At 53.1% G+C, this 115,343-nt stretch carries 102 protein-coding genes, 2 tRNA genes, 1 other RNA gene, 2 pseudogenes and 1 other annotated feature (2 of these 108 only partly in view); of the genes and pseudogenes, 57 read left to right on the top strand and 50 right to left on the bottom strand.

The window, feature by feature from the left end; all coding sequences use genetic code 11:
* Positions 1–1,052, top strand: the 3' portion of a protein-coding gene (locus EPYR_RS09800; RefSeq protein WP_041474113.1) for a YchO/YchP family invasin. Its footprint begins 436 nt before the window's first position; only the last 1,052 of its 1,488 coding nucleotides appear in the window; the start codon falls outside the window, past its left edge; it ends in the stop codon at positions 1,050–1,052.
* Positions 1,053–1,234: 182 nt separating this feature from the next.
* Here EPYR_RS09800 and EPYR_RS09795 read toward each other — a convergent pair whose 3' ends face one another.
* Complete coding sequence (locus EPYR_RS09795) at positions 1,235–2,308, bottom strand: porin OmpC (protein ID WP_014538987.1); 1,074 nt, start codon at positions 2,306–2,308, stop codon at positions 1,235–1,237.
* A gap of 848 nt (positions 2,309–3,156) precedes the next feature.
* On the opposite strand from EPYR_RS09795, the gene EPYR_RS09790 reads away from it, so the two are divergent.
* The 6 genes from EPYR_RS09790 to spy all read left to right on the top strand — a co-directional run bounded on the left by EPYR_RS09790 (position 3,157) and on the right by spy (position 10,085).
* Complete coding sequence (locus EPYR_RS09790) at positions 3,157–4,377, top strand: bifunctional succinylornithine transaminase/acetylornithine transaminase (protein WP_012668246.1); 1,221 nt, start codon at positions 3,157–3,159, stop codon at positions 4,375–4,377.
* Entirely contained in the window at positions 4,374–5,408 is a 1,035-nt protein-coding gene (gene astA, locus EPYR_RS09785; RefSeq protein ID WP_012668245.1) for an arginine N-succinyltransferase, read from the top strand. Before EPYR_RS09790 ends, astA begins: the two co-directional genes overlap by 4 nt.
* Positions 5,405–6,874 carry a succinylglutamate-semialdehyde dehydrogenase gene (gene astD, locus EPYR_RS09780; protein WP_012668244.1) on the top strand — a complete coding sequence of 490 codons (1,470 nt, stop codon included), beginning with the start codon at positions 5,405–5,407 and terminating at the stop codon, positions 6,872–6,874. Before astA ends, astD begins: the two co-directional genes overlap by 4 nt.
* The gene (gene astB, locus EPYR_RS09775; protein WP_012668243.1) at positions 6,871–8,196 is read left to right on the top strand and encodes an N-succinylarginine dihydrolase; all 1,326 of its coding nucleotides are present in this window, start codon (positions 6,871–6,873) and stop codon (positions 8,194–8,196) included. Before astD ends, astB begins: the two co-directional genes overlap by 4 nt.
* Positions 8,197–8,247: 51 nt before the next feature.
* Positions 8,248–9,249, top strand: a complete 1,002-nt coding sequence (gene astE / locus EPYR_RS09770) for a succinylglutamate desuccinylase (protein ID WP_012668242.1) — start codon at positions 8,248–8,250, stop codon at positions 9,247–9,249.
* A 347-nt stretch (positions 9,250–9,596) separates the two neighbouring features.
* A complete protein-coding gene (spy, locus tag EPYR_RS09765) occupies positions 9,597–10,085 on the top strand; it encodes an ATP-independent periplasmic protein-refolding chaperone Spy (RefSeq protein ID WP_012668241.1) in 489 nt (162 codons plus the stop codon).
* A gap of 127 nt (positions 10,086–10,212) precedes the next feature.
* Here spy and cho read toward each other — a convergent pair whose 3' ends face one another.
* The 3 genes from cho to EPYR_RS09750 all read right to left on the bottom strand — a co-directional run bounded on the left by cho (position 10,213) and on the right by EPYR_RS09750 (position 13,375).
* Positions 10,213–11,082, bottom strand: coding sequence for an excinuclease Cho (cho, locus tag EPYR_RS09760; RefSeq protein WP_012668240.1), 870 nt, complete (start codon positions 11,080–11,082; stop codon positions 10,213–10,215).
* A gap of 148 nt (positions 11,083–11,230) precedes the next feature.
* Entirely contained in the window at positions 11,231–12,058 is an 828-nt protein-coding gene (nadE, locus tag EPYR_RS09755) for an ammonia-dependent NAD(+) synthetase (RefSeq protein WP_012668239.1), read from the bottom strand.
* Positions 12,059–12,184: 126 nt separating this feature from the next.
* On the bottom strand, positions 12,185–13,375 hold the full coding sequence (locus EPYR_RS09750) for a multidrug effflux MFS transporter (RefSeq protein ID WP_012668238.1): 1,191 nt from the start codon (positions 13,373–13,375) through the stop codon (positions 12,185–12,187).
* Positions 13,376–13,558: 183 nt separating this feature from the next.
* Here EPYR_RS09750 and osmE point away from each other — a divergent pair, with 183 nt between their 5' ends.
* Positions 13,559–13,894 carry an osmotically-inducible lipoprotein OsmE gene (osmE, locus tag EPYR_RS09745; protein WP_012668237.1) on the top strand — a complete coding sequence of 112 codons (336 nt, stop codon included), beginning with the start codon at positions 13,559–13,561 and terminating at the stop codon, positions 13,892–13,894.
* 232 nt (positions 13,895–14,126) lie between these two features.
* Here the strand turns inward: osmE and EPYR_RS09740 are convergent, their stop codons facing one another.
* From EPYR_RS09740 to hxpB, 3 genes are all read right to left on the bottom strand, one after another.
* Entirely contained in the window at positions 14,127–15,521 is a 1,395-nt protein-coding gene (locus EPYR_RS09740) for an L-cystine transporter (protein WP_012668236.1), read from the bottom strand.
* 163 nt (positions 15,522–15,684) lie between these two features.
* Positions 15,685–16,275, bottom strand: coding sequence for a metal-dependent hydrolase (locus EPYR_RS09735; protein ID WP_012668235.1), 591 nt, complete (start codon positions 16,273–16,275; stop codon positions 15,685–15,687).
* Positions 16,276–16,542: 267 nt separating this feature from the next.
* Positions 16,543–17,214, bottom strand: a complete 672-nt coding sequence (gene hxpB / locus EPYR_RS09730) for a hexitol phosphatase HxpB (protein ID WP_012668234.1) — start codon at positions 17,212–17,214, stop codon at positions 16,543–16,545.
* Between the two features lie 168 nt (positions 17,215–17,382).
* Between hxpB and EPYR_RS09725 the strand changes: the two genes are divergently transcribed.
* Complete coding sequence (locus tag EPYR_RS09725; protein WP_012668233.1) at positions 17,383–17,922, top strand: YniB family protein; 540 nt, start codon at positions 17,383–17,385, stop codon at positions 17,920–17,922.
* A gap of 26 nt (positions 17,923–17,948) precedes the next feature.
* On the opposite strand, the gene EPYR_RS09720 is transcribed toward EPYR_RS09725, so the two are convergent.
* Together EPYR_RS09720 and ghoS are read right to left on the bottom strand one after the other, a co-directional pair.
* On the bottom strand, positions 17,949–18,842 hold the full coding sequence (locus tag EPYR_RS09720) for a fructosamine kinase family protein (RefSeq protein ID WP_012668232.1): 894 nt from the start codon (positions 18,840–18,842) through the stop codon (positions 17,949–17,951).
* A 97-nt stretch (positions 18,843–18,939) separates the two neighbouring features.
* Positions 18,940–19,230 carry a type V toxin-antitoxin system endoribonuclease antitoxin GhoS gene (gene ghoS, locus EPYR_RS09715; protein ID WP_012668231.1) on the bottom strand — a complete coding sequence of 97 codons (291 nt, stop codon included), beginning with the start codon at positions 19,228–19,230 and terminating at the stop codon, positions 18,940–18,942.
* A gap of 451 nt (positions 19,231–19,681) precedes the next feature.
* On the opposite strand from ghoS, the gene EPYR_RS09710 reads away from it, so the two are divergent.
* Positions 19,682–20,437 (top strand): DUF481 domain-containing protein, encoded by a 756-nt coding sequence (locus EPYR_RS09710; protein WP_012668230.1) that lies wholly within the window; start codon positions 19,682–19,684, stop codon positions 20,435–20,437.
* A 66-nt stretch (positions 20,438–20,503) separates the two neighbouring features.
* Here the strand turns inward: EPYR_RS09710 and EPYR_RS09705 are convergent, their stop codons facing one another.
* Complete coding sequence (locus tag EPYR_RS09705) at positions 20,504–23,299, bottom strand: putative adhesin (protein ID WP_012668229.1); 2,796 nt, start codon at positions 23,297–23,299, stop codon at positions 20,504–20,506.
* Between the two features lie 433 nt (positions 23,300–23,732).
* Here EPYR_RS09705 and EPYR_RS09700 point away from each other — a divergent pair.
* From EPYR_RS09700 to EPYR_RS09645, 13 genes and pseudogenes are all read left to right on the top strand, one after another.
* Positions 23,733–24,279 (top strand): annotated as a pseudogene (locus EPYR_RS09700) (IS110 family RNA-guided transposase); the annotation flags it as partial.
* A gap of 270 nt (positions 24,280–24,549) precedes the next feature.
* Positions 24,550–26,478: a threonine--tRNA ligase gene (thrS, locus tag EPYR_RS09695; RefSeq protein ID WP_012668227.1), complete on the top strand. Its 1,929-nt coding sequence runs from the start codon at positions 24,550–24,552 to the stop codon at positions 26,476–26,478.
* Between the two features lie 3 nt (positions 26,479–26,481).
* Positions 26,482–27,033, top strand: coding sequence for a translation initiation factor IF-3 (gene infC / locus EPYR_RS09690; RefSeq protein WP_071819175.1), 552 nt, complete (start codon positions 26,482–26,484; stop codon positions 27,031–27,033).
* A gap of 92 nt (positions 27,034–27,125) precedes the next feature.
* A complete protein-coding gene (rpmI, locus tag EPYR_RS09685) occupies positions 27,126–27,323 on the top strand; it encodes a 50S ribosomal protein L35 (protein ID WP_004157374.1) in 198 nt (65 codons plus the stop codon).
* Between the two features lie 76 nt (positions 27,324–27,399).
* The gene (rplT, locus tag EPYR_RS09680; protein ID WP_004157375.1) at positions 27,400–27,756 is read left to right on the top strand and encodes a 50S ribosomal protein L20; all 357 of its coding nucleotides are present in this window, start codon (positions 27,400–27,402) and stop codon (positions 27,754–27,756) included.
* Positions 27,757–27,894: 138 nt separating this feature from the next.
* Positions 27,895–28,019, top strand: a sequence feature (Phe leader region).
* Positions 27,901–27,945, top strand: a complete 45-nt coding sequence (gene pheM / locus EPYR_RS20365) for a pheST operon leader peptide PheM (protein ID WP_193353801.1) — start codon at positions 27,901–27,903, stop codon at positions 27,943–27,945. (Overlaps the previous feature by 45 nt.)
* 88 nt (positions 28,020–28,107) lie before the next feature.
* Complete coding sequence (gene pheS / locus EPYR_RS09675; protein WP_012668226.1) at positions 28,108–29,091, top strand: phenylalanine--tRNA ligase subunit alpha; 984 nt, start codon at positions 28,108–28,110, stop codon at positions 29,089–29,091.
* 15 nt (positions 29,092–29,106) lie between these two features.
* Positions 29,107–31,494, top strand: a complete 2,388-nt coding sequence (gene pheT, locus EPYR_RS09670) for a phenylalanine--tRNA ligase subunit beta (protein WP_012668225.1) — start codon at positions 29,107–29,109, stop codon at positions 31,492–31,494.
* A 4-nt stretch (positions 31,495–31,498) separates the two neighbouring features.
* On the top strand, positions 31,499–31,798 hold the full coding sequence (ihfA, locus tag EPYR_RS09665; protein ID WP_012668224.1) for an integration host factor subunit alpha: 300 nt from the start codon (positions 31,499–31,501) through the stop codon (positions 31,796–31,798).
* A 280-nt stretch (positions 31,799–32,078) separates the two neighbouring features.
* Entirely contained in the window at positions 32,079–32,705 is a 627-nt protein-coding gene (locus EPYR_RS09660; RefSeq protein WP_012668223.1) for a hypothetical protein, read from the top strand.
* A gap of 310 nt (positions 32,706–33,015) precedes the next feature.
* Complete coding sequence (locus tag EPYR_RS09655; protein WP_012668222.1) at positions 33,016–33,561, top strand: glutathione peroxidase; 546 nt, start codon at positions 33,016–33,018, stop codon at positions 33,559–33,561.
* 243 nt (positions 33,562–33,804) lie between these two features.
* Positions 33,805–34,263 (top strand): NlpC/P60 family protein, encoded by a 459-nt coding sequence (locus EPYR_RS09650; protein ID WP_012668221.1) that lies wholly within the window; start codon positions 33,805–33,807, stop codon positions 34,261–34,263.
* A gap of 460 nt (positions 34,264–34,723) precedes the next feature.
* Positions 34,724–36,163 (top strand): protein adenylyltransferase SelO, encoded by a 1,440-nt coding sequence (locus tag EPYR_RS09645; RefSeq protein ID WP_012668220.1) that lies wholly within the window; start codon positions 34,724–34,726, stop codon positions 36,161–36,163.
* Here EPYR_RS09645 and EPYR_RS09640 read toward each other — a convergent pair.
* From EPYR_RS09640 to ppsR, 5 genes are all read right to left on the bottom strand, one after another.
* Positions 36,160–36,939, bottom strand: coding sequence for a heme ABC transporter ATP-binding protein (locus EPYR_RS09640; RefSeq protein WP_012668219.1), 780 nt, complete (start codon positions 36,937–36,939; stop codon positions 36,160–36,162). The genes EPYR_RS09645 and EPYR_RS09640 overlap by 4 nt on opposite strands.
* Complete coding sequence (locus EPYR_RS09635) at positions 36,932–37,930, bottom strand: FecCD family ABC transporter permease (RefSeq protein ID WP_012668218.1); 999 nt, start codon at positions 37,928–37,930, stop codon at positions 36,932–36,934. The genes EPYR_RS09640 and EPYR_RS09635 overlap by 8 nt, the downstream gene beginning before the upstream one ends.
* Positions 37,927–38,793 (bottom strand): heme/hemin ABC transporter substrate-binding protein, encoded by an 867-nt coding sequence (locus EPYR_RS09630; RefSeq protein ID WP_014538977.1) that lies wholly within the window; start codon positions 38,791–38,793, stop codon positions 37,927–37,929. Before EPYR_RS09630 ends, EPYR_RS09635 begins: the two co-directional genes overlap by 4 nt.
* A complete protein-coding gene (locus EPYR_RS09625) occupies positions 38,745–39,776 on the bottom strand; it encodes a hemin-degrading factor (protein WP_012668216.1) in 1,032 nt (343 codons plus the stop codon). The genes EPYR_RS09630 and EPYR_RS09625 overlap by 49 nt, the downstream gene beginning before the upstream one ends.
* Positions 39,777–40,141: 365 nt before the next feature.
* Positions 40,142–40,975, bottom strand: a complete 834-nt coding sequence (gene ppsR, locus EPYR_RS09620) for a posphoenolpyruvate synthetase regulatory kinase/phosphorylase PpsR (protein WP_012668215.1) — start codon at positions 40,973–40,975, stop codon at positions 40,142–40,144.
* Between the two features lie 471 nt (positions 40,976–41,446).
* Here ppsR and ppsA point away from each other — a divergent pair, with 471 nt between their 5' ends.
* Positions 41,447–43,822 carry a phosphoenolpyruvate synthase gene (gene ppsA, locus EPYR_RS09615; protein WP_012668214.1) on the top strand — a complete coding sequence of 792 codons (2,376 nt, stop codon included), beginning with the start codon at positions 41,447–41,449 and terminating at the stop codon, positions 43,820–43,822.
* Between the two features lie 83 nt (positions 43,823–43,905).
* On the opposite strand, the gene rprA is transcribed toward ppsA, so the two are convergent.
* Both rprA and ydiK read right to left on the bottom strand, forming a co-directional pair.
* Positions 43,906–44,015, bottom strand: an RNA gene (gene rprA / locus EPYR_RS19205) — antisense sRNA RprA.
* Between the two features lie 262 nt (positions 44,016–44,277).
* Positions 44,278–45,402 carry an AI-2E family transporter YdiK gene (gene ydiK / locus EPYR_RS09610; RefSeq protein ID WP_012668213.1) on the bottom strand — a complete coding sequence of 375 codons (1,125 nt, stop codon included), beginning with the start codon at positions 45,400–45,402 and terminating at the stop codon, positions 44,278–44,280.
* A 240-nt stretch (positions 45,403–45,642) separates the two neighbouring features.
* Here ydiK and ydiJ point away from each other — a divergent pair, with 240 nt between their 5' ends.
* Complete coding sequence (gene ydiJ / locus EPYR_RS09605) at positions 45,643–48,693, top strand: D-2-hydroxyglutarate dehydrogenase YdiJ (RefSeq protein ID WP_012668212.1); 3,051 nt, start codon at positions 45,643–45,645, stop codon at positions 48,691–48,693.
* 162 nt (positions 48,694–48,855) lie between these two features.
* Here the strand turns inward: ydiJ and EPYR_RS09600 are convergent, their stop codons facing one another.
* On the bottom strand, positions 48,856–49,260 hold the full coding sequence (locus EPYR_RS09600; protein ID WP_012668211.1) for a hypothetical protein: 405 nt from the start codon (positions 49,258–49,260) through the stop codon (positions 48,856–48,858).
* A gap of 390 nt (positions 49,261–49,650) precedes the next feature.
* Between EPYR_RS09600 and sufA the strand changes: the two genes are divergently transcribed.
* The 6 genes from sufA (at position 49,651) to sufE (ending at position 55,323) form a co-directional block, all read left to right on the top strand.
* A complete protein-coding gene (gene sufA / locus EPYR_RS09595; RefSeq protein WP_012668210.1) occupies positions 49,651–50,025 on the top strand; it encodes a Fe-S cluster assembly scaffold SufA in 375 nt (124 codons plus the stop codon).
* A 5-nt stretch (positions 50,026–50,030) separates the two neighbouring features.
* Entirely contained in the window at positions 50,031–51,524 is a 1,494-nt protein-coding gene (gene sufB / locus EPYR_RS09590; RefSeq protein ID WP_012668209.1) for a Fe-S cluster assembly protein SufB, read from the top strand.
* A 53-nt stretch (positions 51,525–51,577) separates the two neighbouring features.
* Positions 51,578–52,324, top strand: coding sequence for a Fe-S cluster assembly ATPase SufC (gene sufC, locus EPYR_RS09585; RefSeq protein ID WP_012668208.1), 747 nt, complete (start codon positions 51,578–51,580; stop codon positions 52,322–52,324).
* Complete coding sequence (gene sufD, locus EPYR_RS09580) at positions 52,299–53,579, top strand: Fe-S cluster assembly protein SufD (protein WP_014538970.1); 1,281 nt, start codon at positions 52,299–52,301, stop codon at positions 53,577–53,579. Before sufC ends, sufD begins: the two co-directional genes overlap by 26 nt.
* Positions 53,576–54,796, top strand: coding sequence for a cysteine desulfurase SufS (gene sufS, locus EPYR_RS09575; RefSeq protein WP_012668206.1), 1,221 nt, complete (start codon positions 53,576–53,578; stop codon positions 54,794–54,796). The genes sufD and sufS overlap by 4 nt, the downstream gene beginning before the upstream one ends.
* Positions 54,797–54,900: 104 nt before the next feature.
* Complete coding sequence (gene sufE, locus EPYR_RS09570; RefSeq protein WP_012668205.1) at positions 54,901–55,323, top strand: cysteine desulfuration protein SufE; 423 nt, start codon at positions 54,901–54,903, stop codon at positions 55,321–55,323.
* Between the two features lie 293 nt (positions 55,324–55,616).
* On the opposite strand, the gene EPYR_RS09565 is transcribed toward sufE, so the two are convergent.
* From EPYR_RS09565 to EPYR_RS09545, 5 genes are all read right to left on the bottom strand, one after another.
* Positions 55,617–55,853, bottom strand: coding sequence for a major outer membrane lipoprotein (locus EPYR_RS09565; protein ID WP_004157411.1), 237 nt, complete (start codon positions 55,851–55,853; stop codon positions 55,617–55,619).
* 304 nt (positions 55,854–56,157) lie between these two features.
* Positions 56,158–57,570 carry a pyruvate kinase PykF gene (gene pykF / locus EPYR_RS09560; protein WP_012668204.1) on the bottom strand — a complete coding sequence of 471 codons (1,413 nt, stop codon included), beginning with the start codon at positions 57,568–57,570 and terminating at the stop codon, positions 56,158–56,160.
* Positions 57,571–57,994: 424 nt separating this feature from the next.
* A tRNA-Val gene (locus EPYR_RS09555) sits at positions 57,995–58,071 on the bottom strand.
* Between the two features lie 50 nt (positions 58,072–58,121).
* Positions 58,122–58,198: transfer RNA gene (locus tag EPYR_RS09550), tRNA-Val, on the bottom strand.
* Between the two features lie 147 nt (positions 58,199–58,345).
* A complete protein-coding gene (locus EPYR_RS09545; protein WP_012668203.1) occupies positions 58,346–59,719 on the bottom strand; it encodes an MATE family efflux transporter in 1,374 nt (457 codons plus the stop codon).
* Between the two features lie 253 nt (positions 59,720–59,972).
* On the opposite strand from EPYR_RS09545, the gene EPYR_RS09540 reads away from it, so the two are divergent.
* Positions 59,973–60,638, top strand: coding sequence for a riboflavin synthase (locus tag EPYR_RS09540; RefSeq protein ID WP_012668202.1), 666 nt, complete (start codon positions 59,973–59,975; stop codon positions 60,636–60,638).
* Positions 60,639–60,683: 45 nt separating this feature from the next.
* Here the strand turns inward: EPYR_RS09540 and cfa are convergent, their stop codons facing one another.
* Together cfa and punC are read right to left on the bottom strand one after the other, a co-directional pair.
* A complete protein-coding gene (gene cfa, locus EPYR_RS09535) occupies positions 60,684–61,832 on the bottom strand; it encodes a cyclopropane fatty acyl phospholipid synthase (protein ID WP_012668201.1) in 1,149 nt (382 codons plus the stop codon).
* Positions 61,833–62,138: 306 nt separating this feature from the next.
* Entirely contained in the window at positions 62,139–63,353 is a 1,215-nt protein-coding gene (gene punC / locus EPYR_RS09530) for a purine nucleoside transporter PunC (protein WP_012668200.1), read from the bottom strand.
* A gap of 111 nt (positions 63,354–63,464) precedes the next feature.
* Between punC and punR the strand changes: the two genes are divergently transcribed.
* Positions 63,465–64,397, top strand: coding sequence for a DNA-binding transcriptional activator PunR (gene punR / locus EPYR_RS09525; protein ID WP_012668199.1), 933 nt, complete (start codon positions 63,465–63,467; stop codon positions 64,395–64,397).
* On the opposite strand, the gene purR is transcribed toward punR, so the two are convergent.
* Together purR and EPYR_RS09515 are read right to left on the bottom strand one after the other, a co-directional pair.
* The gene (purR, locus tag EPYR_RS09520) at positions 64,394–65,419 is read right to left on the bottom strand and encodes an HTH-type transcriptional repressor PurR (RefSeq protein ID WP_012668198.1); all 1,026 of its coding nucleotides are present in this window, start codon (positions 65,417–65,419) and stop codon (positions 64,394–64,396) included. The two genes, punR and purR, sit on opposite strands and share 4 nt — an antisense overlap.
* Before the next feature lie 400 nt (positions 65,420–65,819).
* Entirely contained in the window at positions 65,820–66,656 is an 837-nt protein-coding gene (locus EPYR_RS09515; protein ID WP_012668197.1) for a C40 family peptidase, read from the bottom strand.
* A gap of 380 nt (positions 66,657–67,036) precedes the next feature.
* Between EPYR_RS09515 and EPYR_RS09510 the strand changes: the two genes are divergently transcribed.
* On the top strand, positions 67,037–67,375 hold the full coding sequence (locus tag EPYR_RS09510) for a Grx4 family monothiol glutaredoxin (protein WP_004169715.1): 339 nt from the start codon (positions 67,037–67,039) through the stop codon (positions 67,373–67,375).
* A gap of 275 nt (positions 67,376–67,650) precedes the next feature.
* Here EPYR_RS09510 and rnt read toward each other — a convergent pair whose 3' ends face one another.
* From rnt to eptA, 5 genes are all read right to left on the bottom strand, one after another.
* Positions 67,651–68,310, bottom strand: a complete 660-nt coding sequence (gene rnt / locus EPYR_RS09505; RefSeq protein ID WP_012668196.1) for a ribonuclease T — start codon at positions 68,308–68,310, stop codon at positions 67,651–67,653.
* Positions 68,311–68,412: 102 nt separating this feature from the next.
* Positions 68,413–68,820: a lactoylglutathione lyase gene (gene gloA / locus EPYR_RS09500; protein WP_012668195.1), complete on the bottom strand. Its 408-nt coding sequence runs from the start codon at positions 68,818–68,820 to the stop codon at positions 68,413–68,415.
* 76 nt (positions 68,821–68,896) lie between these two features.
* Positions 68,897–70,006, bottom strand: coding sequence for an alkene reductase (gene nemA / locus EPYR_RS09495; protein ID WP_012668194.1), 1,110 nt, complete (start codon positions 70,004–70,006; stop codon positions 68,897–68,899).
* A 42-nt stretch (positions 70,007–70,048) separates the two neighbouring features.
* Entirely contained in the window at positions 70,049–70,639 is a 591-nt protein-coding gene (locus EPYR_RS09490; protein WP_012668193.1) for a TetR/AcrR family transcriptional regulator, read from the bottom strand.
* 38 nt (positions 70,640–70,677) lie between these two features.
* Positions 70,678–72,318: a phosphoethanolamine transferase EptA gene (eptA, locus tag EPYR_RS09485; protein ID WP_012668192.1), complete on the bottom strand. Its 1,641-nt coding sequence runs from the start codon at positions 72,316–72,318 to the stop codon at positions 70,678–70,680.
* A gap of 302 nt (positions 72,319–72,620) precedes the next feature.
* Here eptA and EPYR_RS09480 point away from each other — a divergent pair, with 302 nt between their 5' ends.
* The 4 genes and pseudogenes from EPYR_RS09480 (at position 72,621) to EPYR_RS09475 (ending at position 74,721) form a co-directional block, all read left to right on the top strand.
* A complete protein-coding gene (locus tag EPYR_RS09480; protein ID WP_012668191.1) occupies positions 72,621–72,809 on the top strand; it encodes a hypothetical protein in 189 nt (62 codons plus the stop codon).
* 41 nt (positions 72,810–72,850) lie between these two features.
* Positions 72,851–73,090, top strand: a complete 240-nt coding sequence (locus EPYR_RS19200) for a DUF1289 domain-containing protein (protein WP_012668190.1) — start codon at positions 72,851–72,853, stop codon at positions 73,088–73,090.
* 43 nt (positions 73,091–73,133) lie between these two features.
* A pseudogene (locus tag EPYR_RS21525) lies at positions 73,134–73,426 on the top strand (transposase); the annotation flags it as partial.
* Between the two features lie 86 nt (positions 73,427–73,512).
* The gene (locus EPYR_RS09475; protein ID WP_014538957.1) at positions 73,513–74,721 is read left to right on the top strand and encodes an IS256 family transposase; all 1,209 of its coding nucleotides are present in this window, start codon (positions 73,513–73,515) and stop codon (positions 74,719–74,721) included.
* Positions 74,722–74,862: 141 nt separating this feature from the next.
* Here the strand turns inward: EPYR_RS09475 and EPYR_RS09470 are convergent, their stop codons facing one another.
* Positions 74,863–75,243, bottom strand: coding sequence for a hypothetical protein (locus EPYR_RS09470; RefSeq protein ID WP_012668188.1), 381 nt, complete (start codon positions 75,241–75,243; stop codon positions 74,863–74,865).
* Between the two features lie 508 nt (positions 75,244–75,751).
* Between EPYR_RS09470 and slyA the strand changes: the two genes are divergently transcribed.
* Positions 75,752–76,189: a transcriptional regulator SlyA gene (gene slyA / locus EPYR_RS09465; RefSeq protein ID WP_041473999.1), complete on the top strand. Its 438-nt coding sequence runs from the start codon at positions 75,752–75,754 to the stop codon at positions 76,187–76,189.
* 36 nt (positions 76,190–76,225) lie between these two features.
* On the opposite strand, the gene EPYR_RS09460 is transcribed toward slyA, so the two are convergent.
* Positions 76,226–76,693 carry an outer membrane lipoprotein gene (locus tag EPYR_RS09460; protein WP_014538955.1) on the bottom strand — a complete coding sequence of 156 codons (468 nt, stop codon included), beginning with the start codon at positions 76,691–76,693 and terminating at the stop codon, positions 76,226–76,228.
* A 283-nt stretch (positions 76,694–76,976) separates the two neighbouring features.
* Here EPYR_RS09460 and anmK point away from each other — a divergent pair, with 283 nt between their 5' ends.
* The 4 genes from anmK to pdxY all read left to right on the top strand — a co-directional run bounded on the left by anmK (position 76,977) and on the right by pdxY (position 81,246).
* Entirely contained in the window at positions 76,977–78,092 is a 1,116-nt protein-coding gene (gene anmK / locus EPYR_RS09455) for an anhydro-N-acetylmuramic acid kinase (protein WP_012668185.1), read from the top strand.
* A gap of 157 nt (positions 78,093–78,249) precedes the next feature.
* On the top strand, positions 78,250–78,906 hold the full coding sequence (gene pdxH, locus EPYR_RS09450) for a pyridoxamine 5'-phosphate oxidase (RefSeq protein ID WP_012668184.1): 657 nt from the start codon (positions 78,250–78,252) through the stop codon (positions 78,904–78,906).
* Between the two features lie 129 nt (positions 78,907–79,035).
* A complete protein-coding gene (tyrS, locus tag EPYR_RS09445; RefSeq protein WP_012668183.1) occupies positions 79,036–80,310 on the top strand; it encodes a tyrosine--tRNA ligase in 1,275 nt (424 codons plus the stop codon).
* Positions 80,311–80,385: 75 nt separating this feature from the next.
* A complete protein-coding gene (pdxY, locus tag EPYR_RS09440; RefSeq protein WP_012668182.1) occupies positions 80,386–81,246 on the top strand; it encodes a pyridoxal kinase PdxY in 861 nt (286 codons plus the stop codon).
* Positions 81,247–81,294: 48 nt separating this feature from the next.
* On the opposite strand, the gene gstA is transcribed toward pdxY, so the two are convergent.
* On the bottom strand, positions 81,295–81,900 hold the full coding sequence (gstA, locus tag EPYR_RS09435; RefSeq protein WP_012668181.1) for a glutathione transferase GstA: 606 nt from the start codon (positions 81,898–81,900) through the stop codon (positions 81,295–81,297).
* A gap of 346 nt (positions 81,901–82,246) precedes the next feature.
* Between gstA and EPYR_RS09430 the strand changes: the two genes are divergently transcribed.
* On the top strand, positions 82,247–82,516 hold the full coding sequence (locus tag EPYR_RS09430) for a hypothetical protein (protein WP_012668180.1): 270 nt from the start codon (positions 82,247–82,249) through the stop codon (positions 82,514–82,516).
* 39 nt (positions 82,517–82,555) lie between these two features.
* On the opposite strand, the gene dtpA is transcribed toward EPYR_RS09430, so the two are convergent.
* Positions 82,556–84,034 (bottom strand): dipeptide/tripeptide permease DtpA, encoded by a 1,479-nt coding sequence (gene dtpA, locus EPYR_RS09425; RefSeq protein ID WP_012668179.1) that lies wholly within the window; start codon positions 84,032–84,034, stop codon positions 82,556–82,558.
* 550 nt (positions 84,035–84,584) lie between these two features.
* Here dtpA and betI point away from each other — a divergent pair.
* The 3 genes from betI to betA are packed head-to-tail and all read left to right on the top strand — an operon-like array spanning position 84,585 to position 88,345.
* On the top strand, positions 84,585–85,184 hold the full coding sequence (gene betI / locus EPYR_RS09420; RefSeq protein WP_012668178.1) for a transcriptional regulator BetI: 600 nt from the start codon (positions 84,585–84,587) through the stop codon (positions 85,182–85,184).
* A 17-nt stretch (positions 85,185–85,201) separates the two neighbouring features.
* The gene (gene betB, locus EPYR_RS09415) at positions 85,202–86,659 is read left to right on the top strand and encodes a betaine-aldehyde dehydrogenase (RefSeq protein ID WP_012668177.1); all 1,458 of its coding nucleotides are present in this window, start codon (positions 85,202–85,204) and stop codon (positions 86,657–86,659) included.
* A gap of 45 nt (positions 86,660–86,704) precedes the next feature.
* On the top strand, positions 86,705–88,345 hold the full coding sequence (gene betA / locus EPYR_RS09410; RefSeq protein ID WP_012668176.1) for a choline dehydrogenase: 1,641 nt from the start codon (positions 86,705–86,707) through the stop codon (positions 88,343–88,345).
* A 100-nt stretch (positions 88,346–88,445) separates the two neighbouring features.
* On the opposite strand, the gene nth is transcribed toward betA, so the two are convergent.
* The 8 genes from nth to EPYR_RS09370 form a co-directional block, all read right to left on the bottom strand.
* Positions 88,446–89,081, bottom strand: coding sequence for an endonuclease III (nth, locus tag EPYR_RS09405; RefSeq protein WP_012668175.1), 636 nt, complete (start codon positions 89,079–89,081; stop codon positions 88,446–88,448).
* The gene (locus EPYR_RS09400; protein ID WP_012668174.1) at positions 89,078–89,779 is read right to left on the bottom strand and encodes an electron transport complex subunit E; all 702 of its coding nucleotides are present in this window, start codon (positions 89,777–89,779) and stop codon (positions 89,078–89,080) included. Before EPYR_RS09400 ends, nth begins: the two co-directional genes overlap by 4 nt.
* Complete coding sequence (gene rsxG / locus EPYR_RS09395; RefSeq protein WP_012668173.1) at positions 89,772–90,404, bottom strand: electron transport complex subunit RsxG; 633 nt, start codon at positions 90,402–90,404, stop codon at positions 89,772–89,774. Before rsxG ends, EPYR_RS09400 begins: the two co-directional genes overlap by 8 nt.
* The gene (gene rsxD / locus EPYR_RS09390) at positions 90,404–91,465 is read right to left on the bottom strand and encodes an electron transport complex subunit RsxD (protein WP_012668172.1); all 1,062 of its coding nucleotides are present in this window, start codon (positions 91,463–91,465) and stop codon (positions 90,404–90,406) included. Before rsxD ends, rsxG begins: the two co-directional genes overlap by 1 nt.
* A complete protein-coding gene (gene rsxC, locus EPYR_RS09385; protein WP_014538949.1) occupies positions 91,466–93,445 on the bottom strand; it encodes an electron transport complex subunit RsxC in 1,980 nt (659 codons plus the stop codon). It lies immediately after the preceding gene.
* Positions 93,438–94,013, bottom strand: a complete 576-nt coding sequence (rsxB, locus tag EPYR_RS09380; RefSeq protein WP_012668170.1) for an electron transport complex subunit RsxB — start codon at positions 94,011–94,013, stop codon at positions 93,438–93,440. The genes rsxC and rsxB overlap by 8 nt, the downstream gene beginning before the upstream one ends.
* Entirely contained in the window at positions 94,013–94,594 is a 582-nt protein-coding gene (rsxA, locus tag EPYR_RS09375; protein ID WP_012441509.1) for an electron transport complex subunit RsxA, read from the bottom strand. Before rsxA ends, rsxB begins: the two co-directional genes overlap by 1 nt.
* Before the next feature lie 128 nt (positions 94,595–94,722).
* Entirely contained in the window at positions 94,723–95,163 is a 441-nt protein-coding gene (locus EPYR_RS09370) for a DUF2569 domain-containing protein (RefSeq protein ID WP_012668169.1), read from the bottom strand.
* 780 nt (positions 95,164–95,943) lie between these two features.
* Between EPYR_RS09370 and EPYR_RS09365 the strand changes: the two genes are divergently transcribed.
* Positions 95,944–96,150, top strand: a complete 207-nt coding sequence (locus tag EPYR_RS09365; RefSeq protein ID WP_012668167.1) for a hypothetical protein — start codon at positions 95,944–95,946, stop codon at positions 96,148–96,150.
* A 169-nt stretch (positions 96,151–96,319) separates the two neighbouring features.
* Here EPYR_RS09365 and araA read toward each other — a convergent pair whose 3' ends face one another.
* Entirely contained in the window at positions 96,320–97,816 is a 1,497-nt protein-coding gene (gene araA, locus EPYR_RS09360; RefSeq protein WP_012668166.1) for an L-arabinose isomerase, read from the bottom strand.
* A gap of 3 nt (positions 97,817–97,819) precedes the next feature.
* A complete protein-coding gene (locus EPYR_RS09355) occupies positions 97,820–99,511 on the bottom strand; it encodes a ribulokinase (protein WP_012668165.1) in 1,692 nt (563 codons plus the stop codon).
* A gap of 361 nt (positions 99,512–99,872) precedes the next feature.
* On the opposite strand from EPYR_RS09355, the gene EPYR_RS09350 reads away from it, so the two are divergent.
* The 5 genes from EPYR_RS09350 (at position 99,873) to EPYR_RS09330 (ending at position 105,492) form a co-directional block, all read left to right on the top strand.
* On the top strand, positions 99,873–100,856 hold the full coding sequence (locus tag EPYR_RS09350; protein WP_012668164.1) for an arabinose ABC transporter substrate-binding protein: 984 nt from the start codon (positions 99,873–99,875) through the stop codon (positions 100,854–100,856).
* Between the two features lie 76 nt (positions 100,857–100,932).
* A complete protein-coding gene (gene araG, locus EPYR_RS09345) occupies positions 100,933–102,453 on the top strand; it encodes an L-arabinose ABC transporter ATP-binding protein AraG (protein ID WP_012668163.1) in 1,521 nt (506 codons plus the stop codon).
* 17 nt (positions 102,454–102,470) lie between these two features.
* Complete coding sequence (araH, locus tag EPYR_RS09340; RefSeq protein ID WP_012668162.1) at positions 102,471–103,451, top strand: L-arabinose ABC transporter permease AraH; 981 nt, start codon at positions 102,471–102,473, stop codon at positions 103,449–103,451.
* Between the two features lie 11 nt (positions 103,452–103,462).
* A complete protein-coding gene (gene araC / locus EPYR_RS09335; RefSeq protein WP_012668161.1) occupies positions 103,463–104,359 on the top strand; it encodes an arabinose operon transcriptional regulator AraC in 897 nt (298 codons plus the stop codon).
* 92 nt (positions 104,360–104,451) lie between these two features.
* Positions 104,452–105,492 carry an oxidoreductase gene (locus EPYR_RS09330; protein ID WP_012668160.1) on the top strand — a complete coding sequence of 347 codons (1,041 nt, stop codon included), beginning with the start codon at positions 104,452–104,454 and terminating at the stop codon, positions 105,490–105,492.
* 68 nt (positions 105,493–105,560) lie between these two features.
* Here EPYR_RS09330 and add read toward each other — a convergent pair whose 3' ends face one another.
* Positions 105,561–106,556 carry an adenosine deaminase gene (add, locus tag EPYR_RS09325; protein ID WP_012668159.1) on the bottom strand — a complete coding sequence of 332 codons (996 nt, stop codon included), beginning with the start codon at positions 106,554–106,556 and terminating at the stop codon, positions 105,561–105,563.
* Between the two features lie 160 nt (positions 106,557–106,716).
* On the bottom strand, positions 106,717–108,213 hold the full coding sequence (locus EPYR_RS09320) for a YdgA family protein (RefSeq protein ID WP_012668158.1): 1,497 nt from the start codon (positions 108,211–108,213) through the stop codon (positions 106,717–106,719).
* A 403-nt stretch (positions 108,214–108,616) separates the two neighbouring features.
* Between EPYR_RS09320 and fumC the strand changes: the two genes are divergently transcribed.
* On the top strand, positions 108,617–110,014 hold the full coding sequence (gene fumC, locus EPYR_RS09315; protein WP_012668157.1) for a class II fumarate hydratase: 1,398 nt from the start codon (positions 108,617–108,619) through the stop codon (positions 110,012–110,014).
* Positions 110,015–110,077: 63 nt separating this feature from the next.
* Here the strand turns inward: fumC and tus are convergent, their stop codons facing one another.
* Positions 110,078–111,007: a DNA replication terminus site-binding protein gene (tus, locus tag EPYR_RS09310; RefSeq protein WP_012668156.1), complete on the bottom strand. Its 930-nt coding sequence runs from the start codon at positions 111,005–111,007 to the stop codon at positions 110,078–110,080.
* 245 nt (positions 111,008–111,252) lie between these two features.
* Here tus and EPYR_RS09305 point away from each other — a divergent pair, with 245 nt between their 5' ends.
* Positions 111,253–112,050, top strand: coding sequence for a DUF1460 domain-containing protein (locus EPYR_RS09305; protein ID WP_012668155.1), 798 nt, complete (start codon positions 111,253–111,255; stop codon positions 112,048–112,050).
* A 126-nt stretch (positions 112,051–112,176) separates the two neighbouring features.
* Here EPYR_RS09305 and EPYR_RS09300 read toward each other — a convergent pair whose 3' ends face one another.
* A complete protein-coding gene (locus EPYR_RS09300; protein ID WP_012668154.1) occupies positions 112,177–113,445 on the bottom strand; it encodes an MFS transporter in 1,269 nt (422 codons plus the stop codon).
* A 102-nt stretch (positions 113,446–113,547) separates the two neighbouring features.
* Between EPYR_RS09300 and EPYR_RS09295 the strand changes: the two genes are divergently transcribed.
* Both EPYR_RS09295 and mlc read left to right on the top strand, forming a co-directional pair.
* Positions 113,548–114,447 carry a LysR family transcriptional regulator gene (locus tag EPYR_RS09295; RefSeq protein ID WP_012668153.1) on the top strand — a complete coding sequence of 300 codons (900 nt, stop codon included), beginning with the start codon at positions 113,548–113,550 and terminating at the stop codon, positions 114,445–114,447.
* A gap of 166 nt (positions 114,448–114,613) precedes the next feature.
* Positions 114,614–115,343, top strand: the 5' portion of a protein-coding gene (mlc, locus tag EPYR_RS09290) for a sugar metabolism global transcriptional regulator Mlc (RefSeq protein ID WP_012668152.1). Its footprint extends 488 nt past the window's final position; 730 of the gene's 1,218 nt are visible here — the first part of the coding sequence; it begins with the start codon at positions 114,614–114,616; its stop codon lies beyond the right edge, outside the window.

The raw sequence follows: 115,343 nt of genomic DNA, 5'->3' as shown, positions 1-115,343 counted from the left end.
TATCTGATGACGGCAGCTTTAATGGCTCCTCGGCGCAGTTGGTGACTCCGTGGCAGGATAACTACTCGTATCTGACCTTCAGCCAGTTAGGTATTGAACAGAGCGAATATGGCTCGGTGGGCAATGCGGGGCTGGGGCAGCGTTGGATCGCCGGTAGCTGGCGAGTGGGCTATAACGCTTTTGTTGACAGCCTGCTGGGTCCAGACAGACAGCGTGGTTCGCTGGGCGCTGAAGCCTGGGGCAAGTATTTGCGCTTCTCTGCTAACTACTATCAACCGCTTTCGGGCTGTCGCAACCACAGTAATAGCGCACTGATGCGCATGGCGCGTGGCTATGATATTACCACCCGTGGCTATCTGCCATTTTATCGTCAGTTGGGGGTCACGCTGAGCTATGAACAGTATCTGGGCGAAGGGGTCGATCTGTTTAACAGCGGCAATGCGGTAGCCAATCCGGCGGCAGTATCGCTCGGCATAAACTATACGCCGGTGCCACTGTTTACTCTGTCGGCCAGCCATAAAGAGGGTGACGGCGGTGAGTCGCAGGACAAGTTCGCGCTGAAAATGAATTATCGCCTTGGCGTGGCGCTTAGCCAGCAGCTGTCGGCAGACAATGTGGCGGCTGCGCAGTCGCTGAGCGGGAGCCGCTACGATGGCGTTAACCGCAATAATTCACCGGTTATGGCGTTCCGCCAGCTTAAAACGCTGTCCGTGTTCCTGGCTACGCCGCCGTGGCAGCTCCAGCCAGGGGAAACCTTGCCGTTGAAATTACAGATTGCCCACAGCAATGCGATCAAGGCTGTCAGCTGGCAGGGTGATACCCAGGCGCTAAGCCTGACACCGCCGCCCAATAACGTTGACCCACAAGGCTGGAGTATCATCATGCCTGCCTGGAACAGTCAGCAGGGAGCCAATAATAGCTGGCATTTGTCGGTGACTCTCGAAGACAGCAAACATCAGCGAGTTACCTCTAACTGGATCACTCTGAAACTGTCACCACCGATGACGCTTCAGGCAGCGGACAGGGGAAATTTCAGTTTTTCTGCCCCCTGAAAAGGGGACTACGGAGATTCGGCATGGCTGTATTTTGCCAGTACGTCTTACGCGGCCGGTTGCTGCAATTGACTCACCTGTCAGGGCTGTACGCCGGTGGAAAGTAATGATTGATGGTTTGCTGTGAACGACGGCAGAGGCTGGCCAGGTTACCGGCCAGCCCGTTGACGGTTGCTCTGTAATCAGAACTGATAGTTTATACCGACGCCGGTGACATCATCCGTGGCCAGGCCGAGCGGGTTGTCGTCTTTAAGCAGGTTGAATTTGTATTCTGCGAATACCATGAAGTTTTTATTCAAGTAGTAGTAAGTGCCTGCAGAGATATATTTGTACAGATCGGCCTCACCGATGTTCTCGATATCTTTGCCGCGCGAGGTTACATAGGCAAGAGAAGGGCGTAAGCCGTTGAGGAACTGATACTGCGCTACGGCTTCAAAATTCACCGCTTTATTAGCAAAGCCTCCGCCGATCGGCGTGGCGTTATGCGTAGTGCCGTACATGGCAGCCAGATAGAGCTGGTTAGCATCATATTTTACCGCTGTCGCCCAATGTTCTGCGCGTTCGCCTTTACCGTAGCTGGCGTTATTTTGCGCCGTGGTACGGCCGAGGTTGGCATAAGTACCGGCTACGCCGAAGCCTGAATCGGCCGTCCAGCTAACGGAGGTGGCATAGCCATCGCCGTTCGAACGCCGCACGGCAATATCTTCACTGGAAGTGCGATCGTTTTTGCCTTGATACTGTAAAGCGACGTCCAGCCCGTGAACCAGCCCGAAGAAATCACTGTTGCGCCAGGTAGCAACCCCTCCTGAGCGAGCCGAGAGGAACGCGTCAGTGTTACCTGCATCACCGCCGAACTTGGGCAGCATATCGGTCCAGGCCAGCACATCGTAGACCACACCGTAGTTGCGGCCATAGTCGATTGAGCCCCATTTACCGTATTTGAGACCGGCGAAACCAATACGGGTTTTGTCACCACTCACCGCATCGCTACCTTCAGATTTGTTCAGCTGAAACTGATACTGCCATTGACCGTAACCGGTAAAGTCTTCGCCGAGCACCGTTTCACCTTTGAAACCCAGGCGAGCGTATGAGGCGTCCACATTGTTACTGTCATCGTCAGAGAAAACGCGCCCTGCATTGACCTTGCCATTTAAATCGAGCTTGTTTCCGTCTTTGTTGTAAATTTCTGCGGCTACTACGTGGGTAGACGCCAGTAAAGCCATTAACCCTAATGCGATGGAACAGCGCTTCATCATTAATTAATCCTGTCTGAATATTATTAGATTTTGACTAAATGTGCGCTATTGAAAATGACATAAATAACTGTGTCATAAAAACACATTACTTGTAACATTTTATTTCAAGGTGGATTTCGCTGACTGTATGTGCTGTTTATTGACCCTACAGCTAAGGGAAAAACCGGCGAAAAGCGGAATTTCGCTAAGACTCTGAAGGCAAATTATTATATTAAATTGTTTAAAATCAATCTGATGATACCGGCACGTAACATTTTCACCTTATATGAAGATAACCTGAGCTTATAGATAACTTTTCTTTAGCCTGTTTTTTGCGCAAAAAGACCTGATGCTGCCTTTTATGCCGAAATAAAATAAATTTCCGTTAATACCTGATGTCAATATGTAATTGGCAGAATTTAATGTCATAAATAATAACCTGCATGATAAATAATAATCACAGGAAATATCAGCGTTGAAAGGAAATTGACTGGCTGGATGCGTCATCGTGGTGGGCCATCCTGGTGCAAATGACGCATTTTGATGCATAGGATAACTATTATTCGGCACGCATTTCCAGCGGCGATCACAGATTTTGCATTTATTTCAGCAATGCATAACCGTGCTTGTAAAAAGGCGGTTAAGCCATGCGATGCAAATTGTTATTCACTTTATATGCATCAAATGTGCATAACGAGGTGGGCTAAGTTGTTGAAATTGGGAACCGGCGATCAATTTATGCATTTCTCTCTCTGGATGGCATGCCGTGTGCAATCTACAGTTGAGTTGTGATGAATCATTATTTTAACATTTATTGAACTTTCTGTTTACTCTGCCGTTGGCGGAGCCATGCGACAGCTGAGGCCCATATGCAACTATCCGTCACCCGTCAGGACTTTGATCAATGGATTGTGCCCACCTATGCCCCGGCGAATTTTGTCCCGGTAAGAGCCGGGGGATCAACATTGTGGGATCAGCAGGGAAAATCCTATATCGATTTTGCCGGTGGCATTGCCGTTAATGCCCTCGGACATGCCCATCCGCAACTCCAAAAAGCGCTACAGCAGCAGGCGGGGAAACTATGGCATACCGGCAATGGCTATACCAATGAACCCATTCTGCGTCTGGCTAAACAACTGATTGATGCCACTTTTGCCGACCGCGTGTTCTTCTGTAATTCCGGTGCCGAAGCCAATGAGGCGGCCTTAAAACTGGCGCGCAAAGCGGCTATCGATAAGGGTCAAGAACATAAAAATGGCATTGTGGCGTTTAACAATGCGTTTCACGGCCGAACCCTTTTCACCGTGTCTGCCGGTGGGCAGCCCGCCTATTCAAAAGACTTTGCTCCGCTGCCGGGCGGCATTACTCATGCACCCTATAATGATCTCGCGGCGGCGGCGGCGCTGATCAACCCTCAAACCTGTGCGGTGATCGTCGAGCCTGTGCAGGGTGAAGGCGGCGTGATCCCCGCTGAGACTGCTTTTCTACAGGGGCTGCGCGAACTTTGCGACCAGCAGGGGGCGTTGCTGATATTTGATGAAGTTCAAAGCGGCATGGGCCGTACCGGGTCGCTGTACGCCTATATGCACTACGGCGTGACGCCAGATGTACTTACCACGGCAAAAGCGCTCGGCGGCGGCTTCCCGATGGCCGCCATGCTGACCACCGAAGCGCTGGCAGCCCATCTGAATGTCGGTAGTCACGGTACTACCTATGGCGGGAATCCCCTGGCTGGTGCGGTGGGCAGTAAAGTGATGGAGCTGGTCAACTGCCCAGAGGTATTGCGTGGCGTCTCCGAGCGCCATCGCTGGTTTGTAGCGGCGCTGCAGGCGATAAACCAGCGTCTGCAGATGTTCAGTGAAATTCGTGGGCTGGGGCTGCTGATTGGCTGCGAACTGAGTCAGAACTATAGCGGCAAGGCGAAATTGATCAATCAGGCCGCTGCCCGCGAAGGGCTGATGATCCTGATTGCCGGTCCTGACGTAGTGCGTTTTGCCCCGTCGCTTATTATCTCGCAGCGTGAAGTGCAGGAGGGGCTGGTACGTTTCGAACGCGCCTGTCGCGCCGTAGCAGAAGGAGCCGGCGCATGATCTATATCCGTCCCGTTGAACGTGACGATTTGCCGCAGCTGCTGTTTCTTGCGGGAAAAACCGGCGGGGGGCTAACCTCACTGCCGGCTGACAGCGACGCGCTGGCAGCGCGTATCGAACGTTCGCTGCTCACCTGGCAGGGTAAGCTGCCGCGTGCACAACAGGGATATGTGTTCGTGCTGGTCGACAGTGAAACGAATAAGGCTTCGGGCATCTGTGCCATCGAGGTGGCGGTGGGCTTAGAGGATCCCTGGTACAACTTTCGCGTGGGTTCCCAGATCCACGCCTCTAAAGAGCTGAATGTATACAACATGCTGCCCACGCTGTCGTTAAGTAACGATCACACCGGCAGCAGCGAGCTGTGTACGCTGTTTCTCGATCCGGACTACCGCAACGGTAAAAACGGCTATCTGCTGTCCAAATCGCGCTTTCTGTTTATGGCCGGTTTCCCGCAACAATTTATGCACAAAGTGGTGGCCGAAATGCGCGGGGTGATCGACGAACGGGGGCGTTCACCGTTCTGGGACAGTGTGGGAAGCCGCTTCTTCTCAATGTCATTTGCCGATGCTGATTATCTGTGCGGCACCGGGCAAAAAGCTTTTATCGCCGAGCTGATGCCAAAGCATCCGCTGTATATCGACTACCTTTCGCCTGAGGCGCGGGCAGTTATTGGTCAGGTACACCCGCACACTGCTCCGGCGCGTACGTTACTGGAGGCGGAAGGTTTCCAGTTTCAGCATTACGTTGATATCTTCGACGGCGGCCCGACGCTGGAATGCGAAATCAACAGGGTGCGTTCAATCCGTAAAAGCCGGTTGCTGAAGATGGACATCGACGACACGCGCTGCGACGCGCTGCCGCTGTGCCTGGTGGCTAATGAACGTTATCAGCACTTCCGCGTGCTGCTGCTGCCGGCCGATCCCGCCGCTGACCGCATCCGCGTGACGGCCGCCGAGGCGGAAATACTAGGCTGCCAGCCGGGCGACAGCCTGCGCGTGGTGGCACTTTGCCGTGAGGAGAAAAAAGCATGACGCACTGTATTAATGGCCAGTGGCTGCCCGGGAGCGGCGAAGACATGATCAAAACCGACCCGGTGACGGCTGAGGTGCTGTGGCAGGGCAGAGCCGCAGACGCCGTGCTGGTTGCTGCTGCTGGTGAAGCGGCTCGCAGCGCTTTTCCGGCCTGGGCCAGGCGTCCGTTTGCTGAACGCCAGGCGATAGCGGAACGCTTTGCCGTGCTGCTGGAAAAAAAACGGGTAGAACTGAGCGAAGCCATCTCGCGCGAGACCGGCAAACCGCGTTGGGAAACGCAAACCGAAGTTCAGGCGATGATCAATAAGGTGGCGATTTCGCTGCGTTCATGGCATGACCGCTGTACAGAACGGTCAGAGGGGGAAAGCGCGTTGCGCCATCGACCCCACGGCGTCATGGCGGTGTTCGGACCCTATAATTTCCCGGGTCATTTGCCCAATGGTCATATTGTTCCTGCCCTGTTGGCGGGTAACTGCGTGGTATTCAAACCGAGTGAACTGACGCCGCTCACCGCAGAAATCACCCTGCGCCTGTGGCTTGCAGCGGGATTACCGCCTGGAGTACTTAATCTGCTGCAGGGCGGTCGCGATACCGGCCAGACGCTGGCACGGGAAAAACAGGTAGACGGCATCCTGTTTACCGGCAGTGCGGCCACGGGGTATCAGCTGCATCGCCAGCTGGCCGGGCAGCCCGAGAAAATGCTGGCGCTGGAGATGGGGGGAAATAATCCGCTGATCGTTGAAGATCCCGACGATATTGATGCAGCGGTACATATTGCTGTTCAGTCGGCTTTTATCAGCGCCGGGCAGCGCTGTACCTGTGCAAGGCGTCTGTTGGTGAAACGCGGTACGGCTGGTGATGCGTTCCTCAAGCGGCTGGCGGTGGTGGCGGCGGATATTCGCGTTGGGCGCTGGAACGAAGAGCCGCAGCCGTTTATGGGCAGCGTGATTTCACTTCAGGCCGCCAAAAAAATCTATAGCGAGTGGCAGGCACGCGTGGATGGCGGTGGGAAAGTCCTGCTGTCGATGCGCTGGCCAGAGCGCGGTAGTGCCATACTGACGCCGGGGATTATTGACGTGACCGACGCCGGCCCTTTGCCGGATGAAGAAGTATTTGGCCCGTTATTGCAGGTGGTTCGCTATGACGATTTTGACAGCGCTATTCGCCTTGCCAACCATACCCGCTACGGGCTGGCGTGCGGCCTGATCTCTCCTCAGCGGGAGAAATTCGAACGGCTGCTGATCGAAGCCCGCGCCGGGATAGTCAACTGGAACAAACCGCTTACCGGCGCGGCCAGTACCGCACCCTTTGGGGGGATTGGCGCTTCCGGCAACCACCGGCCCAGCGCCTGGTACGCTGCTGACTACTGCGCATGGCCGATGGCGTCGCTGGCGTCGACAGATTTAACCCTGCCGGACAGCCTGTCGCCGGGGCTGCATTTTAGCGTACGGCAGGAGGCAGAATGAGCGCGCGCGAGGTGAATTTCGATGGTTTACCGGGGCTGACCCACCATTACGCCGGGTTGTCGTTTGGCAATGAAGCTTCGGCGCGCCACCAGCACCGGGTTTCTAACCCGAAGCTGGCAGCCCTGCAGGGGCTGATGAAGATGAAAACCCTGGCCGACCTGGGTTATACCCAGGGCGTTATTCCGCCGCACGAGCGCCCGAATCTGGCCGCGCTACGCCAGCTGGGTTTTAGCGGTGATGATGCGCGGGTACTGGCGCAGGCCGCGAAACAGGCTCCGCAATTGCTCAGCGCCGCCAGTTCGGCCTCGGCGATGTGGGTGGCCAACGCGGCCACGGTTTCACCTTCGGTGGACAGTGCGGATGGGCGGGTACATTTTACCGTCGCCAACCTGAACAATACCCTTCACCGGGCAATGGAAGCACCGACCACGTCCGCGCTGCTGCGTGCCATCTTCCGTGATAACAACCATTTCAGCGTGCATGATGCGCTGCCGCAGGTGGCTCAGTTTGGCGATGAAGGCGCGGCGAACCATAATCGTTTCAGCAACGGATATGGCGAGCCTGGCGTGCAGCTGTTTGTCTATGGTCGTGGGCTAGCTGGCGGCGTCAGTCCGGTTCGTTACCCGGCCCGGCAGACGCGCGAAGCCAGCGAGGCGGTCGCCAGGCTGCACCAGCTGGATCCCACGCGCACGCTGTATGCCCAGCAAAACCCGGCCGTTATCGATCGCGGAGTCTTCCATAATGATGTGATTGCCGTCAGCAATCAGCAAACCTTGTTCTGTCATCAGCGGGCGTTCCTGAACCAGCCCCGGCTAATGGCTCAGCTGGTGGAAAAAGTGCCCGGCTTTAACGCCATTGAAGTTCCCGAGCGGCGCGTCAGCGTGGAGGACGCGGTCGCAACCTATCTGTTTAACAGCCAGCTGCTCAGCAAAGAAAACGGGAAAATGCGACTGGTGCTGCCGGAAGAAGCACGCCGCCATGCGGGTGTATGGGGCTGGCTAACGGAGCTGGCCGCCAGTCACGGCGTGGTTGATGAGCTTAAGGTCTTCGACTTGCGCGAAAGCATGTGCAACGGCGGCGGGCCGGCATGTCTGCGGCTGCGCGTGGTGCTTAATCGACGGCAGCAGGCGGCGGTCAACCCGGCGGTGATGATGAATGACCGGCTGTTTGCCACGTTAAGCGACTGGGTAAAACGCCACTACCGCGACCGATTGACGCAGGCCGATCTGGCCGATCCGCAATTACTGTTGGAAGGGCGCGAAGCGCTTGATGAACTCACCAGGCTGCTAGACTTAGGTCATGTTTACCGTTTTCAGCAGTAGGGCTTTCTCTGGCCTGCAGCGCTGAACGGCAATTTAATCTAAGGGGAGTACATGCGGGATTTTCTTCAACTGACTTTGTCCGGCGCTCGGCCAGCGCAAACGGAAGGACATAACGAACGGCTTAGCTGGCGCTGGCATAATGTCGGTATACTTGAGCTGACGCCTCACCACACCGCATCGATGGCGCTGGTGGTTTCCAGCGCCTTACACGGCAACGAAACCGCACCAGTAGAAATGGTTGAGCAGCTGGTTAACGCCCTGCTGCGCGGTGAACGGGCACTGCAAACCCGTCTGCTGGTGATTTACGGTAACCCGGGCGCTCTCAGGCTTAACCGACGCTATGTGCACAGTGATATTAACCGTATGTTTGGCGGGCGATGGCAGCAGTTCGAAGACTGCCCCGAAGCCCGTCGTGCATGGGTTCTGGAGCAGGCGATGGAGAACTTCTGGCAGGCTGGCGTCTGTGAAGAAATGCGCTGGCATCTTGATATACATACCGCCATCCGTGATTCTTATCACCACCGTTTTGGCGTTTTGCCCCAGCGCGACACGCCGTGGCCCGAAGACTTTATATACTGGTTGAGTGCTGCGGGTCTGGAGGCGCTGGTACAGCACCGTGCGCCGGGCGGAACTTTTAGCGATTACAGCAGCCGGCATTTTCAGGCTGCCAGCTGTACGCTGGAGTTGGGTAAAGCACTGCCTTTCGGTCACAACGATCTCAGCCAATTTGCCGCCGCGCAGCAGGCGCTGAAGCAGCTCATCAGCGGTGGGGAATTACCTGCCGCTGTCCGGCCTCCGCGACGTTATCGGGTATCACAGCAGATTATCCGGCGATCTGACCGTTTCGTGCTGCATATGAGTGATGAAGTGCTGAATTTTGCCCCATACCCTCAGGGAACGTTGCTGGCAGAGGATGGTGCAGAGCGCTTCTGTGTGCAGCAGGCGCAGGAGTACGTGTTATTCCCTAATCCCAATGTGGCGATCGGGCTGCGCGCCGGATTGATGCTGGTAGAGGACAATACGCCGGGGACGGCGTGCAGGACGGCATTGTGATACTAAAAATGTGGCCAGAGGCGGCCACATTTCCTCTTTTCGCCGTGAGCGGAGAAAACGGGCAGCAAACTGTAAAGCGGGTATCTTTTTTTCTTACTCAATCCTTTCTCAATCCTTTCAGGCATATTACACTTGCGCGCAGTTTCTGCATAAACCCCTGTCAGCACATACTTTTTTGCAATTCCTCACCTGATTCTTCGCATTATCTTCATGATTGGCGGCAAATTGTCTTTTATGCTTTCACGGCTTTACTCACGCTCTCAGTCGTTTACGTTCAGCGCCGTAAAATGATTTCCGACTTCACGACAGGCCAACCGCCTGAGTATTGAATATATAAGGACTAAAGAATGCATAAATTAACTTCTATTGTCGTTGCCGCTACGCTGGCTTTCGGCGCTGCCAGTATCGTCCATGCCGCAGCAGATAATCTCACTCCACCGCCGGCGGGTGCCGAAAAGCCTGGGATGCAAAAGCCGCCACGCCACGGAGGCCCGCATGAGATGTTTAAAGGTCTGAATTTGACCGATGCGCAGAAACTTCAGGTGCGCAATATTATGAAAGCCGCGCACAAAGGCATGAAACGTCCTTCTCTGGAAGATCGCCGTGCCGTGCACAGCATTATTGCTTCTGACCATTTTGACCGGGCCAAAGCGGAAGCTCAGGCGACACAGATGTCTGCCAATAGCCAGCAACGCACGATGTTGATGCTGGAAACGCAGAACAAAATGTATAACGTGCTGACTCCTGAGCAGAAAAAACAGTTTAATCAGAACTTCGAGAAACGTCTGGCAGAAAAGCCGCAGCATGAAGACAGAATGCCTCCTGCCGACGACTGAGTGGCGTTAACTTCATTTGAAACCGCCGATGTTGCCCGTTTGCCTGAATGGCAGTGGCCATCCCCGGCGGTTTTTCCACCCGTCATACTTCATGCCGCAGAGGCGAAAACGGCCACCGTCCTGCTTTTTAAGCTTTTGACAGCGGTACGATCGGCAGCTTGCCTGCCAGCATTGGTTTACACAGTATTTTGTAGCCATCGCTGTCAAACCCGGGGGTTGTGCTACACAGCCCGGCGGCTTCTTCCAGTTTGCTGACCGAACCCAGATACAGCCAGTTGTTGATGATGTGATACTGGGTTTGTCCCGTTCTTTGCTCCAGCACCGCGACCGCATCAGGCCACGGCCAGCACCGCAAACGCACTGCCTCCAGCGCTGAAAGCAGGCGCTGCTGATGCTCTGCACGGGTCTCTTTCCCACAGCATGCCCCGGCACAGCGATTCAGGGCGAAACGAAAACAGGCATTTCCTGAGCGCATTTTTTCTAACCCCAGCAGGTAGTAACAGAGCCGTTGTTCATCGGCAATTTTTTGCAGGGTTTCCAGTGCGGCACGGCGGTTAGCGTACAACCCGTACAGGCCAGAAGTGCTGGAGAAATCCACGTCTTTGGCATATACCACCAGGGGAGAACCTTCGGCGATCTGCAGGGCGCAGAGCTGGCGATTTTTGCGCAGTCGTTTGTTGAATAAGGGCTGCTGCAGTTTGATCATCCGCGCTTCCAGCAGCAGGGCGCCCAGTTCTCCCGCCGTAGTCATAAAGCTGATACGGGTTGCCTGGCGCAACATGCGGGCTTCATCGGCAGTGCGCAGATGCGATAGCACCCGGCTGCGAATATTGACGCTTTTGCCGATATACAGCGGCATTGTTTCACTGTCACCATGAAACACGTATACCCCGGGCAATTTGGGCAGCGCTTCAAGCCACGGACGCAGATGTTCGGGATATTGATAAATGGCCGTGGCGTCAAATTCAGCGCGAGGACCAAGAGATTTTCTGACCACTACTGGCTCCGGTTACTGTTTATCCGAACAGTATAGCAGTATGTGGCTGACGGGCGGAGATTTTGTTGTCAGCTGGCGGTGAATGACAACCTCAACCGGGCGAACGCTTGCGGGCAGCGCTTTGTGAGTCGCGCCGCCCTGGATGACGTTATTCTTTCCAGAAGTCGTCAAACACCGTCACTGGCGTGCGGCGTTTGTGCTCGGTTTTCACATACCAGTTTTCAATGATTTTGGCTGCCGCCGGGTCAATGCTTTCACCCTGCAGGTAGCGGTCAATCATTTCATAGGTCACGCCAAGCGCTACCTCATCCTGCAAGCCGGGGCGGTCGTCCTCCAGATCGGCAGTCGGGTGCTTAAGCCAGAGATGTTCCGGGCAGCCGAGCGCTTGCAGCAGCTGTTTGCCCTGGCCTTTGTTCAACCGGAAAATGGGGTTAATGTCGCTGCCACCATCGCCGTATTTGGTGAAAAATCCGGTGACGGCTTCGGCTGCATGATCGGTGCCCACCACCACGCCCGCTGTCATTCCGGCGATGCTGTACTGCGCTTTCATACGTTCACGCGCTTTCTCATTGCCACGGATGAAATCAGACAGCGTAATGCCTGCCTCGCGCAAGGCCTGCTCGCTGGCTTGCACTGCCGCCTTGATATTTACCGTGATAACCCTGTCTGGTTGGATAAAGGCGATCGCATCCTGGCAATCCTGCTCATCAGCCTGTACGCCGTGAGGAAGACGCACGGCGATAAACTGGTAGCTGCCGTTGCCAGTTTCATTGCGCAGTTCACTGATGGCCATCTGGCACAGTTTACCCGTCAGGGTGGAGTCCTGCCCGCCGCTGATCCCCAGCACTAAAGACGTTAAAAACGGATAACGTTTCAGATATGACTTCAGAAACGCAACGCTGGTGCGGATTTCTTCTCCGGCATCAATAACGGGTTTGACGCCCAGCGCCTTAATAATGTCCTGTTGCAGAGCCATTTACCTCTCCTCAAATTCAGCGCCGACAGACGGCCGCCATTTTCGTTTTTCTTCATGCAAAGCTAACGCGCATGGCGCACAACCACAACAGTCAATCCCGCAATCATGGAAATGAATGGTGATAAATCAGCCGTTTTTCGCTTTCTTCGCCAGCAGGCTAAACATAATAATCGCCAGCATATAGCAACCGAACAGGGTGGTGCTCATTGTCAGTACCGAAGTCCCTCCAATCCCGGTCAGCGGAACGCTAATGCCACCCAGGGTAAACATGGTGACGCCAATCACCGCCGAAGCGCTGCCGGCACGATGCCCCTGGCTCTGCATCGCCAGCGAGGAGGCCGTAACTGAAATCACCCCGGTACTGGCGATGCTGAAAAACAGGGCGACCAGCACCAGCGGTAACGCTGCGGCGGTCATTGCCGCCAGCAGCAGGCTACCTGAAGAGATAAACGCCAGCGTCAATCCGCCTTTGAGGATCGGATACTCACCCCACAGAGGTGCCAGACGTGCGCTTATTTGCGCGCCAATGATCAGGCCAACGCCGTTAGCCGCAAAGCACAGGCTGAAAGCCTGCGGCGAGAGATGATAAATTTGTTGCAGGACAAAGGGTGATGCGCCGATATAGGCAAACATACCGGACATCATAAACCCTTGCGTCAGGCAGAAGCCCATAAACGGACGATAGGTTACGACCTGGCCCAGCGCCGCCCACGCGGAGAAAACAGTGCCCTGGCTGCGCCGTTGGTCAGGCAGTGTCTCATGAAGTTTAACGCGTGACAGAATCAGCAGAAGCAACGCGATCAGGGCTATCACCACAAACAACCCACGCCAGTTGAGAAACGCCATCAGTGCACCGCCGATGACCGGCGCGGCAATCGGCGCCAGGCCATTAACCAGCATCAGCAGGGCGAAAAAGCGGGTCAGCTCATGGCCGCTGTACATATCACGGGCGATAGCACGCGATAACACCGCGCCACCGGCAGCAGACAGCCCCTGAAAAAGACGCGCCAGCAGCAGCTGGTGGATGTCTTGCGCCAGCGCACAGCCTACAGAGGCAACCAGCAGCAGCACCAGCGAGATCAGCAGGGGGCGGATGCGGCCATACTTATCGCTCAACGGGCCAAAGAACAGCTGGCCGAATCCCAGCCCAAGCAGCCCTGCGGTCAGGCTAAGCTGCGCGGTCGCGGTAGTGGTGGTCAGATCGCCAGCCAGCTGCGGCAGCGCGGGTAGATACAGGTCGATGCAGAGCGGGCCTAAGGCCGCCAGCAGGCCGAGTGTGACAGCGTAACCAAGGCGTTTACCGTGTGCGGTTGTCATGAGTCCTCACTAATGAAAGAGCGACAGATCTGGCCGTGCACCCTGTACAGATGAACGTGCCTTTCGTTGCGCTGCATTATAAGTAGGATGAGGATAAACTGATAATTTGCCGCCATAAAGTTGATAAATCTGTATTTATATTCCAGGCTTATCAGCACACTGATATGAGCAGAGGAAGAATAAATGCGTAAGTTAACGGGATTCATTGGTGCTGCGGTAACGCTTGCCGTGCTGTCTGGCTGTACGGTTTACGATCGTGCGCAAAGCTATGCCACAAAACCGGTGGTACAGGATGTGAAAAAAGGAATGACCCGTCAGCAGGTTCGTGATATCGCCGGCCCCGCTTCTACCGAAATCACTATGGTTTATGCGCGTGGCACCTGCCAGACCTACGTACTGGGTGAACGTGATGGTAAACTGCAGACTTACTTCGTCAGCTATTCTGATACGGGCCGCGTAATGAATTACGGCTTCCAGAGCTGTAAAGAGTACGATACCGATCCGCAAGCAAAACAGTAATCCCAGCTAAAGATAAAAAAATGGTCACGACGGTGACCATTTTTTTGCCTGAACCCTACGCTTATGCGGCTGTTTGCCATCGCTTACAGCGCTTAACGTGGCCTTTACACTATCAACGTGGCGGATTTCTCTGGCTGAGAAGAGGGCAAAAAAGGGGAGGCGTTGGGTTGAGCAGTCACATTGAGCCGATAAATGAGGGGCAGGTCAACAGAGTGCTGACCTGCCGGGAGGGTTAACGTTGGGCCAGTGCAGCTTCGTTATCGGCGTCGGTATTCATGATTTGCCGATCGGTTTGCTTTAGCCACTGGCTGGTCAGGGCGCCCGCAGTAATGGAGCCGTTGACGTTCAGGGCAGTACGGCCCATATCAATCAAAGGTTCAATCGAGATCAGCAGCGCCACCAGCGTCACCGGCAGACCCATCGCCGGCAGCACAATCAGTGCAGCAAAGGTCGCGCCGCCGCCCACGCCAGCCACGCCGGCTGAACTTAGCGTGACAATTGCTACCAGTGTGGCGATCCACATTGGCTCGAACGGGTTGATCCCTACGGTGGGCGCAACCATAACCGCCAGCATGGTCGGGTAGAGGCCGGCACAGCCGTTCTGTCCGATCGTGGCGCCGAATGAAGCGGCGAAGCTGGCTATGGACTCCGGAATACCCAGGCGGCGAGTCTGGGCTTCAACGCTCAGTGGAATAGTGGCGGCGCTGGAGCGACTGGTAAAAGCGAACGTGATAACCGGCCAGATCTTGCGGAAAAAACGCAGCGGGTTGATGCCGTTGCCTGAAAGCAGCAGAGCATGTACCGCGAACATAATGGCAATGCCGAGGTAGGATGCCAGCATGAAGCTGCCCAGCTTAATAATTTCGTTGATGTTTGAGGTGGCGACCACTTTCGTCATCAGCGCCAGCACGCCGTAAGGCGTTAGCTTCATTATTAAGCGAACCAGTTTCATCACCCAGGACTGCAACGTATCAATCGCTTTCAGTACACGCTGGCCTTTTTCCGCATCGTCTTTCAACAGCTGCAGCGCGGCAATACCGAGGAAGGCAGCAAAAATAACCACGCTGATGATGGACGTCGGATTTGCCCCCGTCAGGTCGGCAAACGGGTTCTTTGGCAAGAAAGAAAGCAGCAGCTGTGGTGCGCTAAGATCGGCCACCTTACCTGCATAGTTGTTCTGAATCGTCACCAGACGCGCGCTCTCCTGAGCGCCTTGTACCAGGCCACTCGCATTTAAGCCGAACAACCCGGTCACCAACACGCCAACGCAGGCGGAAATGGCGGTGGTGAACAGCAACACGCCAATCGTCAGCAGGCTTATTTTGCCCAGTGAGGAGGCATTATGCAGGCGTGCTACGGCACTGAGAATCGAGGCAAACACCAGCGGCATAACAACCATCTGTAACAATTGCACATAGCCGTTACCCACCAGGTTAAACCAGCTGACTGACTGTGTAATGACAGGACTGTTTTCGCCATACAGGGTGTGCAGGGCCAGGCCAAACAGCACGCCAATTATCAGACCGAAGAGGACTTTTTTTGACAGGCTCCAGCCGTATCCTGTTTTTGCTACCAGCAGCAGCAGTGCGATAAACGCGACCAGGTTAATGATTAGCGGAAAATTCATTTCCATTCTCTCCAAAGAAACAGACCACAGAGTGCCCTGGCAAAAGACAGCTTTTTCTGTTGCATAGTAAGTAAATAAGAGGTGGAAATAGTATCAGCTGGCGCTGTTGCAGCATTATACCCAAAGCGAATGGCTTATAACATTTAGTGATTAAACCCCCTTCTCAGGGGGCTTGATAACGCTCAATCAATTGAGTAAAGCCTTTTTGCACATTGCTGATGGCCTGGGTAGTCCACCCCGATGCACCAAACGTCGGCATACCGGGTGGCAACCAGATGGCACAACCGACCAGCGCCAGACACAGTATGCGCTCCAGCTGATTGCCTTGTTGGCTTCTCAGCAGTGGCAGGCGAAAACGCCAGCGGCAGGGCCACAGCAAAGGGACGCCGGCAGGGGTTAGCATATCTGCGACAATATGGCTGAGATAGCCCAGCACCATCCCCTGGAATGCGTCTGCCGGTAACAGCCAGTCTGATGGTAATTTCAGCTGGAGCAGGGCAACAGCGCCGCCCACGGCCAGCAGGCTGTGAGTAAAGCCCCGGTGGCCGAAAACCCGTGCAATGGGCCAGGAGAGCCATCTCAGTCGCTGGCCGAGAAGGGATTTTGGGTGGTCAATGTCCGGCAGCAAACAAGTGAGGAGCGTGGCGGGAATGATATGCCACCAGTCAGCACTGGCCAGTATTGGGGTCAGTTCGGCGCGTTTGGCAAAAATCGCGCTGGCAATGGCAAAGATGAGATGGCCTTCGGCCGTCATGGGAACACCTGGTTATATAACTGTCAATGCATCCAGTATAGGGAATATATACAGTAGAATAAATATGTGACGCTGTAACCAATGATAAATAGCAGAGGAAAGTGTGCGTGTTACGCCAGTTTGGAGGGTTAACCGTGCGGGATGGGCGGGTAACAGGGGCTGTATAGTGGCGTTTGATACCCGCAATGTTCGCGGCAGCCGTCACGTTGCGTCGTCAGGCTATGGGATGTGGTTAACCATCGGGCCACAGGGCGCAGCCCGTTTAGCTTAACGACTTAGCAGGTGATGAGGCGTGAGTAGTTCAAGGCTTTCAAGTTTGACATCTGCCAAAGACCAGCGCGTATCGGCCGCCAGGGAGCTATCAGGTATTACAATGGAACGCATACGTGCGGCTTTGGTGGCGATCATGCCGTTAAACGAGTCCTCAAGCGTTACGCACTGAAGTGGATCCACCCCCAAACGCCTTGCCGCATCAAGGTAAACCTGCGGATGAGGTTTGCTGTAGGGAAGCAACTCGGCAGAGACCAGTACTTCGAAACTGTCACGCAGGTTAAACATTTCCGTCACGCGTTCCAGCATGGGTAGCGGTGAAGCAGAAGCAAGACCGATTCTCAATCCTTCATCCTTACACATCTGCAACGCCTGTTTTACTCCGGGCAATAGCGGGCGCGTCTCCTCGACCAGTTGGAGAACGCGGCCTGTGATGCGCTGAGTTATTTCAGCCAGCGAAGGACCCTGCCATGGCAGAGTTTCATACCACATACTTACCACCTGATCGATACGCAGCCCCAGCGTATCGGGCATAGCTTCACGGTGACTGAGGTCAATATCAAGCGTGTCAAGCACCTCCAGTTCGGCCTGGAGCCACAGGGGTTCGGAATCGATTAACAGGCCATCCATATCAAATATGGCTGCCTCTACGGGGCGGTGATAAGGCATGTGTGTCTCCATTTGACAGTTCGTACCACCTTATCATCAATAAGCTGGGGAAAAATATCGTTTCAGGCGCTATCTGCGACCTGAACGAGCAGCCAATCAGCATTTTACAGGCGCTTTTGTAAAACTCACTGTAAACTGACAGATACTAACTGATGGACAGGAGAAGGCATGACTTATCAACAGGCTGGCAGGGTTGCAATAGGTAAACGTATCCTTGGCTGGATTATTTTTATTCCGGCGCTGATCTCTACGCTGATATCGCTAATGGTTTTTCTGGAAAAAAGCCGGGAACAGCGCAGCGGCATTGATGCAGTCATGCAGGATTTTGCGCATGTGATGGTCAATATGATCCACTACAACACCGGATTTCTTTCTGCATTCTGGCAGAATTCGCCGGTCCCGGACTTTAGTCATGGCAGTAATCTGCTGTTCTGGGGGATCTACATGCTGATATTTGTCGGGCTGGCTATGCAGGCTTCCGGTGCGCGGATGTGGCGCCAGGCGCGTTTTCTACGCGAAGGGATTGAAGACCAAATGATCCTGGAAAAAGCACGGGGTGCGGAAGGGCATACCCGCGCGCAGCTGGAAGAGAAAATAGTGGTGCCGCGCCATACCCTCCTTTTGCAGATTTTTCCGTTATACATTCTTCCGGCGATCGTTGCGGTAGCCGGATATTTTGTGCTCATGCTGGCCGGGTTTATCCGTTAAAAGAACCCCATGCGCGCTGGATGACGTCAGGCCGGCCGCGCGTGGCGCACTGTTTCTTCCTGCACATCAAGCAGTAAGCCTACCGCGCACTGAGCATCTTTCAGCCAGCTGCCGCCAAAAACATTGGCCCGATTCAACAGGTAATAAAGTTGATAGACCGGCTGGCGTTGTTGGAAATCTTCAGGCAGAGGCCAGACCGATCGGTAACCATCAGAAACCTGCTCGGGAAAGTAGGGGAACCTGGGCAGCATCGCCAAATCGCACTCCCGGTCTCCCCAGTAGCAGGCGGGGTCGAAAAGCCACGGGCCGTTTTTACTTCCGGCACAGTTGGCCGGCCACAGATCGCCATGCAGTAACGAAGGCTGTGGATGATGCGTATTCAACGCAGCCTGAGCACAGTGGATAATCAGCCCCATATCACCGTACTGAATGCCTTTCTCAGCGGCGAGCTGCAACTGCCAGCCGATGCGTTGTTCAGCAAAAAAGGCTGACCAGCGCCGCAGCCAGCTATTAGGTTGTAAGGAAGTCGTGATGTTGTTGTCAAAATCAAGGCCAAACTGCGGTTGTTCGCTCCATTGATGCAGCCTCGCCAGCTGTTGCCCCAGTTGAAAAGCCCCCTGTGCATCCAGCGGTTGCGGCTGAATATACTCCAGCAGTAAGAAACTGGTATCGCGATCGCTTCCGACGCCGTACACCGCAGGTACGCGAACTGTCTGGCTGCGGGCCAGCAGCTGAAGCTGATCGGCTTCCCAGGTGAACATATCCAGCATGTCGCGGTGATTACATTTTACGAACACTTCGTGCTCGCCATAGAGCAGATGCCACGTCGGATGAACTTCACCGCCAGCCAGCTTACGGCGGGTGGTGATCGCTGCCGAACCCAGTTGCTCACACAACAGACGACCGATGGCTGACCACATAGAACGCTCCTATTCACCTGTGTTTTGACGATGTTAATGATTAAAGCATAACCAAAATTAGCGATAGCGCACAGGTGGGTTAAACATTTATCCTGACTCAGGTAAGAGTAGGGTTGAGCGGCTGCCAAATTTCCACGTTAACTTCAGGTGAAATCCCCAGTCCCTTTTCCCCTAATCCCACGGCCAGCTGGCGCACCTTTTCTTCAGGCAACGCGCTGACGAAACCAAAGTGATTGCTTCCCAACTCATGTGGTTGGCCCTTTGCATCACTCAGGGTGGTGGTGAACCCGCCGCTCGCCAGTATGCTTTCGAGTTGCATCAGGTCTGATAATCCGTTCTCGTGATAGCGGAATGACACCACGTATTGCTTTATTTCATCATTGCTCATATCCAGTCCCCTCAAAAAAATGCTCTGTTTAGCGTAGCTCATCACTGGGGATGCCGCGTTGAGGCTTGCACCGCATTAGCCTGAATAAGGTGTTGTGCGCAAGATGAGTACAGGGTGGAATAAACCCGATGTGAAGGCGTCTTGTTTAGATAATCCGCGTTAAGGTTGAACCCGCGCCAATGTTACATTTGGTCATAATTAGGGGGGCGTATAAGGGATTTACGGTTTAAAAGGAACAATTCTCATCGCTATTCTGGTGTTTTCTCGCAGTTTACCCCTTATAATACGTGTCGCTAACGGAAGAGTCCCTTTGAAATGGGCCGTTTAGCTCGGATGCTAAGGTATAAAAGCGGATTAACAATTTGTTGCGATCTTAAGCGTAAAGAGCATTGATCGTCCCTCAAAACGCTTCACACTCACTCCTTTTAAATGTCGTACGGGTCACATTATAATGAAAGCGCTTAACAAACTCACTGTCGTCTTGCTGGTCTCCGGGGGAGCATTTTTTCAACAAGCTTTAGCGGATACCAATGTCTTCACCGTTATGGATGATCCTTCCACAGCCAAAAAAGATTTTGAAGGTAACGCCGCTGCGGGTTATATGGCTCAGTCCGGGAATACTACCAGTTCATCTGCTACGGCAAATACAAACCTGACCTGGTATACCCCGAGCTTCGCATATAGCCTGTGGGGTAACGCCAGCAACACCTCGTCAAACGATGAGCGTTCATCAGAAACATACCAGGTTGGCGGGCGTACTCGCTACAACCTTAACAGTGCTGATTATCTGTTCGGGCAAGCCAGCTGGCTGAGCGACCGTTTCAACGGTTACGATGGCCGTTCTATTTTAGCCGCTGGTTACGGTCGTCAGCTGCTGAATGGCCCGGTACACTCGCTGCGAGTGGAAGCCGGTCCTGGCATACGTTATGACGAATACCACGAAGGCGGTCATGAAACGCAGGCGCTGGCCTATGGCGCGCTGATTTATCAGTGGCAGCTGACTGACAACACCAAGTTCACTCAGGGTGTTTCCGTACTGGGCAGCGACGATACCACGCTGAACTCAGAAACCGGGCTGCAGGTAGGGATTAACGACCACTTTGCGTTGAAAATGGCTTACAACGTGACCTGGAACCAGAATCCTCCGGAATCTGCGCCCGATCGTACCGACACGAAAACCACCATTACGCTCTCTTACTCACTGTAATTTAATAACGGGCCGTTTCCTTCGGCCCGTTTTATCTATCTTAATCTCATCCGGTAACGGTCACCATTAATCAGGGCTGGGTGAGGTTGTTCCTGAGGTTTTTATCACGGGGCGAAATATAAAGAACGCTAAGCTGGTTTGTTTAATGTTAAATTTTTTATTTACGTCATTGCGGTGAAGTATTGTTACCTTAACGTTACTAATTGTTGAGCCTTTGGGGAGCTTGTTTGCTCCATTGCTTGTTAACGATTCCATACAGTAAGTTGATGTTTTATCGGCTGATGTTAAAAAATTATTTCGGCAGTGAGAGAATATGATATTTTTATATCTCTCTCCTTTACTATTCAATAGTTTTCCTGACTGGTCCAGGTCGATAATTTTTTGCACGCTGGCTACGTTCAAATCAGTTTCTGACATATCGTTTATTTTATTATTAACTGTTATTATATCTGTTAATGTTGATTTTCCTTCATTTGCCATTTCGATGTTCTTTGTTAAAATATTTGTAATGTGTTCATCGCTCTCCCCTTCATATCTGAAATGGCGATAATTCTGCAGGCCATCCTTATTACCCAGCGTGTTGATAATGTCGTTTGGATTGTAGGTATCAGAATTTTTCCATCCTTCATTGCCTTCCTGCGAAGCGAATTCCACATTAACTACTTTTCCTTCGGTAATTGTTATATATGATTTCAACTCGGTTTCAGAATTTACAATGTCGTTTAGTCCGGGGTCTTCAAGATATGTGCCATGTGGGGCTAACATTTTTATCGTTATATCTGAAGGGAGTATGACGACAGGTTTTTGTGTATCACTGTCAATAAAGCCACCATGGGCCGAAATAACCAGGTTTTCACTGCCTGCATCTTTGTTCTTTGACTTAGTATAATAATGAATATAATCACTTCCTTCAATCTCACGCCTGGTAACCACGCCAGATTTTAACGAAGCGCTCTTTTCTTTTCCATCAAGAATATCTGGTTTTTCCCTGGAGCTGGATATCTCATCTCCATGTTTTTTGTGAGGGTTTTTACCCTTAGTTTTAATTTTTTGTTGGCGTATTGCATTTTTAGTGGCAGGTTCAAGTTTATTTTCTGCAGTCCTTATAAACTCTGGGCCAAAAAAAATCCCCGTTTCCGAATTGACCTGAGCCAATATCGGTATGCCCCTTTTTTTCTTGACAAAAGCAACATTTAGGTTTTTCCCATATTCAGGGCTATGGAGAGACTCAATCTTAATTTTTTTATCAGGTGGGTTTTTAAGATGCCACTCCCCTTCTACAAGGACCACTTCATAGAAAGGGTCATTGATTTGAGCAGCGTTGTAGATGAAATGTCTCTTCGTTTTAATATCGTAAAAATAGGGTACTGGGCGACCAAATAATTCAATGGCCGTCAGGCGTGCGTTGGTTTTGGTAAAGGGATTAAACATGCTGTAAATATTAGATTTATCATTAATTTCTGAATAATCATTATGTGTGGCTATGGCAAATTTTCGCGTCAAGCGTCGCTCTTTCACACTGAAGCGATTAAATTTGCGAGCCCCCGTCATTTCCCACTTATTTCTTAAATGGCTGAAATAGACTTCTTGACGTATTGGATGCCCTTTTTTGTGGGGAACTTCAGCAAAAATTTTTCTATTTTTTACGTTGAACTTCACGCTGGTAACCTTGCCGTCAATTTCCAGCCAAATATGGTTAACTTTATTTTCAGTATGAAAACTTGGAAGTCCTACTTTGCTTTTTTGATTGTCTGAAATTGTGCGGGATTCGATAAGACTTTGTTCCATCTTGGTCATTTTCGTAGTAACAGCTCTGAATTGTTGATTGACTTGCTGTATCAGACTGATGTTTTCCTCAACTGATGCAGGTTTACCTTCCAGTGTATTAGCAAGTTGTACTAGCAATGGACCGACAATATATATTAAGATTGACACGGGATTAGTATTGGGTAAAAGGGATAGTGTTTGCGATAAAATTTGATCAAGTGGATTGGTGACGAGGTTGATTTTTTTCATTTTATCCTGTGAAGCGCAGCCCCGTCCTCCATACCACTCAACGATATTTACAATATCACTTACCAATGTGCTTATTGGGTGTTCCATCGTAATACCAATCCGACGAATTATCTGTGCAAAGGAAAGTTTTTCACCATCGTTAACGCACGAAAAGTCGAACCTTTTCACTTTTTTCACACCGTCAAGGGGGGGGGCTTGGGTGGTTGTCTTAACGCGGTACGGGACATGACGACCTAACAGGTGGTTTTTAGGTAACACCTTATGATCATTGTCAGAAGGTGTATATGTAATCCGCTTATGCTGCCCGGCGTGCACATAACCGGAAAAATTACCCGCCACGGTTAATCCGTTGGACAAAGAACCGTTTTTGGATATTGGCAATGTTTTATCTGTAGTATGTTCGGATAATTTCTCTGTCGTAGAAAAATTTAGCGGCAAATTTTTCGAACTGGGATATTCCTCGTTTTTTACCTCTTTTTTTGCGTGTTTATTTTTTTCACTTTGTAAGTCATTACGCAAACTGTGCTGATTTCCTTGTGGGACAAATATGCTATCGGCATACTTAATGCGTGCATCTGCAGACAGTGGACCCTCTCGTTGAGTCAATATGGCAGGTTTGTCAGAGGAATTTCCAAGTGAACTTATCATGTGAATTAATAAATTAGCCGCTGCAGTCCTGGCCTTATTATCTTTATGGCTACCGGGTTGATTAGCTATATTTTTAACCCGTGCGTCTTGAGTTCCCTGGTCCCCCTGTTTTTTATCATGCCAGTTTGTGTTATTCCCTATAGCTTCTCGGTGTTGACTAAGGGGCTGAGATTGATTGATTTTTTTTATGTTATACACCTGTATTTATCCTGGGCTGCTAGTATTAAAAGTATTTCGCTAGTAATTATTGTGTGATTTAATTAATGATTGAGGTTTTTATTTTATCAGTTGGTCGCTGTAGGGTATGTTATTTAAAATAAGAAAGCAGGAGGAATTTGATTATTTTTCTAAATGAGCAATTTTCGATATATTTTTGCGATGACTTAAAATAAATTAATTCGTAAATACGTTTTTTTGTTTAGGTTTTTTAATTAATCTCACCTCTGTTTGCCAGCGTTTATTGCATCTTGTTGTGGGCCTCTGGTGCCGGTCTGCTATTGCGATGGTATCAGTTTTATTACTTCATTTATGGCGGGATCTTTTGGTGTGAAATTAAGGCAGTTAATGAGATGGTCCCCACCCCCTGGGAGCGGTACGCTGACAGGTTTTTTTCTTTTTGGAGAAGGGCATAATGCAAAACGCTACGCTTATTGGTATCGATCCCGGCAGGCAGTTTTTCCTCGTTCGCTGGCAGTGATAAATCAGGCGCAGTATTACTGCGCAAAAAGTTTACCTGTACCAAACTCATTGAGTTTCTGGCAGGCTGCACATCGGCTACCGTTGTGATGAAAGCCTGCGCCGGTGCCCATTTTATGGCTCGCCGGATCGCTGATTTAGGCCATGAGGTAAAATTGATTTTTCCGCAGTTCGTCCCCCCTTTTGTTAAAAGCAACAAGAACGATTTTGTCGATGCGGAAGCNATATGCGAAGCTGCATCCCGTCCCTCGATGCGATTTGTGCAACCACGAACCGAAGCTCAGCAGGCTGTGCGGGTACTTCACCGGGTGAGGAAATCGCTGGTCAGAGATAAAGTCAAAACGGCCCATCAAATGCAGGCGTTTTTGCTGGAATTCGGCATCAGTATGCCGATCGGAGCCGCAGTGATAAAATGACTTTCAACAGTCCTTGCAGAGAACGAACTTCCTCCCTGTCTGGCACCGTTGCTGATGCGCTTACATGCTACCCTGTCGGACAGCTCGCCAGCGGGTTTACGTTGATGACACATTTGTGCTCTAAAGACCTGCCCGTGCAATTGATGTCCGTGAAGTGTAAGATAGACGCCCGGCGAAAGTGTTAGGCGTATGCCCACTTTCGGAATATGTGTACCAAACAGATGACCAAACGGGCAAATGTGAGTCGGTTTCAAGTAACACTGTTTGATGTATAAACAAAAACTAAATTTGTATGTAGCCTTACGTGTGGGTTACCACTGCAATTAAGGATGTTTCATGCCTGTAATTACGCTTCCTGATGGAAGTCAGCGCTCGTTTGACCACGCAGTCAGCGTGATGGATATTGCCCTTGATATAGGCCCCGGACTGGCGAAAGCCTGTATCGCCGGGCGCGTCAATGGCGAACTGGTGGATGCGGTGGATCCAATTGCGTCAGACGCCAGCGTGGCGATTATCACTGCTAAAGATGAAGCCGGTCTGGAAATTATTCGTCACTCCTGTGCCCATCTGCTGGGGCATGCGATCAAACAACTGTGGCCTGATACCAAAATGGCTATCGGCCCGGTTATCGACAACGGTTTCTACTATGACGTTGATATCGATCGCACGCTGACTCAGGAAGATATAGAGCAGCTGGAAAAACGCATGCACCAGCTGGCAGAGACAAATTATGACGTGATCAAGAAAAATGTCAGCTGGCAGGAAGCTCGCGATGCTTTTGCCGCTCGTGGTGAAAACTACAAAATGACTATTCTGGATGAAAACATCAGTCATGACGATCGTCCGGGTCTGTATCACCATCAAGAATATGTTGATATGTGCCGTGGTCCGCACGTACCGAACATGCGCTTCTGCCATCATTTCAAACTGCAGAAAATTTCCGGCGCATACTGGCGCGGCGACAGCAGCAACAAGATGCTGCAGCGTATCTATGGCACCGCATGGGCAGATAAGAAACAGCTGGCGGCCTATCTGTTGCGCATTGAAGAGGCCGCCAAACGCGATCACCGTAAAATTGGTAAGCAGCTTGACCTGTATCATATGCAGGAAGAGGCACCGGGCATGGTATTCTGGCACAACGACGGCTGGACCATATTCCGTGAGCTGGAAGTGTTTGTGCGTACCAAGCTGAAAGAGTACCAGTACCAGGAAGTGAAAGGTCCATTTATGATGGACCGCGTGCTGTGGGAAAAAACCGGCCACTGGGATAACTACAAAGAGGCGATGTTTACCACCTCTTCTGAGAACCGTGAATATTGCATCAAACCGATGAACTGCCCGGGACATGTGCAAATTTTCAATCAGGGTCTGAAGTCCTATCGCGACCTGCCATTGCGTATGGCTGAGTTTGGAAGCTGCCATCGTAATGAGCCATCAGGTGCGCTACATGGCCTGATGCGCGTGCGCGGCTTTACCCAGGATGATGCTCATATCTTCTGTACCGAAGAGCAGGTGCGCGATGAGGTTAACAGCTGCATAAAAATGGTGTACGACACCTACAGCACCTTCGGCTTTGAAAAGATTGTGGTGAAACTCTCAACGCGCCCTGAAAAGCGTATTGGTAGCGACGATCTGTGGGATCGTTCAGAAGCCGACCTGGCCGCTGCGCTTAAAGAAAACGATATTCCGTTCGAATATCAGCCGGGCGAGGGCGCTTTCTACGGTCCGAAAATCGAATTTACCTTACATGACTGTCTCGACCGTGCATGGCAGTGTGGTACCGTACAGCTGGACTTCTCGCTGCCGGGCCGTTTGAATGCGTCTTATGTGGGTGAAAGTAATGAGCGCCAGGTGCCGGTGATGATTCACCGTGCCATACTGGGGTCCATGGAGCGCTTTATCGGAATATTAACCGAAGAGTATGCCGGTTTCTTCCCAACCTGGCTGGCTCCGGTACAAGTTGTGGTGATGAATATCACCGATGGTCAGTCCGAATATGTTGCAGAATTGACCCGAAAACTGCAAAATGCGGGCATTCGAGCAAAAGCGGACTTGAGAAACGAGAAGATTGGCTTTAAAATCCGCGAGCATACCTTACGTCGTGTGCCTTATATGTTGGTCTGTGGTGATAAAGAGGTGGAAGCTGGCAAAGTGGCCGTTCGCACCCGCCGCGGTAAAGACTTGGGCAGCATTGACGTAAACGAAGCGATAGCGAAGCTGCAGGATGAAATCCGCAGTCGCAATCTTCATCAATTGGAGGAATAAAGTATTAAAGGCGGAAAACGAGTTCAACCGGCGCGTCCTAATCGCATAAATAGAGAAATTCGCGCTACTGAGGTTCGTCTGACTGGCGTCGATGGCGAACAGATTGGTATTGTCAGTCTGAATGAAGCTTTGGAAAAAGCTGAAGAAGCAGGTGTTGATCTGGTCGAGATCAGCCCTAACGCCGAACCGCCCGTTTGTCGTATAATGGACTACGGCAAGTTCCTTTATGAAAAAAGCAAATCTTCTAAGGAACAGAAGAAAAAGCAAAAAGTTATCCAGGTTAAGGAAATTAAATTCCGTCCTGGTACCGATGATGGCGACTATCAGGTAAAACTACGCAACCTGATTCGCTTTCTGGAAGATGGCGATAAAGCCAAAATCACGCTGCGTTTTCGTGGGCGTGAAATGGCGCACCAGCAGATCGGTATGGAAGTGCTTAACCGCGTCCGTAAAGATCTGTGTGAAGATATCGATCTGGCTGTTGTCGAATCCTTCCCTACGAGGATCGAAGGCCGCCAGATGATCATGGTGCTCGCTCCCAAGAAGAGGCAGTAGGCCCTAAAGTCATCGCACCTCGTACTTCGGTGCGCGGTGCAGTGCGCCTGTCTGGTTCATTTTATTAACAATGCGAAGTGGATATTTTTTAAATGCCAAAGATTAAAACTGTACGTGGCGCGGCCAAGCGCTTCAAGAAGACCGCCTCTGGCGGCTTCAAGCGTAAGCACGCTAACCTGCGTCATATTCTGACTAAAAAATCTACTAAGCGTAAACGCCACCTACGTCCTAAAGGTATGGTGTCTAAAGGCGATCTGGGTCTGGTCATTGCCTGCCTGCCGTACGCATAAGTAACCCTTTTTTAGTACCCGACGGAATTCGTTACGAAGGATGAAGGGCAAAACAGAATATAAACAGGAGAGCTAAATGGCTCGTGTAAAACGTGGTGTAGTTGCTCGCGCACGTCACAAAAAAATCTTAAAACAAGCTAAAGGCTACTACGGTGCGCGTTCACGCGTTTACCGCGTTGCTTTCCAGGCTGTCATTAAAGCGGGTCAGTATGCTTACCGTGACCGTCGTCAACGTAAGCGCCAGTTCCGCCAGCTGTGGATTGCGCGTATCAACGCTGCAGCCCGCACTAACGGAATCTCTTACAGCCGTTTCATCAATGGCCTGAAAAAGGCTTCGATCGAAATCGACCGTAAGATTCTGGCTGACATCGCCGTATTCGACAAAGCAGTATTCGCTGCTCTGGTTGAAAAAGCGAAATCAGCACTGGCATAAGCCAGATTGAAGAGGGGGCCTGGCTCCCTCTTTTTTATCTTTCTTGATTTTGTCGATGTAACTTCAGCAAAATATTGACATTTTTATCCACTGGCTTTCCAATAGACCGCAACGATATCGAGAATGCAACAAGGTAAAGCAACCATGAACGCTGCTGTTTTTCGTTTCTCTTTTTACTTTAGCACCTGACCATCGGGAGCTTTGCGCTTAGAAAAGAAACGAAAAATCGCGCTGAAAGCCTCCCTCGTGGAGGCTTTTTTCGTTGTGTATCAATGAAATACAGTGATTATCGGGCGACTATACGTCCTGACACAAAACAGACCGGCCCTGTGGCTGGAAGAAGAGGAAAGCATGTCACATCTCGCAGACCTGGTGGCGAGCGCGCAAGCCGCCATCAATGATGCTCAGGATGTCGCCGCGTTAGAAAACGTTCGCGTCGAATACCTGGGTAAAAAAGGGCATCTCACGCTCCAGATGACCACCTTGCGTGAACTGCCAGCGGAAGAACGTCCGGCGGCAGGTGCGGTGATCAATGAAGCTAAACAGCAGGTACAGGATGCGCTAAATGCGCAAAAAAATGCGCTGGAGTCTGCGGCAATGCACGCGCGTCTGGCGCAGGAAACAATCGACGTTTCGCTGCCCGGACGCCGGATAGAGAACGGGGGATTGCATCCGGTCACCCGAACCATCGAACGTATCGAAACCTTTTTCGGCGAGTTGGGGTTCTCGGTTGAAACCGGCCCGGAAATTGAAGACGACTACCACAACTTTGATGCGTTAAATATCCCCGGGCATCATCCTGCTCGCGCCGATCACGATACCTTCTGGTTTGATGCCACTCGCCTGCTGCGTACCCAGACCTCTGGTGTACAGATCCGCACGATGAAAAATCAGCAGCCACCGATCCGCGTCATCGCACCCGGCCGCGTGTATCGTAACGATTACGATCAAACCCACACGCCAATGTTCCACCAGATGGAAGGCCTGATTGTTGATAAGAACATCAGCTTTACCAATCTTAAAGGCACATTGCATGATTTCCTGAACAACTTCTTTGAAGAAGATTTGCAGGTGCGTTTCCGCCCATCCTACTTCCCGTTTACCGAACCCTCCGCCGAAGTGGACGTGATGGGTAAAAATGGCAAATGGCTGGAAGTGCTCGGCTGCGGAATGGTCCATCCGAACGTACTGCGTAACGTGGGAATTGACCCGGAAGTATATTCCGGCTTCGCGTTTGGCATGGGAATGGAGCGTCTGACCATGCTGCGTTATGGCGTGACGGATCTGCGTGCTTTCTTCGAGAACGATCTACGTTTCCTCAAACAGTTTAAATAAGGGCGGGTAAAACCAATGAAATTCAGTGAACTCTGGTTACGTGAATGGGTCAACCCGGCCATTGACAGTGCAGCGCTTTCCGATCAAATCACCATGGCCGGTCTGGAAGTGGATGGAGTGGATGCTGTTGCCGGTGCTTTTCACGGCGTGGTGATCGGTGAAGTGGTCGAATGCGCTCAGCATCCTAATGCTGACAAATTACGCGTCACTAAAATCAATGTGGGCGGCGACCGCCTGCTGGATATCGTCTGTGGTGCGCCAAACTGCCGTCAGGGGCTGAAAGTGGCCGTGGCGACCGTGGGTGCGGTGCTGCCCGGTGACTTTAAAATTAAAGCCGCCAAACTGCGTGGCGAGCCGTCCGAAGGCATGCTGTGCTCATTCTCAGAACTGGGGATCTCCGTCGAGCAGGACGGGATCATCGAGCTGCCGCTGAATGCGACAATCGGCGCTGATATGCGTGAATATCTTCAGCTGGATGATAACACCATTGAGATTAGCGTGACGCCAAACCGTGCAGACTGTCTGGGCATTATCGGCGTTGCTCGCGATGTCGCCGTACTGAACAGACTGCCGCTGAATGAAGCGGTTATAGCGCCTGTGGCAGCAACGTTGCCGGATACCTTACCCATCCGCGTGGATGCACCACAAGCCTGTCCGCGTTACCTTGGGCGGGTAGTCAAAGGCGTCAATGTGAAAGCGCCTACCCCGTTATGGATGAAGGAAAAACTGCGTCGCTGCGGCATTCGCTCGATCGATCCGGTTGTTGACATCACCAACTATGTTTTACTGGAACTCGGTCAGCCGATGCATGCCTTTGACCTCGACCGCATCGATGGCGGTATCGTGGTGCGCCAGGCTGAAGAAGGTGAAACGCTGAAGCTGCTGGACGGTAGCGAAGCCAAACTGAGTAGTGATACGCTGGTGATTGCCGATGAGCAGAAAGCATTGGCGATGGCGGGTATCATCGGCGGTGAAAATTCCGGCGTAAGCCCGCAGACGCAAAACGTGCTGTTCGAATGCGCTTTCTTCAGCCCGCTGTCCATTACCGGGCGCGCACGCCGACATGGCCTGCATACCGATGCTTCTCATCGCTACGAACGTGGCGTTGACCCGATGCTGCAATACAAAGCTATCGAACGTGCTACCCGCCTGTTGCTGGATATCTGCGGCGGCGCAGCAGGACCGGTCATTGATGTGACTGCTGAAGCCGCCTTACCGCAGCGCAGCACCATCACCCTGCGCCGTGAAAAGCTGGATCGTCTTATCGGGCATGTGATTGCTGACGCAGAGGTGAGTGATATTCTGCGTCGCCTTGGCTGTGATGTCATCGAAGGACAGGGCGAATGGCAGGCTGTTGCGCCGAGCTGGCGCTTCGACCTGTCTATTGAAGAGGATCTGGTGGAGGAAGTCGCGCGTATCTTCGGCTACGACAATATTCCTGATGTGCCGGTACACGCCGGTCTGGTGATGACCAGACATCGCGAAGCTGACCTGTCGCTGAAACGCGTAAAAGCATTGCTGGTGGACAAAGGATATCAGGAAGCGATTACCTACAGCTTTGTTGACCCCAAAGTTCAGGCGCAGCTGCACCCAGGCGAAGCTAACCTGGTATTGCCAAGCCCAATATCGGTAGAGATGTCAGCGATGCGTTTATCGCTGTGGAGCGGCCTGCTCGCAGCAGTAGCTTATAACCAGAACCGCCAACAGTCACGCGTGCGCCTGTTCGAAAGTGGATTGCGCTTCGTACCGGATACGCAGGCTAACCTCGGCATTCGCCAGGATGTCATCCTGGCAGGGGTGATCGCTGGTCATCGCAATGAAGAACACTGGGATCTGGCGCGCGACGCGGTAGATTTCTATGATTTAAAAGGTGATTTAGAATCTGTTCTGGAGCTAACCGGTAAGCTTGATGACATCCGGTTCGTTGCGGCGGCCAATCCGGCACTGCATCCTGGCCAGAGCGCCGGGATTTATTTACACGGCGAGCACATTGGCTTTATCGGTGTGGTGCATCCGGAACTGGAGCGCAAGCTGGGTCTTAATGGCCGTACGGTCGTGTTCGAATTACTGTGGAACAAGGTTGCAGACCGCGTCCTGCCTGATGCCAGTGCGGTTTCGCGCTTCCCGGCAAACCGCCGTGATATCGCGGTGGTCGTTGCCGAAAACGTGCCGGCAGCAGATATCGTCACAGAGTGTAAGAAAGTTGGCGCAAATCAGGTAGTTGGCGTAAACTTATTTGACGTGTACCGTGGTAAGGGCGTAAATGAAGGTTTTAAGAGCCTCGCTATCAGCCTGATTTTACAAGATACCAGCCGTACACTCGAAGAAGAGGAGATTGCCGCTACCGTTGCAAAATGTGTAGAGGCACTAAAAGAGCGATTCCAAGCATCCTTGAGGGATTGAACCTATGGCGCTTACAAAAGCTGAAATGTCTGAATACCTGTTTGAAAAGCTCGGGCTTAGCAAACGTGATGCCAAAGAGCTGGTGGAGCTGTTTTTTGAAGAAGTGCGTCGTGCTTTGGAAAATGGTGAACAGGTCAAACTGTCAGGATTTGGCAACTTCGACCTTCGCGACAAAAATCAACGTCCGGGAAGAAATCCTAAAACGGGTGAAGATATTCCTATCACGGCTCGCCGGGTAGTCACGTTCCGACCAGGACAGAAATTAAAAAGCCGGGTCGAGAACGCCACGCCGGATGAAGATTAACTACCGTCGTTCAAAAGGCCGCGCAAGCGGCCTTTTTTATACCCGACATATCAAAACTTTACCCTTATTATCAGCAGTTTACCTGCGATATAAATCCTTTCAATCCTGGTGTTTTGAGCAGAAGGTATATCACATCCTTCCGGGTTTGCTTTCTCGCCACGCAGCATGAATTCGCACCAGTCCGTTACAGTCCTGCGGTATAAACCAAAATTGATTATGTGCGGGTGCGGCTGTACACTGACAGCCAGACTCATTTTTCATTTTGTAAGCGGGGTAGGCAGTGCCGACAAAGTTGGTAAATGCTACAAAGGTTAACGAGGTTTTCGCTCATTTGAACGAAGGTCAGGATAACCGCGCCCTTTACTCCCAGCTTTCTAATGGTCAAGAAATTACCATCAAAGGTCTTACGGTCTCACCTGGCTACCGAATTGTACGCATTGACGACCGCCTGGAAGACAAAATTACACAGAGTCACTTCGAGCTGGCATTGATTAACGATGTTTCCGAAGATGTGGCGTATTACAACCGGGTGCTGATCCAGCCTGATAGTTTTCTCAACTGTCGTCCAGTGACACAGGTTCTTGTGCGGAGAACACAGAAACGCCAACACAGAAAAGAGCTTCACGACTTGGCCGGGCTGGTTTTCTTGAGTTACCTGCTTGAGAAATATGATGTGATCGTCTCTGACATGAACCAGACGCATGACGGTATGTCTTTCTGGCAGGCTCGTATGTATTACGCATTAGCATATGGGCTAAAAGTCTGTGCTTATGACATGCTGACATGTGAATTGCATGAGATTAAGACCGATGATGAAGTCGGGCATTACGAGCAATGGCTTTGGGGTGATCCGGCGCATTATAAAAACAGGCTGGCAATTATCTCAACGTTAGAACTTTCATCATGATGCGCCATGTTCGCGGATTTTGCATTGCTTGTGCAGATCTCAAGCTCAGTTTGTTCGTATGCCCGTGATGAAGCCTCTGGTAGCGTCTATACTGGAGGAACAATAAACCACCTGCGGGTGGTTTTTTTACGGCAGATCTGCCCGTCCGATAGGTCAATGCGCGTAAAAGCTAAAATCAGGGTAGCGACGCAAGGTGTCAACGGCAGCCGCAGTGACGCTGCGTAACTGAACGCTGAAATTAATCTGTCGTCACTGCGCTGCCGCCCACTGACGGGGTGCAGTGGTGTCTGTCAGCAAAACTGGAGAAACAATGAATCTGTATGAAACCGAACTGATGACGCTGGACGGCGAGAAAACCAGTCTGGCCCAGTGGCAGGGAGACGTGCTGCTGGTGGTAAACGTGGCTTCAAAATGTGGGCTAACACCGCAGTATGAAGCGTTGGAGCATTTACAGAAGACGCTGCACCATCAGGGGCTGACGGTACTGGGATTCCCTTGCAATGCCTTTCTGGAGCAGGAGCCGGGCAGCGAAGCCGAAATAAAAACGTTTTGTCGCACCACCTACGGTGTGACCTTCCCGATGTTTAGCAAAATCAATGTTAACGGCCCGCAGCGGCACCCACTTTACGCGCAGCTGATAGCGGCCCAGCCTGAAGCTACCGCGCCTGAAAACAGCGGATTTGCTGAACGTATGGCCAGTAAAGGTCGTGCGCCGAAACAGTATGGTGATGTCCTGTGGAACTTCGAGAAGTTTCTCATCGCTCGGGATGGACGGGTAGTTGCACGTTTCTCTCCTGATATGGCGCCCAACGATCCGCTGCTGCTGGCCTCGGTCGAAAAGGCGCTGGCCAAATAAGCATTGCCGCGCATGACGGATGTTGCCATTTTTCTGTTCCTGACGCCGGTATGCCATGATCTTACAAGATGAAAACGGCCAGACAATACCCCTGGCCGCACCGGAAACGGCCCACCTCCGGCTGCCTTTATTGATGCAAAATTCAGCCCAGGCTTTTGATACCAGATGAATATCAGGCAAATGTTGCTACCCGACGGGTTTTACCGCTAAATTAACGTCCTGGACGATAAAGGACCGTGCATCATGCGTTATTACCTGGTGTTGATAGTGATGATTCTGGCTGGCTGCAGTAGCCATGCCCCTGCACCAAATGCAAAACTTTCCGATTCTGTTGCCGTTATTGCCCAATTGGACGATCAGCTTGACCAGTGGCGCGGTGCGCCATACCGCTATGGCGGCATGAATCGCGGCGGAGTTGATTGTTCAGGCTTTGTCTATCTGACATTTCGCGAGCGCTTCAATTTGCAGCTACCGCGAACAACTTCAGCACAAACCGATATTGGCACCCGCATTGACAAATCACAGCTGTTACCCGGAGATCTGGTTTTTTTCAAAACAGGCAGAGGTAAAAACGGACTGCATGTTGGCATATACGATACTGACAGTCATTTTATTCATGCCTCTACCCGCAAGGGGGTGACGCGATCGTCGCTGGATAATGTCTACTGGCGAAAAGTTTTCTGGCAGGCAAGGCGTATTTGATCTCATTCAGATGAACCGCGTTGCCGCATTTAACGTCATTTGATATCTATCTGCCTTGCCAGCGTTATGCCGCGAATTCCCTCTAAGTACACCTGGCACGACTTCAACAATTCAATGTGGCTATAAATGCTAACAGGACGCTGGCTGAAACCCTTCTTGCCGGTGATATCCGGTCAGGGCTGAGTGAAGAATTCAACTGAGTCCTTAACCATCAGGGTACGGAACGGGCAAGGTCGAAAGCCGTTTTAGACAATTTGTTTGACCTTATCAAGCCTCACTATCAGGAAATGGTGGTGTAAGCGACATATCAATCGCAGCATGCCGGAAACACCTGGCAATGGTCAGCGCCGATGAGGCAATAACCCTGTAAAACCTCGGTGTTTACTCCTCTGCCATCGCTTTACACTAACCGGATTGTGTCGCCGCCGGGGCTGTTCCCGGTGGCGCCTGGAGAAGCGGCATGAAATTTAATAATACCTGGTATAACGAGCTGAACGGTTGTTACACCGCACTGCAACCCACGCCGCTGAAAAACGCGCGTCTGCTGTATCACAATGCCGGGCTGGCCCGAGAGCTGGGGCTGGATGAACGCCTGTTCAATGCACAAAATGCGGGTTTGTGGGGCGGTGAACGTTTACCCGACGGCATGCAGCCGCTGGCACAGGTCTACAGCGGGCATCAGTTTGGCGTCTGGGCAGGGCAGCTGGGTGACGGACGTGGGATGTTGCTAGGTGAGCAGCAGCTGCCCGACGGGCGGAAATTTGACTGGCATTTGAAAGGGGCCGGTCTGACGCCCTATTCGCGTATGGGCGATGGCCGGGCGGTATTGCGCTCGACGCTGCGCGAGTTTATTGCCGGTGAGGCAATGCACCATCTTGGCATCGCCACTTCGCGGGCGCTGACGGTGGTGGGCAGCGACGAGCCGGTATACCGTGAAACGACGGAAACCGGCGCGATGCTGCTGCGCGTGGCGGAAAGCCATGTGCGGTTTGGTCATTTCGAGCACTTTTACTATCAGGGGCAGCCGGAAAAAGTCACCCAGCTGGCTGACTATGTCATTCGCCACCACTGGCCACAGTGGGTGCAGGAGCGCGACAAATATCTGCTGTGGTTCAGCGATGTGGTGCAACGCACCGCGCGGCTGATCGCTGGCTGGCAGAGCATCGGTTTTGCTCACGGGGTGATGAATACCGACAATATGTCGATCCTCGGCCTGACGCTTGATTACGGCCCCTTCGGTTTTCTCGACGACTACCAGCCTGAGTTTATCTGTAATCATTCCGACCATCAGGGCCGCTACAGCTTCGAAAATCAACCCATGATCGGCCTGTGGAACCTGAATCGCCTGGCTCATGCGCTGTCAGGATTGATGAGTCCACAGCAGCTTGAACAGGCGTTGGCCGGTTATGAGCCAGAATTGATGCGGTGCTGGGGTGAAAAGATGCGTGCCAAACTGGGGCTGCTTATCCCAGGGAAAGACGACAATCATATTCTTACCGGATTACTGTCGCTGATGACCCGGGAAGGCAGTGATTACACGCGCACATTTCGTCAGCTTAGCCAGAGTGAGCAACTGCAGTCGCGATCGCCCCTGCGTGATGAGTTTATCGACCGCGACGCCTTCGACAGCTGGTATAACGTCTGGCGTCAGAGGTTGTTAAAAGAAGAATGCAGCGACGAAGAGCGCCAGCGAACAATGAAACTGGCGAATCCGGCGCTGATATTGCGTAATTATCTGGCGCAGCAGGCGATAGAACGGGCTGAACAGGAGGATATCAGCGTGCTGGCGCGACTGCATCAGGCCCTGTCGCGGCCCTATGACGAGGCGCCCGAGTTTGCCGATCTGGCGCGCCGCCCACCTGATTGGGGAAAAAAGCTGGAAGTTAGCTGCTCCAGCTAACGCAGCAGCGCCACCTGAGGCACCCTTTCGCTAAGATGCGGGTGCACCAGCACCTCGGCCTGATACCAGCGGGTTATCATGGCTTCGTTTATCACCTGGTACGGCTTACCCTGCGCCACCAGCCGCCCGTCCGCCAACAACATGACGCGATCGGACCACAGGGCGGCGAGATTCAGATCGTGCAGCACACAGCAGACGCTGACGGGGTATTGCTGCGTTAACTGAGAGAGCAGGCGCAATAAATGCTGCTGGTGATAGAGATCCAGTGCTGAAGTTGGCTCATCGAGGAACAGCCAGCCGCATGGCCCATCCTGTCGCCACAGCTGGGCCAGCGCACGAGCCAGCTGAACCCGCTGCTGTTCCCCACCGGAAAGCTGTAAATAGTCACGGTTGGCCAATTCATCACAACCCGTCAGAGCCATCACCTGTTCCACCACCGGTTTGACCGCTTGTTGTGGCCAAGGCGCGCGCCCCATCGCCACCACGTCGGCCACACTAAGTGAGAAAGCCATGCTGCTTTGCTGGCGCATCACCGCCCGCAGCTGGGCCAGCTGGCCGGGAGACCATTGTGCCAGCGGTTGATTATTCAACAGACAGTGACCGCGTTGAGGCGTGAGAAACCCGCTTAACAGGCGAAGCAGCGTCGACTTGCCGGCACCGTTAGGCCCGATCAGCGACACCAGTTCGCCCGGGTGCAGGCTCAGCGAGACGTCATCCGTCAACCGGCGATGTCCCCGGCGGTAGCCTAATTGACACGCGGTGAGCACATCAGCCATGTGAACCCCCCTGACGCAAAATCAGCCACAGGAAACAGGGGCCACCAATCAGACTGGTCAACAAACCTACCGGCATCTCTGCAGGAGCCACCAGTGTGCGGGCGAGGGTATCGGCCAGCAGCAGCAGGATTGCGCCACTAAGCAGTGAAGAGGGCAGCAGCCAGCGGTGATCGCCGCCGAGACAAAAGCGCATCAGATGCGGCACCACCAGGCCAATAAAACCAATCACCCCGCTGACCGCAACGGCAGACGCCACCAGCAAAGCGCTCAGCACCAGCAGATAACGTTGAGTGCGCGCAACGTCGACCCCGAGGTAATGAGCATCTTCATCCCCAAGTTGCAGCAGGTTAAGACGTTGTGCCAGGCGTTGTACCAGAAACATACACGGCAGTACAACGGAGGCACAGGTCAACACCGTCGGCCACTGTGCCTGACTGAGGCTGCCCATGCCCCAAAGTGAAAGCTGGCGCAGCTGCTGATCATTGCTCAGCCATGACAGCACGCCGACTGCTGCACCGCACAGGGCGTTTATCGCAATGCCCACCAGCAGCAAACGGCTCAGCGCGCTGGCTCCTTTGCGGCTTAGCATAAAGATGATCAGCGTCATGGTCAGGCTGCCAATGAATGCGGCCAGCAGCGGCAGATAGAGCATCAGTGCGCCGGGCAAAGACAGGGGGATCACAATCGAGATGGCTACCGCCAGTGCGGCCCCGCTACTGATGCCCAACAGACCGGGGTCGGCCAGCGGATTACGGAACAAGCCCTGCATCACACAGCCGGATAATGCCAGCGCACCGCCGACCAGCATCGCCAACAGCACGCGCGGCAGACGGATGCTAAACCAGATTTGCCACAGGCTGCTGTCGCTGCCCGCCTGCCATAACATTGGCAGCGACAGTTTCATCGCACCCGAGTTTGCGGCGCCAAGCGCCAAAATAAGCAGCAGGAGAAACAGCACACACAGCCAGATCGGGGAACGCGCTGAATTCATGGCAGAGCTTCCGCAGCCTGACGTAATTGACCGATCGCCGCCGGGGTATCAATACCAAAACCCATCAGCGCCATATCATCGACAATCAACAGCTGCTGTGCCTGCCCGGCTGGCGTCAATGCGATACCGGGCAGCTTCCACAGATTTTCAGCTCCGCCCAATGTGCGTATTCCGTCAGTGGTGGCGACAATCAACTGCGGCGCGCTGGCTATCAGCCCTTCCTGGGATAAGGGCTGATAGCGCTGAATAGCCGCCATGGCATTCTGCAATCCGGCAGCGCGGATCGCTGTATCGGCAGCAGTGCCGCTGCCTGCACCCAACGGGGTCATTCCCTGATGCGTGACAATAAACAGCACTTTTACCGGCAGGGGTTCAGTCGTTAAGCGGTTCAGCTGGCTGGTGATTTTTCCCTGTAGTCGCTGACCCGCGGCTTCTCGATGCAGAACGGTGGCAATGGTACCGATCTTTTCTTTGATTGCAGCGATGCTGGGTTGCCCGGTGATCGTCACCACTTGCACGCCATTCTGTTCAAGCTGCCGTAAGGCCAGTGCCGGCTTCGCCAGTTCGCTGGCGATAACCAGAGTGGGTTTCAGTGCGAGAATGCCCTCCGCATTCAGCTGGCGCATATAGCCAACGTCAGGCAGTTTCTGCACCACGGTGGGATGCAGGCTGGTGCTGTCACGAGCAACCAGATCCTGTTGCGCATCGAGGGCGTAAATAATCTGGGTAACGTCTCCACCTATGCTGATGATGCGTTCTGTCGCGGTCACGGAGAAGGTCAGTAATAAGGTCAGCAAGGTGAGTAAGCTGGCTTTCATACGGCCATACCATCGGCAGCCAGGCAGGCGAGCTGTTGACGCCATGTGGATTGCTCCGGCTGGCCCTCACTGCGCTGTCCATAAAGCTGGGCGATCTGCGTGCCGTCGGCGGCAAACAGTTCGAGGCTGGTGACGATACCGTCTGCGGTGGGTTTACGGGTGATCCAGCTTTCGGCGATATGTTGCGCCTGCACATGCAGAGTAAAGGCCGGATTGAAGACGTTTAGCCAGTTGTCCACCGGCATCAGCTTTTCAATTTTGCCGGTGAAGATCTGCGTGCAGGCACGATTGCCGACAAAGATCATAATCTCGTTACCCTGCTGCTGTACGGTCTCCAGCAGAAAAGAGAGCGACTGATTGCCAACCCGCTGTGCCAAATCATCACTGACCGCATGGAACATCTGCTGACGGGAGACGTCATATTTTTTTAGCAGGCGGAAGAATTGATGTACGTCTGTCATCGCACGCCACTCCTTTTCTGCCTGATCCACATCCCATTCCGCTGCAAAACGGGCCGCAACGGCGGGAGTGACGCTGAACGCAGCCCCGGCATGGTGGCGGAATTTGGCCATCAGCTGTTGCCAGGCTTCAGCGTGGGTGTTATCGGTGGCGTAGACTTTCAGCACCGCATCGCCATGCAGGTCAAAAAACTGAATGCTCTGGTGCGCGCCATGCCCGGAGGTATCCTGCACATGCCAGACGCTGGCCCACTGGTTGACGAACACGCGCAGGTCAAGAGCGCGCGGGTTGAGCACCATCCCCGCATGATCGCTGATATGAACATGGCTGAAAACGCCCAGATGCTCATGCACGGCATATTCATTACGGGTAACGCATTTGGTTTCCCCCACGGTTTCCAGAGCGTGTAACAGTTCACGCATCTCCGGACGCAGTGGCTGTGCCTGGTGTCCGACGCGAGCCGCGACCAGCTCTGCCTCGCTAATCCCCATTAATACGGCCAGTTCACGGGCGTATTTCTTCGGGTATTGTGCTTTAAGTTCCAAAAAGCGCTGATAGCGTGTTGTCATTTTCGTAGTCCTTACAAAAGGGTAGCGGGCTGTCCATTTATGGAATGATAATCATTATCAACAAAACCGAGCGGCGTGCAAGTAAAAATAGTGGGGTAAAACAGGGATGGAAGAGAAGCAGGCGGGCTGACCGGGCAGGTCAGCCTTACCCATTAAAAGCGGCTATCAACGGCACAGGCCAGCGGCGGTAACGCTTTGGCGCTGTCTTGCCCACCCAGGCAGGGACCGGTGATTGATTGACCGTCAATCAGCGGCATGCCGTGAAATAGTGGCGTTCACCTCAAGCCAGGCGTGATAATTACAACCGTCGACAAGTGGAAGTCACGTTAATTTCTGCACGGGGGGTGTCCTGTGTTATCCGGCGTTCAGTACATGCGGCGCGACAGGTTCATGATATCGAGAATTTTGGTGGCAATTTCTTCCACCGAATAGTTGGTACTGTTCAGATAGCGAATCTGATGGGTGCGAAACAGCGCTTCTACTTCGCCGACTTCGAGACGGCACTGACGTAGCGAAGCATAGCGGGTATTTTCCGCTCGCTCCTGACGAATGGTAGCCAGGCGCTCCGGATCGATGGTCAGGCCGAAAAGCTTATGCTGGAAAGGTTTCAAGGCCGCTGGCAGTTTAAGGTTATCCATATCATCGGCGATGAATGGGTAATTAGCCGCCCGTATACCGAACTGCATCGCCAGATAGAGACTGGTAGGCGTTTTACCGCAGCGTGATACCCCCAACAGGATCACCTGGGCATCTTCCAGGCCACGCAAAGAGATGCCGTCATCGTGAGCGAGGGTATAATCAATGGCGGCAATACGTGCGTCGTACTTGCCAAGATTGCCTGCGGTAAGTCCGTGCGTACGATTAGCAACCGGTGCCGGGTGCAATCCCAGCTCCTGCTGTAGCGGGCCTACCAGAGACTGAACGATATCCTGACAGAAGCCGTCACTTTGCAAGATGATATCGCGTATGACCGGCGTCACGATGGAGATAAACACCAGCGGACGTAAGCCACTTTGCTGGTAAAGTGCGTCGATCTGGGCTTTAACCGCCTGCGCGCGCTGTACCGTTTCAACAAACGGCAGAGTCACGCTCTGCATAGCGACAGGAAATTGCGACATGACTGCATGGCCCAGCACTTCAGCCGTAATGGCCGTGCCATCAGAAATATAAAAAACACTGCGTTCGGCGCTCACGTCCATCTTATCTCCGGGTAGGTTTATTGGTTCAGACTAAGTGAAATTCACCACCTGAGGCAAATCGGTGCAGGGCAGGAAGAAAAAATAAAAAAATCATTATAACAGGATATGAAATTTTCATTTTAAATAAATGCGGAAATATAAGCGGGTTAAAGGAATATGCCGTAAAATTTTTGTTTACTATGCCTTTTCATCGCCGTTTTTTAAAAAATCATGCTGATAAGGAATTATCTTCGTTAAGTGAAGAATTACCCTGTCATTCAACGGTAAATTTCTGCAATGATATGTTTGTAAAGGTTTTATTTAAAATCCAGTTCGTCTGAAATGCGGCTATTTAAACGGACAATTCTTAAAGTTATTATTTTTTCCAGCCAGAACGATTCAACGCTTTATCTCCCCCTTTCATCTGTGCCAGTCTCATAAAGTCACACTGTACCCTTATATTCCTCATTACTTCTTACAAGGATTGCATCAATGTCCAATAAAGGCGAAGTGCCGCTCGTGCTCTGGTATAACCAGCTAGGTATGCACGATGTCGATCGGGTGGGGGGAAAAAATGCCTCCCTGGGTGAAATGATCACTAACTTGTCATCGTTGGGCGTCTCGGTACCCAATGGTTTTGCGACAACATCAGCAGCGTTCAACCTGTTTCTCGATCAAAGCGGCGTCAATCAGCGTATCTATGAGCTGCTGGATAAAACCAATATTGATGATGTTGATGAGCTGGCAAAAGCGGGTAAGCAAATACGGCAATGGGTGATTGAAACGCCGTTCCAGCCCGAACTGGAACAGGCAATCCACACGGCCTATAACCAGCTGTCTGCTGATGATAGCGGGGCCTCGTTTGCCGTGCGTTCTTCCGCCACGGCAGAGGATATGCCGGACGCCTCATTCGCCGGTCAGCAGGAAACCTTCCTTAATGTGCAGGGCTACGATGCGGTGCTGGAAGCGGTTAAACACGTTTTTGCTTCCCTGTTTAACGATCGGGCTATCTCTTACCGGGTGCATCAGGGCTACGATCACCGTGGCGTGGCGCTGTCGGCAGGCATACAGCGCATGGTGCGTTCAGATCTCGCTTCTTCCGGCGTGATGTTTACTATCGATACCGAATCGGGCTTTGATCGGGTAGTGTTTATCACCGCCGCACACGGTCTTGGCGAAATGGTGGTTCAGGGAGCGGTAAACCCGGATGAATTCTACGTGCATAAACCGACGCTGGCAGCCGGGCGACCAGCCATCGTACGCCGCACGATGGGGTCGAAGAAGATCCGTATGGTCTACGCTGATTCGCAGCAGCACGGCGAGCAGGTGAGAATTGAAGATGTCCCGCAAGCCGATCGCGACCGCTTCTGCCTGAGTGATAAAGAAGTCGAAGCGCTGGCTTTGCAGGCGGTGCAGATTGAAAAGCATTATCAGCGCCCGATGGATATTGAATGGGCAAAAGATGGCCATACCGGCAAGCTGTTTATTGTTCAGGCACGTCCGGAAACGGTGCGCTCCAACGGCCAGGTGATGGAGCGCTATACGCTGCAGGCTAAGGGCAAAGTGGCGGTGGAAGGACGTGCTATCGGCCATCGCATCGGTGCCGGCGAGGTGAAGGTCATTCACGATATCAGCGAAATGAACCGCATCGAAAAAGGTGACGTGCTGGTGACGGATATGACTGACCCGGACTGGGAACCGATCATGAAGAAGGCTGCGGCGATTGTCACCAATCGTGGTGGACGCACCTGCCATGCTGCCATTATCGCCCGTGAGCTGGGCATCCCTGCCGTGGTTGGCTGCGGCAATGCGACGGAAATATTGCGCGATGGCCATAAAGTCACCGTTTCCTGTGCGGAGGGAGATACGGGCTACGTGTATCATGATCTTCTCGACTTCGAGGTCAAAAGCTCTCAGGTTGATGAAATGCCGACATTGCCGCTGAAAATTATGATGAACGTCGGCAACCCGGATCGCGCTTTTGATTTTGCCTGTCTGCCAAATGAGGGTGTCGGGCTTGCTCGTCTGGAATTTATCATCAATCGCATGATCGGCGTTCACCCGAAAGCGCTGCTGGAATTTGATCGGCAGACCCCGGAGTTGCAGCAGCAGATCCGTGACATGATGAAAGGCTTTGACGATCCGCTGGAATTCTATATTGGTCGCCTGACCGAAGGGATCGCTACTCTTGGCGCTGCCTTTGCACCGAAGCGGGTTATTGTGCGTTTGTCAGACTTCAAAACAAACGAATATGCCAACCTTGTGGGCGGAGAACGTTACGAACCGGAAGAGGAAAACCCGATGCTGGGCTTCCGTGGCGCCGGGCGTTATATCGCTGACAGCTTCCGTGACTGTTTTGCCCTCGAATGTGCGGCGGTGAAACGCGTGCGCAATGAAATGGGGTTGACCAACGTCGAAATTATGGTGCCGTTCGTGCGTACTGTGGCACAGGCACAGGCGGTGGTAGAAGAACTGGAGCGGCAGGGGCTGAAGCGCGGTGAGAACGGGCTGAAGATTATGATGATGTGTGAAATACCCTCCAATGCGCTGCTGGCGGATCGGTTCCTGCAATTCTTTGATGGCTTCTCTATTGGCTCCAATGACATGACACAGCTGGCATTGGGGCTGGATCGTGACTCCGGCGTGGTTTCAGAACTGTTTGACGAGCGCAATGATGCGGTCAAGGCGTTACTGTCAATGGCCATCCGCGCGGCGAAAAAGCAGGGCAAATATGTGGGTATCTGTGGCCAGGGGCCATCGGATCATCAGGATTTCGCCGCATGGCTGATGGCAGAGGGCATTGATAGCCTGTCGCTGAATCCAGATACGGTGGTGCAAACCTGGCTTGGCCTTGCTGAACTGAAATAAGGCGATGTGTTAAGGAGCCGCCGGTAGGGCAGGCGGCTCTGAAAGACAGGGGCAACCGATTAACCGGCTGTCCTTTTTTTATGGCAAAAAAAAGCCCATCACAGTGGATGGGCAAAGACTACACACAGCAATTCTTTAGTTAACTCAGGGGTAAGTCTGTTAATTCAAAATCAGTGGGTAGATTTCAAAACTTGTAGCCATAGTATGAAAGGGTGTTTTTGGAGTCATTAGGAATCATCTTATTAGTTATAAACAATAATGTTTTCTCGCGCTATCACCGCCAGTTAGCAATAAAACTGAGTGAAAAATCGCCAATTTAATCCCTGAGACAAAGGAGATGGCGCAACAGGCGACGAAGAGAATGAGGCCAGTTAACCAGGCCGCTCAATGTTGCTTAAGGAAATATTCTGATTGCTAATGTTTTCGGCCAGTCGTGCTGGCCGAAAGAGGGGAAATTAGACTTTGGGCTGGTGTGAATCGGCATCAACCTCTGCCAACTCCTCAACCACATCCAGCGGGTTTTCATGAGGGGCAGGCGTTTCATGTACCCACACGGAAACAAGCCGGTAGGATATTGCCAGCACCACCGGGCCGATAAACAGCCCGATCATGCCAAAGGCGACCAGCCCGCCGATAACGCCGGAGAGGATAAGAATCATCGGCAGGTCTGCACCCATGCGAATCAGCATTGGGCGCAGCACGTTATCCAGCGTGCCCACTACGCAGCTCCAGATAAGCAGAACCGTACCCCAGGTCGTATCACCGCTCCAGTAAAGCCAGATTATCGCCGGAACCAGTACGATCAGCGGTCCCAGCTGCACCAGACACGACAGAATCATCAGCACGGTGAGGATCGTCGCAAACGGGATGCCGGAAACAGCCAGCCCGATGCCGCCGAGCACTCCCTGAACTAACGCGGTGACCACCACCCCAAGAGCCACAGCACGGATGGCTTGTGCAGCCAGCAATACTGCGGCATCACCACGGCGGGATGCCAGGCGGAACGCGAAATGACGTATTCCCAGGCCCACCTGTTCGCCACGCCAGTAGAGCAGCACGCTGAACAGCAGCATCAAACCCAGATGCATCATAAAACGCCCAAAATGCCCGGCCTGAGCAAAGAAGAAGCCGGTGGTGCGGCCAATATAGGGCTGAACCTGAGCGAGCAGCGCCGACCCTCCGCCGGCGATCAGATTATGGTAAGCCGAGTAAAGTTTTCTGCCCACCAGCGGGGTGCTCCTCAGCCAGTGTAAATCGGGCATTTGCAGATGCCCGGAACCGAGCCACGCGATCATTGGCGCACTGTTTTCAATCAGACTGTTGACCAGCAGAGCGACCGGAATAATAAAAACCAAAATCAGCAGCAGCGTCATGGTAATGACCGCCAGCGCTCGTCGCCCCCACAGCAGGCGCTGAATGTTAATCATCAGTGGCCAGGTGGCAATCACTACCATGCTGGCCCAGGCAAACCCCAGGATAAAAGGCTGAACTATCCAGAAACACGCGACGATCGTGAGGCTGATAAACAGCAGTGAAAACACGATTTGTGCTAAGTCCCAACTTTTTTGCGCGTTCTTCATCGATTAACAATAACCTCAAGTAAGATGCGATTTCTCATGCAAAATCAGCGCTCGCGCATCGGTTACGCTGAAACTGACGGGTAAATCATCCTGTGAGACAGGATCGCACGTCAGAAACGACAGATTATGCTTTTAGCACGATTTTTGAAATAACGGCAGGTGATAAAAAAATGTGATAAAACGGATAACTGCGCAGTTCAGGCAACGCAAACGATTTACTTTAACTTTGGTCTTCCGATAATGATCCCACAGATTTCCCAGGCACCGGGCCTTGAGCCGCAGGTACTGAATTTTTTGGCTGCGTTAAAACAGCAAGGTTTCAGCGGCGACACGGCTACCAGTTACGCCGACCGCCTGACCATGTCCACTGACAACAGTATTTACCAGCTGCTGCCCGATGCGGTTGTTTTCCCACGTTCAACTCACGATGTGGCCATCATAGCTCGCCTGGCGGCAGACCGCTTTGCTTCGCTGGCATTTACCCCACGCGGTGGCGGAACCGGAACCAACGGCCAGGCGCTTAATCAGGGTATCGTGGTGGATATGTCGCGCTATATGACCGGCATTCTGGACATCAATGTTGCTGAAGGATGGGTAAAAGTTGAAGCAGGCGTTGTTAAAGACCAGCTCAATGCCTGGCTGAAACCCTATGGTTATTTCTTCTCTCCCGAGCTGTCCACCAGCAATCGCGCTACGCTTGGGGGGATGATCAACACCGATGCCTCCGGACAGGGTTCGCTGGTATACGGTAAAACCTCCGACCATGTGCTGGGGTTAAAGGCGGTAATGCTGGGGGGGGATATCCTTGATACGTCGGCAATCCCGGTCAGCGAGGCAGAAGAAAAGGCTAAAAAAGCCGGCAAAGAAGGTGAAATCTATCGTGTGGTGCTGGAGCGCTGCCGCCAGCAACGTCAGCTGATTATCGAAAAATTCCCCCGTCTCAACCGCTTTCTTACCGGCTACGATCTGCGCCATGTGCTGAGTGATAACCTCGACGTAGTCGACCTGACGCGCATCCTTTGCGGGTCCGAGGGCACGCTGGCCTTTATCACCGAAGCCAAACTGGATATCACTCCGATACCTGAAGTACGCCGTCTGGTTAACATTAAATACGATTCCTTTGACTCGGCGCTGCGTAATGCGCCCCTTATGGTAGAGGCTCAAGCCCTGTCGGTGGAAACCGTCGATTCGAAGGTGCTTAATCTGGCGCGTGAAGATATCGTCTGGCATTCGGTGAGCGAGCTGATTACCGACGTAGCGGATAAAGAGATGCTGGGCCTGAACATGGTCGAATTTGCCGGCAACGACCAGGCGCTAATCGACAGCCAGGTAGCATCACTGTGCCAGCGCCTTGACAGGTTAATGTCGCAGCAGCAGGGCGGAGTGATTGGCTACCAGCTGTGCGACGATGTTTCCGGCATCGAGCGTATCTACGGCATGCGCAAAAAGGCCGTCGGGCTGCTGGGCAATGCAAAAGGCAGCGCCAAGCCTGTTCCCTTTGTGGAAGATACCTGCGTGCCACCGCAACATCTTGCTGACTATATCGTTGAGTTCCGTGCCCTGCTGGATGGCCATAACCTGAGCTACGGCATGTTTGGCCACGTTGATGCCGGGGTGTTGCACGTCCGTCCGGCGTTAGATATGTGCGACCCGCAGCAGGAACAGCTGATGAAGCAGATCTCCGATGAGGTGGTGGAACTGACCGCGCGCTACGGCGGGCTGCTATGGGGGGAACATGGCAAAGGTTTCCGCGCCGAGTACAGCCCCTCTTTCTTCGGCGAGGAGCTATATAACGAGCTAAGGCGCATCAAAACGGCCTTCGATCCGCACAACCGCCTGAATCCCGGAAAAATTTGTCCACCGCTTGGCGTCGACCATCCGATGCTCAAAGTGGATGCAATTAAACGCGGTAGTTACGACCGTCAGATACCGATCAATGTGCGTGGCGCATGGCGCGGGGCGATGGAATGCAACGGTAACGGGTTGTGCTTCAATTTTGATGTTAAAAGCCCGATGTGCCCGTCGATGAAAATCACCCGCAACCGGATGCATTCGCCTAAAGGGCGCGCTACGCTAACGCGTGAATGGCTGCGACTGTTGGTGGAGCAGGGGGTTGATCCCCTGGTGCTGGAAAAGCAGCTACCCGCCAGGGGCGTCAGCCTGCGCGGCATGATTATGCGCACCCGTAACAGCTGGCAGGCAAAGCGAGGACAATATGATTTCTCGCATGAGGTTAAAGAGGCGATGTCGGGCTGCCTGGCGTGTAAAGCCTGTTCCACGCAATGCCCGATCAAAATTGACGTCCCCGATTTCCGTTCACGTTTTTTGCAGCTGTATCACACGCGATATCTGCGCCCCGCCAGCGATTATCTGGTGGCAACGGTAGAAAGCTATGCGCCGCTGATGGCCAGAGCACCACGCACCTTTAACTTTTTCCTGCGTCAGCCGTGGGTTAAATCGTTGAGTCAGCGGTATATTGGCATGGTCGATTTGCCACTGCTGTCGTCGCCGTCCCTGAAACAGCAGCTGGCGGGTCACCGTGCACTGACAACCACGTTTGAAATGCTTGAGCAAATGACCCGCGCGCAGCGCGCAAACTGTGTGCTGGTGGTGCAGGATCCGTTCACCAGCTATTACGAAGCGCAGCTGGTGAACGATTTTGTGCAACTGATCGACAAGCTTGGCTATACCGCCGTGTTGCTGCCGTTCTCGCCGAACGGCAAAGCGCAACATATCAAGGGTTTCTTGCAGAAGTTTGCGCGTACCGCGCAAAAAACCGCAGATTTCCTTAATCGTGTGGCGCAGCTGGCAATGCCGCTGGTGGGGGTAGACCCTGCACTGGTGCTGTGCTATCGCGACGAATATAAGCACGTTCTGGGTGATAAACGCGGCGATTTCCACGTTCAGCTGGTTCATGAATGGCTTCAAAGTACGCTGGTGGTGCACGAGACGCCACCGCAGCGTGGAGAACCCTGGTACCTGTTTGGCCACTGTACGGAAGCAGCCGCGCTGCCGGGGGCGGTGAAACAGTGGGAAACGATTTTTGCCCGCTTTGGGGCCAGGCTGGAAAATGTTAGCGTGGGATGCTGTGGCATGGCCGGTACTTACGGGCACGAAACGAAAAACCTGGAAAATTCGTTGGGTATTTATCAGCTTTCCTGGCAACAGGCGTTGCAAAAACTGCCGCTGCAGCGCTGTCTGGCGACGGGCTATTCCTGTCGCAGCCAGGTCAAACGTGTGGAAGGAAGCCCTTTACGCCACCCTCTGCAGGCATTACTTCAGCTCATCTGAACCAGAAGAGGTGAGATGGCATCACCCTCTGGCAGATAGCCGCCGCGATGGTGCAAAAGCTATTTACTGCTTACCCGCGCCAGCAACGGCGCTGATTTAGTTCATAACCCCGTTCATTTCGGGGTTTTTCCCGGCAAGAGCACAAGGTATAATGTATCAGGATCACATAATCCGTGATGCGTGCTTAACAAACTCGCTTTGCAGCACGGTAGCCTTGTTCCACTCGCCGTCCAGCATCAGTTTATGACATAAACGGCTCAATGAGTGGCGTGCTAACTGCCATGCCTGCATTCGAAACAGCTGCTCTCGTGACGTGTTGCTTAATTCAATAACCAGCCGTTGATGAAGTTTACCCATTGCGTGCAGATAACTCCGATCGTCACCGTTTAGCTGGCAAAGTTCGGCCATATCCAGGCAGGTATCATTGAACTTGCGCAGCTGTTCAATTGTGCAGCCGGGGCGGTTTAACTTCGCCTCGTCCATGTAAAAGTCGACGGTGATATCACGTATGGAAAAGGTGTATTCGTCAATCTTATGTTGCAGCCACGCGCTCATCGACACAGTCATTGCGGGTTCCAGGTATGTTAATGATAATCATTATCATATTATAAATGCGACATTATTCAATCTCCGACTGCATAATATTCATCGATAAATGTCGCCTGTTGTAAAAATCGTTGAGAATGATAACCAGCGCGGCAGAAAAGAGTAGAATAAATATTCATCAGTTCTGAATAAGGGCAACAAAATAGAAACATCTTGTTTTCAACCGCTTATCTTTTGAAAAGTGTGTCCTGTCAGGCAAAGAGCAATCTGTTTTATCCGGGCTAAGCTTAAAAAAGAGCCTGCAAAAAACAATATTGCTCTTAACCCCTGCAAAACAAGAGGTTGAAGTGATACAGGTTATCACTAACATAGGGGTACTAGCCCGAAGGGCTATAGATAGTGAGGTCTATAATGCAATCAGCAAATCCTGCCACTTTTTCGCCAGACGATTTCATCTGGAAAGGACTGACGCTAACCGACAGCGCAGCCAAACAAATCATTAACCTGGCCGCCGGGGACCCTGATATCAAGGGCCTGAAGCTGGGTGTGAAAACCTCCGGCTGTGCCGGCTTCGGCTACACCATGGACATGGTGAAAGAGTCAGCGGCAGATGATTTGGTGTTCAGCCATAACGGCGCGGCCTTATTTGTGCCCCTGCAGGCGATGCCCTATATCGACGGCACGGAAGTGGATTACGTGCGCGAAGGCCTGAACCAGATTTTCAAATTTAATAACCCTAAAGCTCAACACGCCTGCGGCTGTGGTGAGAGCTTTGGCGTTGAGTAAACCTTATGTCTCGTAATACTGACGCATCTGAGGATGTACAGGTTTGGGAAGGCAGCCATCAGAAATACAAAGAAGGCTTCTTTACCCAACTGCAAACTGAAGAGTTCGAACACGGCATCAACGAAGATGTGGTACGCGCTATCTCGGCAAAACGTAATGAACCGGAGTGGATGCTGGAATTCCGCTTGAAAGCGTTTGCCGCCTGGCTGGAAATGGAAGAACCACACTGGTTAAAAGCGAATTATAAAAAGCTGGATTATCAGGATTACAGTTACTATTCTGCGCCATCCTGCGGCAGTTGCGACGACAGCTGCGCCTCGGAACCCGGTGCCACACAGGCCTCGGGCGGGAATGCGCCTGACTATCTGACCCAGGAAGTGGAAGAGGCTTTTAAACAGCTGGGCGTTCCGGTGCGGGAAGGGCAGGAAGTGGCGGTTGACGCTATTTTTGACTCGGTATCTGTGTCGACCACCTACCGCGATAAGCTGGCAAAAGACGGGATCATCTTTTGTTCCTTCGGCGAGGCAATTCACCAATATCCGCAGCTGGTCAAACAGTATCTGGGTACGGTGGTACCGGCGAATGACAACTTTTTCGCTGCACTCAACTCCGCTGTGGCCTCCGATGGGACTTTTGTCTATATCCCGAAAGGCGTGCGTTGCCCGATGGAACTGTCGACCTATTTCCGCATCAATGCGGCAAAAACCGGCCAGTTCGAGCGTACCATCCTGATTGCCGATGAAGGCAGCTACGTCAGCTATATTGAGGGCTGCTCCGCTCCGGTGCGTGATACCTATCAGCTGCATGCAGCGGTGGTAGAAGTCATCATTCACAAAGATGCTGAAGTGAAATATTCCACAGTGCAAAACTGGTTCTCCGGTGGAGATTCAGAAGGCGGCATTCTCAATTTCGTGACTAAACGTGCGCTGTGCGAAGGTGAAAACAGCAAAATGTCCTGGACGCAGTCAGAAACCGGTTCAGCCATTACCTGGAAGTACCCAAGCGTTATCTTGCGCGGTGATAACGCCATCGGCGAGTTCTTCTCAGTGGCGTTGACCAGCGGTCGTCAGCAGGCCGATACCGGCACCAAGATGATCCATATTGGTAAAAATACCAAATCCACCATCATTTCGAAGGGTATTTCGGCGGGTAAAAGTCAGAATACCTATCGTGGACTGGTGAAGATCATGCCAACTGCCACCAATGCACGCAATTTCACCCAGTGTGACTCGATGCTGATTGGTGCCGAATGCGGCGCGCACACTTTCCCGTATGTCGAAGTGCGCAATAACACCGCCCAGCTGGAGCACGAGGCGACAACATCGCGTATTGGTGAAGATCAGCTTTTCTACTGCCTGCAGCGTGGGATAAGTGAAGACGATGCCATTTCGATGATCGTTAACGGCTTCTGCAAGGATGTTTTCTCGGAGCTGCCGTTGGAATTCGCGGTTGAAGCGCAGAAGCTGCTGGCCATCAGTCTGGAACATAGTGTGGGCTAAGCCCGCGCACAAGAACAGTTTACAGTGCCGCAAGGCACTGCGAAGGAAACCCTATGTTAAGCATCAAGGATTTACAGGTAAGCGTTGAAGATAAAGCTATCCTGCGTGGTTTGAATCTTGAAATCAAACCGGGTGAAGTACACGCCATTATGGGGCCGAACGGCTCCGGAAAAAGTACGCTTTCCGCAACGCTGGCAGGACGCGAGGATTACCAAGTCACCGGCGGATCTGTGCAGTTTAAAGGCAAAGACCTGCTGGAGCTGGCCCCGGAAGAGCGTGCGGGCGAAGGCATCTTTATGGCTTTCCAGTATCCGGTCGAGATCCCCGGCGTCAGTAATCAGTTTTTCCTGCAAACGTCAGTGAACGCGGTGCGTAAATACCGTGGGAAAGACGCGCTGGACCGCTTTGATTTCAAAGATTTCATCGAAGAAAAAATCCACCTGCTCAAAATGCCTGAAGATTTACTGACCCGTTCAGTCAATGTTGGTTTCTCTGGCGGTGAGAAAAAGCGCAATGATATCCTGCAGATGGCCGCCCTGGAACCGGATCTGTGTATTCTGGATGAAACTGACTCCGGCCTGGATATCGATGCGCTGAAAATTGTATCAAATGGCGTTAACAGTCTGCGTGACGGCAAACGTTCATTCATTATCGTTACGCACTACCAGCGTATTCTGGACTACATCAAGCCGGATTTTGTCCACGTATTGTATCAGGGGAAAATCGTAAAATCGGGTGATTTCTCGCTGGTGAAACAGTTGGAGGAGCAAGGCTATGGCTGGCTTACCGACCAGGAGTGATGTTGCCCTGCAACAGTGGCACCACCTGTTTGAAACGCGCGGTGAAAGCCGTTCAATGCAGGCACAGCAGCACTGGCAGCAGCTGCTGCGCGCAGGCCTGCCCACGCGTAAACAGGAAGATTGGAAATATACGCCGCTGGATCAACTGCTGAATAACCAGTTTGTTCTGCCGGAGCCTGCCGCGCTGGATGCAGAAGCGATCAAAGCGCTGGCTTTACCCATCGATGCGGTACGCCTGGTCTTTATTGACGGGCGTTTCTCGCCTGAGCTAAGCGACAGCGAGCACGATCTGTTCACCATCCAGATGGTCCAGGCGGCTGAGCGTCGTGAACTGAACGAGCCTGTACATCCGGAAGTGTTCCTGCATTTAACTGAAAGCCTGGCAGAGCAGGTGACCCTTATCCAGTTGGCTCGCGGCAAAGCGGCAGCCCGGCCTCTCTATTTGCTGCATATCAGTAGCGGTAGCAGCACCGGTGAGCTAAACACGTCACATTACCGTCATCATTTGCAGTTGGACGAAGCTGCCGAAGCCACGGTTATTGAGCACTATGTCAGCCTGGATGCGGAGCCGCATTTTACCGGCGCGCGTTTTACCGCTGAAGTGGGCAATAATGCTGCGCTGACCCATTACAATCTGGCATTTGAAGATTGCCGCAGCTATCACTTTTCTCACAATGACCTGACGCTTGGGCGTGACACACGCGTGCAGAGTCACAGCTTCCTGCTGGGAGCCGGCCTGACTCGTCACCACACCAGCACCCGGCTAAATGGTGAAGGTTCCGATCTGGCGATCAACAGCCTGATGCTGCCAATGGACAAAGAAGTTTGCGACAGCCGTACCTGGCTGGAACATAACAAAGGTTACTGCCAGAGTCGCCAGCTGCATAAAACCATCGTTCGCGACCGCGCCCGTGCGGTGTTTAACGGCATCATTAAAGTGGCCAGGCACGCGTTAAAGACCGACGGCCAGATGAGCAATAACAATCTTCTGCTGGGTCGTCTTGCCGAGGTGGATACCAAACCACAGCTGGAAATCTATGCGGATGACGTAAAGTGTGGTCACGGGGCGACGATAGGGCGTATCGACGAAGAGCAGATGTTCTATCTGCGCTCGCGCGGTATTGATGAAGCCGCCGCACAGCGCATGATTATCTATGCGTTTGCTGCTGAATTAACCGAAGCGATTACGGATGAAACGCTAAAAGAAGCCGTGATCCAGCGCATCGCGCAGCGTTTCCCGGGAGGCCTGCAATGAGTTTTGACCTTGCCCGCGTGCGCGCGCAGTTTCCGCTGCTGGCGCGTGAGGTCAACGGACAGCCGCTGGCCTACCTTGACAGTGCTGCCAGCGCGCAAAAACCGCAGGCAGTGATCGATGCAGAGTGCCATTTCTACCAGCACGGCTACGCCGCCGTGCATCGCGGTATTCATACCCTGAGCGCCGAAGCCACTACCGCGATGGAGGACGTGCGCGTTCAGGCCGCCGCCTTCCTGAATGCAGCCAGCGCGGAAGAGATCGTGTTTGTCAAAGGGACAACAGAAGCGATCAACCTGGTAGCCAATAGTTGGGGCGGTAGTCAGCTGCAACCCGGTGACAACATCATTATTACTGAGATGGAGCACCACGCTAACATTGTTCCCTGGCAGATGGTCGCACAGCGCACCGGCGTTGAAGTGCGCTTTATTCCCGTTACGGCGCAAGGGGAGCTGGATATCGCCCAGCTGCCGGCTTTGATGGATAGCCGCACCCGCCTGCTGGCGGTGACCCATGTTTCAAACGTACTGGGCACGGAAAATCCGGTAAAGGCGCTGGTTGCTCAGGCGAAAGCCGCTGGAGTGGTGACGCTCATTGATGGTGCTCAGGCGGTGATGCACCAGGCCGTGGACGTGCAGGAGCTGGGCTGCGATTTTTATGTTTTCTCCGGACATAAAATTTACGGCCCAACCGGCATCGGGATCCTGTACGGCCGCAAGGCTTTGCTCGACCAGATGCCGCCGTGGGAAGGTGGCGGCTCAATGATTGCCACCGTCAGCCTGACCAGCGGCACCACTTACGCTGCAGCACCCTGGCGTTTTGAGGCCGGCTCGCCGAATACCGCTGCCATTATCGGTTTAGGCGCTGCGCTGAAATGGATTGGCGAACTGGGGCTGGATGTTATCAGTCAGCGCGAACAGCAGCTGATGCGCTACGCGCTGGATAACCTGGCAAAGGTGCCTGATATCATTATTTATGGCCCATCACAGCGTAGTGGGGTTGTCGCTTTTAATCTCGGTAAACACCATGCGTTTGACGTCGGGAGTTTTCTCGATCAGTACGGTATTGCCATTCGTACCGGACATCACTGTGCGATGCCGCTTATGCAGTATTACCAGGTGCCGGCCATGTGTCGGGCCTCTTTTGTGCTGTACAACAGTGAAGAAGAAGTTGACCGCCTGGTCGCGGGTTTGACCCGTATCCACCGTTTGCTTGGCTGATCGTTCCGGGAGCGACCGCCATCCAGCCCGAAGGGCGAGGCATGCCTCGCCCTTCTTGCACGCTAAGCCAAATATGTTCAGAACCGGACCCAAGTGAGGAAGCAATGGCAACTCTGCCAGATAAAGAAAAGCTGCTGCGCAATTTCAAACGCTGCGCCAACCAGGAAGAGAAGTATCTGTACATCATCGAGTTGGGAGCCAGACTGCCGGCCAGCGATGACTTGCTACATCAGCCGGAAAACATTATTCCGGGTTGCCAAAGCCAGGTGTGGATGATTGTTGATACTGATGAAAATGGCCGTGTAAGGCTGCAGGGTGACAGTGATGCCGCCCTGGTTAAAGGGCTGATTGCCATTGTCTTTGCCCTCTATCAATCAATGACGCCAGGGGAAATTGTCGAATTCGACGTGCGCCCGTGGTTTGCCGATCTCTCACTGACCCAGCAACTGACGCCATCGCGTTCACAGGGGATGGAAGCGATGATCCGCGCCATTCGCCAGAAAGCGCAGGCTTTAAGCCACGGCTAAACGGCTGTATTTTCGGTAAACGCCTTCAAAGCCAATCCGCTGGGCGTTTACCCATTAACCCGGTCTTTTAGCAATTACAGATGCCTTGATGGGGGGATTGCCTGCCAGCGTTAACCAACGGCCTTTGGTGGCTTTAAATCTGTATTATGCTGCCTGGGGTGACACCCTGAAATGAGAAATGTTTTAGGAGGGATTACAGTGGTTTTAAACCGGAACTGGCTGTGGACGGGAAGGATTTGCATTGCGGCAAAAAAAATGGCGCACACCGTGCGCCATTTTTAAATCCAGAACTCTTACTTACGGTAAGAGTGAGCCTGGTTGTCCAGACGCTGGTTAGCGCGTGCTGCGTCATCTTTGGCAGCCTGAACGTCAGAACGGATTGCAGTCACGTCGTTGCTCAGCTGGTCAACTTTTGCGTTCAGAGTCTGAACGTCGGTAGACAGCTGGTCAATTTTAGCGTTGCTTGAGCAACCAGCCAGCAGAGTTGAACCCAGGATTACCGCGCCCAGCACCAGTTTAGTACGATTCATTATTAATACCCTCTAGATTAAGTTAATCTCCATGTAGCGTTACAAGTATTACACAAAGTTTTTTCTAAAGAGAATAAATTTTTGCTGGTGGATGGTTAAAACTGCTCGTTCGCTCAAAGAAACATCTCATTTCCTGTATTTTACAATAACTGATGGTAAAACAGGCGATTTTAAACAGCGCGCTAAGAGATTTTTTGGGGATTTGAGGCGCTTTACACTCGCAGAGGCCAGGGAAAACGGCTTATGTAACAGCAAAAAAAAGCGCCACCAGGGCGCTTTTAAACATTCAGAATGCGTTCTGAAATCAGAGTACGTGCACCGAGGCGGTATTGGTGGTTCCGCTCGGTACCAGCGCACCGGAAACCATGACGACCACTTCACCTTTGTGCGCGTATCCGCTCGCTTCAGCGGCAGCTTTACCAAGACGGTAGAAATCATCCGTGGAAGCGATCTTCTCTACGACCGACGTGATAATCCCTTTGCTCAACAGCAGCTGACGAGAGGTTTGCTGGTTGGTTGTCAGCGCAAGGATAGTGGCATTAGGGAAGTATTTACGGATCGACTTCGCTGACTTGCCGCCTTCGGTGGCCACAACAATCAGAGGAGCTTCCAGCTTTTCGGCCGTTTCAACTGCACCACGGCACACTGCTTCAGTGATGCGCATCTTACGGTTGTCATGCTGTGAATCAATGCGGCTTTTCATTACGCGATCGGTACGTTCGCAAATGGTCGCCATGATGCTGACGGACTCCAGCGGATATTTGCCTTTCGCGCTTTCACCCGACAGCATCACTGCGTCAGTACCATCGAGAATAGCGTTAGCAACGTCGCCAGCTTCCGCGCGGGTAGGGCGTGGGTTTTTAATCATTGAATCAAGCATCTGGGTGGCGGTGATGACCACTTTACGTGCATGGTTGCACTTTTTGATCATCATCTTCTGTGCAAAAATCACTTCCTCCACCGGGATCTCTACGCCCAGGTCCCCGCGCGCAACCATGATGCCGTCTGAGGCATCGAGGATTTCATCGAAGTTGTTAAGACCTTCCTGATTTTCTATTTTAGAGATGATCTGGATATGTTCACCGCCGTGCGCTTTCAGGTGTTCACGGATCTCAATCACGTCAGATCGCTTGCGGATAAATGAAGCAGCAACGAAATCGACACCCTGCTCGCAGCCAAAAATAAGGTCAAGCTTATCTTTCTCTGCCAGAGCAGGAAGCTGGATAGAAACGCCGGGTAAGTTAACGCCTTTGTTCTCACCCAGATCGCCGTTATTCAGTACCTTACAGACAACGGTGCTTTCCGTCACTCCGGTTACTTCCATGCCGATCAGACCATCGTCAACCAACACGGTGTTACCGACTTGCAAATCCGCAGTGAAGCCAGGATAGGTCACGGCAACGGTATCTGCATTACCAATGACGCTCTGGTCGGTGGTGAAGGTAAAGGTTTGTCCTGCTTTAAGCGAAGCATCCTGACCACCTTGTAGTTTCATGGTACGGATCTCCGGACCTTTGGTGTCCAGAAGGATCGCTGCCTGATGGCCACTTTTTTTCATAACATGACGCAGATTGGCAATACGCTTTCCATGTTCCTGGTAATCCCCATGGGAAAAGTTCAAACGCATAACGTTCATGCCGGCATCCAGCAGGTTGGTCAGCATCTCTTCAGATTCGGTCTTTGGACCAATAGTACAAACGATCTTAGTCTTTTTCATGACGATTTATCTACTAAGTTGTGATGGATGAGAAAGCGGTATCCCGGCGGTGCAACCACCGGAGGAAAATTTGCGCCACCAGAGCGGCTGTACTGATAAGGACAGGTGACAGAATTAAGGCGTGCAGGGCAACTTGAGACGCGGTTTCATCGTTGTTGTGATAAGATATTGCGCAACAGGGATCTGTTTTTGATTGAGGGGAAACCATACGCTGAAACCATTCAAATAAAACAACGTAGCGCATTATAGTCGCTAAGTGTTCGAAAACCAATTAAAAAGCGTGAGATCTCATACAGCAATGATAATCCTGCATCGGTTTGCGCAACGGATTGAATAGTAACAGAAGTGGTTGTGACAGCAGGCAAAACCACGCCGTTTGGGATGCATTGAAAGCAGAAGAGGATTCAATCAATGATAAAACAATTGGTGCGTCCGAGTGGACTCGAACCACCGACCCCCACCATGTCAAGGTGGTGCTCTAACCAACTGAGCTACGGACGCATAAACTGTTTTACCTTCACATAACAGCATTACCAGCTGCAATGTAAAATTGGTGCGTCCGAGTGGACTCGAACCACCGACCCCCACCATGTCAAGGTGGTGCTCTAACCAACTGAGCTACGGACGCACATGCCTGTCATGGTGACAGCGGGGACGAATATTAACGGTAGCCCGCACGCCTGGCAAGTAGAAAAATTCTTTTCCGGACTGATTGCTGCGCAACTGAGCGAAGCGCAGCACTTTTAACCACCTTGCGGCGACATTAGCCGCAAGGTCAACGCGCTGCGCGCGCCAGGAGCATCGCATCTGGCTCGCGTTGCAGGCGGCGCATACGCCAAATCATCATAATGGCAGATGAGGTAAGACCGATAATGAAGCCGATCCAGAATCCAGCTGGCCCCATTGCCGGCAGCACCAGGTCTGTCATCGCCAGCAGATAACCTACCGGCAAGCCGAGGATCCAGTAGGCGATGAAAGTGATAAAGAAGATCGAACGGGTATCTTTATAACCTCGTAGCACGCCGCTGCCTATCACCTGTACAGAGTCAGAGAACTGGTAAACGGCTGCCAGTAGCATCAGCTGAGCTGCCATGGTGATAACTTGCGGATCATCAGTATACAGCTCGGCGATTTGCTCGCGAAAGTTGATGGTAAACAGCGCGGTTACACAGGCCATACACATGCCTACGCCCTGAGCCGTCCATGCAGCCACTTTTGCCTCTTCTGCCGACCCTTGTCCCAGACGGTGGCCAACGCGGATAGTGGTTGCCACGCCCAGCGATAACGGCAGTACAAACATCAGTGAGCTGAAGTTCAGTGCAATTTGATGCCCGGCCACATTGACAATCCCCAATGGTGATACCAGTAACGCCACCACGGCGAACAACGTCACTTCAAAAAAAAGTGCAAGTGCCACAGGCAGGCCAAGGCCGGTCAGACGACCTATCGTTTTCCAGTCGGGGGCGCTAAAGCGCTGCGGCAGGTGGAGGTCACGCATAGATTTTGCCCGGTTACTCCAGGCTTTCATGACGATAAACATCACCCAATATACCGAAGCGGTAGCCACTCCGCAGCCGACGCCACCGAGGGCAGGCATGCCCAAATGGCCATGAATAAAGACGTAATTGAGTGGAATATTGACCAGCAGACCGAGAAAACCCACGACCATCGCCGGTTTGGTTTTTGACAGCCCTTCACACCGATCGCGGGCTACCTGAAAGAACAGGTAGCCCGGCGCACCCCAGAGCAGGGCATGCAGATAACCGATGGCCTTTTGCGATAACAGCGGGTCAACATTGTGCATGGCTCCGATCAGATAGCCGGCATTATACAATACGACCATGATCAGCACGGAAACCATTGCCGCCAGCCAGTAAGCCTGGCGTACCTGATGGGCAATCAGGTCGCGGCGGCCAGAGCCGTTAAGCTGTGCCACCACCGGGGTTAAGGCCAGCAGTATTCCGTGGCCAAAAAGAATAGCAGGCAACCAGATTGAGGTTCCTACTGCAACGGCGGCCATATCCGTGGCGCTTACGGCACCTGCCATCACTGTATCAACGAAGCCCATGGATGTTTGCGCAACCTGCGCAAGGATCACCGGGATAGCCAGGGCTAATAACTGACCCGCCTCTGAGAGGTACTTCTGCACACACACACCTTAATTGTTTACCCTTTATCGAGAAATATTCGGGTTCTGAGAGAATGAGGAGACCGCTGAGGAAAACGGCATTTTTATGCCGGTTCGCAGGGGGGAATTATTCTAATGCTCATGAGTTAAATAGCCAATCAACTGATATAAAAATGGCACTTTGTGTCACGCAATGTTGCTGTGCATTGTTTGGCTTTGGCACGTTGCCAGGGCAAACTAAGCAGCAGGAAAACAGTTATATTGAGGCAAAATCATGTTTACAGGTATTGTGCAGGGCACCGCCGAGGTGCTGGCGATTGAAGAGAAACCTAATTTTCGTACTCACGTAGTCAAAATGCCGCCGGAACTCCTGCATGGTTTGCAGCTGGGGGCATCGGTTTCACATAATGGCTGTTGCCTGACGGTGACCGGCGTGGAAGGCGATCGCGTGAGCTTTGATCTGATAAAGGAGACGCTTCGTATCACCAATCTCGGTACCCTGAATGTCGGTGACACGGTTAACGTAGAGCGTGCCGCAAAATTCAGTGATGAAATCGGCGGTCATCTGATGTCCGGTCATATTATGACTACCGCCGAAATTACCAGAATACTCACTGCGGAAAATAACCGCGAGATCTGGTTTAAGCCGCAGGATGTCAGCCAGATGAAATATATTTTGCATAAGGGATATATAGGCATCGACGGTATCAGCCTGACCGTTGGTGAGGTGACGCGGACTAAATTCTGTGTGCATCTGATCCCGGAAACTCTGGCGCGTACCACCCTGGGCAGCAAACGACTTGGTCAGCGGGTGAACATCGAAATCGATCCGCAGACGCAGGCGATAGTTGAAACCGTTGAGCGGGTACTGGCGCGCCGTGAAGCAGAGCTGCTAGCTGCCACGGTGGCAGAAGAACAGGGTAATGCTTCCCGGGAGTAGCTGACGACAGGGCGGCTTTCAGCCGCCCTGTCCATCTTCAGTTTCTTAACGCGCTACGCGGATCCCACCCTCTGTTCCACGGGTAAAGACCACTTGCCAGAGTTGAATATCTCTGGCACGAAATGCGCCAGCGCAGGCATTAAGATAGTAAGAGAACATACGTTTGAAACGCTCGCCATATTTGTCTGACAGCTGCGGCCAGGTTGTCAGAAAACGCTGATACCAGCTCATCAGCGTGACGTCATAATCAGCCCCCATGTTATGCCAGTCTTCCATGACAAAATGTGGCTCGCTGGCGTCAGCGATATGGCGCACCGAGGGCAGGCAGCCATTGGGGAAAATGTATTTGTTAATCCACGGGTCGACGTGATCGTTAGTATTACTGGCTCCAATAGTGTGCAGCAGGAAGACGCCATCGGGTTTCAGATTACGATCGACCACGTCAAAATAGGTAGCATAATTTTTCGGGCCGACGTGTTCAAACATACCCACGGAAACGATGCGGTCAAATTGCTGACTGAGGTCGCGATAATCCTGCAGCAGGATATCTACGCTCAGGCCTTCGCAGCGCTGCTGAGCCAATTTCTGCTGCTCGACAGAAATAGTGACACCCACGACGCTAACGCCGTAATGACGTGCAGCGTATTCAGCCAGACCTCCCCAGCCACAGCCAATGTCTAAAAGCGTCATATCGGGCTTAAGTTGTAGTTTTGCACAAATCAGCTCCAGCTTCGCCTCTTGAGCCTGATCAAGCGTTTCAGCTCGTTTCCAGTAACCACAGGAATACTGCATGTACGGGTCCAGTATTTTGGTGAAGAGATCGTTACCCAGATCATAATGTTCTTTACCCACTATCCAGGCACGTTTGCGAGACTGTAAATTAGTTAAACGTGAAGCGGCGATACGCAATGTATCTTTAAAATGATGGGGAAGCTGTCGGTCAAGGTGGGCATTGAGCGCGCGCTGAAAAAAAATATCCAGGCGTTCGCACTCCCACCAGCCATCCATATAGCTTTCACCCAGCCCTAATGAACCTTCCTGCAGCACTCGCTTAAAGAAGTCAGGGTTACTCACCTGAATGTCAGAGGGGCGGGATCCGTTAACTTGAATATCGGCCTTACTCAATATTTCCTGGACGATTCGGTACCACTGATTATCCCCCAGGCTTTCATCTTCAATACATGATGAACTCATAGCTTCTCCATCATCTTGTGCGATTGATACCTGAGAAAAAGAATAGTCAATTTTCGCAGATTTGTGAGGGTGCACACACGGCAAATATCACGGCCTGTTAACCCATGTGAAAGAGGATTGATTGAACATCAGAAGCTGGGACTGCGGCCGCCCGTCATAAGCCCGGCGCTGCGGCCTTCAGGATAATTGCAGGAAGCCTGCACGGCAATTACCCCGGTCATAAAAAATAATAAGTTATTATTTTTTATGACATTTAAGATGTATATGCCTGCATTTTCAATTATTCAATGAATTATTGTTATCTTGCTAACTATTTGTTGGGTTGATTTCAGGCGTGATTTTTTCCGTTCGCAACACGAGTTCACGCTCCGCCGTGCGCTGCACAAAATAGCCCACGGCTGCGATTAAAATGGTGGCCAGCATCACCAGCACGGTGGCATCCAGAGCTGCATCAATCAATGAAGATACGACCATGCTGGCGAGAAAGCACAGGCCAAGCTGCAACATATTCTGCAAGGCGGCCGCTTTACCGGTGGCATGAGGGAAGGGCAGCAGGGCGCTGGACACAACAATAGGGTAGATTGCGCCATTCGCCATTGCCATGCCGCAGAACGGCAGCATAAGAGCCCACAGAGCAGGCTGGGGATGTTGCGCAATCAGCCAGAGCGTAACAATGCTCAGACTGTAGAACATCAGCAGCCAGGGGAGGATCTTGCGCGCGGCGAATCGACTTAAAAGCGCGCGACAGCTAAAGCCACCAATAAGGAAAGCGACCGTTTGCGGCACATAGCTCAGGCCAATATCGGCAGGTGAAAGCCCTAAACTACCCAAAATAAACGGTGAACCGGTAAGCCAGGCGAAGAAGCTGGCAGAACAGGCCGCATAGATTGCGACATTACCGCTGTACAGGGGGGATTTAAGCAGGGTTACAAAACCGGGAGCGGCGATTTCAGGCGCGCTTTTATCCCCCCGTGGTGGTGATGGCAGGCGCAAGGTAGGCACCAGCAGCAGCAGAGTAATCAGTAACAGCGTAACGAAGATGGACTGCCATGAAAAATGCGCTAACAGCCAGGCACCCAACAGCGGGGCCAGCGCCGGGGAGAGCGCGACCAGCGGCATGATGGTGGCAAACACACGGTTGGCCCGGGCAGCGCTGTAGCGGTCAACGACCAGAGCCTGCCAGCTTACGGCCGCAGCACAGACGCCGACAGCCTGCACAAATCGCCATGCCAGCAGCGAAGCCGCTGAATTAACCCAAAGCATGGCGGCACAGCCGATAGCAAACAGACTCAGACCCATCAACAGTACTGGCTTACGCCCGATGCGGTCTGAAAGAGGCCCCCATACCAGTTGCGCACAGGCAAAACCGGCCAGAAAAATACTCAGGCTGGCGCTGATAGCCCCGGCTGGAGTATGCAGATCTTGCTGCATCACACCAAATGCGGGCAGGTACATATCGGTGGCAAGGAAACCCAGCATGCTTAGCAGCGCAAGGTAAATCATAAAACCTTTAGAATACATGTTGATCAACTCTTATCAGTCCATTTTTAGCCTGAGCAGTGTAATCGCGTGCAGGACAGTCTGTGAAACGCTAATATTAGTCAATCGACATGAATTTTTTTGAAGGCAAATATGTGGTCTGAACATTCACTGGAAGTTATTGATGCCGTGGCCCGGACCGGAAGTTTTACCGCCGCTGCCGCTGAGCTACATCGTGTGCCCTCTGCGGTAAGCTATACGGTGCGCCAGCTTGAGGAATGGCTGGCCGTAAGTCTGTTTGAAAGGCGGCATCGTGATGTGGTGTTAACCGACGCCGGACGGGTATTTAGCGAGGAAGGCAGGTTTGTCATCAAAAAAATGATAGCCACGCGCCGCCGCTGTCAGCAGGTGGCAAACGGCTGGCGCGGGCAGCTCAATATCGCTGTCGATCGCATCGTACGCCCGTCGCGTACGCGGCAGCTGGTGGTGGATTTTTACCGCCACTTTCCTGACATGGAGCTGCATATCATGCCAGAAGTGTTTAACGGCGTTTGGGACGCGCTGGCAGACGGGCGGGTGGATGTGGCGATAGGTGCTACACAGGCGGTTCCGGTTGGCGGGCGTTTCGCTTTTCGTGATATGGGAAGCCTGAACTGGCGCTGTGTGGTTAATGCGCTACACCCGTTAGTCAGCCGCCCCGGGCCGCTGACTGAAGAGTGGATACGCGAGTGGCCTTCGCTGGTGCTGGAAGATACCTCACGCGCGCTACCCAAACGCACAACATGGACGCTGGATAATCAGCGGCGGCTGGTTGTGCCTGACTGGGAAAGCGCCTTTGATTGTCTGGGCGCGGGGTTATGCGTTGGCATGGTGCCGGGCCATTTCGCCCAACCGTTGTTGCAGAGAAACGAACTGCGTGAGCTGGCGCTTAGCTCACCTTTTCCAGACAGTCCGTGCTGTCTGAGCTGGTCGGAACAAAGCGCCTCACCGGCGCTGAGCTGGCTGCTGGAATATCTTGGTAGCACGGAAACCCTGAAGGCCGAGTGGCTGAGCGAGCAACAGCATCCGGGGCCGATGCGCAATTAACGGCGGTAGTCGCGGTAAGGTCCGTCCGCCACCGAACGTCGTTCGATAAGAGAAGGATAAACCTCAATGGTCTGGGACTCTTCACGTTTGCTGGTAATGCGATCGATTAACATATCAAAGGCGGTCTCACCGAGACGCTCTTTCGGTTGATGTACGGTCGTCAACGCCGGAGTGAAGTATCGGGCGTTGCGCACGTTATCATAACCGATCACCGAGATGTCTTGCGGCACGCGCAGTCCCATTTCATCTGCTGCACAGATTGCGCCCATCGCCATGATATCGCCTCCGCAAAATACGGCGGTCGGACGCTGTTTCTGCGCCAGGATCTGTTGCATAGCAAGATAACCGGATTCAGGTTCAAAATCACCCTGTACCAGCCACTCATCACGCAGTGTGATCCCGGCCTCGGCCAGTGCTTTCAGAAAGCCCGCATGGCGCCCGCCCCCGGTGTTGCGTTCCAACTGACCCGGGATGGCAGCAATGTCACGGTGCCCGCGTTCAATCAGATAACGCCCCGCCAGATAGCCGCCATCAAATGCGTTATCCAGTACCGTGTCGGTAAAGTCACCGCGTGACTTGCCCCAATCCATTACCACCATCGGAATATTGCGGTTATCTTCTAACATCGCAATCAGCGCGTCCGGGTATTCAGAGCACATGACCAGCAGGCCATCCACGCGTTTTTGCGCCATCATCGACAGATAAGCCTGCTGCTTTTGGATATTGTTATGCGCATTGCCCAGAATCAGGGTATAGCCTTGAGCAAAGCAGCGGTGCTCCACCGCTTCGATGATTTCTGCAAAATAGGGTGCTTCGCTTGAGGTTGCCAGCAGGCCAATGGTTTTGGTGTGGTTTACCTTCAGGCTACGAGCTACGGCGCTTGGTGAGTAATGCAATGCTTTAATAGCCACCCATACCGCTTCACGCGTCTCTTCGGCGACAAAGCGTGTTTTGTTTATGACGTGCGACACGGTGGTGGTAGAAACACCCGCGCGCTTTGCCACGTCCTTAATTGTTGCCATGAAAATCCTACTCCTGGTGTTATCAGTAACCTGCTGATAACTGGTTTGTTAATCGTTTGCCTGGATGCAGGCTTTTCCCGACTGGACAGAATGATTGGGGGCTGTCTCAAAGAATCGGGAAGGGGTAAGGTTTGTCCGTAACAGGACGCGCAGTGCTGGCTTAGCCAAATTTTGGCACCGTTGCGCAACGCAGAGGATGAATTCTAACAAGGCTGCGCAAAGAAAACGAGATGTTTACTGTTAACGATAGGAATAATTGCAGACTGTTAACCCAATGTGGGTAATGGCGAAGTTAAATCACTTACCGAAATTGATAACGATGAGTCCAGACGGAATCGTTGATTACGAGGCAGCAATGCGTTTCGTCTCGCGGCCCGGCGGGAAAATTGTCTGCCAGCGGTTAACGAACCGTCTTCGGTGTCACCACGCGACGAGCGCCTATGTAATGTTCTTGCCAGAAATCATCACCCAGTGTGCTGACCTGAATATCTTTACCTGTTCGTGGTGACTGAATGAATTTACCGCCGCCGAGATAGACGCCTACATGATCGGCGCGACTTTTACTGTTGAGACGGAAGAACACCAAATCGCCCTTCTCAAGCCTGTCACGCCTGATCGGAGCGGCATCGCGCAGGTGATACATCTCATTTGCGGTGCGAGGAATTTTGAATTTTACTAAATCTTTATAGGCGTACCAAACCAGGCCACTGCAGTCAAACCCGGTTTTAGGCGAGCTGCCACCCCACAGATAGGGTTTACCCAGCTGGCCCATCAGTTTATTCACTGCGCTTTCACGCGCTTTTTGATAACGAATGCGATGCGCATTACTGAGCTTTATAGGGGCCGACAGAGCCGTCTTACGATCTGCACGCTGCCTGCCGTAACGTTTTTTTATTGTCTTTTTGATGCCGGGTTTGTAGGCAGACTGGCTTTTAACCGTGTTGCTTTTTTTTGTTGGGCGCTTAACGACAGTGGTTTTATTTTTTAACTTTTGTTTTTTCGCCGTGCTTAGCTGCGCCGGTCGTGCGGGTTGTTTAGTTTTTTTTACCGGAGGTTGTTTGATTTTTTTGGTTGTGGAAGCTTTTACCGGGCGTTTTTTGCGTCGTTCATCTTCGCGCGCGATATTTCGGTCAGCTTTGTGCCGATCGGCATTAACAGGAGCCTGTGGCGATGCGTGCGCCATATTAAAAAATAGCTGAGCGAAAGCGAGCATGAAAAGCGTAATGAATAGACGCATCATTTCCATTAACAGTTCGTGCATTGCGGCAGGCAGCAATGCGAGGGTAAATAGTCAATTCTGCACGCTGGCAGAAGGTTGTAAGAATTCTAAACTAAATGGAGAGCAAAAGGTAAGGTCTTTTTTGTTACAATAATACAGCCGTGGTCGATAGTTTAACATATATAATCAGTCTGTTAACTCAGTGCGTTACCTTAACTATTTGTCAACGGATGCAGCAAAGCTCAGAAGAAAATGTTATTTTGTTACCATCCTCTGACCGTTAACCGGGTGAAAACCCGATAAGTATTGAAAATGTCATTTTCAACCTCAGGTCAGAATAGCTACAATATTGGCTGGCTACAGCCTATACACGAAGTATCGTATTGAGGAAGGCATTTATGAGTACTGTTGAAAAAATTCAGCGCCAGATCGCAGAAAACCCAATCCTGTTGTATATGAAAGGCTCGCCGAAGCTACCGAGCTGCGGTTTTTCTGCTCAGGCCGTACAGGCGCTCTCCGCCTGTGGCGAGCGTTTTGCGTATGTGGATATCCTGCAAAACCCGGACATTCGTGCTGAAATGCCAAAATATGCAAACTGGCCAACGTTCCCGCAGCTGTGGGTTGACGGTGAGTTGGTCGGCGGTTGCGATATCATCATCGAGATGTATCAGCGTGGTGAACTGCAACAGTTGATCAAAGAAACCGCCCAGAAATACCCAACTGACGCCGCAGAGTAATCGCCTTGGCTGGCGTCTGAATGGGCGTGATGAAACTTTCAAGCCAGTCAGTGATAATAACTGACTGGCATTTCACTTCGGCGTTTCGCCATACCCCGGCTTGATCACTCATCTGGAGCAAACGGCTTCCCTCTGACGGCCTCCTCACTTACAGCGTCAACGATTTCAACTCACCGCCCGGGAATTGCGTTGAGCTGTTGCCTCAGGCCATCATATTTGGCTTCCAGCCCCTGAACAGAAGAACATCAGGTATTAAAGGCTATTTCCCCCCTAAGTTAGTTGCCGGGACAGCTCTCTGCAGCAGCGGGCAGTGGCCAACCGCCAAGACGTTTCCACCGGTTAACCAATTCACAGAACAGATCCGCCGTTTGCAGCGTGTCGTACAAGGCCGAATGCGCCTGTGCACTGTCGAACGCCATTCCTGCTGCGTGACAGGCTTTTGCCAGCACGGTTTGCCCCAGCGCCAGCCCGCTAAGCGCAGCGGTATCAAAGGTTACGAAGGGATGGAAAGGGTTTCGTTTCAGACTGGCACGTTCTGCTGCGGCGTTCATAAAGTTGAGATCGAACGTCGCATTATGCGCCACCATAACCGCCCGGTTACAGCCGCTGTCCTTAATCCCTTTACGCACCAGTTTGAAAATAGCGTGAAGCGCTTCGTATTCACTGACCGCCCCGCGAAGAGGATTAGTAGGATCGATTCCATTAAATGTCAGTGCTTCAGGAAGCAGAACTGAACCGGCAAAAGGCTCAACGTGGAAGTGAAGGGTATCATCTTTTTCCAGCCAGCCATCACTATCCATTTTCAGCGTTACTGCCGCAATCTCCAGTAGGGCGTTCGTTTTGGCATCAAAACCTGCGGTTTCGACATCAATCACTACTGGATAAAAACCGCGAAAACGGCTGCTCAGGGTATTCAGTTCATTCGATTCAGACATCGGCTTCTCATTGGCGATAAAAGGCAGCGCGCATTATGGCAAATTTTGTTGGGGGATGCAGCAGGGGGGGAGCGGGGTGCCTGGGAAGCACCCCAAAAAAGCTTAGTTGCCGATACCGTGACCAGCGTGTTTATTTTCAATAAGTTCAATCTTATAGCCGTCCGGATCCTCTACGAACGCAATGATGGTGGTACCGCCTTTCACCGGGCCGGCTTCGCGGGTAACGTTGCCGCCATCATTACGGATGCGATTACAGGTAGTTGCAACATCGTCCACGCCCAGAGCAATATGACCGTATGCATCACCGAGGTTGTATTTATCCACGTCCCAGTTATAGGTCAGTTCGATAACTGCGCCTTCGCTCTCTTCGCTGTAGCCGACAAAGGCGAGGGTATATTTGTATTCGGCATTTTCACTGGTGCGTAACAGGCGCATGCCCAGAACTTTGGTATAGAAATCGACGGAACGTTGCAGATCGCCAACGCGCAGCATGGTGTGAAGTAAACGCATAACATCCTCTTTTATCAGAGTCATTTGTCAGATGACGTAAAACCAAGTGTAGCGATAATGCTAAAAGGTGCGAGCATCAGGCGTGCTCACCAAGTTTTGGATAATCGGTATAGCCTGCAGCATTGCCGCCGTAGAAGGTTTCTGGCTGTGGTTCGTTAAGACTTGCGCCATCTTTCAGACGTTCAACCAGGTCGGGATTGGCAATATAACTGCGGCCAAAAGCAACGGCATCAATCAGACCTTGTTCGATTAGTGTTTCGGCTTTCTCGGCGTTAAAACCGCCGGCAGCAACGATCACGCCAGGATATGCCGCGCGGATCGCCTGGCGGAATTCGCGGGTATAAGGTTTGCCACCTGCCCAGTCAGGTTCGGAAATATGCAGGTAGGCAAGTTTACGCTTTGCCAGTTCGCCAATGAAATATAAGGCGGCTTCTTCCTGGTCTTGACCATTGTCAAGGCCGTTAAACGGGCCAAGGGGAGAAATACGAATGCCAATCCGGTCGGCTTGCCAACTGGCTATTGCCGCGTCAACAACTTCCAAAGCGAAACGGGTTCGATTCTCAATCGTTCCGCCGTACTTGTCATCACGCTGGTTAGAGGCCGGAGACAGGAACTGATGGATGAGATAGCCATGTGCCGCATGCAGTTCAACCAGGTCGAATTCGGCTTCACGCGCATTGATCACCGCCTGACGGAAGTCATCAACGATTCCGCCCACTTCTTTAGTGCTCAATGGACGTGGCGTTGAGGTTGCCTCACGTACCGGATGTCCACTGGCATCACGCAGGGTGGTTCGGGTTTCAGCATTAATGGCTGAAGCAGATACCGGAGCAGCACCGCCTGGTTGCAGACTGGCATGTGAGATCCTTCCGGTATGCCACAGCTGAACGGCACTATGGCCGCCGTCCTGATGAATACCTTCGTTGATTTGTTTCCAGGCGGCAATTTGTTGTGATGAGTGCAGTCCAGGCGCACCCGCATAGCCTTTTGCCTGATATGTAATCTGCGTAGCCTCGGTAATAATCAGCCCGGCACTGGCACGCTGACGATAATATTCACCCATCAATGGAGTGGGAATATCGCCTGGCTCAATGCTGCGCAGACGCGTTAAAGGAGCCATAAAGATACGGTTTGGCACGGTAATGGCCCCCAATTTGAGTGGGGTAAAAAGGGTGTTCAGTTTCATCATTCGCTCCTGGTAGACCGGTCGATTAGTAAGTGATATTTTTTAAGCTCCGCGCAGGATGTACCCCATCTCCTGAAGCGCATTTAGCAATGGGGTCTTTTCACGGCATATTTTGCTTTGCAGACTGGCTCCCAGCCAAAGTGTATAAATGGTCTGCGCACAGGATGCACAGTTTAGCTGACCAGAAAGCGTACCCTGCTGCTGTGCCTTGTTTAGCGTGGCAGCCAGAGAGCCGATCATTTTTGACGAACCCGCTTCCAGCGCGCCGCGCATGGCTTCAGAGAGATCGCAGACTTCGGCAGAAAGCTTTACGTAAAGGCATCCGGCAAAGCTGCTCACCTGACAGCTTAGTAGCAACCGATCGTAATAATCCAGCACGCGCTGGCGGTAACTACCTTGGTGATCGTTAAGGAAATCATTCAGGTATTGGTGATTACGGGCAAAATAGCGCTGTAGCATCGCCACGCCGAAAGCTTCCTTTGAGGGAAAATAATAGTAAAACGACCCTTTAGGCACTTCTGCTTGCCTGAGCAGCTCGATCAGGCCCATGCCGTTAAAGCCTCGCTGCAGGCAAAGTTGTTCGCCGGTGTTTAACAAATGCTCACGAGTATCAAATCGGGTCGTTTTATTCATCGTCGCAGCGTACTAGACCGAGCGGTCGGTTTCAACCGTCAGCCCTGGTTGCGGCACGAACGGATCATATCAAGCGCCGGCTTGTACTCTTGCGTTTCTATATCCATCATTCCTAACAGGGTATGGAACAGGTTGTCCTGAGAGACATCCTTAACCTTAGCCTGCTGTTGCAGACATTGCCGATCGATGCCAAATGTTGTGGCATAGTCGGGCGACATCCAAAGTAAGAAAGGAATATGTGTCTGTTGAGACGGGGCAAACAGATAAGGCGTGCCGTGAAGATACATTCCACGTTCGCCCAGTGACTCACCGTGGTCGGAGAGGTAAATCATCGCCACGTTAAATTTGTCATTGTAAGACTTAAGCAGATTGATAGTGTTGTCCAGCATTGTATCGGTATACAGAATGGTATTGTCATAGGTGTTAATCAGCGTCTGGCGATCGCAGTTCTGGATCTGGTTGCTGTCACAGGTTGGTGTGAACTGGCGTGCTTCCGGTGGATAGCGCAAATAATAAGCTGGCCCGTGACTGCCCATCTGATGCAGCACGATGACAGAGTCATCTTTGATACTGTCGATGTAATAGTTCAGCCGGTGCAGCAACACATCATCCAGGCAATAATCGCTTCTGCACAACTCACTTACTTGCCATTTGGTCATGTCGCTATGCGGCACGCGGTTGCAGGCACCTTTGCAACCGCCGTCATTCTCACGCCACAACACATTGATACCAGCGTGAGCCATCACATCAAGTAAACCTTCCTGATGCCGAGCCAGGCTGGCGTCATAGTTCTGGCGTGACATATTGGAAAACATACAGGGAACCGAGATGGCCGTTTCGGTTCCGCAGGATGTGGCATGCTGGTAGTAAATAACATTATCGCGCTGTAACTTCGGATTAGTTTCTCGCGTATAGCCACCCAGCGAGAAATTTTCCGCCCGCGCCGTCTCGCCGAGCACGAAGACCACCAGCGTTTTCTTTTTACTGCCGGTAATGACTTTCCCTTTCTTCGCATCCAGGCCAATAGCAATCAGCTCCTGATTTCTGGAGAACCAGTGGCTATTAACATAATAACCGATGCCGTTCACCACGTTAGCCGGGGTGACCATTTTCACCAGTCCTTTGTTATTGCGGAACATTGATGCGTAATCTTTGTAAAAAAACGCCGCTACAAGAACAATTAACAGAAGGGCAGCCAGAGAAGTCAGAACGCGCCAGGCAGCAGAAAGCCACCAGGGTCGGTTATTTTTAATACGGCACAGGAACATAACGGCCACCGGAAGTGCACCCAGCAGCAATAACCATATAAGATAGTTAACGCTTAAAAGCGCCGAGGCCTCCTGCATATCAGTTTCGAATACATTCTGTATCATGTTGGTATCGATAACTGTGCCGAAGTTGAACATAAAATAATTAGCGGCGGCGCTGGCTATAATTAAAATGGCCAGCAGAGGCTTACGTAGCCAGGGCAATGCCATGACATTGAAGATGACCATGAAGGCACAGAACAGAACCACCGGGATAGATGCTGCGTAAAGATAATCGCGCAAATGATAAAAAGAGAGAGTTTGCCAGGCGCGAAGCAGGAAACCGCAATTTAGCGCCACGGTGAAAAATGCCGCCGCGCCACAGTTAAAGGTGATTTCGTTACAACGTAGTTTGGATAAGAATAATTTCATGGCAGTCCAGTTATAATAAAATATGCCACCAGATTAACCAGAAAATCTTAGTTAAGCCTTAACTGTTTCCAAACAAAATGAATGAACTGCCAACGGTTGTCCTAAAAATGAGTAACCAATAGTAAATTGTTGACGAATATGCTGCGGTCGTGCAATTTCATTGAGTATCGCCACTGCGGGGTCAGCCACGCTAATCGCTGCGGGCTTGTCGCCATTTCATGGCAGAAGGTCAGATTGTCAGTACAGTATGCAGGTGATACGGTCATTCACCGTGGCAGGTATGGGGAGCACTGCAGCCGCTGTTGCAAATTCAGAAAGAGCTGCATACCGGCCAACTGATGTTGCTACTACCTGAATGGCGAGCTCAGCCACTGACGTTAACCGTTTTAACGCTGGAGCGGGTGCTGCCGGAGAAAAGCCGTCAGGCTTTGCGCTCGATACGTGATTATTTTGGCAATAATCATCTGCTAAAGCTTGCAGACATTCCCTGAGCCGACTTCAATTAAAGCAGATGCAATAATCCGGAGCAGTCGTGGCTGAGCAACTTGAATTTTTCCCGCTATCCAGTCCTTGCAAAGGGATGTGTGAGGTTAATGAGCGTGGCTACTGTCGCGGTTGTTGGCGCAGCCGTGAAGAACGCTTTAGCTGGATGACATCCAGTGATACGCAGAAAAGGGAAATTCTGCGCCTTTGTTGCCAGCGCCAGTTACGCCAACAGCGCGTGACAGTCACTTCGACTGCGGATGAACCGTACCAGCCAACATTGTTTTAGCCAATCGTCGGTAAATGATAAATCCGTCTGGTCTTCCCTTTAAAAACTGCCGGCTGAATGGGCACTGGACATAATGGAAGAAAAATGGGTCAGCCAGTATCCGGTGGTGCTTCAGTCATGGCGGAAGAAATGGGTAAATCATGGCGTATAGCTTCCGATATCTGGCAATGATCCGCAAAGTGATTCACACCACAAAGGCTATTAAATCGGTGCACAGGCCGTTCAGGAAACAGATCAAACGCAAGGCGCTTTGACGAATGAAAACAGTTTGATGCAGTTACTTTATCAGGGGCCGATAAGTGCGCAGGAAAATGGAGCATGCCTATTCAGAGCTGAAGTTTGGCATTGTCCGAGCCTGTAATTTAAATTGTGTATCTGCCTGTTTTTGATATGTTCATTCCAACAACGGAGACAGGCACATTATGGACGAAAAGAAACTCAAGGCCCTTGCGGCTGAACTGGCTAAAGGCCTTAAAACCGAAGCCGANCTCAATGCGTTTTCCCGCATGCTGACGAAGCTTACCGTTGAAACAGCACTNAATGCTGANCTGACAGAGCACCCCGGGCACGAGAAAAATGCTCCCAAAGCAGGCTCGAATACCCGAAACGGCTACTCATCAAAAACGNTGCTGTGCGACGACGGCGAGATTGAACTCAGCACGCCCCGTGACCGTGAAAACACCTNTCAGCCTCAGTTGATAAAGAAAAGCCAGACGCGTATCACGCAGATGGACAGCCAGATTTTATCTCTGTACGCCAAAGGAATGACCACGCGGGAAATCGTCGCCACGTTCAGGGAAATGTACGATGCNGACGTGTCGCCCACGCTGATTTCAAAAGTCACCGACGCGGTTAAAGAGCAGGTTGCTGAATGGCAGAACCGCCCGTTGGATGCACTTTATCCCATTGTTTATCTTGACTGTATCGTGGTGAAAGTTCGTCACGNTGGCAGCGTGATTAACAAAGCCGTCTTCCTTGCTCTGGGCATTAATACCGAAGGCCAGAAAGAGCTGTTGGGCATGTGGCTGGCAGAAAACGAAGGCGCGAAGTTCTGGCTCAGCGTGCTGACAGAGCTTAAAAANCGGGGCCTTCAGGACATCCTGATTGCCTGTGTGGACGGACTGAAGGGCTTCCCGGATGCGATAAACAGCGTTTATCCTCAGACGCATATCCAGCTGTGTATTATTCATATGGTGCGCAACAGCCTGAAATACGTGTCGTGGAAGGACTACAAAGCCGTCACCGGCGGGCTGAAAAAGGTGTATCAGGCTCCGACAGAAGAGGCGGCGCTGATGGCGCTGGATAAGTTTGCAGGCATCTGGGACGAGAAATACCCGCAAATCAGTAAGAGCTGGCGCACACACTGGGAAAATCTTAATACGTTCTTCGGCTATCCGCCCGATATCCGTAAGGCTATCTACACCACGAACGCCATCGAATCACTGAACAGCGTGATCCGCGCAGCCATCAAAAAGCGAAAGGTNTTCCCGACAGACGACTCGGTGCGGAAAGTGATTTATCTGGCGATCAAGGNTGCGTCAAAAAAATGGAATATGCCGATCCAGAACTGGCGGCTGGCAATGAGCCGTTTTATTATCGAGTTCGGTGANCGCCTGAGCGATCACCTTTAATACGGTGGCAGTTACACAGAATTNTTTACAGGGTCCATTGTCCTGACTGCCGATTTATTCGGAAAACCGCCTCGATAACGTGATGACGTTACAGTCTTCGCTCTCAAACCGCCCCCGTTTCCAGACTGTAATTTAAAATGCTTAAATCCAGTTGAATGCTTTCGCTACAAGGCCTGACATGCCAATCGCCAGGGAAATCAGCGCGCCGAACAGCAGTCTGAAGTCGGTGCGGGCATGCTGCTGAAGTCTGTACATATCCTGACGCAAATGACTCATATCGTTATTCATTCCTTGATGCAGAGCACCAATGTCCTGTTTGACTTCCGTGCGCAAAGCCTCAAAGTCCTGTTTGACCTCTTGGCGTAAAGCGCTTATGTCCTGTTTAACCTCCTGACGTAGAGCACCAGTATCCTCTTTAACCTCCTTACGCAGCTCATGGATATCTCTTTTTATTTCCTGCTGAGATAGTTTGATCGCTGTCATATCGTCACATGACGGTGTTAACCTTATTTCTTGCTGCATATTTTCCTCCCTGAAAGCCATTAAAGATATATACCCACGCAAATTTTATCATGTTTGTACGTTAAACCATCAGAGTGAAAATTAATATAGTGCTTTGTTAAGCTTCAGGCCGCTATTCAACAATTTAATGTATCGCGGCTGAATCGACATCAAATAGCGTTAAGCCTTTCACATTTTTTCGCATCAAGCGGAAATAGCTAACCGGAAAATCGCCAGATGACTTTCGGGCAGATCGCGTCGTCTACCAGGCTAAAAGCCAGAATGTAAATTTTGCAGCAAATCTTAGAATAACGTCAGGAAATACATTCGGCCTTAAAAAGCCGGTCAGCAGGGGGGATGCGGGCAATACTGACCGGCTACCCCGGCATCATTTCACCGGCGCGTGGAAGGCACCTGTAAAGTCAAGCGTCCTCCAGATAATGAACGATTTGTATTTTGTTCTATAAACTCGCAGAATAGACTAAAAATGTGGCTTGATAATTAGCAAGCTAGTTATAGGGAGTTGAAATTGGACACACCATTGGGAACAGACATGGCCAGATTAGTACGCATTTGGCGAGCACTCATTGACCAGAGACTTAAACCGCTGGAGTTGACGCAAACCCACTGGATAACATTGCATAACATCCATAAACTACCGCCTGAGCAGTCACAAATCCAGCTGGCAAAAGCAATTGGTATTGAACAGCCATCGTTGGTGCGCACCCTTGATCAGCTGGAAGAAAAGGGGCTGATTTCGCGCAGTACCTGTTCTAACGACCGTCGGGCGAAAAGAATCAGCCTGACCCATCAGGCAGAACCGATTATCACTCAGGTTGAGCATGTTATTTCTGCCACTCGTGATGATATTCTGGACGGCATCTCGCCAGCAGAGATCGTTAAGATGGTTATGCTGGTGGCGAAATTAGAAAAGAATATTCTTTATCTGCAGGGAAGGGTTGAATAACAAACCGGCGCGGGGCCGGTTTATTATGAGCTGTATCTAGCGTGGGGAAACGGTAACTTCGCGGCCGTTAGAGGTCATCGCTACGCGCTGACCCACTGAATAACGGCTGGCTGCCTGTTTCTGTACCACTGCAATAGTGCTGCCATCATCGCGGCGAATTTCCAGCTCAACGCCCTGACTTTTGTTCATGGAACTCTGCACGCCCTGGCCGGCTACGCCACCGGCAACCGCCCCGGCTGCGGTGGCCAGACTGCGTCCGGTGCCGCCGCCAACCGTATTACCAAGGAAGCCGCCCAAAACTGCACCGCCAATCGCACCGATGACATTCGTATTATCATCACCCTGAATTTGTACTGGACGCACGGAAACCAGCGTACCGTAAGTGACGTTCTGAATCTGCTTTGCTTCAGAAGCCGAGTAAACATCACCTGAAAGCGAGCTATCATTTACACAACCAGCCAGCGTTACCCCGGTAAGCGCCACGATTAATAAACGCATCATCATCTTAAAAACTCCTATTTATTGCAGGTGCTGCGAGCATTCGGCGGGCAGCGTGTAATCGCATTATTATAAGACAATAATCGCGATGTTTCTCACATTAAGTGTGTTGTGGATTCAGCAATAAAACTAACCCGTGTTATCTGAACGTGGATACAATCACAGTTCGATATTCTTTGGAACGAAGAAAAAAATTTAAAATTGTCAGACGATAGAATTCATCAGATAAATTTGCCAGGCTCACGCAATGAATCACAGACCTGGCTTACGGAAAAAAGGTGAAAAATTAATGAAATCAGGAAGATATATTGGTGTTATGTCCGGGACCAGTCTCGACGGGATTGATGTGGTTATGGCGGTGATTGATGAAAATATGGTAGCGCAGCAGGCCAGCTACTATCATCCGATCCCTCAGGCATTACGCCAGCAGATTCTGGCTATTTGCCAGGGGCAATCGTTGACGTTATCGCAGCTGGGGCAGCTGGACACCCGGCTGGGCAGGCTGTTTGCTGAAGCGGTGCTGGCACTCCTTAAGCAGCAGGGGCTGTCAGGAGAAGAGATAACGGCGATCGGATGCCACGGTCAAACGGTGTGGCACGAGCCGCAGGGCGAGGCACCCAACTCGCTACAAATAGGCGATAACAATCAGTTAGCGGCCTTAACGGGTATTACCGTCGTGGGGGATTTCCGGCGGCGCGATATGGCGTTAGGGGGGCAGGGCGCTCCACTGGTTCCGGCTTTTCATCAAGCGGTGTTAATGCATCCGACCGAGCGTCGAATGGTACTGAACATAGGCGGCATTGCAAATCTGTCGTTGCTCATTCCAGGGCAGAAGCTGCGTGGATTCGATACGGGGCCGGGTAATATGCTGTTGGATGCCTGGATTTGGCGACAGCAGGGAAAAGCTTACGATAAGGACGGAGCCTGGGGAGCGGCAGGTAATATCGTCCGCCCATTGCTGCAACAAATGCTGGGTGACCCGTATTTCGCCCTTCATGCTCCGAAAAGTACCGGGCGTGAATACTTCAATCTGCGCTGGCTTGAAAATCAGTTGTCATCTTATCCTGCTTTGCCGCCGCAGGACATACAGGCAACGTTAACCGAACTGACAGCAACCACCATTGCGCAGCAGGTCTTGCTAGGTGGAGGCTGCGACCGTTTACTGGTGTGTGGTGGCGGCGCAAACAATCGGTTACTTATGGCACGTCTTGCCGATCACCTCTCCGGAACGGAAGTCATCAGTACAGATAAAGCCGGGATCGGCGGTGATGATATGGAAGCGCTGGCGTTTGCCTGGCTAGCCTGGCGCACACTAAGCGGGCTGCCGGGGAATTTACCTTCAGTTACCGGCGCCCGGGAAGCCAGCGTCCTCGGGGCGATATTCCCGGCAAATCGGCCGTTGTGATGATGCTATTGGCGATATTATCGCCTGTGATGCCGGCTATGCGCACAACGTGGAAAAAAGGCCTGTGCCTGCAGCATTGCTGGCTTGTTAACCCGTTGAAAAATTTCGGTGTGCGGCGCACAATAAAGCGAATCCTCCTTAAATCAGAGCCTGAGCGATGACCGATAGCGATCACCTGCAACAAATCGCCCATCTGCGGCGTGAATATACCCGTGGCGGACTGCGCCGCAAGGATCTTCCCGATACCCCGTTAAGCCTGTTTGAACATTGGTTGGATCAGGCCGTGGCGGCCCAGCTGCCTGACCCAACAGCAATGTGTGTGGCGACGGTTGACGAGCATGGCCAGCCTTACCAGCGTATGGTTTTGCTCAAGCATTTCGATGCGCGTGGCATGGTGTTTTACACCAACCTCGGCAGTCGTAAGGCGCAGCAGCTGGAGAAAAACCCGAGAATCAGTCTGCTATTCCCGTGGTATATGCTGGAACGCCAGGTGATGGTGCTGGGCAGCGTTGAGCGTTTGTCTACGCCAGAAGTGTTGAAGTATTTCCACAGTCGACCGCGTGACAGCCAGCTTGGTGCCTGGGTATCAAAGCAGTCGAGCCGCATTTCTGCTCGCGGCGTGCTGGAAGGTAAGTTCCTTGAGCTGAAGCAAAAATTCCAGCAGGGGGAAATACCCTTACCCAGCTTTTGGGGGGGCTACCGCATCAGGATTGATTCAATAGAGTTCTGGCAGGGTGGTGTTCATCGTCTGCACGACCGTTTTTTCTACCAGCGTGAAGGCGATGCGTGGAAAATTGACCGTCTGGCACCGTGAAATATGAAATAATGCCGTAAGCGCTGGATCGGCTCGGTTCAGCGCCTTATTCTATATGCCTTATTTTCCGCGCTTCAGCGCAAAGCAGTGTACCAACTTAGGTGCAGACTTTTTTACATGGAGTCTTAGATGGCCAGCAGTAACCTGATCAAACAATTGCAAGAGCGGGGCCTTGTTGCCCAGGTAACGGATGAAAACGCGTTAGCAGAACGACTGGCGCAGGGACCCATCGCTCTCTATTGTGGTTTCGATCCAACTGCCGACAGCTTGCACTTGGGGCATCTGGTGCCGTTGCTGTGCCTGAAGCGCTTTCAGGATGCAGGCCACAAGCCTGTAGCGTTAGTCGGTGGCGCTACGGGGTTGATCGGCGATCCCAGTTTTAAAGCGGCAGAACGTAAGCTTAACACCAGCGAAACCGTTAACGACTGGGTTGAAAAAATTCGCCAGCAGGTTGCTCCGTTCCTTGATTTCAACTGTGGCGATAACAGCGCCCTTGCGGCGAACAACTATGACTGGTTTGGCAGCATGAACGTGCTGACCTTTCTGCGTGACATCGGTAAACATTTCTCTGTTAACCAGATGATCAACAAGGAAGCAGTCAAACAGCGCCTGAATCGTGATGACCAGGGCATCTCCTTCACCGAATTCTCTTACAATTTGCTGCAGGGTTATGATTTTGCCTGTCTGAACGATCGTCACGGCGTGGCGCTGCAAATTGGTGGTTCAGACCAGTGGGGCAATATCACCTCAGGCATCGATCTGACTCGCCGTCTGCACCAGAATCAGGTGTTCGGTCTGACCGTGCCTTTGATCACCAAATCTGACGGAACTAAATTCGGTAAAACGGAAGGTGGAGCAGTCTGGCTGGATGCGAAGAAAACCAGTCCGTACAAGTTTTACCAGTTCTGGATTAACACTGCTGATGCGGACGTGTATCGCTTCCTGAAATTCTTCACCTTTATGAGCATTGAAGACATTAACACGCTGGAGCAGGAAGACAAAAATAGCGGTAAAGCGCCGCGTGCTCAAATTGTGCTGGCCGAGCTGGTCACCAGGTTGGTGCACGGAGAAGAGGGTCTTACTGCGGCACAGCGCATTACACAAAGCCTGTTTGCAGGCAGTGTGACAGAGTTGACCGCCCATGATTTGGCGCAACTGGCGCAGGATGGCATGCCGGGTGTCGAACTGGAAGCCGGGTTGGATCTGCAACAGGCTCTGGTGAATGCTGAACTGGCACCTTCTCGAGGCCAGGCTCGCAAACTGATAGACGCAAAATCAATCAGTATCAACGGAAGCCTGCAAACCAATGCCGAGTATGCTTTCGCTGAAGATGACCGCCTGTTCGGCCAATATACTCTGCTGCGCCGGGGTAAAAAGAACTACAGCTTAATCAGCTGGAAGTAATAAGTATTGTGGATTAACCCATTTTAAGCCGGTTTTGCCGGCTTTTTTATTGGCAAGAAAGGTCAGGTCTGTGCTATGAAAAATATACTTTCCATTCAGTCTCATACGGTGTTTGGCCACGCTGGCAACGGTGCGGCAGAATTTCCGATGCGCCGTCTTGGCGCAAACGTATGGCCATTGAATACCGTGCAGTTTTCCAACCATACGCAATATGGTCACTGGACTGGGTCAGTTATGCCGGCCACGCATCTGACCGATATCGCCCGTGGTATTGGCGAAATCGACCGTCTGAAAACCTGTGACGCAGTGTTAAGTGGATACCTCGGTTCTGCTGAACAGGGAGAAGCGATACTTGAGATCGTACGAATGGTTAAAGCAGCCAACCCCAACGCCTGGTATTTCTGTGACCCGGTGATGGGTCACCCGGAAAAGGGCTGCATCGTTGCGCCAGGCGTCGCCGAGTTTCATGCCCATGCGTCGCTGCCGGCCAGCGACATCATCGCGCCAAATCTGCTGGAGTTGGAAATGCTCAGTGGCAAGCAGGTGGCTAACGTCGGGGAGGCGGTGGCTGCTGCGCGGATGCTGATTGTTAAGGGGCCAAAAATAGTGCTGGTTAAACATCTGTCGCGCGCGGGTTATCGCAGTGACCGCTTTGAGATGCTGTTAGTCACTGCGGACGAGGCCTGGCATATTACCCGACCGCTGCTTGATTTTGGCGTGCGCCAGCCTGTAGGCGTCGGCGATCTGACCAGCGGACTATTGCTGGTCGATTTGTTGCACGGATTATCCCTGCAGCAGGCGTTAGAACATGTGACGGCGGCGGTGTATGAAGTGATGCTTAAAACCCATCAAATGGGGGAGTATGAACTGCAGCTTGTCGCTGCACAGCAGGCCATTGCTCAACCACAACAGAGTTTTGACGCGATAAAACTTTAACTATCCCGACGTGGGCGGCAGTTGTTTGCCGTGCACCACCTGCCAGCGTTAGCTGAGTTTTTCCGCCTTCAGGGCGGCTACAACGGAAGGACGCGCAGCGACACGCTCAAACCAGCTATTTAATGCGTCAAGCTCGTTCACATTTAACTTCAGCGCGTGCGCCCAGCGGGTAACCGTAAACAGATAAGCGTCGGCAACGGTAAAGCGTAACCCCATCAGCCACTGCTTATCTGTTAGCGCTTCATCCACATGGCGGAATTTTAGTTCCAGCTGCTGGCGAACCATCGTCTTATATTCTTCTGGCGTATCAGAGTGAAACAGAGGTCCAAAGCCTTTATGCAGTTCGGTGGCAGTAAAGTTTAACCATTCAAGCGTGTGGTAGCGTGTCAGGCTGCCCGGGGATGCCAATAGCTGCCGTTCCGCTTTCAAATCGGCAAGGTACTGTACAATCACGACTCCCTCGGTGAGTATCGAACCGTCGTCCAGCTGCAGCGCCGGCACCTGTCCTTTGGGGTTAATACGCAGATAGTCTTCTCCCTGTTCAGTGAGCTTAGTTTGGGTATCAACGTTCACAAGAGTGAAATCGAGGCCGGTTTCGCGCAACACGATGTGGGGTGACAGCGAACAGGCACCTGGAATACAGAACAGCTTCATTGCGTTCTCCTTCGGGACTGGGGTCGGACGACAGTAAAGCTTACTGCGACAAACAGTAAATGTCTGTGGGCTGGATCAATAGTTTGGTAAGGGTGGGTTTGGGGTAGTCAATCAATATCGCTTAGCCTCGGCGCGTGATATAAAGCCTCAAAAGCAAGCGTCGTTGTCACCCTCATCGGGCTGTTGTTCATTGATCTCTCATCCGTTGAGATAGTCATAATTATTTCAAATTACTTGACTCGTGTTACATGAAAAAATGATATAGATCAGTAGGAAATGTCATATCTGCTATCTTGTTTTTTATCACCGGCCTGCTATATCGTCGCGCTCATTCACATGAGGAAGTGTGCGTATCGCCCGCTTTATACGCCTGTCTTACAGAAATAATTATGCGTGTTTCGGCCCGGTGACACACCTTAGCGATATGAATATCTGGCAGGATGGGCTGGCGTTAACCGATGCCAGCGCGGACGAGCGCGTCACGGCGGCGGCAAAGTTGATAATCACGGGCCTGAGCCAGTCAGGCTTCAAGATTGAGACGCTGGATAAAACCCTGCCGGGTAGCGCTCATTGCCAGGCGGTGGGTAAAAGCAGACAAAACAGGGGAGCAGGGTGATGAAGCCGGGGAAAAGACCCCGGCCACATGAATGAGAAATTAAACGCCGGGCTGTTCATCCTGCGTCATGCGGTTCAGCAGCGGCGCAGCCAGTATCATCAATACGGCGATAACGCCGGTAGTGATACCAATCTTGAAGAATATATCGCCGTAGACGTGCAGCGACAGCAGCGGGTTGGTAATATTTTCGGGTACCGCCATCAGATTGGCCACTTTTCCTGCCACCATCGCTGCACCGGCAGTCGTGAGGAACCACGACCCCATAATGAAGCCCATAAGGCGTTGCGGCACCAGTTGTGCCACCATTGCCAGACCCAGGCCGGAAATCATCAGTTCCCCCACGCTTTGTAACGCGTAGCTAAGCACCAGCCAGCCGACTGAAACGATACCCATCTTATTAGCCAGTGAAGCGCCCAGCGGCAGAACAAGAAACGCGGCAGAGCAAAGGACCATACCCAGCGCGAACTTATGCGGCATGGGCATACGGTCGCCCAACTTGTTATACAGGGCTGCCAGTAACGGGCTGAAAATCATAATCCAGAACGGGTTCAGTGCCTGGAACTGCTCAGGTTGGAAAGCAATGCCCAGCAAACTGTGTTCCACGTTACGAATAGCGAAGAAGTTAAGCGAAGTTGGCATCTGCATATAAAGTACGAAGAATACAATGGCTTCCAGCATCAGCAGGAACGCAACAATCATCTTACGGCGTGCTGCACCCTTCAGCGTCAGCGCTTCTTTGGTGAAAATCACCACGATAGCGACAGCGACAGCACCCAGTACCATGCGTGCAATATCCTGGTTATGAAGAAGCCAGGTTGCCGCCGCGATCATCACTGCTATACCCAGCAGGGTTACCAGCAGTTTTCCCATATTCAGCGGTGCAAAATCGGGTTTGGAGCCATGATCCTTCACCCATTTACGGAAAAACATAAAGTTTACCAGGGTGATCAGCATGCCGACGAAGGATAAGCCAAAGGCAGTACTCCAGCCGAACTGAGCCGCCAGCCACGGGGTTGCCAGCATGGAGAAAAATGACCCGATATTGATCGCCATATAATACATGGTGAACGCGCCATCGAGACGGGGATCGTCTTTTTCGTAACAGGTCGAAAGCAGCGAAGATGGGTTAGCCTTAAACAGGCCATTACCCACGGCAATGGTCGCCATGCCGAAGTAGATCATGGCGATATCGTGACCGGACCACGCCACCAGCGCATAGCCCAGCGCCAGCACCAGCGTTCCCAATACAATAACGCGTTTGGTGCCCAGAACTTTGTCACCCAGCCAGCCACCCACGGCGATCAGGCCATAGACCAGCGCACTGAATGAAGCGAACAGCGTGATGGATTGTGCTTCGGACATACCCAGCATTTTCACCAGGTAAACCGCCATAATGCCCTGAAGACCGTAATAGCCGAAGCGTTCCCACAATTCGATGGAAAAAATCAGATAAAACGATCGCGGTTGCTTGAAAGCGTTGAGGCTGGCAGCCTCAGGATGTTTGTTTGCAGTTGACACTTGTACCTCTGAATTCAGATCCTGTTTTGCATCAGGAATTAAGTCGGCGTAATCCGTAAGGCGCGCACGTTTTTTAATAATAATAGAGAAAAAAACGCCAATAATCTCGCCGATCGCACACAATGAGGCAAGCCTTTTTTAATTTATGTTGAATATGCCGAATACAGTCAGTTGAAAGGATTAAGACGATTAAATGGTTTTTTGTTCTATAAATCAGGGTCTGCGCGTGCATATCTGCTTATAGCAGGTAGGGGAAGCATCTCAGGTAGGATCAGCCGTTGCATTGCCAAATAGTAACAAACCACGCTGATTTTTTTTACCAATTCAACATTTTTTATGCTGATCTAAATGAGTTTATAAGCGATAAATCACGCGACAGCGGCATTCTGCACATGTGAATGGCAGACAGGCACGCGTACGGTCGGTGAAGCCGTCTCTGGTCGATAATTTGCGTCCTGAATAAACAAATTGGCCAATTTTTTTATTGATTGAACGTTCAATATAAAAAATCTATAATCACAATCATTCAATAGTCAAAACCGATGAAGCGATGCCTAAGATAGGAATGAAAGCGATCCGTCAGGCGCAGCTGATTAATGCTACGCTGACGGTCATCGACCGGGTAGGTCTGGCTAATGCCAGCCTGGCGCTGATTGCGAAAGAGGCCGGAGTATCAACCGGCATTGTCAGTCACTACTTTGGTGACAAAAACAGCCTGCTCGAAGCCTGTATGCTGCAGATCCTGTCTGACCTTTATGTCGCATTACGGCACCAGCGCCTGAAAGCAGGTAACGATGCTGAAGCTCAGGTTAAAGCTATCATTGATGGTAATTTTGACATCAGCCAGATTACCCCCCCCGTGCTGAAGACCTGGCTGGTTTTCTGGGCGGAAAGCCTGTATCAGCCTAATCTGAATCGCCTGCAGCGAATAAACGACCGTCGGCTGTATTCGAATTTGACGGCACAATTTCGCCGGGTTATGCCCGGGCATCAGGCGCGTGCCGCCGCGTCAAGCCTGGCGGCAATAATTGATGGTCTGTGGCTGCGTTTAACGCTGGCACCGCTGCCGATGGAGCAGGGTCTGGAGCAGGCCCGCATGCTTTGTTATCAAAATCTTGCGCTGTGGTTAAACAGCGCAGTCACCCCCTGACAGGAGGAGAAGGAATTATGCAACGTCGTGGTCTATATATTAACGGGCGCGAAGTATCCGGGAATGGAGACATATTCACCACCATCAATCCTGCCAATGGCGAAGTGCTGGCAGAGATTACCGCCGCCAGCCAGCAGGATATTGATGATGCCGTCGCGTCATCGCACGCCGGTCAGCGTATCTGGCGCAGCTACACGCCGGTAGAGCGTAGCCGCGTGTTGCTGAAAGCCGTTGCGCTGCTGCGTGAGCGTAATCAGCAGCTGGCTGAACTGGAAACTGCCGATACCGGCAAGCCCATTGCTGAAACCTCGGTGGTGGATATTGTCACCGGTGCCGACGTGCTCGAATACTACGCGGGGCTGGCCGTTGCCGTTGAAGGTGAATCCATCCCACTGCGCGACAGTGCGCTGGTTTATACCCGCCGCGAACCCTTGGGTGTTTGTGCAGGAATTGGTGCCTGGAACTACCCGATCCAGATCGCTCTGTGGAAGAGTGCACCGGCGCTGGCTACCGGTAATGCGATGATTTTCAAACCGAGCGAAGTCACTCCGCTCAGCGTCCTGGAACTGGCTAAAATCTTCAGCGAAGCGGGGCTGCCGGATGGCGTGTTTAACGTGGTGCAGGGTGCCGGAAGCGTCGGTCAGGGGCTAAGCCAGCATCCTGCCATTGCCAAAGTTTCCTTTACTGGCGAAGTCAAAACCGGTAAGCGTGTGACCGCCGATGCGGCGTTGGCCAATCTGAAGTCGGTGACCATGGAGCTGGGCGGCAAGTCGCCGCTGGTGGTATTTGACGACGCCGATCTGGAGCGGGCGGTCGATGGCGCGATGGCGGCAAACTTCTTCAGCAGCGGGCAGGTGTGCACTAACGGGACGCGGGTATTTGTGCAACGTTCTCTGCTGCCGGCATTTGAGCAGCGCCTGCAGGAGAAAATGGCCAATATTAACTGCGGCGACCCGACTGACCCGGCGGTCAATTTTGGCCCGCTGGTAAGCGAAGGGCACTGTCAGAAAGTGGTGTCCTACTTAGCACTGGGTCAGAAGGAGGGCGCGCGCCTGCTGGCGGGTGGTTCGCGCATAACCAGCGGCGCGCTGGCGAAAGGCTGCTACGTGGAGCCGACGGTATTTACGGACTGCCATGATGATATGCGCATCGTACAGGAAGAGATCTTTGGTCCGGTGATGAGCATTCTGGTGTTTGATGACGAAGAAGAGGTCATCAGGCGCGCCAATGATACTGAGTACGGGCTGGCTGCCGGGGTATTTACCACGTCGCTGAACCGCGCTCATCGCGTTATCCATCAGCTGGAAGCGGGAATTTGCTGGGTAAACACCTGGGGTGAATCCCCCGCATCGATGCCGGTTGGCGGCTACAAGCAGTCGGGACTGGGCCGGGAAAATGGTCTGGAAACGCTGCATCATTATACGCGTACTAAATCCGTTCTGATTGAGATGGGCGAGTTTCCATCCGCATTCTGATTGCTTGCCGTGGCGGTTGCGCCACGGTATTTTTCCGGAGGTTACATGCAGAAATTTGACTATATCATTATCGGTGCAGGCTCAGCAGGCAATGTACTGGCGACCCGTCTGACTGAGGATGCTGGCGTATCGGTACTGTTACTGGAAGCAGGCGGCAAAGATCACCGCTGGGACTTCCGTACCCAAATGCCAGCCGCTTTGGCCTATCCTCTGCAAGGTAAACGTTACAATTGGGCGTTTGAAACCGATCCCGAGCCGCACATGGACAATCGCCGCATGGAGTGTGGTCGTGGTAAAGGGCTGGGTGGCTCTTCGTTGATCAACGGGATGTGCTATATCCGTGGTAACGCCATGGACTACGATAACTGGGCCAGCAAGCCGGGGCTGGAAAACTGGTCTTATCTCAACTGCCTGCCCTATTTCAGACGCGCCGAGAAGCGTGATATTGGTGAAAACGACTGGCACGGTGGTGAAGGCTATCTTAGCGTCACCACGCCAAAACAGGGCAATAATCCCCTTTATCGCGCTTTTATCGATGCCGCGAAGCAGGCCGGACATCATGAAACCGATGACCTGAACGGTTACCGCCAGGATGGATTTGGCCCTATGGACCGCACGGTTACCGCTCAAGGCCGTCGCTCCAGCACCGCGCGCGGTTACCTGGACGTGGCTAAACAGCGCCCTAATCTGACCATTGTTACCCATGCGCAGACTGACCGCATTCTGTTTGAGGGTAAAACCGCCACCGGCGTGACCTGGCTGCGTAACGGCAAGCAGGAACAGGCTGAAGCAGCGCGTGAAGTGCTGCTGTGCGCAGGTGCGATTAATTCGCCGCAGATCCTGCAACGTTCGGGCGTCGGGCCGGAAGAGTGGCTGCGCGAGCTGGATATTGAGGTGGTTCACGCGTTACCGGGCGTTGGTCGCAACCTGCAGGATCACCTGGAAGTGTATATGCAGTACGGCTGTAAAAAGCCGGTCAGCCTCTATCCGGCGTTGCAGTGGTGGAACCAGCCGGCAATCGGTGCGGAGTGGATGCTGAAAGGCACCGGCATTGGCGCCAGCAACCAGTTTGAAGCCGGTGGCTTCATCCGCAGCGATGACCAGCCGGGCTGGCCAGACTTGCAGTACCACTTCCTGCCGGTAGCCATTAACTATAACGGCACCAGCCCGGTGAAACAGCACGGCTTCCAGGCCCACGTTGGTCCGATGCGTTCAATGAGCCGTGGACGCGTTAAGCTGACCTCGAAACATCCGTATGCTGCGCCGTCGATTTTCTTCAACTACATGTCGGAGGAGCGCGACTGGGTAGAGTTCCGTAATGCGGTGCGTCTGACGCGTGAAATCATGCGTCAGCCCGCGCTGGCTGAATACTGCGGTGAAGAGTTACAGCCGGGCAACCACGTACAGAGCGATGCAGAGATCGATGCCTTTATCCGCGAACACGCAGAAACCGCCTATCATCCTTGCGGCAGCTGCGCGATGGGTAATGACGATATGGCGGTAGTCGATGCAGAAGGGCGGGTACATGGCATGCAGCGGCTGCGCGTGGTTGATGCCTCTGTTATGCCGCAGATCACTACCGGTAACCTGAATGCGCCGACGGTGATGATTGCCGAGAAAATCTCCGATGCCATTCGTGGCAAGGCACCGCTGCCCCTGTCAACGGCCGGGTATTACACACTTTAGTCGGTTCCCCGGCGTCAACCTTTCAACGGGCGACGCGCTTTAACCGGGCCGACAGGCGGGGGCGAACAACATCAGCCAGTTTGCCTCCGCCAGCTTCCGGTTAAATCTCAACCTTGTCTTTAAATTCGCACAGATCTTCAATCAGGCAGGAACCGCAGCGCGGCTTACGCGCCACGCAGGTATAGCGGCCATGCAGGATAAACCAGTGATGGCAATCGACCTTAAATTCCTTTGGCACAAACTTCAGCAGCCGCTCTTCCACCTCTTCTACGTTTTTACCCGGCGCAAAGCGGGTACGGTTACAGACGCGGAAAATATGGGTGTCAACGGCGATCGTTGGCCAGCCAAAGGCGGTATTCAGCACCACATTGGCGGTTTTACGCCCTACGCCCGGTAAGGCTTCCAGTGCTTCCCGGCTCTGTGGCACTTTACCACCGTGCAGTTCCAGCAGCATGCGGCAGGTTTTAATCACGTTTTCAGCCTTGCTGTTAAACAGGCCAATGGTTTTGATGTACTCTTTCACCCCGTCAACGCCCAGCGCCAGGATGGCGGCAGGCGTATTAGCGGCCGGGTATAATCTGGCGGTGGCCTTATTCACGCTGACGTCAGTAGCTTGCGCAGAGAGCAGCACCGAAATCAGCAGTTCAAAAGGTGAGGTAAAGTTGAGTTCAGTGGTGGGATGCGGATTGTTATCGCGCAGCCGCAGCAGAATATTATGACGCTTTTCCTTGTTCACAGTGCCCCTGTTTTCCCTTCCGGCAGCGTCTGCATCTGTGATTCAGCCTTGATAGCAGCACGTTGTTTCAACTTGTTGTCGATCAGATATTTGACCGCCAGCAGCATCCCCAGACCAATAAACGCCCCCGGCGGCAGCATTGCCAGCAGCATGGGTGAATCAAAATGCACCACTTCGATGCGCATCGCCTTAGCCCACGGGCCGAGCAGCCGATCGGCACCGTTGAAAACCGTGCCGTTGCCGATAATTTCGCGTATGGAGCCTAATACCACCATCACGCTGGTGGCACCCAGGCCGATGGCCATGCCGTCCAGCGCCGACAGCGGCACGCTGCTTTTTGAGGCGACCGCTTCTGCCCGACCGACCACAATGCAGTTGGTGACGATCAGCGGGATAAAAATACCCAGCGACTGATAAAGCCCGAAAGCGTAGGCGTTGATCAGCATCTCGACGCAGCTCACCACTGCCGCGATAATCATCACGTAGATCGGAATACGGATTTCAGCAGGTACCCAGCGGCGCGACAACGAGATGGCGCTGTTGGTGCAGGTCAGTACCAGCGTTGTAGCCAGCCCGAGGCCGAGGGCGTTAGTGGCGGTTGAGGTCACGGCCAGCAGCGGGCAAAGGCCCAGCAGCTGAACCAGCGCGGAGTTATTCTTCCACAGCCCGCCGACCAGCAGGGTTTTTGCTTCACTCATTGGCATCTCCACAGGTTGGCAGCGATGAGAGCTGCCCGGGTAAGGTTTCAATATACAGCGTTGTGCGTTTAACCGCATTCACCACCGCTCGCGGAGTAATCGTAGCACCGGTAAACTGATCGAAATCCCCCCCGTCCTTTTTCACCGCAAAATGGCTGTCGCCGGGGCCGCTCAACTGCTTACCGTTAAAGCTGTTAATCCAGTCGGAAATACGCAGCTCGATTTTGTCACCCAGGCCAGGAGTTTCGTGATGTTCCACCACGCGTGTACCGTAAACGATACCGTTAAAGCTGGCACCAACAATCATCTGAATGTTGCCAGAATAACCGTCGGGCGCGGTGGTTTCCAGCGCCACGGCGACCGGTTTGTCATCCTTACGCGCCAGATAAAGGTGATGCGGATTGTTGTTGCCCAGCGCCGGGTCAGTCACCGAGTAGCACTCTTCCTGGATGCGATTATTATACAGTTCAGGCGGTACAACCTGATCCAACAGGATTTTTTGTTGTAGTGCGGTCTGATGCTCAATAGTGGGTTTGGTCACCGCGTTGATCACCGCCGTCAGGCCGGTGGTGATCGCGGCGAATACGGCCAGCGTTACGCCGTTTTTGCGAATGGCATCCAGCATCACTTCCCCTTACGGTGTCCGTATACGCGCGGCTGCGTATAATAATCAATCAAAGGTACGCAAATATTGGCCAGCAGCACGGCGAAAGCCAGCCCGTCGGGATAGCCGCCGTAACTGCGGATTAACCACGTCAACAGGCCAATCAGTACACCGTAAACCAGCCGGCCTTTATTGGTGGTAGAGGCGGTAACCGGGTCGGTGGCGATAAAGAACGCGCCGAGCATGGTGGCCCCGGAAAACAGGTGGATCATCGGCGGAACCAGACTCTGTGGGGAAAACAGCCAGCCCAGCGTGGCACAAAACGCCAGCGAGGCGATAAAGCTCACCGGAATATGCCAGCGGATGGAGCGCGTGAACAGCAGGAAGATGCCGCCCAGCAGGAAGCCGATATTCACCCACTGCCAGCCAAGCCCGGCCACTACGCCGCTGTAAAGAGGCTGCGCCAGCAGCTGCTCCGCGCTCTGACCGGCACGAAGCCCGGTCTTGAAGTTATCCAGCGGCGTGGCCTGGCTGATGCCGTCAATCCCTATCTGCAGCTGCTGCATGGTGTGGCCATCCAGCGTATGGAGGTGGAAAACCATGCTCAGCGTATCGGCAAAACCGGGGGTAATGCCCTGCAAACCGGCGGGAGGTAACCAGCTGGTCATCTGTACCGGGAAAGAGATCACCAACATCACGTAGCCGACCATCGCCGGGTTGAACGGGTTCTGCCCGAGGCCGCCATACAGCTGCTTGGAGATAATAATCGCGAACACCGTACCGATGGTCACCATCCACCAGGGAGCCAGCGAGGGAATACTGACGCCCAGCAGCAGGGCGGTGAGCAGCGCGGAGTTGTCCTTCAGCGTTTCAGCCAGCGGCTGTTTACGCAGGTGCAGAATTGCCGCTTCTGCAACGATGGCAGCGACCGAGGCAATGAATATCTGGACGAGATTACCCCAGCCAAAGTAGTACCATTGCGCGGCAACGCCGGGTATTGCGGCGATCAGCACCAGCAGCATAATGCGGCTGGTGCTGCGGTGATTATGGGTGTAGGGGGAACTTGCAATACGAAAAGCCATTTAATCCTCTTGCATCGAAGGCTGCTGGGTTTTACGCGCTTTCACGCGCGCAATAGCGGCTGCCACCGCTGCTTTGCGTGCATCATCTGAAGCGGCTGGTGCTTCAACATCATTAAGCTGTTCTGCTTCAGTCGCCTGGCGCTGTGCCGCTTTCTTCGCTTTGGCGCGGGCGACGGCGGCGGCAACGGCGGCCTTACGTGGATCCTGTTCTACTGCGGGCTGTTGTGCATGTGCTGCTTGTTCCGCAGTGGCGGGGGCGGCCTGTGCCGCTTTTTTGGCTTTGGCGCGGGCGACGGCGGCGGCAACGGCGGCCTTNCGGGGATCGCCCACCTGGCGGGTTACCGGTTCGCTGCTCGCCTGCCGTTCAGTCTGGCGAGCACGGGCTTCAGCATGGCGTGCCTGTTGCTGCGCCTGAGCTGCGGCCGCAAGCGCATTGTCTGCGTTGCTATCCGGCGGTGCGCCCTCTGCCTGCTGCGCTGCCACGCGCGCACGCGCGGCGGTTATCGACCCGCCATCGCTGCTGGCTACGCTACGTTTCGCCTGCTGGTGTTTCGCACTCCGCGCAGCCTTCTCCCGCTCCAGCCGCTGCTGGCGTGCTTCGAAGCGGGTTTTTGCCAGCGCGGCGCGCTCGGCTTCCAGATCGATGGCCTGAATTTCGGCTTTCTCCTGGCGGTAATATTGTACCAGTGGAATATTGCTTGGGCAGACGTAAGCACAGGCACCACACTCAATACAGTCGGCGATATTGTGCGCCCGCGCCTTTTCATGATCGCCACCTCGGCTGAACCAGTAAAGCTGCTGCGGCAGCAAGGCGGCCGGGCAGGCGTCGGCACAGGCACTACAGCGAATGCAGTTCTGTTCCGCTGCATTCTGCCCCATCTCGCTGGCGGCAGGAGCCAGAATGCAGTTGGTGATCTTGACCACCGGCACATCCAGCGTCGGCAGAGTAAAGCCCATTAGCGGGCCGCCCATCACCACCATTTGTTCTGCGCCGGGGGTAAAACCGGCGTGTTGCAGCAGATGGCTGATAGGCGTTCCCAGCCGTGCCCAAACGTTACCGGGTTGAGTCACTGACTCCCCGGTCAGCGTCACTACGCGTTCGGTCAGCGGTTCACCGTCAATGATGGCACGTTTCACGGCGAAAGCGGTGCCGACATTTTGCATCAGCACGCCGATATCGGTAGAACGGCCGCCGTGAGGGACTTCCTTGCCGGTCAGGATTTTAGTCAGCTGCTTCGCGCCGCCGGACGGATACTTGGTCGGGATAACGCGGATTTGCAGGTCGGTGGCGTTGCCCAGTGCTTTCCTTAACGCGGTGATCGCCTGTGGCTTGTTATCTTCAATGCCGATCAGCACCCGGTCGGCCTGCAAAATCCACGCCAGGATGCGACTGCCTTCCAGCACCTCCGCAGCGCAGTCCTGCATCAGCCGGTCATCTGCGGTGATATAGGGTTCGCATTCGGCGGCGTTGATAATCAACGTATTAACCCCGCGCAAGCCGCCTTTCAGCTTGGTAGCGGTGGGGAATCCCGCACCACCAAGGCCGGCCACCCCGGCCTGATGGACACGCGCCACCAGTTCAGCGCGATCTACACGGAGGTAGTCGTCCAACGGCTGTTTCTCGCACCAGCGGTCGTCGCCGTCGGGGGTGATAAACAGGCACATTTCTGCCAGCGCGGAGGGGTGAGCCGTCATATGCGGCGCTATTTTGCTCACCGTGCCGGAGGTCGGGGCGTGGATGGGCAGCATGCGGCCATTGCCGAAGGTGAGCGGCTGGCCGCGCAGTACTTTATCGCCGGGACGCACGCCAATTTCACCTTCATGACCGATGTGCTGCTTCAGCGGCAAAACAAACTGTGCCGGCAGGGGTAACTGACGCAGCGGCGTGCCGTTAGACTGGGTTTTCATCTCCGGCGGGTGAATTCCGCCGTCGAAGTCCCAAAGCCGTTCTTTTTTGAACAAATTAAGCAGGTTAAGCATGACTTTCTACAGTAATGACCCGGACCGGGATAGTTTGCAGATCCCACTTCCAGTTGGCAGTGGTGGTGGCGACCGGACGCATCTCAATACAGTCGGTCGGGCAGGGGGCGACGCACAGATCGCAGCCGGTACAGATATCACTTAGCACCGTGTGCATGGCGCGCGTCGCGCCAACGATGGCATCTACCGGGCAGGCCTGAATACATTTGGTGCAGCCGATGCAGTTAGCTTCATCGATCCAGGCGACTTTACGTTCCGGCTCGCGAGACTCTTCATCGCCCAGCGGCTGCGGTTCAACGTTAAGCAGCGCAGCCAGCTTAAGCATCGTCTGTTCGCCGCCGGGCGCGCATTTGTTGATCATCTCACCGTTATTACCCACGGCATCGGCATAGGGACGGCAGCCGGGATAGCCGCACTGCCCGCACTGGCTTTGCGGCAAAATGGCATCGATCTGCTCAACGATGGGGTCTTCTTCCACCGCAAAGCGGCGAGAAGCGTAGCCAAGCAGGCCGCCAAAACACAGACTCAGCGCGCTCAATACCGCAATAGCAATCCAGATAGCACTCATCAGAATTTGACCAGCCCGGCAAAGCCCATAAACGCCAGCGCCATCAGGCCAGCGGTCACCAGCGCAATCGACGAGCCTTTAAACGGGGCAGGCACATCGGCCAGTACCAGACGTTCACGTACCCCGGCGAACAGCACCATCACCAGCGAGAAGCCGATGGACGCGCTGAAGCCGTAGATGGCGGCCTGCATAAAGGTGTGATTGAGATTCACGCTTAACAGCGGTACGCCAAGCACGGCGCAGTTGGTGGTGATCAGCGGCAGGAAAATACCCAGCAGCCGGTAGAGATCGGGGCTGGTTTTACGCACCACCATTTCGGTGAACTGCACGACAACGGCAATCACCAGAATATAGGCCATGGTACGCAGGTAAACGAGATCCAGCGGCAGCAGGATCAGGTGATTCACCAGCCAGGCACAGATTGAGGCCAGGGTAATAACGAATGTGGTGGCCAGCCCCATGCCAATCGCCGTTTCCAGTTTTTTAGAAACGCCCATAAAGGGACAAAGGCCGAGAAACTTCACTAAAACAAAGTTATTCACCAGCACTGTGCCAATAAAAAGTAGCAGGTATTCGGTCATTGTTACGCCTGAAAAATAGAGATAAAAGCGCGTCATTATCGGATATTGCTTAACCAACCACAACCGCCGCAAGCGATGCGCTGTACAACAGCGCACTCAGGATTAAATTTTTGACGATTTATTGCACATCATTGCTCAATAAATGTCGCCTTCACCCGCCGGGAACGGCGGAAATAGGGTACCAGCACGCTGGCTGCCAGCAGGGCAAACAGCAGGGTACGTATTGCCGCGCCATCGGTTACCGGAGAGAAAGCAAAGGTTTTTAACGCCAGCATCACGCTCAACAGCAGCCAGATAATGTAATGACGCGGCAGACGCCGGGAACGCTGACAGAATATCCATGTTACCCAGGCGCTGTAGCCCCACACCAGCAGTGAGGTCAGCAGCGAAGCGGCCCACTGCATAAAGGCTGCCTGAGGATGGCTGAACAACGCGCTGCGCATTGCCGGGTCGAACAGGGCGCTGAGGTACATCGCCATTACCAGCGCGCTGGTCAGCAGCGTCATTATCAACCAGGCCAGCGGCACCAGCAGCCAACCGCCAAGGCGGGTTTGAGGATCTACAGCCACATTTAGTCCTTATCCGGCCGACATCATCAACCGTTGACAGCAAAAAGCAGGTTGCCCGGGGGCAATATGCAGGATAAGCGCAATTATACGTAATATCGCTGTGCAGGTCATTAACGGGATTTTACTGTAAGTATCCGGGCTATATGGTGCCAGACGCGCAGTATTCATCAAACCCTCCAGGTTGCCAGTATAAGGCGATGATCGGCAAAGGGCAGTAAGTTTGTCTGAAAAAGGCCACCTGATAAGGCAGGTTAAGCCTGAATAAGCCTTGTTAACGGTGGTCAGCATTATCTGTACAGCATCAGGGCCGGGCAATGCCCGCTTAGCCTTGCTTCAGGCTTCTGCAGGCTTCTCTGTTTAGACCGTGGCCGCACGGCAGCCGCCAGGCATAAATACTGATCTGCTCGCGGCACAAGGCGGATGACAGGTCGGTGAAGTGTGAAATGCTTAACGGAAATATCATTATGAACCGCAGCCACGGGAGATGGGCGAAAATACAAGCGTTTTTTATAAGGCAGGCCATCTGCGGTTGAAGTATGGTGATTTTTCTCAGGAGACAATCATATGCTGTCCATTTCAGAAAGTAGTGCAAATCACGTTCAAGCACCGCCCGTTGGCGACGCTCACTTCTCCCATAGGGTTAACACGCCCCCCTCGCCAGTCATGGAAAAACTTTCAACAGTGGCAAACTCACCTGAATGTTGCTCGAAACCTCTATCCTCAAGCATTTGTCTCTCAACTCCGGAGAAACGGGAATTAGAACGGGAACAGGCGGTTCTTATGATGCTTGAAGAGCCTCAAAATCACAGATTGCTTTATTTAGGTGAACATTACCAAAGTATGTTAAATAACGCGCTAGCGAGCGCGCGTAATGACGATGTGGGACGGGGGGCGCAAGAGCATATCGACATATGTCTTAGTGCGGTCCTTAAAACACTTCCCGCCGATGACGAGATTCATGAAAAAATAAAAAAGCGTGCTGGCTAGTCGTGCATCGCAGACCTGGTTGACAGGATGGCCCGGAGATGACTCTCCGGGCAGAGTGGCGCGCCAAGGCGGCACGCCGCTTCCGATCGGGATGGATGGGAGCCGCAACGTCATATTAACAAGGCTAATGATGCGGTCATGAAGAGACTTCCTGAATGTCACATTGTTCTTAACGCTGATTCAGACGGTAATAAGCCTCGTTCCAACGCAGCGCATCGCGCAGGCCATGCAGAGTAGTCTGTTCGTCTATAACCACCACCTCAATCCCCTGCATCTCGCCGTACAGCCGCAGATCGTCCACCGTTAACGCCTGACTGAAGACCGTATGATGTGCGCCGCCGCCGAGTATCCACGCCTCTGATGCTGTGGCGAGCGACGGTTGCGCCCGCCACAGCGCCCGCGCCACCGGCAGCTTCGGCAGAGCGTGCGGTAGCTCAATAGCATCCACCACATTGACCAACAGACGGAAACGATCGCCCATATCAATCATGCTGGCATTGACTGCCCGCCCTGCCTTAGCCGTGAAGATCAGGCGCGCCGGATCGGCCTTACCGCCAATACCAAGCGGCTGAACGTCCAGTAGCGGCCTGGCTTCACTGGCGATGCTCGGGCACACCTCCAGCATATGGGAGCCAAGCACCAGGTCGTTATCCGCTGCAAAGTGGTAGGTATAATCCTCCATAAACGAGGTGCCGCCCGCAAGATCCCCGGCCATCACCTTACAGATATGCAGCAGGGCGGCGGTTTTCCAGTCGCCTTCACCGGCAAAACCATAACCCTGCTGCATCAGGCGCTGCACCGCCAGCCCCGGCAGCTGCGTCATGCCGTGCAGGGTTTGAAAGTTGGTGGTAAACGCCTTGCAGCCTTCATCATCAAGGAAACGCTTGATGCCCAGCTCAATACGGGCGGCATCGCGTACATTTTGGCGTTTGGCCGCCGCCGCGGCGCTGAACGCGTAGCAGCTTTGGTACTCATCAACCAGCGCATTGACATCGCCATCGCTAACCTGGTTGATGACCTCCACCAGATCGCCAACGCCCCAGCCGTTTACCGCGTAACCAAACTGAATCTGCGCCGCCACCTTGTCCCCTTCGGTCACCGCCACTTCACGCATATTGTCGCCAAAGCGTGCCACCTTGAGCTGCTGGCTGGCCTGCAGGGCCGCCGCCGTGCGCATCCACTGGCCGATGCGCTGCCGGGCGCGATTATCCTGCCAGTGCCCGGTGACCACCTGGTGCGGCAGGCGCATGCGTGCGCCGATAAAACCAAACTCGCGCCCGCCGTGCGCAGTCTGATTCAGGTTCATAAAGTCCATATCGATACTGTCCCACGGGATTTCGGCGTTGAACTGAGTATGAAACTGCAACAGCGGTTTATGCAGGATCGTCAAACCGCCGATCCACATTTTGGCCGGGGAAAAGGTGTGCAGCCAGGCAACGATGCCAAGACAATCGCCGTGATGATTTGCTTCGCGGCACAGCGCCAGAGCTTCATCAGGGGTTTTGACCAGCGGCCGCAGTTGCAGCCTGTAGGGCAGTGTACCCGAGCGGTTTAAGCCATCCACTATCTGCTGGCCATGGCGTTCCACCTGGCGCAAAGTCTCTGCGCCGTAGAGATGTTGCGTACCAATGACAAACCAGACGCTGCGTTCATCTCTCTGTGTCATAAATCATTCCTCATCGACGGATATTAGGTCAGGTGCAAACAGCGGTTCGGCCGTTTGGCACCAGTCAAGGTAACGCTGATAAAGCGGGCGTAAGAGCAGGACGCGTTGCGGGGCCGGTTGCAGAGTGTATGCCAGCGGGCTGGCCATCTGCGTCTGCGCGGCGGGAATATTCGGGTAAACCCCGGCGGCCACGGCGGCAAAAATGGCGGCACCCAGTGCGCAGCACTCGTCGGAAGCAACAATATCAAGCGGGCGATTCATCACATCGCAGCACACTTGCATAATGGTCGGGGATTTACGAGCGATGCCACCCAGCGCCAGAACCTGCTGCACCGGGATATCCTGCTGTTCGAAACACTCCATGATGGCGCGTGCGCCAAAGGCGGTGGCGGCAATAAAACCGCCGAACAGCGCCGGGGCATCGGTGCCGAGATTCAGCCCGGCGATCACCCCCTTCAGACGCTGGTTAGCGAAAGGGGTACGTCGGCCGTTAAACCAGTCAAGCACCACCGGAAGATGGTCGAGCTGCGGTTCGGCAGCCCATGCGGCGGTCAGATCTTCCAGCAGCGTCTGGCTGATCTGCTCAAGCTGTTGGCGCAGCGCGGGCTGCTGCCGCGCTGCCTGTACCAGCGGCCAGCTCAGCAGGCGGCTGAACCACGCGTACATATCGCCGAAAGCCGATTGCCCGGCCTCCAGCCCAATCATGCCCGGCAGTACACTGCCGTCCACCTGACCACAAATACCGTTAATCGCCCGGCCGGCGACCCGTTGTGCATCGGCAATCAAAATGTCGCAGGTTGAAGTACCAATCACCTTCACCAGCGTATAGGGCCTGGCTCCCGCGCCAACTGCGCCCATATGGCAGTCAAACGCGCCGCCGGAGATAACCACTTTGCCCGGCAGGCCGAGTCGGGCTGCCCATTCGTCACTGAGCTGGCCGACCGGGCGATCGGCGGTCCAGGTTTCACTAAACAGGGGATAATCGAGGTTACGCGTCAGCGTGGGATCGAGGGCGTTAAGAAAGCGTGCTTGCGGCAGACCTTGCCACAAAGGGTGCCAGAGCGATTTATGCCCGGCAGCGCAGCGCCCACGTTTCAGCGAGTCAGGCGCGGTGGTGCCGCTTAATAATGCCGGAACCCAGTCGCACAGTTCGACCCAGGAGACCGCCGCCTCACGCACGGCGGCGTCAACGCGGCTGATATGCAGGATCTTGGCCCAAAACCATTCCGACGAATAAACGCCACCGATAAAGCGAGAATAGTCCTCAAATTCACCACTGTGACAAAGGCGGGTGATGGCTTCCGCCTCTTCAATGGCGGTGTGGTCTTTCCACAGCACAAACATCGCATTGGGGTTGTCGCTAAACTCGGGGCGCAGCGCCAGTACCCGACCTTCACGGTCGATGGGGGCGGGGGTGGAACCGGTCGAGTCGATGCCGATACCGACCACGTCACGACGTTGTTGCGGGGTGAGTTGAGTGACAATGTCACGAATAGCCTGCTCCAGCGCGTCAATATAATCCTGTGGATGCTGGCGAAACTGATTGCGCGCCGGCACAGAGTAGCGCCCGGCCTGCCAGCGCGGATAGGCCACCACCTGCTTATGCAGTTCGCGCCCGCTGGCGCACTCCACCGCCAGCGCGCGCACCGAATCGCTGCCGAAATCCAGGCCGAGGGTAATGGCACCCGTATACATAGTGATCCTCCAGGCTTCCTGTGTCAGTTACTTCTATCCTGGGGATCTGGCGAGGCGATGGTTAGGTTACGCAGGCTATAAATATGTATTTTTCTGTCGTCACCGACGCTTATGCGATCGCCTTCAAATGTTGCATAAAGGTTAAATTCACTGAAGTTATGGATAATCCAGCTGTAATTTCAGGCTGTGATAGCGCTCTACCTATTTATGCGTAGTTGCAGGTAAAACAAAGCTGCAACCGTCACTGGCAGGACGTCAGTGCTGAGGTTATGCCTGTTTTTAAAAGCGTTTAATGATTAGATGGTCATTTTGTTACCGATTACACCTTCTGCCTGATACGGGCGCTTAAGCGGAGAGCATCATGCACAAATTGATTAAAACCCTGGCCGCGATAGGTTTTACCGCCGTTATGTCACATTCCGCTTACGCGGAAACGATGAAACTCGGTTTTCTGGTCAAGCAACCGGAGGAGCCATGGTTCCAGACCGAATGGAGATTCGCCGATAAAGCCGGTAAGGAGCTGGGTTTTGAGGTGATAAAAATTGCCATACCGGACGGAGAAAAAACCCTGAATGCCATCGACAGCCTGGCGGCCAGCGGCGCTAAAGGTTTTGTTATCTGCACCCCGGATCCTAAACTCGGCGCGGCGATTATGGCAAAAGCGCGTAGCTATGACCTGAAGGTGATTGCCGTTGATGACCAGTTTGTCACGGCAAAAGGTAAACCTGTAGACAGCGTGCCGCTGGTGATGATGGCGGCGACCAAAATTGGCGAACGTCAGGGCAATGAGCTGTACAAAGAGATGCAGAAACGCGGCTGGGACGCTAAAGAGACGGCGGTGATGGCCATTACCGCCAACGAACTGGATACCGCGCGTCGCCGCACCGCCGGATCGATTGCGGCGTTAAAAGCCGCCGGCTTCCCGGAAAAACAGATCTACCAGGTGCCGACGAAATCCAATGATATTCCCGGCGCATTCGATGCCGGTAACGCGTTGCTGGTGCAGCATGCCGAAGTTAAACACTGGCTGATCCTCGGCATGAACGATAACACCGTGCTGGGAGGCGTGCGCGCCAGCGAAGGGCAGGGTTTCAACGCCGCAGATGTTATCGGTATTGGCATTAACGGCGTGGATGCCGTGAGTGAACTGTCAAAAGTTAAGGCGACCGGGTTCTATGGATCGCTGCTGCCAGGCCCGGATGTACACGGCTATCGCAGCATCAAAATGCTGCATGACTGGGTAACAAACGGCACAGAACCGGCCAGATTTACCGAAGTCACCGACGTGGTGCTGATCACGCGTGACAACTTCAAAACCGAGCTGGCGAAAAAAGGGCTGATGTAATCAGCACGTCATCCGTTCAGCACATCTGACCGGTTCTGGCCCGCCTGTCAGTGGCTACAACATAATGGGGGGAAATATGACTACGCAAGCTTCGCTCAGCTTCCACGGCATCGGTAAAACCTTTCCCGGCGTCAGGGCGTTACAGGATATCAGCTTTGAGTGCCACGCCGGGGAAGTCCACGCCCTGATGGGCGAAAACGGCGCGGGCAAATCGACCCTGCTGAAAATTCTTAGCGGCAACTATCAGCCGGGCGCGGGAGAGATCCGTCTGCGCGGGCAGCCGGCGAAATTTGCCAACACCACCGATGCGCTTAACGCCGGGGTGGCGATCATCTATCAGGAACTGCACCTGGTGCCGGAGATGTCGGTGGCAGAGAATATCTTTCTCGGTCAGCTGCCGCAGCGCGCCGGGCTGGTTAATCGCGCCAGGCTGCGATCGGAAGCCGCCGGTCAGCTGATCGGCCTTGGCCTGGATATCGATCCCGACCTGCCGCTGAAATATCTCTCGCTGGGTCAGTGGCAGATGGTTGAGATTGCCAAAGCGCTGGCGCGCAATGCCAGCATCATCGCCTTTGATGAGCCGACAAGCTCGCTGTCGGCGCGGGAAATTGACCAGCTGTTCCGCGTTATCCGCCAGCTGCGCGCCGACGACAAGGTGGTGCTGTATGTGTCGCACCGAATGGAGGAGATATTTGCTCTTAGTGATGCGATTACCGTGTTCAAGGACGGGCGCTTTGTGCGCACCTTCAACGATATGGCGAGCATCAGCCACGAGGGGCTGGTAGCCGCGATGGTCGGGCGCAAGATTGGTGATATTTATGGCTACCGCCCGCGCCAGCAGGGAGAAGTGCGACTGCGGCTGGACAAGGTGCAGGCGCAAGGGGTGCGCAGCCCGATATCGCTTTGCGTGCGCGCCGGGGAGATCGTCGGTCTGTTCGGCCTGGTGGGCGCCGGGCGCAGCGAACTGCTGAAAGGTGTCTTTGCGGCAACTCGCCTTTCCGGCGGCGAGCTGCGGCTGGATGGCAAAATGCTGAATCTCCGCCAGCCGGGCGATGCTATCCGTGCCGGCATCATGCTGTGCCCGGAGGATCGTAAGGCAGATGGCATCATCGCGGTGCATTCGGTGCGCGACAATATCAATATCAGCGCCAGGCGCAATCACCTGACGGCCGGCTGTTTGATCGACCGGGATTGGGAAACGAAAAATGCCGAGGCGCACATACGCTCGCTGAATATCAAAACCCCGTCAGCCAGCCAGCTGATGGTGAATCTGTCCGGCGGCAATCAGCAGAAAGCGATCCTAGGCCGCTGGCTGTCGGAAGAGATGAAAGTGCTGCTGCTGGACGAACCGACGCGCGGGATTGACGTTGGGGCGAAAAACGAAATCTACCAGCTGATCTACGCGCTGGCACAGCAGGGGGTTGCCATCCTGTTTGCTTCCAGCGATCTGCCGGAAGTCATGGGGCTGGCAGACCGTATTCTGGTGATGCGTGAAGGAGAAATTGCCGGAGAGCTGGATCATCAGGATGCAACGGAAGCCTTGACCTTGAGTCTGGCGATGCCTAAAGCCGCCCAACCGGCCACTCAGCTGGCCTGAACATACGGGAGTCAATTATGTCTGATACTTCAACCGTTAAACCAGTTACGCCGTCACGTTTTCGCCCCGGCCGCATTTGGGATAATTTCGGCATGCTGGTGGTGTTCGCCGTGCTGTTTATCGCCTGCACGCTATTCATCCCCAATTTTGCCTCATTAATCAATATGAAAGGGCTTGGCCTGGCGATGTCGATGTCCGGCATGGTGGCCTGCGGCATGCTGTTTTGCCTCGCTTCCGGTGACTTTGACCTGTCGGTTGCCTCGGTGATTGCCTGTGCCGGGGTGGTTTGTGCGGTGGTGATTAACCTGACTGAAAGCCTGTGGATCGGCGTGCTGGCAGGATTAGTGCTCGGCGTGGCCAGTGGGTTTATCAACGGCTTTGTTATCGCCAGGCTGAAGATTAACGCATTGATTACCACCCTGGCCACCATGCAGATAGTGCGCGGCCTGGCCTATATCTTCTCTGACGGTAAAGCGGTAGGTATTGAAGATGAACGCTTCTTTGCCCTTGGCTATGCCAGCTGGCTTGGCGTTCCGGCGCCGGTGTGGCTGACCATGATTACCCTGCTGATATTCGGTTTTCTGCTGAACAAAACCCCCTTTGGCCGCAATACGCTGGCGATTGGCGGTAACGAAGAGGCGGCACGACTGGCGGGTGTACCGGTGGTGCGCACGCGCATTATCATATTTATCCTTTCCGGTCTGGTATCGGCAGCGGCGGGCATCATTCTCGCTTCTCGCATGACCAGCGGTCAACCGATGACCTCGTTAGGCTACGAGCTGATTGTTATCTCCGCTTGCGTATTGGGTGGCGTTTCGCTCAAGGGGGGGATCGGGAAAATTTCTTACGTGGTGGCCGGTGTGCTGATCCTCGGTACGGTTGAGAACGCGATGAATCTCCTCAATATCTCGCCTTTCTCACAGTACGTGGTGCGTGGACTAATATTGTTAGCGGCAGTCATTTTTGACCGCTATAAACAGAAAGCGAAAGCGGTGTGATGGGAGGGGGTATGTATCATCATCTGGCGCCGGTGGCGCAATCTAACCCGCTGTTACCGGGTTACCTGTTCAGCGCCTGGCTGGTGGCGGGGCTGACGCCAATCGATGCGGCGGGACCGCTCGATTTCTATATCGACCGGCCTCAGGGAATGCAGGGGTTTATTCTCAACCTGACGATAAAAGGGCGCGGTCGGGTGGCCAACGGGCAAGAAGCCTTTGACTGCGAACCCGGCGATCTGCTGCTTTTTCAGCCTAAAACAGCGCACTACTACGGTCGTTCGCCTGACAGCGACTGCTGGCATCACCGCTGGATCTATTTTCGTCCGCGTGCGTACTGGAGCGACTGGCTGACATGGCAGGATCAGAAACAGGGGGTGGGCCGTCTGCGTCTGTCGCCGTCATTGCACGACGAGTTTGAACGCCTGTTCGCCAGTGTTGAAGAGACGCACAATGCCGGGCGGCGTTATGCCGAGGAGCTGGCGATGAACCTGCTGGAACGTCTGCTGTTACGCGCCATTCAGGAAGATCCGCGCAGTCAGCAGCAGGTGCGCGATGCCCGCGTGGTGGAGGCCTGCCAGTACGTTATGCAGCATCTGGCGGCCGAGGTAAAAATTGACCAGGTGGCCAGACATGTCTGTTTGTCACCTTCCCGGCTGGCGCATCTGTTTCGCCAACAGATGGGGGTGAATTTGCTGCGTTGGCGCGAAGATCAGCGTGTTCTGCGTGCCAGGCTGCTGTTGCAAAGCACGCGGCAGCCGATAGCCAGCGTTGGCCGCGAAGTCGGCTACGACGATCAGCTCTATTTCTCGCGCGTATTTCGTAAACGGGCGGGCGTCAGCCCCAGTGATTTTCGCCGCCGCAGTATGGATGCTGCGGATGCGCTGCCGGGTAGGGAAGCGGGTTGTTAAACGACGTGCCTAAGAACCTTTTTTCAGCCAAATCCCGCTTGTCCTGTCACGGTTGATGGTCTTAAATCAGTGGACGACTAAGTGAGGGAAAAATGAGTGACAAAATCCGCGTTGGCCTGGTGGGTTATGGTTTCGCCAGTAAAACCTTCCATGCGCCTTTAATCGCCGGCACGCCCGGCATGGAGCTGGCAGCCATCTCCAGCAGTGATGTGAACAAAGTTCATGCCGAGTGGTCGTCGGTTCAGGTGGTGTCCGATCCGCAGACGCTGTTTAACGATCCGTCACTGCAACTGATCGTCATCCCCACCCCTAATGATACCCACTTCCCGCTGGCAAAAGCGGCCCTGAACGCCGGAAAACATGTGGTGGTGGATAAGCCCTTTACCGTTACCCTGTCACAGGCCCATGAGCTGGAGGCGTTGGCCTATGCGAAAGGGCTGCTGCTGTCGGTCTTTCATAACCGGCGCTGGGACAGTGATTTCCTGACGTTAAAAGCGCTGCTGGCGGAAGGTGTACTGGGTGAAGTGCGCTACTTCGCGTCTCACTTTGACCGTTTCCGTCCTGAAGTTCGTCAGCGCTGGCGCGAGCAGCAAGGTGCCGGCAGCGGCATCTGGTACGATCTGGGGCCGCATCTGATCGATCAGGCTTTACAGCTGTTTGGTTCGCCGGTGGCGATTAGCCTTGATATTGCTAATATACGTCCGGGCGCGGTGACCACCGATTACTTCCACGCCACGCTCATTTACCCGCAGCGCCGCGTGAGCCTGCATGCCAGCATGCTGGTGGCCGCCGATTCAGCGCGTTACCAGGTGCACGGCACCCGGGGTAGCTATATTAAATATGGCCTTGACCCACAGGAACAAAGCCTGAAAGCAGGGGCGCGTCCGCCGCTGGCAGAGTGGGGGTACGATATGCGCGACGGCGTGCTGACGGTTTTGGACGGCGAAGCGCTGGTGGAAAAGACCTTGCTGACTATTCCCGGCAATTATCCTGCTTACTATGCCGGGATCCGCGATGCGGTCAACGGCACGGGTGAAAACCCGGTGAAAGTCGCAGAGGCGATTCAGGTGATGGAGATAATCGAGCTGGGCCTGCAGTCTGCCGAAAAGCGTCAGACGGTGTCGCTGAAATAATCCCGCACGTTGCGCAGTAGCGATACGCCATGGCGTATCGCTACTGCGCCCGCCGACCGCAAGGGGCGTTATGCCACTCTGGCGCGTACCACGGCTTTCTCTGCATCGCTCAGGAAGGCAATGTTAAGACCATTCTCCTGTGCCACGCGCATTTGCTGCGCGCTCAGGCCCGCTGCCGGGGCAGCCACGTCATATTCATGGGCTATTTCAATGCCCTGTACGGCCGGGTCGTCGGTATTGATGGTAGCCAGAATACCGTGTTCGAGGAAGGTCTTCAGCGGATGCTGCGCCAGTGAGGCTACGGTACTGGTCTGAATATTCGACGTCAGGCAGGACTCAATGCCGATACCCTTGTTCGCCAGGAAATCCATCAGCGCCGGATCCCGCACCGCTTTAACCCCGTGGCCGATGCGCTCCGCACCCAGTTCACGTATCGCCTGCCAGATACTCTCCGGGCCGGCGGCTTCTCCGGCGTGTACGGTAATGCGCAGCCCGGCATCGCGCGCGCGGGTAAAGTGCCTGATGAACCGCTGGCCGGGGAAGCCCAGCTCGTCGCCAGCAAGGTCGAGAGCGTTAATACCGTCACGATGGGCAAGCAGGCCGTTCAGCTCATTCAGGCAGGCTTCTTCACCGAAGGTGCGGCTCATAATGCCTGTCAGGCGCACATCAATATTATGGGCGGCACAGCCGGATTTGATACCGTCGATCACCGCTTCTACCACGCCCGCCACCGGCAGTCCGTGAGTCATTGCCATATAACCCGGTGAGAAACGCAGTTCAGCATAGTGGATGCCGGCACGGGCAGCATCCTCCACATTTTCCAGCGCCACGCGCCGGCAGGCATCCAGCGAACCCAGTACTTTCACTCCCCAGTCCAGTTTGTTGAGGAAACTGACCAGATCCGGCTCAGCCTCAATCACCTGCACATGCGGGCGCAGGGCTGCGAGGTGAGTGGCAGGCAGGGTGATGTTAAACTCACGGCCAAGGTCAAGAATGGTTTGCGCGCGAATGTTGCCATCAAGATGGCGATGAATATCGGTAAGGGGCAGCTGGGAATCGATCATTTCGGCACTCTCGGTGGTTATCAGTCAAAGTGCAGAGCATTATAAAAATAGTTTGCGCAACAGCGCCAGCAAATTGCGCAACAGGCACGTTAGTTGCTGATTTATCAGGCACCGGGCGACAGGCAAAAAAAGAGCGCCGGTTGGCGCTCTGTGCGAAAAATTATTGTGGCATGGCGGGTATGGCGTCACCCATCATATAACGCGTGAGGAACTGTTCGAGCGGCATCTTCTCACCGTTCATGGTCACCTGACCGGCAGCGTATTGCAGACGGGTAACGATGTTATTGTCCTGCTGAGTGGTCACCTTAAACATCTGCCCCATTGCGGCCAGGCCTTTGATCTGCTGATCGGCGAGCCTGGCGGCATCTTCCTTCGAATACCCTTCAGCAAGCGCAACATGGGTCATGGTATCGGTGGCCATATCCATGGAAATGGCCAGTTTGGTATCCAGCGATTTCAGTACGCTGTCCAGCTGTTGAGAAGGGCTTTGAGCCGTCGCCGCCGCGTTTGCCGGGTCTTTAAACTGCGCTGCCAGGGTAAAAGTGCTTTCGCCTTTATCATTTGTCCAGCTTAACGGCGCGATGGTGATGGACGGGTCACCTTTCAACAGCAGAGGCAGATTAGCGGTCAGAATTTCGCTGGCGCGCTGTTGGTACAGTTCAGGATTGGCCTGCAGCGCGGTATCGGCGCTCAGAGCCTGCAGCTGACGGTTATAATTCTCGGAAAACGCTTTCATCGCTTTGCCGTCGAAGCCCGCCAGCTTCATTGACAGCTTGCCCTTGCCGAAATTCTGCCCCTCTATTTTCAGCCCGTTGAGGGTGTAATCAATCTGCCCGCTGACGCGGTTCTCTTTTGAATCGAAGTTTGATTTACCGTTCAAACCCTCGGCGATTAATGCCTCCTTGCCGTTCACGGATGCAATCAGTTTCTGCAGCGCAACGGTCTGGTCGCCGATGCGCATCCCCTCCGCGCTGAGGTGCGTATTGGCATCAAGGCGCAGGCCGCTAAGGTTAAACGTCACCACCGCGTCCAGCTGGTTTTTACCGGTTAGCTGCAGGTTGCCAACGTCAGCGTTGAAGGTGATTTGATCCCCTTTATCATCCGCCGCTATTTTCAGCGTACCGCCATCAAAAGCGAAACGTTCTCCACTTTGCGCATTGCTGTAATCGGTCGGCAGCAGATGAATATCGGAATGCGTGCTGCCGCCATAGCCAATCCGGGTTTCCCCCTGCACAATCGACTTGCCTTTGGTGATTTCAAACAGTTTCTTCACCGCGTCGGTATTAAGCAGCTCGGTATGAACAGAGGCCATGCTTGGGATCAGGTTACCCTTTTTCAACTGGGCCAGCGGCAGAGGACCGTGATCGATAACTTCTTTAAATTCCACGGTCTGACCGGGTTTAAGCACGGAATTATCTTCAGTTTGCGAACTGCTTTGTAGAATGAAGCGGGCGCTACTGCTGAATACACCGCGCTGGTAATCCTGGTAGCTGACTTTAAGACGGCTTTCCGGGGCGACTTGTTGAATTTGCTCATTCGCCTGCTGCACCATCTGATCCATTTTCTTTTCCAACTGCTTACCGGTAAGCCAGGCTCCTGCAGTCCAGACTACGCCCAAAGCGACAATCACACCCACGGCAATCTTTGTTTTTTTCATCTGTATTGTCGTCCTTATTTCAGTTTAGGTACGCCGGTTTATCCGTCTGAATCAGCAGGCATTATTCTGGCGATGAAAGCGCCTGCCCGGCGTGTTGGTTAATATCTTATTAATATTAGCAATTCTGCCTGCTGCCGTCAGCCGTAATTCAGCAAATCCTTAAAAACCTTAGTAAAGACTTTGTCCGACGCGTTGCTGGCAGCCGAGTGACAAAGCGGCTCAGACTGGCGATATGGCGAATCAGCGCTAACAATCAGAACCTTAATTGTGCGGTCAGGATGCAATAAACGCGAATGAGTCGCATAATCTTAAACCGGGTTATGTCAGACTCATGCCGCACTTTTCACCGCATAGTTTGGCAAAGTACCCAATAAATCACTTAGTCATATCAAAGGAGAAAGCAATGGCGGCGAATCGCGTTGAAAAAGACTCAATGGGACCAATTGACGTTCCTGCCGATAAACTCTGGGGCGCCCAGACACAGCGCTCGCTGGAACATTTCCGCATCTCCTCGGAAAAAATGCCGGCCGAGCTGGTATCCGCGCTGGCGCTGACCAAGCGCGCAGCGGCCAAAGTCAACGGCGACCTGGGGCTGCTACCTGCTGAACGCAGCGGGGCGATTGTTCAGGCGGCCGATGAAGTCTTAGCCAGTCAGCACCCAAGCGAATTTCCACTGGCTATCTGGCAGACCGGTTCCGGCACGCAAACCAATATGAATATGAACGAAGTATTGGCTAACCGCGCCAGTGAGATCCTCGGCGGCGAACGCGGTATGCAGCGTCTGGTGCATCCTAACGATGACGTAAACAAAAGCCAAAGCTCTAACGACGTTTTCCCTACCGCGATGCACGTTGCGGCGGTGGTGGCACTGCGCGAGCATCTTATTCCTGAGCTGAAAGTGTTGCAGAACACGCTGCATAAAAAGGCTGAAGCCTTTAAAGACATTGTTAAAATCGGCCGTACCCATCTGCAGGATGCCACGCCGCTGACCCTGGGGCAGGAGATATCAGGCTGGGTGGCAATGCTGAACCATAATCTGCAGCATGTTGAGCACAGTATTCCTCATCTGGCGGAGTTAGCGCTGGGCGGCACGGCGGTGGGAACCGGTCTGAATACCCACCCGGAGTATGCGGTACGTGTTGCCGATGAGCTGGCCTCTCTGACCGGACAGCCATTTATCACTGCGCCCAACAAGTTTGAAGCGCTGGCGACATGCGACGCGCTGGTTCATGCCCATGGCGCGCTGAAAGGGCTGGCAGCTTCGCTGATGAAAATCGCTAACGATGTGCGCTGGCTCTCCTCCGGCCCGCGCTGCGGCATTGGCGAACTCGCTATCCCGGAAAACGAGCCGGGCAGTTCCATCATGCCGGGCAAGGTCAACCCAACGCAGTGTGAAGCGATGACCATGTTGTGCTGTCAGGTTATGGGTAATGATGTGGCGGTGAACATGGGGGGCGCATCGGGTAATTTCGAGCTGAACGTTTACCGGCCCATGGTCATCCATAATTTCCTGCAGTCCGTGCGTCTGCTGGCTGACGGCATGGACTGCTTCAATCACCACTGTGCGCGGGGTATTGAGCCGAATCGCGATCGTATCAGTCAGTTGCTGAATGAATCACTGATGCTGGTGACCGCGCTGAATACCCATATCGGCTACGATAAGGCGGCGGAAATTGCTAAAAAGGCACATAAAGAGGGACTGACGCTGAAAGGGGCCGCGTTGCAGCTTGGCTATCTGACTGAAGCGCAGTTTGAAGCCTGGGTACGGCCGGAAGAGATGGTTGGCAGCATGAAGCTGTAAACCGGTCGTTTCAGCGTTGGGCGATTGACGGGCAAGCCGCCCCCGTGACAAAACTGGCCTGCCTTAAGCCAGCCGATCGCTGTAAAGATGGAGGCGGGGGATAATCAGATGCAGGGATTGCGCATCAGGCTTGTAGCGGTGAGTGACCTTACCTGCATCATAATGACCTAATTCCCCCAGCTTCGGCACGCTGTTGGCATCCGGGCATATCACCAGCAATGGAGAAGGGCATGCCAGCTGAATTTGCTTTTGCTGCTGTGCGTGCCAGATGCGGGCTACAGGCTGCACTTTGACCGGGCGTTTAATTTTTAACGCCGCGCCCGGAGGGAGCGACTTTAGCGTTGCTATCTCGTCGGCCACGCGTTCAGCCCACTGTTCACGCGTCCAGGGGGCAACGGCACGCCCTGACTGCTGGCTTTTCTGCAACTTCTCCAGCATCTCCTCAACGCTGACCTTTTTAATGATGTGCTTATTTGCCCAGCCGAAACGTACTGAATCTGCATCATCAACCAGCACGATGGTTCTGTAAGCATTAAGGGTGATCAGCCCGCGCAGGTGGGTGTGCACGAATTCAAAGCGCTCCTCACTGGGCAGGCCCGATTCTACGGTGATTAACTGTTCCAGTCGCTGCTTGAGCTGATTAATGGCGACCGTTTGCTGGCGTAGCAGGGCAGACTGTGCGTTACCGGCCTCAAGGCAGATCGCTCCCGGCAGGCGAACGGCGGCTTTCGTACTGAGCTTCTCCGACTGGTGCTGCATAAACAGACGGCCATAATGCGATAACGCACGCACAAGCGCCGGTTGACCTGTTAACTGAGTGACCGCGATTTGCGTCAGCGGATCGTGCTCTTTCCCTTTCTCAACCCCAGGTAATTCAAAAACGCGGGCTGCCAGCAGCCGTAAATTCAGCATTTGCTGCTGCAACGCATTCAGCTCTTGCTCCAGCTGCGCCACACAGAGGTGAAGCTGTTCGACAACATCGTATCGGCTCATCTGTTCCTCCTTCTTTAGTTACAACATACTTATAAATATAGCATAAATAAAAGTGCTGAACATCAGCAAATGAGCAAAGTTAGTTCTGGCAAAGGGGGGGTTATGACTTCAACGTGATTCGATGGTTAAACTAAGACTTTTATATTAGATAATCAACCAATGGTAAACGAAGCCTTATTACCGTTTGCAGTAAGGGCGATATGTTATTAAATGTCCGCCAGGATAATTTATTAGGGAAAATACCAATGAAAAAAACAGCTCTTCTTTTACTGCTTTCAGCCTGCCTGGTTTCCTGCACAAAAACAGACGGCAATGAATATCAAATTAATATGGATCGTTTCACCTCAGACAAAGTGAATCAAATCATCCGCGATAAGGTGATTCCAGCCGGTGACGATAATCACGGTGAACGGGTGGGTTCCGTATCATCGGCTTTTCTGGGCACCCCTTACAAGGGCAACACGCTAATCGGATCGGCGGATATGAAAGAGGTGCTGGTGGCCGATTTTAATGGCGTCGATTGTTTTACCCTGATTGATTACGTTGAAGCACTGACACGGGTTAATCATCAGAAAGACTTTCTTACCAACCTGATCGCGATAAGGTATGCACAAGAGAAGGTTGACTATTACAGCAGGAAGCATTTTTTCACCGACTGGTTCGCTACCAGCCCGCAGAACGTTGCCGATGTCACACGCGATATCAGTCCTGACTATGTCAGCGTGCAAAAGCATCTTAACGCCAAAGCAGACGGCAGCGAATATATATCTGGCCTCGGCGTCAGGCCCAGAGAAATAAACTACATTCCCGGCGATAAAATCGATACCGTGGTGCTGGATAATCTGAAAACGGGTGATTACGTGGGCGTTTACACTAAACTGGCGGGGCTGGATGTTTCACATACCGGAATAGTGATAAAGGGTGATGGAAAAGTCTGGTTCAGAAATGCCTCTTCGCTGTCAGCTAACATGAAGGTAGTTGATTCGCCCTTTGTTGAATATATGTCGTCAAAGCCTGGCTTCATTGTTTTGCGCGCCAAATAATTTCATCTACAACATCTCCTTATCCGCCTGGCCGCATGGAGACCGGATAAGGTAATCGAACAGGCTTATGGCGAAGGTTAGCGCCAGCTGCGCCGGATAATCCCGGCGCAGGGGCAAAAACGACAATTACAGTTTCATGGTGTGCAATCTTGAACCCACCATCAGCGCCAGCAGCAGCATAACAGCAGTAAAACCGGTAATGCCGTACCAGCCAAAATGATGCCAAAACACGCCCCCTAACGTACCCGCCACGCTGGAACCAAGGTAATAAAAAAAGAGATACAGTGATGAAGCCTGACCGCGTGCGCGGCGCGCGCGTGCGCCAATCCAGCCGCTGGCGACTGAATGTGCGGCAAAGAAACCGGCGGCAAACAGCATCATGCCCAAAAGGATTAGCCAGATGTTACCTGCCAGAGTCATAAGCAGTCCGGTCAACATAATGGCCGTTGAGAAAAGCAACACCGGAGCACGACCATATTTTGCCGTCATCACACCTGCTTTCGGCGAACTCCATGATCCGGTCAGATAGACGACCGACAGCAGACCGACCACCGCCTGATTGAGCGAAAATGGAGCCGACAATAAACGATAGCCAATGTAGTTGAACAGGGTGACAAATGCCCCCATCAACAGAAACCCCTCGGCAAACAGCAAAGGTAGCCCGCTATCGCGCCAGTGCAGGCGGAAATTTAGCAGCAGGTTACGCGGTTTGAGCGATGTCGGGCGGAAATGACGAGATGCTGGCAAGATTTTCCAAAACATCAATGCGGCCGCCAGAGATAAGCAGCCGATGACCATCAACGCTATTCGCCAGCTGCTGAAATCAGTGATAACCCCGCTGATCAAGCGGCCGCTCATGCCACCTATCGAGTTACCGCTGATGTAAAGCCCCATTGAAAAGGCCACCACGCCGGGGTGCATCTCTTCGCTAAGATAAGTCATCCCCACCGCAGCCACGCCGCTTAGTGCCAGGCCGGTAAGCGCACGCATCAATAAAATACCGTGCCAGCTGGTCATGGTGGCGGCAAGCAGGGTGCACACGGCGGCAAGCAGCAGCGCCGTAACCATTACCGATTTACGCCCGATAGCATCGGATAATGGCCCAGTTACCAGCAGGCCAGGCGCCATCAGCCCGGTAGCGATGGACAGCGATATGCTACTGGCAGCAGGAGATACGCCGAATTCATGCGACAAAACCGGCAAAACAGGCTGTACACAATAGAGCAAAGCAAAAGTCGCCAGCCCGGCCGAGAACAGCGCCATAGTGACGCGCATAAACTGCGGCGTGCCACGTTTGATATACACATTGTTGTTGATTACAGAAGTCGATAAAGGAATAGACGCTGACCGTTCAGCACGTTTGGGCAGCGTGACGGCCTGAGAGGAGCGGTTCACTTTGGATCCTTAAGGTTATTGGCAGTGATCAACCTGTAAAGGGTAAGAAAGATGATTTATGATGTCTAATATATTAATAATCTGAAATGATACTTCTGAGATATGAATATTGAGCTGCGTCATCTGCGCTATTTTATCGCCGTTGCTGAAGAACTGCATTTTGGTCGTGCTGCACTGCGGCTTAATATCTCACAACCGCCGCTTAGTCAGCAGATCCAACTGCTTGAGCAGGAAATGGGGGCGCGACTGTTCGCCCGCACCAATCGCAGCGTGCGGCTCACTGCGGCCGGTGAGCAGTTTTACAAAGATGCCTGCCTGATTATGCAACAGGTTGGTCAGGCGGTTAGCAAAGCGGCGCGACTGCATCGCGGTGATGAAGGGGAGCTACGTATTGGGTTTACCTCATCAGCGCCGTTGATTAACGCAGTTTCAAATGCACTGTTTACCTACCGCCAGCGTTACCCATCGGTTCATGTCGAAATGCAGGAGATAAACACGCGTCAACAGCTGGCACCGCTCAGTGATGGGCGACTTGATTTAGGCGTCATGCGCAATACCATTCTCCCTGAAACTTTTCATCATCAGTTGCTGCTACAGGAACCAATGTATGCACTGGTGCACCGTGCGCACCGGCTGGCGAACCGACAGCAGATTGCGTTGAGTGAACTGGCGCTGGAGCCATTCGTGTTCTTCGACCCGGGCGTTGGTACCGCCCTGTACGGCGAAATCATCCAGCTGCTGCAACGCTATGATATCCAGCCTGATATTGCCCAGGAAGTGGGGGAGGCGATGACCATAATTGGTTTAGTTTCGGGCGGTCTGGGCGTTTCGATTCTGCCCGCGTCATTCCACCGGGTGCGGCTGAATGATGTCGTCTGGATCCCACTGCAAGAGCAGGATGCGCGTTCAGAAGTTTGGCTGGTTTGGTCGAAACAGCGTGAGATGCCTGCTGTCGCTGCTGCGATGAAGGAATTGTTATTGCCGCCTGTCACCCATTCGTAAACTACAAGAACACTTAACGTCAGTTTTGTGTTGTAAATCACATTTCGAATCAAGCAGTTGACGCCATCTGTGAAGTGTTTCACCATGAACAGATAGCGAGAATATAACCGCCAATATTGGCAGATTTCAATGACCTTGCAGCAAAAAGTGATAATAAGGAGCAAATGTGATTACGGATAGCCTGCCCGGCCATATTGACCATATTAAGCAAATGAATGCCGGAAACGTATATCGGCTGATCGACCGCTACGGCCCGGTCTCGCGCATTGAGCTGTCCAATAAAACGCGTTTGTCTCCGGCCAGTATCACCAAAATCGTGCGAGAACTGCTGCAGGCTCATTTGGTGAAGGAAACTGAATTCCAGGAGGCAGGATGTCGGGGGCGGCCGGCGATTGGCCTGGTGCTTGACAGTCACGCCTGGCATTTCCTTTCTATACGCATCGGTAATGGCGAGATCGACATCGCACTTCGCGATCTGAGCTGTAAATTGGTTGTCGAACAGCAACAACCCTTGCTGGCAGCGGCTGAAGAACCGTTGCTGGCGCGCATTCTCCAGCATATCGATCGGTTTTTCACCCAGCACCAGCATCAACTTGAGCGCCTCACCGCGATCGCCTTCACGCTCTCAGGCAGGATCAACAGCCGAACCGGCATTGTTCAGCACCTCCCGTTCTATCAGGTTGATAACATGCCGCTGGGGCCTGAACTTGAAAAACTCACCGGGCTACCTGTTTTCATTCAAAATGATATCTGTGCCTGGACCCGGGCAGAATCGCTGTTTGGTGCCTCGCGCAATGCCAGCAATATTATTCAGCTAGTGATTGACCAGAACGTCGGTGCCGGTGTCATTACCGCCGGTCAATTGCTTCACGGTGGCGGCAACACAATGGCCGAGA

The organism is Erwinia pyrifoliae DSM 12163 (genome assembly GCF_000026985.1).
GTDB classification, from domain to species: domain Bacteria; phylum Pseudomonadota; class Gammaproteobacteria; order Enterobacterales; family Enterobacteriaceae; genus Erwinia; species Erwinia pyrifoliae.
Note: the sequence above shows the minus strand (reverse complement) of the source record. Positions and strands in the feature narration are given on the sequence as shown.

Excerpts from the sequence above, each read along its gene's own strand:
- nemA (WP_012668194.1), bottom strand. The coding sequence starts at position 70,006 with ATGAAACTGAACACCCTTTTTACCCCACTCAAATTGGGGGCCATTACC.
- anmK (WP_012668185.1), top strand. The coding sequence starts at position 76,977 with ATGAAATCAGGAAGATATATTGGTGTTATGTCCGGGACCAGTCTCGAC.
- add (WP_012668159.1), bottom strand. The coding sequence starts at position 106,556 with ATGATCGATTCCCAGCTGCCCCTTACCGATATTCATCGCCATCTTGAT.
- EPYR_RS09600 (WP_012668211.1), bottom strand. The coding sequence starts at position 49,260 with ATGACTGTGTCGATGAGCGCGTGGCTGCAACATAAGATTGACGAATAC.
- tus (WP_012668156.1), bottom strand. The coding sequence starts at position 111,007 with ATGAGCCGATACGATGTTGTCGAACAGCTTCACCTCTGTGTGGCGCAG.
- EPYR_RS09470 (WP_012668188.1), bottom strand. The coding sequence starts at position 75,243 with ATGCAGCAAGAAATAAGGTTAACACCGTCATGTGACGATATGACAGCG.
- cfa (WP_012668201.1), bottom strand. The coding sequence starts at position 61,832 with ATGAGTTCATCATGTATTGAAGATGAAAGCCTGGGGGATAATCAGTGG.
- EPYR_RS09355 (WP_012668165.1), bottom strand. The coding sequence starts at position 99,511 with ATGTATACGGGTGCCATTACCCTCGGCCTGGATTTCGGCAGCGATTCG.
- EPYR_RS09735 (WP_012668235.1), bottom strand. The coding sequence starts at position 16,275 with ATGACGGCCGAAGGCCATCTCATCTTTGCCATTGCCAGCGCGATTTTT.
- EPYR_RS09515 (WP_012668197.1), bottom strand. The coding sequence starts at position 66,656 with ATGCGTCTATTCATTACGCTTTTCATGCTCGCTTTCGCTCAGCTATTT.
- EPYR_RS09565 (WP_004157411.1), bottom strand. The coding sequence starts at position 55,853 with ATGAATCGTACTAAACTGGTGCTGGGCGCGGTAATCCTGGGTTCAACT.
- betA (WP_012668176.1), top strand. The coding sequence starts at position 86,705 with ATGCAGAAATTTGACTATATCATTATCGGTGCAGGCTCAGCAGGCAAT.
- EPYR_RS09720 (WP_012668232.1), bottom strand. The coding sequence starts at position 18,842 with ATGTGGTCAGCCATCGGTCGTCTGTTGTGTGAGCAACTGGGTTCGGCA.
- pheT (WP_012668225.1), top strand. The coding sequence starts at position 29,107 with ATGAAATTCAGTGAACTCTGGTTACGTGAATGGGTCAACCCGGCCATT.
- thrS (WP_012668227.1), top strand. The coding sequence starts at position 24,550 with ATGCCTGTAATTACGCTTCCTGATGGAAGTCAGCGCTCGTTTGACCAC.
- eptA (WP_012668192.1), bottom strand. The coding sequence starts at position 72,318 with ATGAAATTATTCTTATCCAAACTACGTTGTAACGAAATCACCTTTAAC.
- pheS (WP_012668226.1), top strand. The coding sequence starts at position 28,108 with ATGTCACATCTCGCAGACCTGGTGGCGAGCGCGCAAGCCGCCATCAAT.
- EPYR_RS09740 (WP_012668236.1), bottom strand. The coding sequence starts at position 15,521 with ATGAATTTTCCGCTAATCATTAACCTGGTCGCGTTTATCGCACTGCTG.
- ppsA (WP_012668214.1), top strand. The coding sequence starts at position 41,447 with ATGTCCAATAAAGGCGAAGTGCCGCTCGTGCTCTGGTATAACCAGCTA.
- tyrS (WP_012668183.1), top strand. The coding sequence starts at position 79,036 with ATGGCCAGCAGTAACCTGATCAAACAATTGCAAGAGCGGGGCCTTGTT.
- astA (WP_012668245.1), top strand. The coding sequence starts at position 4,374 with ATGATCTATATCCGTCCCGTTGAACGTGACGATTTGCCGCAGCTGCTG.
- rplT (WP_004157375.1), top strand. The coding sequence starts at position 27,400 with ATGGCTCGTGTAAAACGTGGTGTAGTTGCTCGCGCACGTCACAAAAAA.
- EPYR_RS09490 (WP_012668193.1), bottom strand. The coding sequence starts at position 70,639 with ATGAATAAAACGACCCGATTTGATACTCGTGAGCATTTGTTAAACACC.
- pykF (WP_012668204.1), bottom strand. The coding sequence starts at position 57,570 with ATGAAAAAGACTAAGATCGTTTGTACTATTGGTCCAAAGACCGAATCT.
- araC (WP_012668161.1), top strand. The coding sequence starts at position 103,463 with ATGTATCATCATCTGGCGCCGGTGGCGCAATCTAACCCGCTGTTACCG.
- EPYR_RS09540 (WP_012668202.1), top strand. The coding sequence starts at position 59,973 with ATGTTTACAGGTATTGTGCAGGGCACCGCCGAGGTGCTGGCGATTGAA.
- fumC (WP_012668157.1), top strand. The coding sequence starts at position 108,617 with ATGGCGGCGAATCGCGTTGAAAAAGACTCAATGGGACCAATTGACGTT.
- astB (WP_012668243.1), top strand. The coding sequence starts at position 6,871 with ATGAGCGCGCGCGAGGTGAATTTCGATGGTTTACCGGGGCTGACCCAC.
- ihfA (WP_012668224.1), top strand. The coding sequence starts at position 31,499 with ATGGCGCTTACAAAAGCTGAAATGTCTGAATACCTGTTTGAAAAGCTC.
- osmE (WP_012668237.1), top strand. The coding sequence starts at position 13,559 with ATGCGTAAGTTAACGGGATTCATTGGTGCTGCGGTAACGCTTGCCGTG.
- rpmI (WP_004157374.1), top strand. The coding sequence starts at position 27,126 with ATGCCAAAGATTAAAACTGTACGTGGCGCGGCCAAGCGCTTCAAGAAG.
- gstA (WP_012668181.1), bottom strand. The coding sequence starts at position 81,900 with ATGAAGCTGTTCTGTATTCCAGGTGCCTGTTCGCTGTCACCCCACATC.
- EPYR_RS09710 (WP_012668230.1), top strand. The coding sequence starts at position 19,682 with ATGAAAGCGCTTAACAAACTCACTGTCGTCTTGCTGGTCTCCGGGGGA.
- pdxY (WP_012668182.1), top strand. The coding sequence starts at position 80,386 with ATGAAAAATATACTTTCCATTCAGTCTCATACGGTGTTTGGCCACGCT.
- sufE (WP_012668205.1), top strand. The coding sequence starts at position 54,901 with ATGGCAACTCTGCCAGATAAAGAAAAGCTGCTGCGCAATTTCAAACGC.
- sufC (WP_012668208.1), top strand. The coding sequence starts at position 51,578 with ATGTTAAGCATCAAGGATTTACAGGTAAGCGTTGAAGATAAAGCTATC.
- spy (WP_012668241.1), top strand. The coding sequence starts at position 9,597 with ATGCATAAATTAACTTCTATTGTCGTTGCCGCTACGCTGGCTTTCGGC.
- rsxB (WP_012668170.1), bottom strand. The coding sequence starts at position 94,013 with ATGAGTGCTATCTGGATTGCTATTGCGGTATTGAGCGCGCTGAGTCTG.
- rsxD (WP_012668172.1), bottom strand. The coding sequence starts at position 91,465 with ATGGCTTTTCGTATTGCAAGTTCCCCCTACACCCATAATCACCGCAGC.
- ydiK (WP_012668213.1), bottom strand. The coding sequence starts at position 45,402 with ATGAAGAACGCGCAAAAAAGTTGGGACTTAGCACAAATCGTGTTTTCA.
- EPYR_RS09635 (WP_012668218.1), bottom strand. The coding sequence starts at position 37,930 with ATGAATTCAGCGCGTTCCCCGATCTGGCTGTGTGTGCTGTTTCTCCTG.
- purR (WP_012668198.1), bottom strand. The coding sequence starts at position 65,419 with ATGGCAACAATTAAGGACGTGGCAAAGCGCGCGGGTGTTTCTACCACC.
- rsxA (WP_012441509.1), bottom strand. The coding sequence starts at position 94,594 with ATGACCGAATACCTGCTACTTTTTATTGGCACAGTGCTGGTGAATAAC.
- EPYR_RS09460 (WP_014538955.1), bottom strand. The coding sequence starts at position 76,693 with ATGATGATGCGTTTATTAATCGTGGCGCTTACCGGGGTAACGCTGGCT.
- hxpB (WP_012668234.1), bottom strand. The coding sequence starts at position 17,214 with ATGCCTTATCACCGCCCCGTAGAGGCAGCCATATTTGATATGGATGGC.
- EPYR_RS09305 (WP_012668155.1), top strand. The coding sequence starts at position 111,253 with ATGAAAAAAACAGCTCTTCTTTTACTGCTTTCAGCCTGCCTGGTTTCC.
- EPYR_RS09650 (WP_012668221.1), top strand. The coding sequence starts at position 33,805 with ATGCGTTATTACCTGGTGTTGATAGTGATGATTCTGGCTGGCTGCAGT.
- ppsR (WP_012668215.1), bottom strand. The coding sequence starts at position 40,975 with ATGGACGTGAGCGCCGAACGCAGTGTTTTTTATATTTCTGATGGCACG.
- EPYR_RS09510 (WP_004169715.1), top strand. The coding sequence starts at position 67,037 with ATGAGTACTGTTGAAAAAATTCAGCGCCAGATCGCAGAAAACCCAATC.
- EPYR_RS09630 (WP_014538977.1), bottom strand. The coding sequence starts at position 38,793 with ATGGCGTCAACAGCTCGCCTGCCTGGCTGCCGATGGTATGGCCGTATG.
- sufD (WP_014538970.1), top strand. The coding sequence starts at position 52,299 with ATGGCTGGCTTACCGACCAGGAGTGATGTTGCCCTGCAACAGTGGCAC.
- EPYR_RS09790 (WP_012668246.1), top strand. The coding sequence starts at position 3,157 with ATGCAACTATCCGTCACCCGTCAGGACTTTGATCAATGGATTGTGCCC.
- EPYR_RS09295 (WP_012668153.1), top strand. The coding sequence starts at position 113,548 with ATGAATATTGAGCTGCGTCATCTGCGCTATTTTATCGCCGTTGCTGAA.
- EPYR_RS09350 (WP_012668164.1), top strand. The coding sequence starts at position 99,873 with ATGCACAAATTGATTAAAACCCTGGCCGCGATAGGTTTTACCGCCGTT.
- EPYR_RS09725 (WP_012668233.1), top strand. The coding sequence starts at position 17,383 with ATGACTTATCAACAGGCTGGCAGGGTTGCAATAGGTAAACGTATCCTT.
- betI (WP_012668178.1), top strand. The coding sequence starts at position 84,585 with ATGCCTAAGATAGGAATGAAAGCGATCCGTCAGGCGCAGCTGATTAAT.
- EPYR_RS09365 (WP_012668167.1), top strand. The coding sequence starts at position 95,944 with ATGATGCTTGAAGAGCCTCAAAATCACAGATTGCTTTATTTAGGTGAA.
- EPYR_RS09320 (WP_012668158.1), bottom strand. The coding sequence starts at position 108,213 with ATGAAAAAAACAAAGATTGCCGTGGGTGTGATTGTCGCTTTGGGCGTA.
- ghoS (WP_012668231.1), bottom strand. The coding sequence starts at position 19,230 with ATGAGCAATGATGAAATAAAGCAATACGTGGTGTCATTCCGCTATCAC.
- araG (WP_012668163.1), top strand. The coding sequence starts at position 100,933 with ATGACTACGCAAGCTTCGCTCAGCTTCCACGGCATCGGTAAAACCTTT.
- nadE (WP_012668239.1), bottom strand. The coding sequence starts at position 12,058 with ATGGCTCTGCAACAGGACATTATTAAGGCGCTGGGCGTCAAACCCGTT.
- sufA (WP_012668210.1), top strand. The coding sequence starts at position 49,651 with ATGCAATCAGCAAATCCTGCCACTTTTTCGCCAGACGATTTCATCTGG.
- EPYR_RS09640 (WP_012668219.1), bottom strand. The coding sequence starts at position 36,939 with ATGGCTGATGTGCTCACCGCGTGTCAATTAGGCTACCGCCGGGGACAT.
- astE (WP_012668242.1), top strand. The coding sequence starts at position 8,248 with ATGCGGGATTTTCTTCAACTGACTTTGTCCGGCGCTCGGCCAGCGCAA.
- araH (WP_012668162.1), top strand. The coding sequence starts at position 102,471 with ATGTCTGATACTTCAACCGTTAAACCAGTTACGCCGTCACGTTTTCGC.
- EPYR_RS09795 (WP_014538987.1), bottom strand. The coding sequence starts at position 2,308 with ATGATGAAGCGCTGTTCCATCGCATTAGGGTTAATGGCTTTACTGGCG.
- EPYR_RS09750 (WP_012668238.1), bottom strand. The coding sequence starts at position 13,375 with ATGACAACCGCACACGGTAAACGCCTTGGTTACGCTGTCACACTCGGC.
- pdxH (WP_012668184.1), top strand. The coding sequence starts at position 78,250 with ATGACCGATAGCGATCACCTGCAACAAATCGCCCATCTGCGGCGTGAA.
- betB (WP_012668177.1), top strand. The coding sequence starts at position 85,202 with ATGCAACGTCGTGGTCTATATATTAACGGGCGCGAAGTATCCGGGAAT.
- EPYR_RS09330 (WP_012668160.1), top strand. The coding sequence starts at position 104,452 with ATGAGTGACAAAATCCGCGTTGGCCTGGTGGGTTATGGTTTCGCCAGT.
- punR (WP_012668199.1), top strand. The coding sequence starts at position 63,465 with ATGTGGTCTGAACATTCACTGGAAGTTATTGATGCCGTGGCCCGGACC.
- punC (WP_012668200.1), bottom strand. The coding sequence starts at position 63,353 with ATGTATTCTAAAGGTTTTATGATTTACCTTGCGCTGCTAAGCATGCTG.
- gloA (WP_012668195.1), bottom strand. The coding sequence starts at position 68,820 with ATGCGTTTACTTCACACCATGCTGCGCGTTGGCGATCTGCAACGTTCC.
- EPYR_RS09645 (WP_012668220.1), top strand. The coding sequence starts at position 34,724 with ATGAAATTTAATAATACCTGGTATAACGAGCTGAACGGTTGTTACACC.
- astD (WP_012668244.1), top strand. The coding sequence starts at position 5,405 with ATGACGCACTGTATTAATGGCCAGTGGCTGCCCGGGAGCGGCGAAGAC.
- ydiJ (WP_012668212.1), top strand. The coding sequence starts at position 45,643 with ATGATCCCACAGATTTCCCAGGCACCGGGCCTTGAGCCGCAGGTACTG.
- araA (WP_012668166.1), bottom strand. The coding sequence starts at position 97,816 with ATGACACAGAGAGATGAACGCAGCGTCTGGTTTGTCATTGGTACGCAA.
- sufS (WP_012668206.1), top strand. The coding sequence starts at position 53,576 with ATGAGTTTTGACCTTGCCCGCGTGCGCGCGCAGTTTCCGCTGCTGGCG.
- EPYR_RS09655 (WP_012668222.1), top strand. The coding sequence starts at position 33,016 with ATGAATCTGTATGAAACCGAACTGATGACGCTGGACGGCGAGAAAACC.
- rsxG (WP_012668173.1), bottom strand. The coding sequence starts at position 90,404 with ATGCTGGATGCCATTCGCAAAAACGGCGTAACGCTGGCCGTATTCGCC.
- EPYR_RS09625 (WP_012668216.1), bottom strand. The coding sequence starts at position 39,776 with ATGACAACACGCTATCAGCGCTTTTTGGAACTTAAAGCACAATACCCG.
- rnt (WP_012668196.1), bottom strand. The coding sequence starts at position 68,310 with ATGTCTGAATCGAATGAACTGAATACCCTGAGCAGCCGTTTTCGCGGT.
- EPYR_RS09400 (WP_012668174.1), bottom strand. The coding sequence starts at position 89,779 with ATGAGTGAAGCAAAAACCCTGCTGGTCGGCGGGCTGTGGAAGAATAAC.
- sufB (WP_012668209.1), top strand. The coding sequence starts at position 50,031 with ATGTCTCGTAATACTGACGCATCTGAGGATGTACAGGTTTGGGAAGGC.